This window comes from Clostridium sp. C8-1-8, assembly GCF_009928445.1.
Taxonomy (GTDB): Bacteria; Bacillota; Clostridia; order Clostridiales; family Clostridiaceae; genus Clostridium_AR.
The window spans coordinates 1-96,921 of the sequence record NZ_JAABNO010000021.1 but is presented as its reverse complement, the minus strand read 5'-3'; the positions used below and the strand labels follow the sequence as shown (position 1 = coordinate 96,921).

The 96,921-nt window shown below is 31.6% G+C and carries 77 protein-coding genes, 1 riboswitch and 1 other annotated feature; of the genes, 58 read left to right on the top strand and 19 right to left on the bottom strand.

All coding sequences use genetic code 11. From position 1 onward, the window contains the following. The coding region (locus tag GXK57_RS18905) for a transposase (RefSeq protein ID WP_160679322.1) at window positions 1-1,040 on the top strand (1,040 nt) is incomplete at its 5' end. Window positions 1,041-1,580: 540 nt separating this feature from the next. Here GXK57_RS18905 and GXK57_RS18900 read toward each other — a convergent pair. From GXK57_RS18900 to GXK57_RS18890, 3 genes are read right to left on the bottom strand one after another with little or no spacing between them, the layout of a single operon-like run. Continuing rightward, window positions 1,581-2,858, bottom strand: a complete 1,278-nt coding sequence (locus GXK57_RS18900) for an AAA family ATPase (RefSeq protein ID WP_160679320.1) — start codon at window positions 2,856-2,858, stop codon at window positions 1,581-1,583. 12 nt (window positions 2,859-2,870) lie between these two features. Next, entirely contained in the window at window positions 2,871-3,767 is an 897-nt protein-coding gene (locus GXK57_RS18895; RefSeq protein WP_160679318.1) for a tetratricopeptide repeat protein, read from the bottom strand. Between the two features lie 39 nt (window positions 3,768-3,806). Continuing rightward, complete coding sequence (locus GXK57_RS18890) at window positions 3,807-4,685, bottom strand: tetratricopeptide repeat protein (protein WP_160679316.1); 879 nt, start codon at window positions 4,683-4,685, stop codon at window positions 3,807-3,809. A 554-nt stretch (window positions 4,686-5,239) separates the two neighbouring features. Between GXK57_RS18890 and GXK57_RS18885 the strand changes: the two genes are divergently transcribed. After that, window positions 5,240-6,121: a LysR family transcriptional regulator gene (locus GXK57_RS18885; RefSeq protein WP_160679314.1), complete on the top strand. Its 882-nt coding sequence runs from the start codon at window positions 5,240-5,242 to the stop codon at window positions 6,119-6,121. A gap of 108 nt (window positions 6,122-6,229) precedes the next feature. Then, entirely contained in the window at window positions 6,230-7,504 is a 1,275-nt protein-coding gene (locus GXK57_RS18880) for an adenylosuccinate synthase (RefSeq protein ID WP_160679312.1), read from the top strand. 408 nt (window positions 7,505-7,912) lie between these two features. Here GXK57_RS18880 and GXK57_RS18875 read toward each other — a convergent pair whose 3' ends face one another. The 3 genes from GXK57_RS18875 to GXK57_RS18865 form a co-directional block, all read right to left on the bottom strand. Next, window positions 7,913-8,101 (bottom strand): hypothetical protein, encoded by a 189-nt coding sequence (locus GXK57_RS18875; RefSeq protein ID WP_160679310.1) that lies wholly within the window; start codon window positions 8,099-8,101, stop codon window positions 7,913-7,915. A gap of 177 nt (window positions 8,102-8,278) precedes the next feature. After that, on the bottom strand, window positions 8,279-8,422 hold the full coding sequence (locus GXK57_RS18870; protein WP_160679308.1) for a hypothetical protein: 144 nt from the start codon (window positions 8,420-8,422) through the stop codon (window positions 8,279-8,281). Window positions 8,423-8,512: 90 nt separating this feature from the next. Further along, window positions 8,513-9,793, bottom strand: a complete 1,281-nt coding sequence (locus tag GXK57_RS18865; RefSeq protein WP_160679306.1) for a helix-turn-helix transcriptional regulator — start codon at window positions 9,791-9,793, stop codon at window positions 8,513-8,515. Between the two features lie 312 nt (window positions 9,794-10,105). Here GXK57_RS18865 and GXK57_RS18860 point away from each other — a divergent pair, with 312 nt between their 5' ends. The 11 genes from GXK57_RS18860 (at window position 10,106) to GXK57_RS18810 (ending at window position 25,956) form a co-directional block, all read left to right on the top strand. Beyond that, on the top strand, window positions 10,106-11,155 hold the full coding sequence (locus tag GXK57_RS18860; RefSeq protein WP_160679304.1) for an ATP-binding protein: 1,050 nt from the start codon (window positions 10,106-10,108) through the stop codon (window positions 11,153-11,155). Window positions 11,156-11,554: 399 nt separating this feature from the next. Next, window positions 11,555-12,211, top strand: a complete 657-nt coding sequence (locus GXK57_RS18855; protein WP_160679302.1) for a hypothetical protein — start codon at window positions 11,555-11,557, stop codon at window positions 12,209-12,211. 362 nt (window positions 12,212-12,573) lie between these two features. Beyond that, window positions 12,574-13,860 (top strand): tetratricopeptide repeat protein, encoded by a 1,287-nt coding sequence (locus tag GXK57_RS18850; RefSeq protein ID WP_160679300.1) that lies wholly within the window; start codon window positions 12,574-12,576, stop codon window positions 13,858-13,860. A gap of 144 nt (window positions 13,861-14,004) precedes the next feature. Then, the gene (gene aac(6'), locus GXK57_RS18845) at window positions 14,005-14,439 is read left to right on the top strand and encodes an aminoglycoside 6'-N-acetyltransferase (RefSeq protein WP_160679298.1); all 435 of its coding nucleotides are present in this window, start codon (window positions 14,005-14,007) and stop codon (window positions 14,437-14,439) included. A 32-nt stretch (window positions 14,440-14,471) separates the two neighbouring features. Then, window positions 14,472-15,137 (top strand): class I SAM-dependent methyltransferase, encoded by a 666-nt coding sequence (locus tag GXK57_RS18840; RefSeq protein ID WP_160679296.1) that lies wholly within the window; start codon window positions 14,472-14,474, stop codon window positions 15,135-15,137. A gap of 278 nt (window positions 15,138-15,415) precedes the next feature. Continuing rightward, window positions 15,416-17,014, top strand: coding sequence for a beta-N-acetylhexosaminidase (locus GXK57_RS18835; RefSeq protein WP_160679294.1), 1,599 nt, complete (start codon window positions 15,416-15,418; stop codon window positions 17,012-17,014). A gap of 684 nt (window positions 17,015-17,698) precedes the next feature. After that, complete coding sequence (locus tag GXK57_RS18830; protein WP_160679292.1) at window positions 17,699-18,721, top strand: Wadjet anti-phage system protein JetD domain-containing protein; 1,023 nt, start codon at window positions 17,699-17,701, stop codon at window positions 18,719-18,721. Continuing rightward, the gene (locus GXK57_RS18825; RefSeq protein WP_160679290.1) at window positions 18,712-20,211 is read left to right on the top strand and encodes a replicative DNA helicase; all 1,500 of its coding nucleotides are present in this window, start codon (window positions 18,712-18,714) and stop codon (window positions 20,209-20,211) included. Before GXK57_RS18830 ends, GXK57_RS18825 begins: the two co-directional genes overlap by 10 nt. Beyond that, complete coding sequence (locus GXK57_RS18820) at window positions 20,211-20,951, top strand: DUF6063 family protein (protein WP_160679288.1); 741 nt, start codon at window positions 20,211-20,213, stop codon at window positions 20,949-20,951. Before GXK57_RS18825 ends, GXK57_RS18820 begins: the two co-directional genes overlap by 1 nt. Next, window positions 20,951-25,420, top strand: a complete 4,470-nt coding sequence (locus tag GXK57_RS18815; RefSeq protein ID WP_160679286.1) for a hypothetical protein — start codon at window positions 20,951-20,953, stop codon at window positions 25,418-25,420. Before GXK57_RS18820 ends, GXK57_RS18815 begins: the two co-directional genes overlap by 1 nt. 314 nt (window positions 25,421-25,734) lie before the next feature. Beyond that, window positions 25,735-25,956 (top strand): PC4/YdbC family ssDNA-binding protein, encoded by a 222-nt coding sequence (locus GXK57_RS18810; protein ID WP_160679284.1) that lies wholly within the window; start codon window positions 25,735-25,737, stop codon window positions 25,954-25,956. 194 nt (window positions 25,957-26,150) lie between these two features. On the opposite strand, the gene GXK57_RS18805 is transcribed toward GXK57_RS18810, so the two are convergent. Then, on the bottom strand, window positions 26,151-26,870 hold the full coding sequence (locus tag GXK57_RS18805) for a hypothetical protein (RefSeq protein ID WP_160679282.1): 720 nt from the start codon (window positions 26,868-26,870) through the stop codon (window positions 26,151-26,153). Between the two features lie 610 nt (window positions 26,871-27,480). Here GXK57_RS18805 and GXK57_RS18800 point away from each other — a divergent pair. From GXK57_RS18800 to GXK57_RS18770, 7 genes are all read left to right on the top strand, one after another. Next, entirely contained in the window at window positions 27,481-28,920 is a 1,440-nt protein-coding gene (locus GXK57_RS18800) for a J domain-containing protein (protein WP_160679328.1), read from the top strand. 352 nt (window positions 28,921-29,272) lie between these two features. Next, complete coding sequence (locus tag GXK57_RS18795; RefSeq protein WP_160679280.1) at window positions 29,273-30,493, top strand: MFS transporter; 1,221 nt, start codon at window positions 29,273-29,275, stop codon at window positions 30,491-30,493. A 76-nt stretch (window positions 30,494-30,569) separates the two neighbouring features. Continuing rightward, window positions 30,570-31,946, top strand: a complete 1,377-nt coding sequence (locus GXK57_RS18790; protein WP_160679278.1) for a bifunctional UDP-sugar hydrolase/5'-nucleotidase — start codon at window positions 30,570-30,572, stop codon at window positions 31,944-31,946. Window positions 31,947-32,141: 195 nt separating this feature from the next. Next, entirely contained in the window at window positions 32,142-32,405 is a 264-nt protein-coding gene (locus tag GXK57_RS18785) for a CD3324 family protein (protein ID WP_160679276.1), read from the top strand. Between the two features lie 214 nt (window positions 32,406-32,619). Beyond that, window positions 32,620-33,558: a phosphotransferase gene (locus GXK57_RS18780; RefSeq protein ID WP_160679274.1), complete on the top strand. Its 939-nt coding sequence runs from the start codon at window positions 32,620-32,622 to the stop codon at window positions 33,556-33,558. Between the two features lie 130 nt (window positions 33,559-33,688). Beyond that, entirely contained in the window at window positions 33,689-34,102 is a 414-nt protein-coding gene (locus GXK57_RS18775; protein ID WP_243156472.1) for a chromosome partitioning protein ParB, read from the top strand. Between the two features lie 282 nt (window positions 34,103-34,384). After that, entirely contained in the window at window positions 34,385-34,783 is a 399-nt protein-coding gene (locus GXK57_RS18770) for a hypothetical protein (RefSeq protein WP_160679270.1), read from the top strand. 126 nt (window positions 34,784-34,909) lie between these two features. On the opposite strand, the gene GXK57_RS18765 is transcribed toward GXK57_RS18770, so the two are convergent. The 4 genes from GXK57_RS18765 to GXK57_RS18750 form a co-directional block, all read right to left on the bottom strand. Further along, window positions 34,910-35,107 (bottom strand): hypothetical protein, encoded by a 198-nt coding sequence (locus tag GXK57_RS18765; RefSeq protein WP_160679268.1) that lies wholly within the window; start codon window positions 35,105-35,107, stop codon window positions 34,910-34,912. Window positions 35,108-35,298: 191 nt separating this feature from the next. After that, a complete protein-coding gene (locus tag GXK57_RS18760; protein WP_160679266.1) occupies window positions 35,299-36,528 on the bottom strand; it encodes an MFS transporter in 1,230 nt (409 codons plus the stop codon). A 72-nt stretch (window positions 36,529-36,600) separates the two neighbouring features. Then, entirely contained in the window at window positions 36,601-37,644 is a 1,044-nt protein-coding gene (locus GXK57_RS18755; RefSeq protein WP_160679264.1) for a metalloregulator ArsR/SmtB family transcription factor, read from the bottom strand. Window positions 37,645-38,143: 499 nt separating this feature from the next. Continuing rightward, window positions 38,144-39,058, bottom strand: a complete 915-nt coding sequence (locus GXK57_RS18750) for an AraC family transcriptional regulator (protein WP_160679262.1) — start codon at window positions 39,056-39,058, stop codon at window positions 38,144-38,146. A gap of 414 nt (window positions 39,059-39,472) precedes the next feature. On the opposite strand from GXK57_RS18750, the gene GXK57_RS18745 reads away from it, so the two are divergent. From GXK57_RS18745 to GXK57_RS18685, 13 genes are all read left to right on the top strand, one after another. Next, window positions 39,473-40,771, top strand: coding sequence for an extracellular solute-binding protein (locus GXK57_RS18745; RefSeq protein ID WP_160679260.1), 1,299 nt, complete (start codon window positions 39,473-39,475; stop codon window positions 40,769-40,771). 70 nt (window positions 40,772-40,841) lie between these two features. Beyond that, window positions 40,842-41,804 carry a sugar ABC transporter permease gene (locus tag GXK57_RS18740; RefSeq protein ID WP_160679258.1) on the top strand — a complete coding sequence of 321 codons (963 nt, stop codon included), beginning with the start codon at window positions 40,842-40,844 and terminating at the stop codon, window positions 41,802-41,804. Window positions 41,805-41,818: 14 nt separating this feature from the next. Beyond that, complete coding sequence (locus GXK57_RS18735; protein WP_160679256.1) at window positions 41,819-42,652, top strand: carbohydrate ABC transporter permease; 834 nt, start codon at window positions 41,819-41,821, stop codon at window positions 42,650-42,652. 245 nt (window positions 42,653-42,897) lie between these two features. Further along, a complete protein-coding gene (locus GXK57_RS18730; protein ID WP_202127748.1) occupies window positions 42,898-44,721 on the top strand; it encodes a glycoside hydrolase family 66 protein in 1,824 nt (607 codons plus the stop codon). A gap of 19 nt (window positions 44,722-44,740) precedes the next feature. Next, complete coding sequence (locus tag GXK57_RS18725; RefSeq protein ID WP_202127747.1) at window positions 44,741-46,429, top strand: glycoside hydrolase family 66 protein; 1,689 nt, start codon at window positions 44,741-44,743, stop codon at window positions 46,427-46,429. Window positions 46,430-46,790: 361 nt separating this feature from the next. Then, on the top strand, window positions 46,791-48,461 hold the full coding sequence (locus tag GXK57_RS18720; protein ID WP_160679253.1) for an alpha-glucosidase: 1,671 nt from the start codon (window positions 46,791-46,793) through the stop codon (window positions 48,459-48,461). Window positions 48,462-49,045: 584 nt separating this feature from the next. Next, window positions 49,046-51,655: a glycoside hydrolase family 66 protein gene (locus tag GXK57_RS18715; protein WP_160679251.1), complete on the top strand. Its 2,610-nt coding sequence runs from the start codon at window positions 49,046-49,048 to the stop codon at window positions 51,653-51,655. Between the two features lie 69 nt (window positions 51,656-51,724). Continuing rightward, window positions 51,725-54,850 (top strand): CBM35 domain-containing protein, encoded by a 3,126-nt coding sequence (locus GXK57_RS18710; protein WP_160679249.1) that lies wholly within the window; start codon window positions 51,725-51,727, stop codon window positions 54,848-54,850. Between the two features lie 517 nt (window positions 54,851-55,367). Further along, window positions 55,368-55,832, top strand: a complete 465-nt coding sequence (locus GXK57_RS18705; RefSeq protein ID WP_160679247.1) for a MarR family transcriptional regulator — start codon at window positions 55,368-55,370, stop codon at window positions 55,830-55,832. Window positions 55,833-55,868: 36 nt separating this feature from the next. Then, complete coding sequence (locus tag GXK57_RS18700) at window positions 55,869-56,693, top strand: hypothetical protein (RefSeq protein WP_160679245.1); 825 nt, start codon at window positions 55,869-55,871, stop codon at window positions 56,691-56,693. 249 nt (window positions 56,694-56,942) lie between these two features. Then, window positions 56,943-57,389, top strand: a complete 447-nt coding sequence (gene crcB, locus GXK57_RS18695) for a fluoride efflux transporter CrcB (protein ID WP_160679243.1) — start codon at window positions 56,943-56,945, stop codon at window positions 57,387-57,389. Next, window positions 57,390-57,749 (top strand): fluoride efflux transporter CrcB, encoded by a 360-nt coding sequence (gene crcB / locus GXK57_RS18690; RefSeq protein WP_160679241.1) that lies wholly within the window; start codon window positions 57,390-57,392, stop codon window positions 57,747-57,749. A 256-nt stretch (window positions 57,750-58,005) separates the two neighbouring features. Next, window positions 58,006-58,065, top strand: a riboswitch (Fluoride riboswitch). Window positions 58,066-58,164: 99 nt separating this feature from the next. Further along, a complete protein-coding gene (locus GXK57_RS18685) occupies window positions 58,165-59,529 on the top strand; it encodes a voltage-gated chloride channel family protein (RefSeq protein ID WP_160679239.1) in 1,365 nt (454 codons plus the stop codon). 457 nt (window positions 59,530-59,986) lie between these two features. On the opposite strand, the gene GXK57_RS18680 is transcribed toward GXK57_RS18685, so the two are convergent. The 3 genes from GXK57_RS18680 to GXK57_RS18670 all read right to left on the bottom strand — a co-directional run bounded on the left by GXK57_RS18680 (window position 59,987) and on the right by GXK57_RS18670 (window position 64,396). Continuing rightward, window positions 59,987-61,084, bottom strand: a complete 1,098-nt coding sequence (locus tag GXK57_RS18680; RefSeq protein ID WP_160679237.1) for a hypothetical protein — start codon at window positions 61,082-61,084, stop codon at window positions 59,987-59,989. A 117-nt stretch (window positions 61,085-61,201) separates the two neighbouring features. Next, a complete protein-coding gene (locus GXK57_RS18675; RefSeq protein ID WP_160679235.1) occupies window positions 61,202-61,954 on the bottom strand; it encodes a YiiX/YebB-like N1pC/P60 family cysteine hydrolase in 753 nt (250 codons plus the stop codon). An 885-nt stretch (window positions 61,955-62,839) separates the two neighbouring features. Beyond that, a complete protein-coding gene (locus tag GXK57_RS18670) occupies window positions 62,840-64,396 on the bottom strand; it encodes an amidohydrolase family protein (protein WP_160679233.1) in 1,557 nt (518 codons plus the stop codon). A gap of 392 nt (window positions 64,397-64,788) precedes the next feature. Here GXK57_RS18670 and frlD (GXK57_RS18665) point away from each other — a divergent pair, with 392 nt between their 5' ends. From frlD (GXK57_RS18665) to GXK57_RS18590, 16 genes are all read left to right on the top strand, one after another. Continuing rightward, entirely contained in the window at window positions 64,789-65,586 is a 798-nt protein-coding gene (gene frlD / locus GXK57_RS18665) for a fructoselysine 6-kinase (RefSeq protein WP_160679231.1), read from the top strand. A gap of 24 nt (window positions 65,587-65,610) precedes the next feature. Then, window positions 65,611-66,636 (top strand): fructoselysine 6-phosphate deglycase, encoded by a 1,026-nt coding sequence (gene frlB, locus GXK57_RS18660; protein ID WP_160679229.1) that lies wholly within the window; start codon window positions 65,611-65,613, stop codon window positions 66,634-66,636. Window positions 66,637-66,731: 95 nt separating this feature from the next. Continuing rightward, complete coding sequence (locus GXK57_RS18655) at window positions 66,732-67,580, top strand: amidohydrolase family protein (RefSeq protein WP_160679227.1); 849 nt, start codon at window positions 66,732-66,734, stop codon at window positions 67,578-67,580. A gap of 13 nt (window positions 67,581-67,593) precedes the next feature. Then, window positions 67,594-68,022: a secondary thiamine-phosphate synthase enzyme YjbQ gene (locus GXK57_RS18650; RefSeq protein WP_160679225.1), complete on the top strand. Its 429-nt coding sequence runs from the start codon at window positions 67,594-67,596 to the stop codon at window positions 68,020-68,022. A gap of 35 nt (window positions 68,023-68,057) precedes the next feature. Next, the gene (locus GXK57_RS18645) at window positions 68,058-69,419 is read left to right on the top strand and encodes an amino acid permease (protein ID WP_160679223.1); all 1,362 of its coding nucleotides are present in this window, start codon (window positions 68,058-68,060) and stop codon (window positions 69,417-69,419) included. 469 nt (window positions 69,420-69,888) lie between these two features. Continuing rightward, window positions 69,889-70,623, top strand: a complete 735-nt coding sequence (locus GXK57_RS18640) for a GntR family transcriptional regulator (protein ID WP_160679221.1) — start codon at window positions 69,889-69,891, stop codon at window positions 70,621-70,623. Window positions 70,624-70,625: 2 nt separating this feature from the next. Next, entirely contained in the window at window positions 70,626-71,414 is a 789-nt protein-coding gene (gene frlD / locus GXK57_RS18635; RefSeq protein ID WP_160679219.1) for a fructoselysine 6-kinase, read from the top strand. Between the two features lie 40 nt (window positions 71,415-71,454). Then, complete coding sequence (locus GXK57_RS18630) at window positions 71,455-72,189, top strand: GntR family transcriptional regulator (RefSeq protein WP_160679217.1); 735 nt, start codon at window positions 71,455-71,457, stop codon at window positions 72,187-72,189. 279 nt (window positions 72,190-72,468) lie between these two features. After that, a complete protein-coding gene (locus GXK57_RS18625; protein ID WP_160679215.1) occupies window positions 72,469-73,521 on the top strand; it encodes a DUF5700 domain-containing putative Zn-dependent protease in 1,053 nt (350 codons plus the stop codon). A 216-nt stretch (window positions 73,522-73,737) separates the two neighbouring features. Beyond that, entirely contained in the window at window positions 73,738-74,937 is a 1,200-nt protein-coding gene (locus tag GXK57_RS18620) for a hypothetical protein (RefSeq protein ID WP_160679213.1), read from the top strand. A 540-nt stretch (window positions 74,938-75,477) separates the two neighbouring features. Then, the gene (locus GXK57_RS18615; protein ID WP_160679211.1) at window positions 75,478-76,149 is read left to right on the top strand and encodes an ABC transporter ATP-binding protein; all 672 of its coding nucleotides are present in this window, start codon (window positions 75,478-75,480) and stop codon (window positions 76,147-76,149) included. Beyond that, window positions 76,136-78,454 carry an FtsX-like permease family protein gene (locus GXK57_RS18610; protein WP_160679209.1) on the top strand — a complete coding sequence of 773 codons (2,319 nt, stop codon included), beginning with the start codon at window positions 76,136-76,138 and terminating at the stop codon, window positions 78,452-78,454. Before GXK57_RS18615 ends, GXK57_RS18610 begins: the two co-directional genes overlap by 14 nt. 24 nt (window positions 78,455-78,478) lie before the next feature. Continuing rightward, complete coding sequence (locus GXK57_RS18605) at window positions 78,479-79,165, top strand: response regulator transcription factor (RefSeq protein ID WP_160679207.1); 687 nt, start codon at window positions 78,479-78,481, stop codon at window positions 79,163-79,165. After that, window positions 79,152-80,534: a HAMP domain-containing sensor histidine kinase gene (locus GXK57_RS18600; RefSeq protein WP_160679205.1), complete on the top strand. Its 1,383-nt coding sequence runs from the start codon at window positions 79,152-79,154 to the stop codon at window positions 80,532-80,534. Before GXK57_RS18605 ends, GXK57_RS18600 begins: the two co-directional genes overlap by 14 nt. Window positions 80,535-80,642: 108 nt before the next feature. After that, window positions 80,643-81,089: a MarR family transcriptional regulator gene (locus GXK57_RS18595; protein ID WP_243156471.1), complete on the top strand. Its 447-nt coding sequence runs from the start codon at window positions 80,643-80,645 to the stop codon at window positions 81,087-81,089. 50 nt (window positions 81,090-81,139) lie between these two features. Continuing rightward, window positions 81,140-81,964, top strand: coding sequence for an alpha/beta hydrolase (locus tag GXK57_RS18590; RefSeq protein ID WP_160679203.1), 825 nt, complete (start codon window positions 81,140-81,142; stop codon window positions 81,962-81,964). A 115-nt stretch (window positions 81,965-82,079) separates the two neighbouring features. Here the strand turns inward: GXK57_RS18590 and GXK57_RS18585 are convergent, their stop codons facing one another. Further along, window positions 82,080-83,282: an MFS transporter gene (locus GXK57_RS18585; RefSeq protein WP_160679201.1), complete on the bottom strand. Its 1,203-nt coding sequence runs from the start codon at window positions 83,280-83,282 to the stop codon at window positions 82,080-82,082. Between the two features lie 151 nt (window positions 83,283-83,433). After that, on the bottom strand, window positions 83,434-86,061 hold the full coding sequence (locus tag GXK57_RS18580; RefSeq protein ID WP_160679199.1) for a LuxR C-terminal-related transcriptional regulator: 2,628 nt from the start codon (window positions 86,059-86,061) through the stop codon (window positions 83,434-83,436). Window positions 86,062-86,600: 539 nt separating this feature from the next. Between GXK57_RS18580 and GXK57_RS18575 the strand changes: the two genes are divergently transcribed. Together GXK57_RS18575 and GXK57_RS18570 are read left to right on the top strand one after the other, a co-directional pair. After that, a complete protein-coding gene (locus tag GXK57_RS18575; protein ID WP_160679197.1) occupies window positions 86,601-87,104 on the top strand; it encodes a sterol desaturase family protein in 504 nt (167 codons plus the stop codon). 279 nt (window positions 87,105-87,383) lie between these two features. Continuing rightward, window positions 87,384-88,724 carry a S41 family peptidase gene (locus GXK57_RS18570; RefSeq protein WP_160679195.1) on the top strand — a complete coding sequence of 447 codons (1,341 nt, stop codon included), beginning with the start codon at window positions 87,384-87,386 and terminating at the stop codon, window positions 88,722-88,724. Here GXK57_RS18570 and GXK57_RS18565 read toward each other — a convergent pair. Continuing rightward, window positions 88,667-88,939, bottom strand: a complete 273-nt coding sequence (locus GXK57_RS18565; RefSeq protein ID WP_160679193.1) for a hypothetical protein — start codon at window positions 88,937-88,939, stop codon at window positions 88,667-88,669. The two genes, GXK57_RS18570 and GXK57_RS18565, sit on opposite strands and share 58 nt — an antisense overlap. Before the next feature lie 423 nt (window positions 88,940-89,362). On the opposite strand from GXK57_RS18565, the gene GXK57_RS18560 reads away from it, so the two are divergent. Continuing rightward, window positions 89,363-89,548 (top strand): hypothetical protein, encoded by a 186-nt coding sequence (locus GXK57_RS18560; protein WP_160679191.1) that lies wholly within the window; start codon window positions 89,363-89,365, stop codon window positions 89,546-89,548. A 174-nt stretch (window positions 89,549-89,722) separates the two neighbouring features. Here GXK57_RS18560 and GXK57_RS18555 read toward each other — a convergent pair whose 3' ends face one another. Further along, window positions 89,723-90,565 (bottom strand): alpha/beta hydrolase, encoded by an 843-nt coding sequence (locus GXK57_RS18555; protein ID WP_160679189.1) that lies wholly within the window; start codon window positions 90,563-90,565, stop codon window positions 89,723-89,725. A 391-nt stretch (window positions 90,566-90,956) separates the two neighbouring features. Beyond that, window positions 90,957-91,208: a binding site (T-box leader), on the top strand. A 194-nt stretch (window positions 91,209-91,402) separates the two neighbouring features. Here GXK57_RS18555 and GXK57_RS18550 point away from each other — a divergent pair. Both GXK57_RS18550 and GXK57_RS18545 read left to right on the top strand, forming a co-directional pair. After that, on the top strand, window positions 91,403-93,172 hold the full coding sequence (locus tag GXK57_RS18550; RefSeq protein WP_160679187.1) for an alanine--tRNA ligase: 1,770 nt from the start codon (window positions 91,403-91,405) through the stop codon (window positions 93,170-93,172). A gap of 237 nt (window positions 93,173-93,409) precedes the next feature. Beyond that, window positions 93,410-93,838, top strand: coding sequence for a pyridoxamine 5'-phosphate oxidase family protein (locus GXK57_RS18545; RefSeq protein ID WP_160679185.1), 429 nt, complete (start codon window positions 93,410-93,412; stop codon window positions 93,836-93,838). Between the two features lie 89 nt (window positions 93,839-93,927). On the opposite strand, the gene GXK57_RS18540 is transcribed toward GXK57_RS18545, so the two are convergent. After that, a complete protein-coding gene (locus GXK57_RS18540; RefSeq protein WP_160679183.1) occupies window positions 93,928-94,170 on the bottom strand; it encodes a hypothetical protein in 243 nt (80 codons plus the stop codon). Between the two features lie 129 nt (window positions 94,171-94,299). Here GXK57_RS18540 and GXK57_RS18535 point away from each other — a divergent pair, with 129 nt between their 5' ends. The 3 genes from GXK57_RS18535 (at window position 94,300) to GXK57_RS18525 (ending at window position 96,419) form a co-directional block, all read left to right on the top strand. Further along, the gene (locus GXK57_RS18535) at window positions 94,300-94,941 is read left to right on the top strand and encodes an ATP-dependent Clp protease proteolytic subunit (protein WP_160679181.1); all 642 of its coding nucleotides are present in this window, start codon (window positions 94,300-94,302) and stop codon (window positions 94,939-94,941) included. Between the two features lie 124 nt (window positions 94,942-95,065). Then, entirely contained in the window at window positions 95,066-95,794 is a 729-nt protein-coding gene (locus GXK57_RS18530; RefSeq protein WP_160679179.1) for a phosphotransferase, read from the top strand. A 253-nt stretch (window positions 95,795-96,047) separates the two neighbouring features. Continuing rightward, window positions 96,048-96,419 carry a hypothetical protein gene (locus GXK57_RS18525; RefSeq protein WP_160679177.1) on the top strand — a complete coding sequence of 124 codons (372 nt, stop codon included), beginning with the start codon at window positions 96,048-96,050 and terminating at the stop codon, window positions 96,417-96,419. Window positions 96,420-96,921: the final 502 nt, after the last annotated feature.

Genomic DNA, 96,921 nt, shown 5'->3' with positions numbered 1-96,921 from the left:
CAGTAGCAGATTGGTTAAAGAAATATCCACAAATCAGACTAGTCAGTAGAGATGGCTCAATATCATATGCTAGCGCAATTACAGAGGCACTTCCAAACGCTCTTCAAGTATCAGATAAATTTCACTTAGTGAAGAATTTACTTGATAACATAAATAGATATATTAAGAGAAAATACCCAAAAAACTTGGTCATACCAAAGAATAAAGAAGAAATTGTTGATGCCGTTATAGAAGATAAAAATAATATCAAGACAGCTATAAGAGATGAAAAAATCAGAGCTAAATGTGCGTTTATAAAAGAAATAAAGGATAAGCATCAATTTGGAGCAAGCATACGAGGACTGGCTAGAGAGTATTCCATGTCAAAAAACACTATAAAGGAATATTTGAAATCAGAAAAAAATATATATTGGCCTCAAGGAATAAAAAGAGGAAGCGAACTTGATAAATATAAAAGTCATATTGTTAAGTTACTAAAACAATGTAAAACACATAAAGAAATCTTACATGAAATAAGTAAATTAGGTTATAAAGGATCGCTTTCGTACTTGTCTTCATATATGAGCAAAAATGGTATAAAAAGAGCTTCTGTAATTGACATAGCAGACAGTAGTGTTAATACAAAGACAAATTATATTATTAATTCAAGCTTAGTAATTAATGCTATATGCAAGAACTCAGAAAATCTAAGTAATACTGATGTTGATACACTTAGAATGTTAAGCAGAACATATCCTGAATTAATAGATTTAAAGAATCTTATTGATGACTTCAAGAGTATATTTAAAGGTGGTTCTCTCACATTAGAAACCTGGATAAGTAAAGCTAAAGATTTTAATGTTTCAGAGTTAAGCTCATACATATCTGGAATAGAGAATGATATTGCGTCAGTTAAAAATAGTACCAGTAGTAAATATAATAATGGACTTCTTGAAGGAATGGTGAACAAGGTTAAAGGCATAAAGCGCACAAGCTATGGAAGGTGCAACTTTGATCTTCTAAGGAGTAAAATTCTACATTCTCAGGGTACGACTGGATAGAAAAACAGTGTTTCTTCCAGCTTGGTACACTATATTATAACTTCACCAAAATTGCGAGAGAACCAGTTTTAAGTATAAATCAATATTTTAGGTTATGTTTTTCAAGTTAATTGAGTATAAAAAGAGTATTCATGGATTTGTGTTGAACGAATCTAGGAATGCTCTTTTTTAGGCTCTAGTATAATTTAAATATGTCTAGAACTAGCGCAAAGTATAATAAGAAATAGCTTGAACTTTATGTGGGGGAATTCTAGAATATTTTATTGGCTGAACCTAGTAAAATTAATGTGTTAGAGGAAAAGGTTATGGTAAATAATAAAAAACTATGAAGACTGAAAAATTTTCTTCACATATATTATTAAAGGTAAAAGCGTAAAAATATCTTATTGCCGGCAATAGTTATCTCATATACATTTAGAAATGCTAATGGTCAAAACAAATCGCTAAAGAAGGTCTCTTTAGCGATTGGTTTTAGTTATTTGTTTTATAGAATATAATCCGTTGATGATTTTTAATGTATTTACTTATCGTAAAGATAGCTTATAAAAGTTTCTTGTTAGCATTAATAAATTTATCTACTTCATCGTAAAGTCCTGACTGATTGGAGTATTTAATATAGTTCTTTATGGTTCTTAGCCATTCTAAGGTTGAAGGCTTTGTCATTTGGATGGCTGTATTTAAGTCATTCATGCCTATAGGGCGTTCTATGCCAGTTCTCATGATTTCTTCTATTACGTTCTCTGTTGCAACCTCAACTACGTTTTCAATATCTGCGCCTGAATATAGTGGGGTTAGTTTGGCTAAGGTGCTATAATCTATAATTTCCATTGGTCTATCTTTTAGTTTTAGCTTGAAAATAACTTCACGGGCTTTTTGGTCTGGTGGTGGTACAAAAACTGTTTTGTCAAAACGACCAGGACGTTTGAAGGCAGAGTCCACATCCCAAGGCATATTGGTAGCGCCAATAATTAAAAGCTTCTGAGTACTTGAGTCTATACCTTCAATCTCAGTTAGCAACTGATCTATTACAGGTCTCATATGTTCTGAGGAAAGTTTGGATCTGTTGAAGCCTATGGTGTCTATTTCATCAAAAAACATAACGCAAGGTTTCTTAGCTCTAGCAGTTGCAAATATATCCTTAACGTTAAGAGCGCTTTGTCCAAGGTAAGGATTTAGTATATCGGTAATATGCACTGGAATAAAGTTTGCGTTACACTCTCCAGCAGTTGCTTTAGCCATAAAAGTCTTACCACAGCCTGGAGGGCCAAAAAGTAATATTCCTCCTCCTACCTTCTTCTTAAACTTATCGAATAGGCCAGGGCTTACGAAAGGCTTTATTATTTTCATCTTAATAGTTTCTTTTAAATCATCTAGTCCGCCAACATCATTGAAGGTAACCTTTATATTTTCTTCTTTTTCATCTAAAACTGCATAGTTTCTTCCACCTTCAATTACTCTAAGTGGAATTACATTTGTGTGTTCTTCTGTTGAAGGCATATCTTCAATTTCATTACTTTCTTCTATATTATCTTCGATGTTTTCAGGTGAAGGTTCAGTTTCATAAGTCTCTCCACTATTAGCCTTGGTTGAAGCTCCAGGTTGAAGTTTGTTAAGCACCTCCATATTGGAAAGTTTAGTGAGTTCTATTATTATCATATCTTTAGTTTTATCATCGCAATATTTTAAGGCTTCTGAAAATGATTTAAGCGCTTCGCTATAATTGCCAACTGCTGAGTACTCTGATCCAAGCAGATACCAAGCATTGCTGCTTTGAGGATTTTCTTTTACTAGTCCTCTTAAAAGTTCAATTTTATCCATTTTGAGCCTCCTTTATATATTTCTACTATTAGATTTTATTTTTGATTTCTTAATGAGTCTGTATACAAAAAGTGAAAGGTAAGTATATAGGACAAAGATTAGATATGTTACAATCAGTATCCAATGTATGGTTATATCTTTTATATTCAAAGTTGCTATGAAAATTATAACAAATCCTAAATAAACTACGCCAGCTCCTCCGGCTTTTTGAATTAATCTATGAGGTATAAAGAACCAATTTGTTAATATGTCCATTTCTTCTAGCAATCTCAATACCTTTGGATTAGTAGGATCAAGTAAGAAAGCTTGTCTAAAGTTTTCCCTTGCAGAAGCGTAATTTTTATTGTGCATATTAAATACTCCGATATGGGTAAGCTTACTAACTTCATCATTTTCGCTGGTTAAATACTTTTGTAAAGAGTTGAGTTGATTCCTTTTCCTTCCCTTGCTCAAATTGTAAACAAACATATGGCGAAGTACTATATCATCTGAGGGAGCTATTTGTAAAGCTTCGTTGATAAGCTTTAGAGCTTTTTTGTCATTGCCGGTTTTAAGCATCACTGTTCCATAGGAGGATAATGCCCTAGCATTTTTAGGGTTTATGCGAAGACACTCACTATAGTGTTCTGCTGCTTCTTTATATTTAGCCAATTCTCTAAATATACATCCTAAGAGAAAATGACAGTCTTCAGCAGAAAATCCATTACCGAGGCTTTGATAGCAAAGTTCTATAGCGTCTTCATGAATATCAAGATTATAATAGCAGAGAGCTAAATAATACAGCATCCTACCGCTATTGGGTTCGAGAGATAGTAGAGGTTTTAACTTATCGACTGCCTGGTCATATCGGCCCATATTTATATAGGTTTCCACTTCATATAGAGCCTTTTTAAAATTTTCATTTTCCATTTCGTACTAACGACCTTTCTGTAAAATAATAACCCAAAACTATTTTTTACGTATATGCTTTTCAATAAAATCTAATAGTAACCCTACGCATGCAATATATACAATATAGCTAATATATGAATAATAAAGTATAGTAAATGCTCCTTTAATAATAGGTGTGTTGGCGATTATCATCAATGCAACTAACCCCATTAAAAGTACGATACCTGGTCTTTTAGTTTTTGCTAGTGGTATAAGTGGGATCAATAACCATTGTGAAGGCCTGGAAGTCTTTTCAAGAAAACCTAGCAGAGTTTTATTAGTTGGATTTAGTACATAAGCTTGCCTAAAAAAATCTCTTGCTTTTAAAAATCTGTTGTTTGATAAATTATAGACTCCTAGGGCCACCAATTTATCAAATTCGTTTTGTGAGTTTTCTAAGAATTTCTGTAAGGCCTCTTTCTGATATTTCTTATTTTTCTTTGTAGTATGGAATTCCAATATATCGCACAATACATCTATATCAAGCGGATCAATTTCCTCAGCTTTTTTTAAATACTTCAGTGCTTCTTTTTTATTACCAACTTCAAGCATAATTAAAGCTAAAGAAGACAAAGCAGATGCTTCAAGAGGATTTATTCTAAGGCATTCAAGATAATGCTCTTTAGCTTTGTTTAGTTTTGATAATTTTTTGTATATCATACCTAATAAATAATGACAGTCTCCAGTAGAACCGTTTTTTAAGCTTTCATAGCAATACATAAGAGCAGCTTCATCTTTGTCTATCATGTGATGGCAGAAACCAATTAAGTATAAATATCTGCAATTGTTTGGGTTGTTTGATAACATTTCTTTTAATACATCAATTGCCTGATTATATTTCCCCATTGATATATAGATATCAACTTGGTTTTTAAGTTTTGTATCATCTGTTAACATTAAAACCAGCCTTTCATAATTGATACGCTATATAGGGAACCAACTTTAACTATTAATTTATACATGCCACAAAATCGCCAGAATCCGAGATTTAATAATAAGTATAAATTAAGTTTTCGTAAAGGATACCTATAAGTTACCATATAATCAAATAAGACGATGCTGTTAAAGTACTGTGTTGAACATAGCCAATAAGATAAATGGTAATTGTAATTTCACAACTATATGATAACAGAAAAAGTAAATTCATAAAAGAAATTAAATCTTTAATATAGTTAATTTTCTTAGTGTACACTAAGACTATATATTATAAGTGGTAATAAAGTTAGAACCATTGATTAAGATTAGTAAACATAATAAAGAATGTGAAAAGAGTCATTGCATTTTAGTTATGCTAAATGTATCTATGAGGGCAGGAAAGCGTTATATGTAACTTTTGACAGAGATGTCAAGCCACTTTAACGAATTTAATACTATTTACTGATGAAGATTTTAGTAATATATTATAACTATATCTTATATGATAAATCAGTAAAATAAGGTGTGGTTATGTCATGATAAACTTTGAGTATTACAAGATATTTTACTATGTGGCAAAGCTAAAGAGTATAACTCGTGCAGCAGAGGAGCTTTATATTACTCAGCCTGCTGTAAGTCAAGTGATAAAGCAGCTGGAGAATACTCTTGGCGGAAACTTGTTTTATAGAACTTCCAAGGGAGTGAGGCTTACTCCTGAGGGAGAGGTTTTATATACATACATATCAAGAGGTTATGAGTATATGGCTCTTGGAGAGAGTAAGTTTAAAGAGCTTTTAACCCTTGAAGCAGGTGAGATAAGAATAGGGGCTAGTGATATGACCTTACAATATTATCTTCTGCCTTTTCTTGAGGAGTTTCATAAACTTTATCCAAAAGTTAAGGTTAAAGTTACTAATCTACCTACACCAGAAACCTTAGAGTACTTGAAACAAGGCAAGATAGATTTTGGAGTAGTAAGCCAGCCGGTAAAGGAGTATGAAGGGGTAAAGATAACTTCGGTATGTGATATTCGGGATATATTCATTGCCAATGATAGCTTTAAAGAGCTAAATAATAGGAGCATAGAGTTTAAAGAGCTTGAAAACTATCCTATAATCTGTTTAGAAAATGGAACAAGTACTAGGAAGTATGTTGATGATTTTTTAGCAGGGGAAAAAGCTACTCTTAACATCGAATTTGAGCTTGCTAATAGTGATTTAATTGTGGAGTTTACTAGAAGAAGCTTAGGTATAGGCTGTGTTGTAGAGAACTTTGCTGAGGAGCTTATTGAAAAGGGAAGTGTGTTTGAGATTAATTTAAAGAAGCCTATTCCAAAGAGAAGTATATGTATTATAACTCAAGATAAAGTGCCTATTTCGCCTTCCGGTAAAAGACTATTAGATTTGTTAATGCCATAAGTACAGCTTATATCATGGATAAGTAATACCAATTATATTTATATCACCTTCTATGTTACGATTATTTGGTAAGTCAAATCCAAATTAGTTTTATAGGAGGTTTTTGTTATGGTTAAAGCAATAGTTGGTGGCAATTGGGGAGACGAAGGAAAAGGCAAGATTACTGATATGCTTGCAGAGAAATCTGACATAGTTGTTAGGTTTCAGGGAGGAGCTAATGCGGGGCATACTATAATAAATAATTATGGAAAGTTTGCGCTACACATACTACCTTCAGGTGTTTTCAGAAAGAATGTTACAAATGTTATCGCTCAAGGGGTAGCATTTAATATAGAAGAGTTTTTTAAAGAACTTGATAGTCTACTGGAACGAAAGGTTCCTATGCCAGAAATAAAAATATCTGATAGAGCTCAAATTGTTATGCCTTATCACATATTGTTTGACCAATTAGAGGAAGAGAGACTTGGAGCAAAAAGCTTTGGCTCAACAAAGTCTGGAATAGCTCCTTTTTATTCTGATAAATATCTTAAAATAGGGGTTCAAGTTTGCGATTTATTTGATGATGAGATTCTTATGGATAAGATAAAACTAAATTGTGATCAGAAGAATGTTCTTTTAAAAAGTCTATATAATGGGGAAATGCTGGATTCTAATGTGATTTATAATAAATTAATTAGATATAGAGAAAGGCTAGAGCCTATGGTGTGTGATGCTGCTTTATTGCTTAATAATGCAATAAAGCAAGGGAAAGAAATACTTTTAGAAGGGCAGCTTGGTGCATTAAAGGATCCTGATAATGGCATATATCCATTTACAACGTCCTCATCACCTTTGGCTGGTTTTGGGGCTGTAGGTGCTGGGATTCCACCTTATGAGATAAAAGAAATAGTTACCGTTGTGAAAGCATATTCTTCTGCTGTTGGAGCAGGAGCTTTTGTAAGTGAGATTTTTTATGATGAAGCTGATACCTTAAGAAAGCTAGGAGGAGATTGCGGAGAATACGGAGCAACAACTGGAAGACCTAGAAGAATGGGATGGTTCGATGTGGTTGCAACAAAGTATGGTTGTATGCTTCAAGGCACCACAGAAATTGCCTTGTCTTTAATAGATGTGTTAGGTTATTTAGATAAAATTCCGGTTTGCATTGGATATGACATTAATGGAAAGGAAACTAAAGATTTTCCTGTGGCACCATTACTTAATAAAGCAAAACCTATCTATACCTATTTAGATGGCTGGAAATGTGATATTACTGGTATTCGTAACTATGAAGACTTGCCAGAAAACGCAAGAATATACATTGAATTTATTGAAGCTCAAGTTGGTTATCCAATAAAATATATATCTAATGGGCCAAGAAGAGAGGATATAATTTTTAGATAAGAAAATATAAAATCTCCCTTAGTTAATAAATTATGTTATTTGACTAAGGGAGATTTTAATGTTGCTGTAGTTTATATGATTCTTCATAGATGCAATACTTTATAAAAATACGAATCTACATAGCATAACCATCAATGTGTAAGATAAGCTTATATATTCTAGTTGAATTTGCATAGTTACTCTTATCTTGAAACATTTTGGCTAACTCTTTAAAATTTGAAATGATAAGAGGAAGTAATTTCAACCAATACTTCATGTGTAATCATTTTATACTTAAGAAGTCAATGCCTCTATTATGTTTCTACACTGCTCATATAGCTGAGTAATATTACTATCTTAGATAATATATAAGATAGTTCCTTGAGAAGAAACCTTGTCCACAATATATGTAAGTAAATTATTTGTTCTTCAATGTTTTTTATTTCTGAATATTATTGCAGCAATAGCCAGAACGTATAATATAAGAATAGCAAAAAAGAATGCCTTATCGATATTATTTCCTTTTTGTATAAAGGCTAAATTGAAGGTAGGCAATAGCGATGCAACGCCAAACGGTATAAGATATGAGTATTTTGAAACAATTTTATTATTTGTCATATAGAATCTCTTCTTTTATCAAAAATTGATATAATTTATAATAGTTTTAATTTGTAAAAATTTCAAGAAGGTGTGTAAGTGTATTTTAGTGTTAATGTTAAAAATATCCCTAATTGAATCAGCATATGTATGATTCAATTAGGGATTTGTAGTATAGAAGCAACTTATACCTAAATATTATAAATCAGTAGGGAATGGATATTCTATAAAGATACCGTTTAAATTACCTGATTTAATGTTAGCAAGATTGCTAATGTTTGGTAGAGTGATAAAACCTATTAATAATGTGCTAATAATAAGACTAGATAATTTCTTTTTCACCTGAACTCCTCCTAGATATAATATATGTTACTATTATATTACAAAATATACATAAATGCACTATATTTACTTAATTATAAAAAAGTATTTTTACAAGTAAGATTCTAGTTCATGTAGTAAAGTAATAGAATCTTCACGATTACCTTCAAGAGAAGCTACTTCTGCAAGTTTAAATATAGAATAACTTTTTCCTGATTCTAGATTGTAATCTTTAGATGTTATCAGAAGTCTATTCATTTTTTCTTTGATTTTACCATAGTCTTTTCTAATTTCTAATATCTTAACTAGATATTTATAATTATCAATTAAAATATTGAAAGTCATGTACTGCTCTGCCATATCTATTGCAAGTTCAATTAAAAGTAGGCTTTCATCGTAATAACCTTGAGCTAAAAGTACTTTTGACTTTAAAGCTAGGGTTGAGGATAAGCTTCTCTTGTTAGATTTCATTTTTACTCTTTGAGCTTCACTTATATAATTTAAGCTTTTAGAATAATCTGTTATATTGTAATAGTATTCAGCAATATTATTATAAATAACACCTAGTGTTACTTCATCACTAGCTCTGATTTTTTCTGCTAATTCAAAATACTCTTTTACTGCTTCTGATTGGCTGCCGTTTTCAAATAAAATATTAGCTTTTATAAATTTAGCACTATTAAAAAGAGCATGATCTGATGCTAATTTGTTTCTTAGTATATTTTTTTCTAAGGTATCTAGGCATTTATTAAACTGCTTAAGGCCAGCGTAAGCTATGGCTAAGTCATGACTTGCTTTAATAAATATTTCAATATCATTTACTTTTTCAGCATAAGCTATGGCTTGATTAAAGAAAAATAATGCATCCTCATAATCACCTTTTGCTATTTTACATGCTCCTAATTTTTTATATATGTCTGGCTGTTCAGTATAAAGTCTTAATTCTTTATACATACCTAACGAGTTATTTAGATAGATATAGGCATTATTATAGTCCTTTTCGGCTAAATACATTTTACCATTTCTAGCATAGGTTTCAGCTAGTAAATCATCTAAATGATAGTCTAATTCTATTTGTGCTAATTCATCTAATTTCTGATGAGTAATATTTTTTTCGAAATTCAATTCATTTGAACAATAGTATCTAGCATCATCCTTAGGTTGTCTAAAAAAGTAATCATCGTCTAAATTGAGATTAGCGTGTATTCTACTTGCTATATGGTTAAATTTCTCAGCTAACATTTTTGAACTGGATTTTGTAACATTTCTCTTGCCACTTTCCATCATACTTATGTAAGCCCTTGTCATATTTTCTGTTTCTAGTTCAGATTGGTTAACTCTAAACTTTTTTCTCATTAGTTTGATTTTTTCACTAGGATAAAAAAAATCCATAAAGATATCCCCCTATTTACTTAATTAATGTTACTTTGATACACATATATATAATTATACTTCAATAAAAATACTTAAACATCATAAATGTGAAAAAATGTTAATTTTATCAAGTTAATAAAATTAGTATTGATTTGTTCTAATTTGATAATTTATATATATATAAATAACGTTATATATTAAAAAAGTGCTAAAAAGAGTTGCCTTGTACAAACATAGTTAAACAAACTATGTTATAGAACTAAACATTAGTAGCAAAATAAAATTCCCTGCATATAGTAATGTTATATTACTTAATAGTAGGGGAGAAAAATGGCTAATTTTAACCGAGTTATAGTTGATAAAAATTTCCTTAGAAAAAAGCTAGTAGAGGATGAAGAGATAGCGAAGTCTCTAACTAGATTTGTAGATAACTCCATAATTGCTAGAACAGGGGTTACAACAGGTGATAATCCTTGCAGGGTAAGTATAAAGATTTCCAGTGATGAAATAACAATAAGTGACAACAGTGGAGGTATCCAAAGCAAGATCAGTGATAAGGATATATTTAGAATCGGTATTGAGGATGGCCAGGGTATTAAGGGATTAGGAATAAAAAAGTCTTTCTTTAAGCTGGGAAATAAGATTGAAATATTTTCAAATAAGAAAAGATGCTCCAGGAAGTTTGCTTTGGATATTAATTTGGGTAGCGAAGAGCTAGCTTCTCAAAGTGAAAACATAGCTTATAATCCTAAGGAAATAGAAGGTACAACTATAATCATTACCGACCTAGAAAAGACTTTGTTAAAAGAACTTAGCGGTAACTATTTTTATGAAAAGGTTTTTAAGAGCTTAGGAAGAATATATAGCAGATTCTTATCAAAGGGTGAGCTTATACTTTTGGTGAATGATAAGGAAGTTGAACCAGTAGATATTCAAGCAAGAAAGATAAGTTATTGTAAGATATTAGGTCACTATGATGTAACTTTGTATAAAGGTAGTAAGGAAGATACCTCAGGTATAGATTTGTATATAAATGATTTTATTGTGTTAGATAGAATTAAAAATAAAGAAGTAAAGTGGAATCTACTTAACGAGAGTAAATATACTTATACTGACTGCATTGTAGAGATTTCTTATGAAGGAGAACGGCCTAAATATGAGAAAGAAAAAGAAATCTTGTTTGCAGAAGTTATAAAGTTTATAAAGGAAAATAAAGTATACTTTTTAAACAGCACTATAATTATTCAGTACTCAATGCCTATAAGTAAGGTAGAAGAGCTGAAGGAATATTATGAGGAGGATACGGCCAAAGCCATAGGTATTAAAGGCTTTGATAAACTCTATGAAGATTATCTCAACAATAAAGCTAACAACAACTAGTGATAAGTTCCTGAAAAAAAGAGTACATTTTATATATTGGCTCTGTTAAAGGAACCTGTTGAAATTAAGTGGTAAGTCTACCGATGTTTAGATGAGCTTGCGCAAAGAATTAATAGCAGATAAAAATGCTGGAACCCGCATGTTTCCAATAAATTCTTAAGAAGTTAAGAATTTAAGAATATAAAAATATAATAATTTTACAAGTTAAGAAGTAAAATTTTTATATTCCTAAATAAAAAACACTTTACTTTATGAAACAAATAAAATACTTTTATTATTTTTTTGTTTTGTCTATTAAACACATAAAAGGTTTAAGGTAAACAGTTATTGTATTAATTGTAAAAGTATTGTTTTTATGTTAATATAGTTAAGCTATATTAAATAATGGAAGTGATTTGAATGAAAATAATGAGACTTTGCCCTCTAGTGTTAGTGCTTTTTCTAACAGCATGTTCCTCTAATAGCACTGCAAACAACACATCAAAGCAAACACCAGATACTCAGGCGAATAATACAACAAGTGCTTCAACTAATAACACTGATAGTAATAGCAATGCAAGTACTACTAATAATAATAATTCAGAAGCAAATAAAACTAATCAAAATACTACGAAAAATAACACTGACAGCTCTAGTAAAAAAACAACTACGCCAAGTAGCAATGCTCAAGCAAAAAGCTATACAGATCAGGAGATTACGGAAAAAACTAAGAATTATATTCTAAATGGTCAAGAAAATAAATCAGAGGCTGAAAAATTAAAATGGAGTAAAACTTTCTTAGAGAAAGTCAATATTGCAAGTCTATATAAAAAATATGTTACTAATGGTGGCAAAAAAGATGATGTTGCAAGCTTTGCATCTTATATGACTAAGAACGCACCTATTCAAAATAACTGGCAAGATCTATTTAAGAAAGATCTACAGGATACCTATGAAGAAAAAGTGGTTAAGCTAGAACATTTGCAAGGGGATTCTTATCAAGCTTATGTACAGAAGGAAGGTAAAGAAGTTCCTTTTGTTGTAGTTTCAGCGAGAACTGGGTACTTCCATGGTTAATGTTATTGAAAAATGCAAATAGTATTTACAAATAAAGCAAGCAGATTCAATTAATGTATGAGTCTGCTTGCTTTTTTAGCGAATTTTTTATTTTCTGAGGTGTCAATTATCATAGTTATCAGATTAAAAAACTATGTATCTATAAAAATATATTAACGTTACCAATATTGCCGACATGCCTCGTTGAAGCTCTGTTCTATGACAACATTTCGATAATTACTAAACATATAATGAGTATAAATGAAAAATGTTGAAAAAATTAACGTTTATTAATAAAATATGGTGATTTTTACTAAGTCAGCAGTTATAATATGTAATATGATTAATAACTTAAGCAATGAGATAGAAACGGGGTGATCAGTTTGGAATTTTACAATCCAAGTGAAAAGATTAGATTGATGAGGAAAAAGTTTAGAGTGAACCAAGCTGAACTTGAAGGAACTAATATGACAAGGGCCTTCATAAGTATGATGGAAAGTGGAAAAAGAACCGTTAGTAAAGCAAGCTCAAAGGCTTTAGCAGAAAAATTTAATGAAATTGCCAAGAGAATATCTGTTAACTTAAATCTAGATGATGAATATTTTTCAAGAAAGCCAGAAGAAGATGCTAGGCTTTATTGTGAAGAACAATTAACCAATGGAGAAACTCTTAGCTATAAGAAGCTGGATGAGCTTATGACTACTAGTAAAAAGTTTAATTTGGTAGATATATTGGCTAGAGTATATGAGGTTAATGGTAAAAAGTACGTTAAAGAACAAAATGATATGAATGCATTCATAAATTTTAGTAATGCTTTAGGAAAGTATAAGGAGTTAAGAGATGATAGAGCACAAGCCAGTGTTTATAATAATCTAGGCAATTGTAAATATAGAAGAAAAGAATATGATGAGGCGATTTTTTATTATAAACAAGCTATAGAACTTAGTTCAGCTCAGAGCGACAGTATTATATATATAAAGGCTAGTCTCAATCTGGCACTTTGCTATAATGAAAAGAAGGAGTACAAAAAAGGGCTAAATATAATTGATAATAATGTGTTAAAGAATGAAGAAGAAGTTACTAGTAAAATAATAAATGAAGCTAAACTAACTAGAGCTGTTATACTAAATAGCCTAAATAGAGGTGAAGAAGCAGTTAAAGAATACTTTAGTCTAATAGATATTATTAAAGATACAGATGATATACTTTTAGCTTATGTGTACAATAATTTGTCTGATTATTATTATAATATAGAGGAATATAGTAAAAGCCTTCATTACATAAGCCAAGCTCAAAGACTAAAGAGTTTAGTTGATAAGAGAACATTACCTAATACATTAAATACAAAAGGAAAGATTTTTTTAAAACAAGGTATGTACGAAGAAAGTAGTATGCTTTTTCAATTGGCAATAGACATAGCTCTTGAACATAAACAATACAATATGATGTTTGAAAATTATAGAGAGTTGGTTAATGTATATGAGTATGAGGAAGAATGGGAAAAGATTAGAGAAATAACTAAAGCATTCTTAGAAAATATAGAAAGCAATAATATTGAACTTGGGAAAAAATATGCTTTATATAAGCTAACAGAGGTATCCTTGAGGTTAGGGGAGAGTGAAGAAGCAGTAAATACACTAAAAAAGTTAGATTCATTGTTGATTTATTAATTGCATGGATATGCGTAGAGAATTATTTAAAGCTATTGGTAGTTTATAACTATACTAATAGCTTTTCAGTTATTAGATAAAAAATAGAACGAAAATAAGTATTAGCAAATTATAATGACAATCAATTGAAGAGAGGTATGTAACATGATAAAAAAAGCCACTATTACTGACAGCAGAGCGGTAGCAGAATTAGCCAACCTATTATGGCCGCACCACCAAGTTGCTGAGTTAGATGAAGAGTTTAAGCAACTTATTAGTTCTGAAAATGCAGCTTGCTTTATTTATTATGAGGATATAATTCCAGTAGGCTTCGCTCAGTGTGAATTGAGAAACGATTATGTAGAAGGAACAAAGAGCAGCCCAGTAGGCTATTTAGAAGGAATTTATGTAAGATCTGAGTACAGAATGAAGGGGATTGCTAAGGAACTTTTAGTATACAGTGAACAGTGGGCTAAAAGTTTAGGATGCAGTGAGTTTGCCAGTGATTGCGAGTTAGATAATACTCAGAGTTTTAAATTTCACTTGAATGCTGGTTTTAAGGAAGCAAATAGGATTATTTGTTTTACTAAAAAAATATAAATATAAGCTTATTTTATCAAGAAGGTGTTATATTGTTTAAAGAACATAATTATACCCTATGGGGAACCTATTGCAGTTGTGGAAATGAATGCAGTATCCTTCAAAATCTTCATCATCCTTGGATTGATACAAGCTTTGAAGTTAAATTAAAATGTAATAGCTGTGGTAAGGAATTAACAATTAATAAAGCTATGGCTGCTGCATTTTATGATGAAAAGATTCTTTCCTATTTTGCTGGAGTATATGGTAAAGTACTGGATTTAGGCTGTGGTGGAGGATTTTTGTCAAGAGCTTTATTAGAAGAAAATGCTATAGATAAAATATATGGTTTAGATATAGATGAGCAGTGTACTGATGAGCTAAAGGATATAATGATATCAAATAAATTTCAATTTATTAAAGTTGATATAAGCGCCTTAGGAGAAGTCTTTGGTGATAGGAATGTAGATTTTTTAGTGAGTAGAGATGTATTTATGTTTATAGAAGACACAGATAAGTATTTTGAAGCTATCACTAAAATTGTCAGTAAAGAGATTAGACAAATGGGATGGTATCAAGGGAGTAATAATAGAATGAAGAACAATCTTACTCCAGATAAGATTGTAGAAGAGTACAATAAGAGAGGTTGGACCACAGAAATAGAATATTTAGATTGGTATAAGGCTGGATATTTTATTAGAGCTAGTAAGAATAATTGAAAAGATTTATTGATTTCTAGACAATAACTTTGGAACAACAATTGTTATAAGTTGTAACACTTTAACGAAGTACAATGAAGTTAATTTTCCATATAATAGTGTGGAAAATGGATGATTTATGATGAAACTTAAAAATTTCCAACTTATTTATAGTATTTATTGTTCAAAAAAAGAAAAAGAATAATATTAAAGCTTTGAAGCAGATTATTACAAGTATGGGTATATATCTGAAACAAAGGAAAAACTAAAAATAATCTATAGATAAGGATGGTTAACAAATGAAAAAAATTGATAAGAAGTATTTTAAGTTATCTGTAATGCTTGCAATACTATTAGTTCCGTTTGCACTTAAATCTACAAGTTTTTATGAAGTAAAAGCCAGTTCTAAATTAAAACTTGCAGATGTCACTAACAGCAATAATATAATTCCTAAACCATTAAGCTACAAAGCTGGCAGCGGAGAATTTATTCTTACTAATAAGGCTTCAATTTATGTAAAAGGAAAAGATGACAATGAAACTGCAGAAGTTAGGAAGGTTGGGGAGTTTTTAAGAGAAAAGCTTAGAACTGCTACCGGATATGATTTAAACGTTGTTGTAGGAGATAATGTAGTACCAGGAAGTATATATTTGACAACAGTTGGAGCACAAGCAGACAAGGGCAATGAGGGCTATAGCATACAAACCACAGAGAGAAATATTAAAATTACTGCTAATAAGCCTGAAGGACTTTCAAGAGGTATCCAGACCTTAAGACAGCTTTTCCCAGCGGATATAGAAAAAAGTACTTTAGTGCCATCTGCAAAGTGGAGTGTGCCAGCTGCAACCATTGATGACAAACCTGAATATAGCCATAGAGGGTTAATGCTAGATGTAGCTAGACACTTTTTCACAGTGGATGAGGTAAAGCGTCAAATAGATCTAGCTGCTCAGTATAAAATAAATAAGCTTCATCTTCATCTTAGTGATGATCAAGGTTGGAGGTTAGAAATTAAAAAATGGCCTGACTTAACAGCTATTGGAGGAAGTACACAAGTTGGAGGCGGTCCAGGTGGCTTCTACACTCAAGAACAATTTAAGGACTTAGTACAATTTGCAGCAGATAGATATGTTGAGATAATTCCTGAATTTGATATGCCTGGACATAGTAATGCGGCACTAGCTTCTTATGGCTTTCTAAACCCAGACGGAAAGAAGAAGGCTTTGTATACAGGAACGAAGGTAGGCTTCAGTAGCTTTATGACTCATGATGAGAAGACTTATGGATTTATAGACGATGTAATAAGAGAGGTTTCTCAAATATCTCCTTCAGCTTATATTCATATAGGAGGGGATGAAGCACAAAGTACTAAAAAAGCTGATTATGATTATTTTGTTGGAAGAGTGTCTAATATAGTAAAGAAATATGGCAAGACACCAATAGGCTGGGATCCAATTGACACTGCATCTACAATTGATTCAGCGGTGGTACTACAAAACTGGAAGGATTCAAATGCTGCTGCAGTTCAAAAGAAAATGAAAATCGTAGTTTCAGTAGCTAAGAAAGCCTATTTGGATATGAAGTACAATGAAGCAACACCTTATGGATTGAACTGGGCTGGATACATTCCTATTGAAACTGGTTATAGATGGGATGTTACTGACTTTGCTCCGAAGCAATTGGCTTTAGGAATTGAATCTCCTTTATGGACTGAAACCATATCAACAGTAAAAGCTATGGACTATATGATTTATCCAAGACTTCTAGGCTATGCTGAGATAGGTTGGACACCTAAAACCTCAAGAAACTGGGAGGAATATAAGGTAAGACTAAAAAATCAAGCTCAGAGAATGAGAAACGAAAATATAAACTTTTATAGTGATCCTGGTATATTTTAGATATATGCGTCTATTATTAAGTGTAAATATGTACCACGTATGTTAGGAGTTTATTTTAAAATCTCCTTTTGGCTTCTGAGATAAGGATTTGATATTATAACTTTTAAATATGAAGTAATACATATATATCAAGCAGAGATAATTTTAAAATGAACTAGAAGAAGCTGTAAAAAAATAACTATATAGAAAAATTACATTTAGTAAAATCGAAGTGAATGACATATTTTAAGGTGTTTGCAAAATTACAATCCAGCAGGAGGATACATTAAAGCCTTCTACTGGATTTTTTTATGGTCATGATTAATAATATCATTTATAGTAAGTTGTTACCAGGCGAATTATGGGGATAAATTCTTAGAGCAAGCGTATTAAGCTATGGAATTTTGAAATACCACTTAAATATGTCATTGAAGTGGAAAGCTAGAAAAGTATAAGTTAGTAATGTACAGAACAAATATTCTGTCGATAATTGGGTTTTTCAGCAATTTTGTGTTAAAATATATGTATGTAAAAGTTGAGCTTATGCTATGCAGTTAAGGCTTTAGAGCGAGTTTGTTATGGCATTAAAATGTGGAAAATAACTAATTAATTTTAGCACAACAGGCTAACTGCTTCAAAAGCTAAAAGCAGGTGCCTTATTGTATAGGTACTAGCAAATATAGAAAATGAAGATTAGGTGAAAAAATGTATGATTATATAATAGATTATTTAAAAAAGATTGCAGCTAAAGAAAGGAAGACTGTAACCATAGGTGAACTGTTAGAGTTGCCTTTAAGCAATTTTGACTACGAGGATTTGGCAAAGGTAATTAGACAATTGATGCGGGAGAATATCCTTAAAGCAATAAATCCTAAAAATAATGATGGAAGGCCAGATCCATTGCCTCTTAAGCTAGGAATAAATAAAGAAGAACTCTTGAAAGATTATATATCTAGACTTGAGCAATATAGCTTGAAGTTGAGCAGTGAAATCGACATACAGGAATATTTCGGATTACTTGAACAAGAATTTGAAGAGGATTTGCCTTTCATAGACAAAGTAGATAGCTATATTAAAGCTAATGGTTTACCACAGGACACTGTTACACCTCAAGAAAGATCATACCAAATCTTTGGAGATGAAAAGTGGATAGAGAAGAATGGTGGGAAGGTTCTACTGGAAAGAATTAAGGTTTATCACAAGCTTAAAATAGACAATGGCTCTGACCCTTTGATGCTGGCGGTGAATCCTTTAGTTTATGCTAAAGAGCAGCATAAACATTTAATAGTAGAAAATAAAGCAACCTTTCTTGGACTTTTAGAGGTACTTCCTGATACTGAATTCTGCAGCTTAATCTTTGGCAGTGGGTGGAAGATAGTGGGTAATATTAATATGCTTGAAAGTCAGACTGGACTTAAGGAGAACAATATAATATATTACTTCGGAGATATAGACAATGAAGGTGTAGCTATATACAATTCTTTAAGTGAAAGAGCTTCCGTTAAGCTTGCAGCAGAATTTTATAAGGAGCTTCTAAAAACTGATTTTAAAGAAGGAAAGAAGAATCAAAAAAAGAAGCCGGAAGCTTTAAAGAATTTTGTGAAGAACTTTAATGAAAAAGAACAAAAACTAATACTGAATAAATTGGATACTGGCTATTACTGGCCTCAGGAAGGGCTAAGTAAGACAGAGCTTCAGCACATATGGAGGAAGGTTTCATGGACATAAACATAGGAAATGTAGTGGAGAACTACAGAGAGAGAATACAGAGATTGGCTTTATTTGATCCTTTATATGCTTTATCAAGAAAAGGTATGAGGGATAATAGTGGTAAGGATGTTGATTATTTCAGCTTTGGATTGCTGACTTTGCTGTTCTTTTTTGAAAATATGCTTATAAGAAATAAGAAGACTGGGGTTAAGGAACTAGCGGAATTTTTAATGGAACTTAGTAAAGAAGAGGTGGATTTGGATATTTACGGCTTTGAGCGAATAGCTAGAACAATTATCGATACCTTTAGACCTCCTACTGGAAAGAGAAACTCAAAGAGCTTTTACAATTGGGAGACAAGACAGCAGGATAATGTTCAGTATTCAATACTAAAGGCAGCTAAGGTGGATTTAGAGACAAACACTCAGTATTATACTCTTGATGAACAAGGCTTAGAGCTTATTTTTGCTACAAAGGAGTATTTCAATGAGTTCCAGCTTTCCATAAATCAGCTGGTGCTTAGAAAACAGCTTGAAAAGGGTGAGTTTTCTGGTGCTTTAAGGCAGATAGATGAGATGAACTTAGATGTTAAAAACCTTCAAGATAGAATAGTTAGGATAAAGCATGAGGTAAATAGAAACATTGTATCAAGCGAAACCTATGAAAGATATAAAAGCATAATAGAAGATATAAATAGCAGACTTGAAAGGGAGAACGAGGAGTTTGAGGAATTAAAAGCCTTTGTTTCAGAAACCAGAGAGAAAATAGCCAGTGATTTGAGCAAAGCTGAGGATAGAAAAGCCTATGAGCTTATCATACAGATAGACAAGGAGTTAGGTGAAGTTCATTACAATCACAGATTGCTTTTTAAGGACAGTATTATTCTTAAAACTTCTGCGCTTCAAGCCGCTCAAGAGTCTTTATATTATGTAGGTATAGATTCCTTCAATTTTAATCAGGAAATCACCAGCAGAGTGTTCTCATCGCCTATTCCTCTTAAGGAAACTAGAACTCTCATTGAACCTTTTCTTTATCTAGAGACAAATAAAAATTGGTCTCCAATAACGGTATTCTCTCATCAGAAGATAGAAAAGTTAGATAAGGAAGAAAGAGTAGTAGACTTCTTAGCTGTTACCAGCGATGAGGAGTTAAAGCGTGACATGAAGCTGCAAAGCAACAATTATAAAGTTGTTGGAGCTATAACTCTTGCGGCAATGAAGGGTAACGATGAAGTAACTATAGAAGAAATTGTGGATTTTATTAAAGAAAAGAATTATGGTGAAATATTAAATCATAGAAGTTTTTATGACTTTTTTATTATACTGCATCAAAAGTCTCCTATTATTATGGAACAACAGCAGGATCAAGAAGAAAGTTTACTGGGACAAGTATATAAGCTGTTAGCAAAGAGAGGTAAGACTCTTTATGTGGAAGAGCTAGACAATATACTTAAGGTAACAGAGAGATTTGAAATTAAGAACATGAGCTTTAGATTGGAGGAATTATAATGGCATTTTACAGCAATGAGCAGGTAATACAAAGTTTTAAGCTTTATTCTACCTTGGCCATGAAAGGATATGGAGAAAAGGAGGATTTAAGACTTTATCTATCTGATGACGTAATTAGAGGGCTTGTGGATCAATTTGCTAGAGAGGTAGATTGCACCATATTTTCTTCGGGAGAGCTTATATATATGATTCCTATAGCTAAGCATTCTATCTTCCATGTGTCAAACGAAGAGCTTAGAAAGGCTTATCTTCCAAGTAAAGCTGTAAACTTGGATTTGTATCTTTTATATGTATCGGTAATAGTATTATTTGGTGAGTTTTATGACAGCTATCAAACAAATGAGGCTACCAGAGACTTTATTACTATTTCCGATTGGCTTGAAAGTCTAAATCACAGGATATTTATTCTTACTGAGCATGATGAAGAGAAGTTAAAGACTCTAGATCAGGAATTTGAGTATAATTGGTCAGCTATTATTCAAAAGTGGACTGATATGGATGAGATAAAGGAAAAGGTTAAGAGTCAGGATGCTAGAACAATAAGCAGAAAGAGTTTTTTAAATACTGTTAAGAAGTTTTTAGAGGATCAGGAGCTTATAAAGGACATAGGCAATGAGGAGCTTGAACTTACAGAAAAGGCTAAGACTATCATCCAAAGATATTATATGGAGTACGATTATAATCGAGGTATACTTGACTTTATGTACAATATGGACAAGAAGAAGGGAGATGACAACTAATGCCTGCAATTTCAAAAATTCGTTTTACTAATGTAATATATGAAAATGGCGAGAAAAGATATAACGATGAGATTTTTGAGTTTGAAAGCTACAATGGTGCTATACTTCTTGAAAACGGTGGTGGAAAGACAGTTTTTGTTCAAACAGCACTTCAAGCCATATTGCCCAATATAGAGGTGGCGGATAGAAAGGTTAAAAACACCTTGTCTCTTCAAAATACCTCAGCCCACATAGCTATAGAATGGATACTAAATGAAAGACCTAGAAGATATGGAGTAACTGCTGTTACCTTATTTATGAATAAGGATTCCATTGATTCTTATAAGTATGTATATGAGTATTTAGAAAATGATGATAATTCTATAGAAAAGCTGCCTTTTGTAAGAGAGAGCGTAAGTGGCACAAAGAGACCTTCCACCAAGGAAGAGATGGCTGATTATTATAATGTTATGAGTCAAAATAGAATCAGTGCAAAGAGCTTTAAAACTCTTAGGGAATATCATAGCTACATTGAAGACAACTTTAAGATAATACCTTCGGAGTGGAGAAAGATAGCCTTAATCAATGGAGCAGAAGGTGGAGTTGAAGCCTTTTTTGATGCTTGCAAGACTACTGGACAATTAGTGGATAATCTTCTTATTCCTACAGTTGAAGAAGCTTTAGCTGGAGACGGCACTAAGGATTTTGTTGATATTTTTGAAAGACAAAGAGAACATTTTAAAAAATATAAGCAGCTTAATGCAAGAATAGAGGAAAGTAAAAAGGTTGAAGAGCAGATTGGTCTTTATTCAGCAGTTTTCAAAGAATATGATGAAGCAAAGACAGAGGAGATAATAGCAAAGGAAGAGTTAAAAGCTTTAGATAACTTTATAAAGCTAGAGTCTAAGGAAATAAAGGATAAGCTTGAAAAGAATATTAAAGAGTCTATTTCTTTGACACAAGAAGAGGAGCTTTGGAAGCAGAAGAACTCAGCTTATGAATTAAAAAAATATGAAAATAGCATGGTGAAGGAAGAAAAAGCTTATAAGGAAATTCTTGAAGGCTATGAGAAGCTTAATAGTTCAAAAATAGAGAAGGATAAGAGATATTCAAGTCTTCAGATATCAAAGTATAAGAAGGATATAAAGGTCGAAGAAGAAAATATTGAACTTATAAATAAACAGCTTAAAATCTTAGACAAGGATGAGGCAATTACTGATATTAAGGATAAGTTATATGATAACAGCAAAAGGCTTAGGGGCTACTATCTAGATAAGGAAGAGAAGCTAGAAAAAGAGAAAAATTTATTTCAAAGCCAGATGGACAACGTAGAGCAACAGATTAAAGCTGGTGAAATAGAGCTTAAGTCCATAAGAGAAAAGGAAAAAGCTTTATTAAAGGAAAAGAATACTATAGAAGGTAATATTCAATATCTAATTAAGGATATAAACAGAATAAATAAGGGTATTCTAGACAATCCCAATGAAGCTAACATAAAAGATGAAGTGTTAAGGTGGAAGACCAGGATAACTGAGCTTGAGCATAAAGTTTTTGAAGCAAATAAACAAAAGAGAAGCTTAATGGATGAGCAGCAGAATTTAAAAGAAGCTTTGTCTACGCTAAGAAAAAATTTAGAGGAAATCAATGAAGAAAGACATATTCTAAATAACGAAATTAGAAATATAGACCAGAATAAAACAGAGCTTTTATTGAAAATAAAGGAATTTAGAACTAGTTGGCTAAGCTATGATGTAGATGCCATATATTCTAAACAAAGTACCATAGTTACTCAGATAGAGGAGAAGCTCCAAAAGTTAAAGGCAGAAAAGGAGAAGTATCTGTTAAGTGAAAGATTAGCCCATAGGTACGCTGATGAATATAAGGATAGCGAATATTATACAGCTGATTCCAGCCTAGAGAAAAATATAAGCCAGTGGAGAAACAGCTTTAACTATCTAGAAAGCGGTACTAGATATTTGCAAAGAGTATGTAAAAATGAAGGTAAGCAGGAAGAAGAACTAAATAACTATTATCCATACTGGTCATTAACAATTATAACTTCAGAGGATGAGATAGAAAAAGTAAAAGCTAAGGTAGAGAAGATAGTTACGAATATTACTCATCCAGTGTTTGTAATAAGTGAAAAAGAAGCAAAGACAAGAGTTCTAGGTGAAAATATATTAGAAGAAAATAATGTAGTATATCCATCTACTTGGGCTAACAACCTTAAGCAAACATATTTTGATCAGTGGCAAAAGGAAATCACTGTAAAAGCTGAGGAAGCTACAGCTCTACGTGAAGAAAAGGAAGTAGAGCTTAGAAAGTGCCAAGAGTTACATAGAGATATGACTATATTTTACAACAAATATCCTTATGAGCAGTATAGCGAGCTTTCTAAGGCTGAAAAGAGTGTAAAGGAAAAGGCTGAGGAAGTTTTAGCTTCAATTAAGAGAAATGAAGATAGAGTAAGTGAAATAGATATAGAACTTAATAAGCTAAGCAATGATGTTCAAGAGTGTTCTGGTGAGCAGAAGAGCCTTGAAGAGAAGGTTTTAAAAGGACAAGAGTCTCTAAATAAAAGCAATGAAAAAGAAGAAAATGAAGCTAAGGTAATAGTTATTAATAAGGATATAGAGACTATTGGAGAAAATATAGCAAAGGCTGAGAAAAACTTAAAGGACAATGGAGATCTTAGAACAAATCTTTTAGCTGATTTGAATAATATTAAAAATGATATAAATTCACTAAGAGCAGAGAAGTTATATGAAGAAGTAAAAGCTACTTCACCAGCATATTCGGACTTAACTAAGGAGACCTTGGAGGAGGAAAGAAAAATTCTTCAAGATCAACTTAATAACAAGCAGCAGAATAGAGGCCAATTAGAAGAAAGACTTAGAAGCTCTCAAACCATTAAGAAAAACACGGAGAAACAGCTATCTGATTGCATAAGAAAATTAGAGTTTCAAGTAGATGAAAATCTTGAATTTCCTCTAAGTGGAGATAAGGAAATCTCTAGCTTGCTTGAAGAGATAGATAAGTTAAAGAAACCTTTAGAGGAAATGAAGAAGCAAGAGGAAGAAGCAAGGAGTAAATACGAGAAAAGCAAGAATTTATATGAATTTAGAAAAGAGGATTATCTAAAAGCTTATGATGAGATAATAACCTTTAATGAAGACCTTGGGTTATTAAAGACAAGGCTATCCAAAGAAAAAGATGAACTAAAGAAGAAAAGGGTTTATCTGTTTGGTGAAAAAGAAAGACTTGAAAAGGAAAATAAGAATATTGAAGATGTGCTTAGAGGTTTGGAGCTTTTTAATGTGAGCTATGCTTATTTAAGTGAAGAGATTGAGCTTCGTGAGCTTACAGAGGACTTAGCTCAAAAGGTTCCCTATAATAGATTGCAAATAATAGATTCTGCTAAGAAAAAATTAGAAACGGTAAAGAATTCCTTAGATAAAAAACTTTTGGAATCAGAGCAACAGAAGGTTATATTTATAAAGTTCTGTGAAGCAGAAATCCTTGATGTAAAGCTAAAGGAAATGGCTACTTCTGGAGTAAAGTTTAAAAACACCTATAAGGATATCCTAGAGTGGCAGAAGATGATGGAGGAGAGAATATCTCGTACCATAGAGATTGCTCAAAATGACATAAGAGAGCATGATAAGGAAGTACAGCAATTTATAAGTCAATTACATTCTTATTTAGTTACCATGGTTCAAGAATTAAAGGCTATACCTAAGAAGACAAGGATAAAGGTAGATGAAGATTGGAAGGAAGTATTTATCTTCAACGTTCCTGAGTGGGAAGAAAAAGAAGGTAAGGAAGAGCTGTCAAAACATATAGACTGGATGCTTAATCAACTAGAAGGTGATCGATTTAAAGATGAGAATGGTATAGAGCGTACAGAACTGGCTAAGAAAGAAATTGAAAAATGGCTTCAATCAAAGCAACTACTACAAATTGTGATGAAACAGGATACCATAAAGGTAAAGTGTAGAAAAGTAACCAATGACGGAAAGATGAGAAGTGCACCATTTTCCTGGGAAGTGTCTAATTCCTGGTCAGGGGGAGAAAAGTGGAGTAAGAATATGACCTTATTCCTAGGCATACTGAACTACTTAGCTGAAAAGAGAAAACAAATCATCCCAACTAACAGACATTACAGAACAGTGATTGTGGACAACCCATTTGGTAAAGCTTCCAGTGATCACGTTTTAGACCCCGTTTTCTTTATAGCAGAGCAATTAGGCTTCCAAATAATAGCCCTTACGGCGCATGCAGAAGGAAAGTTTATAAGAACCTACTTCCCAATAGTATATAGCTTAAGACTTAGAAACTCTAAAGACAATACTACTCAGATAATGACAAAGGAAAGAGAAATAAAGCATACTTATTTTAGGGACAATGATCCGGACACCTTAATAAGACTAGGAGAAGCAAAGCAGCTTGGCTTTGACCTGGATAGTTTATTTAAGAGCGGGGATGCATAAAGATGTACTAGTTCAAATTGAAATATACAAGTTATTAAAAGCACAATTTATAGTTTTAGTATTTTATATAGCACATTTATAGTTCCTGTAAGGGATATATATTTTATGGCAATAATATATAATGCTTTGTGAAAACATAAATTCTGTTTAGAAGTGTTACATATTTACTAATGCTTAAGATGTAGCACTTCAATGGAAAATTAATTGCTAAAACTCCTCTCAGTTAATTAGAGGAGAATTTGAAAATATAAGTTTTAGAATGAAGTAATATATCTATGTATTGATAAAATTATTTTTAATAGGAGTGAATTAAAATGGCTGATATTAAATATGAGATAAAAGAAACCTTAGGTGAACTTTCAGAATCTTCAAAGGGCTGGAAGAAGGAATTGAATCTTATATCATGGAACGATAAAGAACCAAAGTTCGATATAAGAGATTGGGATGGAGAACACAAAAAAATGGGGAAAGGTATAACATTATCTGCAGAAGAATTAAAAAAACTTAGAGATTTACTTAATGATATGGAGCTCTAGCATACATTAATATATAAAATCCTTAAATATGGATAAAATAGAATTGTAAAGTTTTATATAAGTCACCCCTAAATTTTCTTTAATATTAATGGGGTGACTTTTTGTTGTCTACACAAGTTATACAAAAAATAAAAAATAGGAGTTCTGAATAGAATTTGGGATATTTACTTTCTGTATAGATTTAGATTTCATATCTATATTGGTAGGATATCGTAAGAACCATTATATTTATCAAAAATATCTAACACTATATTTTTTAAGGTGTAGATATCTTTTTCAGTATAATGGATAAAAAATACGTATTCATTATTGATTGCAAATTCGTCATATTTATGTTCGTTTTTATTTTGCTTATTTAGAGTTTTTTCGACAATTGATTCTTCTTTGGGTTCGAAGATTTTAAGAGTAGGCGGAACTATAATATCTTTCTGTTTTGCAGCACAGCATAAGCCAAAAGTAGATAAGCTTTCCTTAACTTTAAGTAGTTCATAAGAACATTTAAAGTTTGAAACTATCCAAAAGTGATGGGTATTGTTATTGGATTTAGAAGAAGTGGTGCTTATTAGTAGATTTAACTTATGTATAGGGGCAAGATTAACCTCTTTCACATAGTCTTTCTCCTTAAGCTTGAAGTTATCTAGTATGCCGAATAATTTCAATATTTTATTTGTAGCGTATTCACCTGATTCACCATAGCTGCAAAATGGGCTCTTCAGCCAAATTTCATTGTTCTTATCATCTCTAAGTATAAAGCTATAGGCTTTATTATTATATAAGTTTTTATATGGTGAGTCTTTTTCATTTTTAAATATTTCGAATTCTTTTATATCTCCTATAAGAAACATTATTCCTTTAATATATTGGACTGTTAGAGCAGAGTCATCGCAGTAGAATTGTAAGGTCTCATTGAACATATTATCGCTCCTTAAATAAATAATATTATATATTTATGCAACAAGTTTTATTTTTGATACCACTGTTCTTTAATGTGTTAAAAAAAATGTAGAATAAAATTTCCAAAAAATGTTTTTATTTTTCTCTAAATTTATGTATAATATATAATGCAAGTGTTAAGGAACTATATGATAGCATTTATAGTAAAAAAGCACTGTTATTCTTCAGCAATAAAGTGCTTTTAATTTTATGCCCATAAAAGCTAATAATTTAGAAAGAGATAAATAAGTTATACAAAATGTGATTTGATAAAATTTCATATTGATCAATTTGTATAGTCTGGCTTAGGATTTGGATTAAATCAAGTATTAGATATCTTTTTAATAATAGTAAATTAATAGGTAGTTGATAAGAAAGTAGTTAAAAAAATGATAAGTTGTATAAGGCGGTTATTAATAGTTTATAAAATCTTATGATAAAGTTCTTATTAAGCTATGAGTCTTTTACAAGTGCGACCCAAGCAAATACATAGGGGAAGCACTTAAGATTTTGAAAAGTCTGTAAGGACAAGCTTAAGGTTTTAAAGTAAGCTGCTTTATATAAATATATAAATTTATGTAGGTGATATAATTGAAGAATTTGTACGAAGTATTAGAAATAACTCCACAGGCTTCTAAGGAAGAAATAAAGAAAGCATATTTTAAATTAGCTGGTAAATACTCTGTGGATAGGTATGAAGTAGAAGCTACGAAAATAAGAGAAGCATATGAGACTTTAATTAATGATAAAACTAGAGAACAATATGACTCAATTAGCAGCTTACCTGGCTCAATAAATGATAGTTATAATAAAGTGTTAGTTTTATTAGAACAAGGTGACTTAAAGTCAGCTATCAAGAATCTTGAAAGTATTTTGAAGGAAGATTCAGATTTAATTTTGATTAAGTCAATGCTGGGACAATGTTATATAAAGAATAGCAACAGCGGTAAGGCTATAAAACTATATGAGGAATTGGTACAAGCAGATCAGAATAATGCCGCATTTGAAGGTTATTTAGGAGATGCGTATTTTTCAAGGGGATGGCAGAAGAAGGCTGTAGCTGCTTATAGCAGGGCTGTAGAGCTTGATCAAGATAATGTTTCTTTATGGCTTTCTTTAAGTGATGCCAACGTATTAGCTGCTAACTATGAAGAATCAAAAGTTATATTGGAAAAGGCTTTAAGAATTGAGAGAGAGTTTGGAGCTAATAATATACTTCATTTAAGATTTATGACTCTAGAGTTAAGCTTAGGTAACGACATAGAAGCTGATTTTCATTTAAATAAGCTTATTGAAATATCAAAAAATGATGATGAGGCTAAGAATAATTTAGCATGGGATTTGTCTAATGTTTCAACTTACTTCTTAAACTTGGGAGTTGGCAGTATCGCAAGCAAGCTGAACACAGCTGCATTGTCCATTTTACCAAATGATGATAAGTTATCAAAAGAAAAAGCTGATATTGATAAGTTCAATAAAAATTTTGACTCTTTTGAAAAGCTAATGAATGACAAGAATATAAAGCAAGAAATAGAAATCCTTATAGGATTAAAGGTTCTTCCAGATAGCATGCTTGATGCTGGTGAAACAACTAAAGAAGATATGGCATGCCTAAATGAATATCAGATTCTGTTAAATTATGATGACTTTAAATCTTCAATTAAGCATCTTAAAGATAAATATTCTGAGCTATATGAACTAAAGGCAGACTTCTTTGAGAAGGCTTCAAATAGTTCGGAGAAAAAGAGTCTGCTTAAGAAGTACGAGGAGGATCTTTCTAAGTATACTACCTTCTTAGACGACATTGCAGACAATGAAGTGCAAGCAGCTGACCAAGAAGTAGCTGTTGCCTTAGAGGAAGTTATTGAAGAGGAAGAAACTGAAGAAGAACAAAGAGAAGTTCTTTTTAGAAATTATGATGAAAAGAATGAGCCAAGCACACCTTATGTAAGAGAAGAACCTAGAATAGGAAGAAATGATCCTTGCATATGCGGAAGCGGTAAAAAATATAAGAAGTGCTGTGGAAAGTAAGGTTATGTATAAGAAAATCGCTAATGTATTTCATTAGCGATTTTCTTACTTTAAAGGAAGGTTTGATTTTATGGGTATGCAACCTAAAGCTGTATTTGCTGGAGTAATTAAAGTTAAAATTTTTAATAAATGCAGCTTTTGTTAATATAAGTTGTATTATACATTTAAATGGAATTTGTCTGGTATATATGTTATAATATAGAACATTGTGTTGTATATGTTATAAGTGTTAAGGGATCTATATAGGTTTCAATTACGGAAGCTTAATCGTTAAAGCTGAAACAATATAGTTATCAGCTTCGCTCATAAAGAAGAGGCCTTCACAAAGTATAATTTAAAAGAGGATATTTATATGAATATAAATAAACATATATCAGTTTATAAGGGACTTCCGAGGGATATCTATCTACTTTTTGTTTCAACAGTAATCAATAAAATGGGTAGTTTTATTATGCCTTTATTGACCTTGATTTTAACTGAGCAGATAGGTTTTACTAAAACTCAAGCTGGACTATTTACAACTATTTCTATGCTTACTCAAGCTCCATTCTTAATGATTGGAGGTAATCTGGTAGATAAGTTTGGAAGTAAGAAAATAATAGTTTTATTTCAGGTTATAGGCTCTATATTTTATGTGGTATGTGGTTTTATGAAACCTAACTTTACAGTTACGGTGTTGATTATAATAGCTTCAAATCTTTATGCATTGGCATCTCCAGCTTTTAATGCGATGGTACCTATAGTTACGCCTCAAAAGCTAATGAAGAATGCATATTCACTAATGTATCTAGGACTTAACTTGGGACTAGCAGTAGGACCTATAATAGGTGGAATTCTATACTATAAAAATCTACTGAGCCTTTTATTTATTTTAGATGCAGTTACTACATTACTGTCTACATTGCTTATAGCACTTTTTATAAAAGCAAATGTGAAGGATTGTGATTCAAAAGTGCAACTTGAAGAGCAAGGAGCAAATAGCGAAAATAGTAATTCAATATTTTCTTTCCTGTATAAAAATCCAGCCCTTGTGGTATTTTCGGTAATTCTATTAATATATAATTTTTGCTATATTCAGTGGAACTTTATGCTTCCTCTACAAACTGTAGATTTATTTAGTGATAAAGGAAAACTACTATTTCCAGTATTATTTAGTGTAAATGCTATAACTGTCATATTAGTTACTCCATTTCTGACATCTATTACACAAAAGACATCGCCAATTAAAAGTATCTTTTGGGGAGGAATACTGTATTTTATATCCTTTATCATGTTTGGAGTAAGCAGGCTTATGTTTGTATTTGTAATAGGAATAATTGTAATGACCATGGGAGAAATACTTATTTCTATAAATTCAAATAATTATATTGCGCAACGAACCCCTAAGGAATTCTTAGGACGAGCTAACTCGATTTTATTTCTTGTGAATGGTACTGGTTATGCAATTGGACCTTATGTAATGGGTGTTATTATTATGTATGTGAGTTTCCAAAATGCATGGTTTTTAGTAGCAGGACTTATGTTAATCGGAGCTGTAGCAATGTATATGGTTAAAAAGTATGATAAGAATTAGCTGAAGAATTTTTTAGCATAAAAAAAATTATAAATTAGTATAACTTTTCAGTAAGAGTTTTTAAGGAGCAGAAAGTATGAAATTGAACATATTACATACAAATGATATACATAGTAATTTTGATAATTTCGCAAAGATTGTAAGCAAGATGAAAGAGCTTAAGGATGAAAATACTTTAGTACTTGATGCTGGCGACTATGCGGACTTTAAGAGGATGGAGCTTCAAGGGACCAATGGGTTAGCTGCAGTTGAACTGTTGGAGGCTGCTGGGTATGATGCTATAGCTATAGGAAATAATGAATTCTTTAATGGACCAGATATATTAAGTGGTATGGCAGTAAATTCTAAGGTCCCCTTTCTAACCTGTAACTTATGTACCTTAGATTATAAGGATATTCTAGGGGCAAAGAAAAGTATTATTTTAGAAAAGAATAACATAAGAATATTGTTAATAGGTACAGCACCGGACATAGCTCCTTTTAATGAGCTTTGCGGTTTCAAACTTAAAGATCATATTGAAGCAATAAACCAAGAGATTGCTAGCAATAATGGAAAGTATGATATATGTATATTAGTATCTCATCTTGGTATGGATAAAGATAGAGAAGTAGCAGAAAAGATTGATAAAGTTGATGTTATAATAGGTGGACACTTTCACATCCTAATGGATAAGCCTGAGGTGTTAAACAACACTATTATATTTACATCAGGATGCTTTGCAGAACATTTAGGTGTATTAAAGCTTGAAGTGGATAGTAATGGCGTCAAAGTAATTGATGGAAAAAATATAGCTATTGAAGAATATAAGCAAGATGTTGAAATTAATAGAGTATTAAAAGAAAACAAAGAAAAGGCTATTGATGTATTAGGAAAGTCACTTTATGAAATTAATGAGGACCTTTGGCATGACATTGTGGAAGAAAACCCTATGACTAACTTCTTAGCAGATGCTCTAGCAGATGTACTGAGCTGTGATCTAGCATTGATCAATAGTGGAGTTTTGAACGGAGGAATTAGAAAAGGAACTGTTTCTTTAAAGAAGCTTTTAGAGCTATGTCCTTCACCACTAAATCCTACAAGCTTTGAAGTTCAAGGAAAGCACTTAAAAGAAGCCCTGCAAGACTCTTTAGATACAGATTATTGCTATTTGGATGGAAAGGGTCCAGGGTTTAGAGGAAAGTATCTAGGAAGGCTTCATGTATCAAGGGCCTTAATCGAACATGACGGAAGAAATATAATAAATGTTTTTATTAATGGAGAAAAGTTAGAAGAAGAAAGATGGTACACTGTGGCATCTTCAGATTATCTTCTAAGAGGTACTGGCTATACAGCTTTGAGTAATAATAAAAATGAAAAGTATAACATTGAGTATTTGAGAGATACCTTGAAAGAATATTTAGCTAAAGAAGATTTCATAAAGAAAGCCTATGTTGATAGGTGGATAAAAAAATAGGAGGGCATACAAAATGAGAACTTTATGTTTTATTACAACAGAAAATCCTTTATTCCATGCAGTATCTGTAAGATAACTATAGGTGACGTTGCATGGAATAAAAACTGTCACATTTTCATTCTAATATAGAAAGATTTAGTTAGAGGCAGATATTGCATCCTTAAATAAGATTTCAAATTTAAGGAGCGAATTAGAATGGATTATAAAAATGGTATAGATATATTACCAAAAGAATTGGTAGTAGAAATTCAGAAATATATAAGTGGCGGACTAGTATACATTCCTCAAATAGAAGAAAATAAGAAGCAATGTGGAGAACTATCAGGATATAAAGTTGAGTTAAAAATAAGAAATGATAATATAAAAGACAGATTCTTGAAAGGCTCAACAATTGAGGAGTTATCATTAGAATACTGTCTGTCTATAGAAACAATTAAGAAAATAGTATATAGAAAATGAGCATTATATAAGTTGAAGGCAAAAATGTTTTATTTAGATTATATAATGAAGAAGTTTGATATTAAGATTATAAGTAGAAAGCTGTCTTGGAATAATAAGTTATTCTAGACAGCTTTTATACATTAAATAAATATAATTAAACTAGCTATATAAACTATAATGGCTTCTATATAAAATAATTTATGTAGATATAAAATTGAGAGGAGGTGCTAAGATGGATAATATAAAAAAAACTGATTTAAGTATTGATGAGGTGTTAGCTCTTTTACGAACAGTTGTTAGAAGTAATATAGATAATATTATAGAAGCATCATCAGGTAAGATAAAAAGAGTGTACTTTTTTAGCCTTTTGAATAAGGAATATGTTATACGGTTTGCTAAGGATAACACTGAATTTGAAGTTGAAAGCTACTTTCAGGATAGATTTGAGAAAGCTAAAGTTCCTTCTCCTAAATTATTGAATAAAGGATATTATAAAGATTATTATTATGCTATATCAGAGAAACTTTATGGTAGTCCATTATGTGCTTTAGATAAGCAAGAAGTTGAAAGTTACTTGCCTAGCATCATGGATACTTTGAAAAATATCCATTCTATGGACATAAGTTCTACATTAGGTTATAGGTGGTTAAATTCCGAGAGAAATGGGCAGTTTAGAACTTTTGAAGAATTCTTAGAAAGCTTTTTTTCAAAAGACATTCAGGGATTCTGGAAAGACTGGTATGAACTATTTAAGACGAGCTTCCTAGATTATGAAGAGTTTATGGACTTATATAAAAAAATGATAAAACTTGCACCATATTGTGAAGGAAAAAGGTACTTAGTTCACTCGGATTTCCACTATAACAATGTGTTAGTAAGTGATTCGAAAGTATCTGGGATTATTGACTGGGGAGGAGTAAGCTATTTAGATTATTTCTTTGACATTTCTAAAATAGTTTTAGAGTTTAGTGAGCATGACCTTTTTAATAGATTTTGCGAATTTTATAAAAACAATGACTTTGATGTTTCTCATGCTAGAGAAAGATTTTTATGCGCTACAATCTGTCATAGCTTAGATGGTATGAGATTTTATGCGAAGCTTGATAATAGAGAGGTCTATAAAAGCATTCTGAAGAATGTACTTACAATTATAGATATGTATCAAGGCTGAGGTACACCTTTAGAAGATTGCTGATATTAATACAGTTAAATTTTATGGCTCTGTTAAACAATATTCTTAAACATAGCCAATTTTATATGGAGGTATTTAAAGTATTATTATGAAAAGTATGAGATTTAATGTGGAAGAGGCAATAGACTATGGAAAGAAAGGAAAAATTGAGGAATGGGTTCACCTTTTTTTAAACTCAGTTGGAGATAACGTTCCATTCTCTGAAGGGTTAAAGCTTGAGAAAAGGTATTGGACAGGACCTATGTTAATAAGTATTGACAAGTTAAAACGTTGCTGTGGCCCAGAGCCTGGTATGGAGTACTATAATGCACCAGAGGATTGGGAACCTTGTATTAAGAAGTTTCAAGATTTGATACAAAATGGATGGGATATGCCGCCTTTAATAGTGCAACATGAAGGCGATAAACTAATAGTAAGTGATGGTAATCATAGATTAGAGGCTATGAGAAGAGAGGGAATCTATAAATGTTGGATTATAGTTTGGAATACTCATTACCAGGATATAATTGAAGATCTCCAGTAGTAAAGATTTCACAACAAAAAATCAGGCTATGTTTAATTTCAACACAGTACTTTAACAGGGCCAAAATTTAATTAATAGTTTATAAAGCCTAAATTTGAAGTAAGTGACAGGTTTAAAAGTGAATTAATACCATTTCGGCTATTGTATAAATATTTAATATAACTTATAAAAATACTCAAAAAAGGTTGAAAAATAAATAATTTAAATATATACTTAGAGTAATTATTTAGCAAAATATAAAATAAAAGTATTAAATTCAACTGTCTTGTAAGAGGAATGCTCATGAATGATATAATAAGAAAGTATCTGAATTATTTCAGTGCGATAATTTTGTTTTTATTTTCTATAGCTATATTTTATTTCTATACTATTATGGTAGATGATACTGTTATAAATATAACTTATGGAGAGTTTGTATTTTTCATTTTTTTAAATCTTGTGTATTTGGGATTACAGTTAATATTAAATTACATGAATGAAGCTAAAAGCACCTTTCTTAAAGTGAACGTCTTAGGTGTAGCTCTTATGGGGGTACTGTGGATAAGGGCATTAGTAGATATTATACAGCTTAAGAGATTTCACATATATGGAACCACTAATGTTATAATAGGCATTTGTGTGATTTCTGTAGTAATGGTTACGTATTTAAGAAGAGTAAGAAAACTTAGGATATATAGTTAATTGTTTTTATGAAAAGAAGTACCACTTCAGTAGGAAATCTATCTTCAAAAATCTCTGATTTATGAGAGGTAAACTTGAAAATAAAGTTTCTTGTGAAGTGGTACATCTGTTTATAAGGGTAGCTTTTTATAATAACTTAAGACATTTCTTATACAAAGGATCAAGCTCGCAACCGCAACTACCACATTCTTTATCTGCTTGCTCTACTGACTTTACTAACTCTTCTTTTGACCCAGTACCTTCAAGATAAGCTTTGGATGGTATTGAAATCAAGTCCCAGCCAGATTCTATAAACTTTTCTAAAATTACTTTTAATTCTTCCATGATAAGTCTCCTTTCAAGGTATTGTTAAAATCCATTTATGTTTAATCACTGAGTTGAAACAATATAGTTTTTACTTTAGCAAAAATCTCTTTCTCATAAGTTAGGTAAAAATGTACGTTTGTAATAATGGTGAAAATTAACAATTTAAATCAGCATAATTAAATAATATACTTCAATGTATAATTATTCAACTATATTGCTTTATCTTCTATAGATTTTAAAGCTGAGTTTTTGTTTTTTAGATTTAATAATGGAATTAATAAGATTCCAGTAATCAAGATGAATATTCCAGATACCATCAGTATATAGCTTAAAGGAGAGTATATAACTATTGTTGATCCAACAAGAGTACCTAATGGAACTGATACATCACATAAAGTGCTGACAAGTGCCATTACTCTACCCATTTTATCTTTAGGAATAAGAACTTGATATAGAGTGCTTATTCCTACGCTTGCTAGTGTTACGCCTAATCCTAGAATAGCTTCTGCAAGAAGCACGGTATAGTAATTAGCTATAAGTCCTAAGAGTAATACCGCTATTCCTTCTAAGCTCAATCCTATAACTGTCATTTTGTATTTATCTTTAAAGATATTTATTAATATCAATAAGGCTCCAACAAGAGCGCCTACTGACAATATTGAGTTCATCATCCCATAACCAGTAGAGCCTACATTAAGAATCTTGGAAGCTAACATGGTTTCGTATATAGACAAAGGTGCCAAAAAGAAATTAATTATTACTCCTCCAGCCAAAACTAGATAAAGTAAAGGTTTGTCTTTAGTGACATACAGTAATCCTTCTTTAAACTGTGAGGCAATTCCTCCTTTTTCAGATCTCTTAGAATATATCTTAGGAATCACTATAAAACTCTCTAGTAAAGAACAAATCAGGAAGGACAATCCGTTGACAAAGAATAATAACCAGATATTCATAAAAGCTATTAATATTCCTGCAAGGGCAGGCCCTAGAATATTTATTATCTGAGAAGTAATTTGATTTAAGGTATTAGCATCTTTTAGCTCTTTTTCAACTACAATAACTGGAATTGCAGAAGATATTGCTGGGTTGAATAAAGAAGTTACCATTGTTGAAAGTATCATAAAGATATAGAGCGTATATATAGGGAATTTGTCAGTAAAAATAAAATAGCTAAATATGAGCATTATAAGGCCGTTTAGGAAATCTGTGCTTATAATAATTTTCTTTTTACTAAGCCTATCAGCGAGGACACCAGCTAGAGGAGAGATCAATACAGATGGAACAGTAAAGCACAATACACTTAAACCCAAGGCTAGTGATGAGCCAGTTTTCTTATACATATACCACATTAAGGCGATGTCATATAGCCTTGTACCTAACTTTGAAATACTTTGAGCAAACCATAGAAGCATAAAATCCTTATTTTTTATAATTTTCATCTTGAACCTCCTATAAAAATAAAATATGACATCTTATGTTTATCGAACATTAATTTGAAAAAATAGCTAACCTTAGGTTAGCATGGCTTCAAATTGCTTTAGTATTTTTCTTATGGTATCTTTATTTACTTTATAGTAGACTTTATTCTCCTCTCTGAATGACGTAATTACCTCAATATCATTTAATAAGGAGAGGTGATGTGAAATGGTTGAACTTGATATACCAAGCTTTTGAGATAGTTCATACCCATAGCAGGGGCCTTGATTTAAGAGTTCTATAGTTTTAATACGATTTTCATCGCTCAAAACCTTTATTGCATTAAGAACCTTTTCTGAAGAAATATCTTCTGAAAATGCTATTTCAGGACAGGCCGTACCATAAAGATAAATTAATCTACTATCTTCTTCAGAAAAGGATAATAATGAAGCTGTATTATAATAGTAAGAAGGTATTAGAGTTATGTTATCATTATTTGTTGCAAAATCATAATCAATAAGTTTACTTATTGTGTTAAAAGGATTAGTCTGTAGTTTTTCTTCAAGCTTATTTACACTCTCAGCATAAACTGTATCAAGCATATCTAGGGTATTCTTAAATATCAAGTTATAATATTTTTTAACAAGATTTATAAATCTATCTTTAGTTTTATCAGGGCAAGAACAGAAGTATAGTAGCTTCCACTTTTCAATTTCTGGTATAGAAGCCTTATCAAGATAAGCCTTTACTTCTAATAGATCATGTATGTTAGTGAGTTTTGCATCCTGTCCAAAACCAGTAGTAAAAAAGTTTTTTACTAAATCCTCTGAAGGATATTGATCTAAAAAGTTAAAGAATTGAGCTATGTCTTTATGGCAACCTTTCTCAATAACAACTTGGATTAAACTCATACCTAGGAAGCTTTCGAAATTAAAGAATATGCTTAATTCTTCTTTTAAAGTACTTGTAAGGCTTAATCTACTTTTGTCAACCCAATTCTTTAAAGCTTCTGGAACGTATTTTAATCTTTGCTGACTTTGAGGAAGCAGCTTTTCATGGCATTCAAGCCTAAACATAGAAGCTAATAACTCGCATACTATTGAGCTTTCTATTAGTATATTTTCATTCAATGAAATCACTTTCACTAACCACCTTTACAGTCTGGAATTTTTGAAATTAGAGTATTTAAGTATTATTGTTGTATTGTGAAATTTAATACTTTATTTACCATAATAAGTATATTATACATGTAATGTTATGGAAGTCAAATGTTATGTTTGATATATATAGAATGTTATATTGTTTTTTAAAATGCAAAGATGTACCACATCTCAGTAAATCTATATTTCTAAATTCCATTCATAGAATTATGAAGAATATAAAAATTGATTTAGCATTGGAAGTAGTACATCTTTTAGTGGAGAAATAAGTACTATGTGACAAGTGTTAATATGAGTTCTATAAAACAAACATAAAAAAGAGTAGGAAATATGCTATGAAAATATTTCGCCTACTTAGGAGATAGGTGATGCCAAAAATAAGTCCTTCTGAGGCTACCAATAGTCCTACAGATAAACTACCTTTGGTAAACATGTGGCATAGTCCCCAGGTTAAAGCTACAAATATTCCACCCCAAGTTTAAATGGTAGGTTCACTTTTTAGTTTTATATAGTTAGAAGGAGTGATTCCTGCAATCTTTTTGAAAAGCTTGCTAAAATAATAGGGGTCGTCGATTCCAACTAGATAACCAACTTCAGAAATTTTTAGTGGGGTAGCATCTAATAAGTCCTTAGCCCGATTTATTCGTATGATATTTAAATAGTTTATTATGCTGTACCCAGTCATTTGTTGAAAAACTCTATTTAGGTAATCATAGTTGGACTCAAAGTTTTGCTCAATGTCAGCACTTGTTATCTTATTTTGGTAGTTAGAATTAAGGTAATGCTGAATATTTCTACATTTTACAAAAGCTTTCGAAAATTGTGGTTGAGCATTTTCAATCTTAGTAGAGGTATAGTCCCTACTTATTTTTATTAATATTTCTAGTAGCTTCAAAGAGGCTATTCTTTTATATCCTTCATATTTATGATAAAAATCGCTATCAGCGCTTACCAGTAAAGACATCAATTCATTTTCATCTTCATAGTGATAGTTTTTTGGTAAATAAAAATCAGGATCTGTATCGGAAAGCTCGCTGAGATACTCACTATGAAGAGAAGACCTTCTTTTATCCATTAGTCTTTGGGCTATTTCTTCATAAGAATTAGCATTTACAGCAGAAATCTTAGGATGTTTAAAGTGAATGTAATAATAGTGGCAAGAAGCTTCTTTGTAGCCGCTATGTTCTATATTAGGTTCTAGCAGTAAAATATCTCCTTTATTAAGATGGTATTCTATACTTCCTTCTTTAATATAAAGCTCTCCACTTTTAACTATATATAGAATGTACTCGTTGATGGTTCTATTAAAGTGTTTCCAGGGTTTTATATAATCTATGTGACCTATTAGCCTTACTGATGGCACAATACTTGTATCTATTGATAGTAAATCCATGTGAAACCTCCGCTAATATGAAAAGTCGGTATAGTACAAAAAAAGTATAAATTGTACATTTAATATTATTGTATAACAGATTAGAATAAAATCAAAGATATACAAGATATATAACAAAGTTACATAAAAAGCACTTATATGGTAAAATATACATAATAATTATTACAGGATCAATGATAACGTTATACATAGCAATAAATAAAGCAGAGTACTTTGAGTTGAACTAAAATAACAAGTGAAAAATATTGTGTAGTTAAGGAGTGATGTGCGTTATACCTGTATATACGCAGATAAATAATAGGTTTAATCTATCTGTGCAAACGGTTCCTTGATGAGAAAACGTTTAATGAAAATAAAAGCTTATAAGTGCTTAATAGCACTTTAATATAAAAACAAACTATGGGGGGATAGAGTATGAAAAATAAAAAAGTAATTGTATTAATTTTAACAGGACTTATGGCTTCTTCGCTATTTGTAGGCTGCGGTGACAAGGCTACAGATACGAGTGGACAAGGATCCGCTACAACTACAACTGATTTGACAAAGCTAAAGGGTCAAATTGAGATGTGGAGTACCTTTACTGATGCAGAAAATAAAGTTTTGAAAGAAAAGATAGTTCCTGCATTTAACAAAACATATCCAGATATAAAGGTAAAGATAACACCAATGCCTAGTGGAGATGATTACAAGAAGCAGATTCTTCAAGGAGCTATGAGTGGTACTGTGCCAGATCTTGCTAGAACAGATATAGTAGATGTAGCACAATATGCTGAGCAGGATTATTTAGAGCCTGTAGATAGTATGCCAGGTTTTGACGATTTAAAGAAGGAAGTCTATGAAGGACCAATGAGTACAAATTTCTATAATGGTCACTATTATGGTGTGCCACTTGATACAAATACAAAGATTGCTATCTATAATAAATCAATGCTAGACAAAGCTGGTTTTAAGGAAGCTCCAAAGACTATGGATGAATTAGAGCAATATGCAGCTAAGGCAAAAGATAATAAGGTAGCTGCACTTGGTATAGCTGGTTTGGAATCTTGGGCTATATCTCCATATTTCTTATCACTAGGTGGTAAGTTTACAGATGAAAAGAATACAAAAGCTACTGGATACTTAAACAGTGACGCAAGTATAAAAGCTCTTACAAAGATAGTTGAATGGAATGATAAAGGATATATTGGTAAGAGTCTCCTTGGTGGAGAAGGTACTTGGGAAGGCTACAATGCAGGTCATTATGGAATGATTGATGACGGTCCATGGTGGTATCCAGCTAACAAAGACCAAAAGAATGTTAAAGATAATTTAATTTTTGCTCCTATGCCAAAGGGTGATGGAGGAAGTTTCTCAGTAGTAGGAGGAGAAGATACAGTAATATTTAAGGCTTCTAAGAATAAAGAGCAAGCTTATGCATTTGCAAAATTCTTAGCTTCTGATGATGCTCAAACCATATTTACTACAGAGCTTGGTATGATGCCTGTTAATACAAATACTGCTAAGAAATCTATAGTTACTGATAATGCAATGTTGAAAACATATATGGATCAGCTTAATTCAACTTGGGCTAGAACTCCAAGTCCAAAGTGGGGAGATATATCAAATGCAATCAAAGAGGACTTTGAGTTAGCTGTAAGAAAGAAGAAGAGTCCAAAAGATGCTTTAGATGATGCAGCAAAGAAAGTAGATTCCTTACTTCAAGCAAGCAAATAATTTAAAAAATACAGATTGAGGATTAAATTAAATATTTAATCCTCAACCATAAAAAAGGAGAGTGAAGCATTTGGAAAATAATACAGTGACTGTTTCACAGCATAGAGGTAAAAATATTAAATTTAATAAAAAACAAAGAGAAGCACTGGAAGGCTGGGCTTTTGTAGGCATAGGTTTTTTACTCTTCTTAATTTTTGTAGCATATCCATTGCTTAAGAACATTATGATGGCTTTTATGAACTATAGTGTTAACCCAAATAAGGCTAGTACATTTATCGGTCTTGCAAATTTTAAGAAGGCATTCTTTGCTGGTGGAGCTATAGATGAAAGCTCAAAGTTCTATTTATCCCTTAGAAATACATTGCTAGCAGTAGTAGTTACTGTACCTATTCAATGGTTTTTGGGGATGGTAATAGCCATATTAATAGAGTCAGTTTCAAGAGGAAAGGTACTATATAGATTTCTATTGTATGTTCCAGTTATTTCAGACTGGATAGTAGTTGCTATATTGTTTAAATATATTTTCCAAGATACACAAGGATCTTTGGTAAACTCAATGCTTTTAAATCTACACCTCATAAGTCAACCGGTGTCTTGGCTTCAAAATGAATGGACTGGAAATATAGTAGTGTGGGCACTTTGTATATGGAAGGGTATTGGTTGGGTAATGATAATGTACACTGCCGCCATACAAGATTTGCCTAAGGATATTTATGAGGCTGCTGATGTAGACGGTGCTACTAAAAAGCAGCAAATGTGGAAGATAACCTTACCACTTTTAGCATCTAGAACTTATTTTATAATAATTAATTTGATAATAGGTGCCTTTAACATAATGCTTCAGGTAATGTTGGTTACTGGAGGCGGACCACTTGGAAAGACTGATGTGCTTTTAGATTACATGTACAACAAAGCATTCTCAAGTTTTGACTTTGGATATGCAGCAGCCTTAAGTTTAATAATGTCTGTAATTCTAATAACTATATCTGTGGTACAAAGAAAACTAACTAAAGACGCAGAAATTCAGTTTTAAGGGAGGCGGAAAATATGTTTAGAAAAAAAGCTGGACAAGTGCTATTGCATTTAGTTCTTGTAGTAATGGTAATAATCGCACTATTGCCATTCTTAAATATGATAAGTACATCCTTGATACCAAATACTTATGTTCTGCCTTCAAAGCCGCAAATAATTCCTAAGCAATTTTATTTGGGAAATTACATTACTGCTTGGACAGGTGAAAACTTTTCAAGATATTTTGTAAACAGCATATTTGTAACTGTGGCAAACACAGTATTAACTATTTTTGTATCATCCTTATCCGGTTATGGATTTGCAAGGCTTAATTTTCCAGGTAAGAAGATAATATTTAACATTTATATATTCTCACTTATGATGCCTGCAGTTCTTGCTTTAATATCACAATTTACTATTTTACAAGGGTTACACCTAGTTGATACTTATACAGGTTTATTACTTTTATATGTCAGTGGAGGAATAGCAGGTAATACCTTCTTCTTAAAAGGTTTCTTTGAAACTATTCCTAGGGAATTAGAAGAATCAGTAATAATGGATGGAGGCAATAAGTGGACCATATACAGGAATATAATATTACCACTTTCCAAGCCAGCCTTAGCAACTATGGCAATAGGAGCATTCTCAGGGACTTGGATGGAGGTATTCACAGCGTTAACAGTAATAAAAACTCAATCAAAGAGAACTCTTCCTATAGCTATAAAGCTACTTCAAAACGGAAAGGCAACTCAGTGGGGAGTAATATTTGCTGCAGCTATATTGGTTTTAATCCCTATAATCATTATATTTATAGTCTTTAATAAACAGTTCATAAAGTCAGGTGGAAGTGAAGGAGCTATAAAGGGTTAGTGATAAATAAGAGATAAACTACTTCAGTAATTATTAGTGAGATTGACAACCTAATAGGCTTGAATATTATCATTCTAATTAATTTTTGATGAGGTAGTTTATCAATAAATGAAGTTGAGGTGTCCTTAGCAGAATATATTAAAAAGGTTCTCTATTATGAACTGCTTACTGATGTAGGAGCTTAAGCACATTTTATAATTCAATAGTATTAAATTGATACGACCTTATGAGGAGGTATGTTTACCTTGAAGAAGAGATTAATTATTGCAGCAATAGCTGTGCTTTGCATAGGAGGGGGAGTTTTAGCATACAAGGTTAAAACCTTTAGTGTTGAAGCTAGTACAAAAGTTTCAGAAAGTGGAAAGCTTATAACTGATGTGTATACTGATAAGGCTAGATACAACCCTAAAGATAAGGTGAGCTTAAAAGTAGAACTGGATAATAAGCTTGGTAAAGCCTATAAAGGTTCTTTGGAGGTATATTTCAAATATTTAAATAACACTGTGGAAAAGAAGCAGTTAGAAGTTTCTTTAGGTAGTAAAGAAAAAAAGACCTTGGATATTTCGTGGAATGCTCCTTCAGATGATTATAAGGGATATCTAGTAGAGGTATATGCAACCCACGGAATATCCGTAGATGACAGCAAAAATACTGCTGTGGATGTTTCATCAAATTGGGATAAGTTCCCTAGATATGGATATATAGCTGAGTATCCTGATCAGAACAAAGATAAGTCTGAAAGTATTATAGATAAGATAAATAAGTTTCACATAGATGGTCTTCAGTTTTATGATTGGCAGAACAAACATCAAAAGCCACTGCCAGGTGACGGAAGTGAGATACCAAAGTCTTGGAAGGACATAGCTAATAGAGACATATACTATCAAACCGTTAAAGATTATATCGACCTAGCTCATAGTAAGAATATGAAAGCTGCCAACTATAATCTAATTTATGGAACCTATACAGATTATCAACAAGATGGGGTGAAACCAGAATGGGGTATATATAAGGATAGCTTTCATACTGAGCAGGATGGTTATGCACTTCCCAATGGATGGGCTTCTTCTTTAGAGATATTTAATCCAGCAAATAAAGATTGGCAAAACTATATCTATAACAAAGAGAAAGATGTTTTTAAAATACTAAACTTTGATATATATCATATGGATACCCTAGGAAATAGAGGTACGACCTTTGATTATAATGGAAATTTCGTCAATCTTCCTGATACTTACACTGAATTTGTGAACAATGCAAAAAGTGCTCTTGGAGTTGGAGTAGTCTTTAATACAGTAAATAGATTTGGTTTGGAACAAGTAGCAAAATCAAATGTGGATTTCCTTTACTCAGAACTTTGGCCTTCAGATTTCCCTAATTATTACTATTTTAAGGATACCGTTGATAAGGGATATGCGTTGACTTCTGGAAAGAAAAGCACTGTAATAGCTGCTTATATGAATTACGGATCCGCTGGTGTTCCTGGCGAATTTAATGAGCATAGTGTAAGGCTAACAGATGCAGCCATATTTGCTGCTGGTGGATCTCATATAGAATTGGGTGATACAGGTATGCTTGGAAGGGAATACTTTCCAAACAAAAACTTAAAAATGACAGATTCGTTAGTAACTGCTATGAGAAATTATTATGATTTCTTAGTTGCCTATGAGAACCTACTAAGAGACGGCTTAAAGGACATTGACAATCCAATAAGTATTAGTGGTATTAAGACAAGTACTAATGGACAAGCAAATACGGTGTGGGCTTATGCAAAAGAGAAGAAGGGATATGAAGTTGTTCAGCTTATAAACCTTCTAGGCATGAATAAGGAAGCTTGGAGAGATGATGGAGCAAATTATGATGCACCTACCTCAAAGAAAGACTTAAAGCTTGATTATACAGTTAAGGAAGGCAAGGTAAAAGATGTGTATCTAGCATCTCCAGATATTAATGGAGGAAAACCAATCAAGTTAAATTATAAAGCAACAAAAGATGGAAATGGTACAAAATTACAAATAGATGTTCCAGAGCTTCAGTATTGGGACATGGTATATGTTGAGAAAGAATAAAAAACAGGAGGTATCAACATTGATTATTAAAGATATATATCCAGCAAAAGCTCAATTTAAAAACGGAGAAAAAATAGGAATACTTGTAGAACTAGAAGGTGCACTTGAGTCAGATATATTAAGATGTAATGTGTATAGGCTTCATGAACAAATTCGTACTTTAGAGATATTTTTATCTAGTAAAGAAGACATAGTAAAATTTGAATTTGATATAGATAACAATGATAAGCTAATCTCAGGCTATGGTGTTGAAGTAGAGTTATATCATATGGATGAAGTGGTACAGACCTTTGGCACAGCATTTGATATTTTACCTTCTTGGAAGTATGCACCTAGATATGGATTTCTATCCGACTTTTCCAAAGAGGATTTAAAGGATAAAGATGATCTCAAAGAAATGAATAAATATCATCTAAATGTGGTTCAATATTACGATTGGATGTATAGGCATCATGATTTAATACCTAAATCAGATATATTTATAGATCCTCTTCAAAGAGAGCTAAGTTTATCTACAGTAAAAGATAAAATTGATTTAGCACATAAGTATGGTATGGAAGCAATTGCTTATGGTGCAGTTTATGCCTCAGCCCCTGAGTACTATAAAAAGAATAAGGATCTAGGTATATACAAGAACAATGGTGATATATATGGCTTTGGTGATTTTCTTTATATGATGGATATATCAAGAGAAAATAAGTGGCATGACCATATAATAAATGAGTTTTACAAGGTTATAAAGCTTGGTTTTGATGGTATTCATATGGATCAGTATGGTTTTCCAAAGGAAGCTATAAGCAGTGTAAACGGAAAAAGAGCAATAAGAAATCTAAGAGAAGACTTTCCTAATCTAATAGATGATACAAAAAATTATATAGAAGAAAAAGGTGAAAAAGTAAGCTTAATCTTTAATGCAGTAAATAATTGGCCTGTGGAAACTGTGGCACAGTCTGAGCAGGATGCCGTTTATATAGAAGTTTGGCCTCCAAATGATACCTATCAGGATCTATATAACTTAATTACAAATGCAAAGAAATACGCTCCTGAAAAGCAGGTTATTCTAGCAGCTTATATGAAGCCATTCTTAGAGGAGTTAAATATACCTATAGAGCAAGCTGAAAATTCAACCTTGCTAACAATGGCTACTATTTTTGCTAGTGGAGGATTCCATCTGCTGTTAGGTGAGAATAGAGGAGTATTAGATGACCCATACTATCCTAAGTATAGAACTATAGAAAATGAACAATTTAATAACAAATTAAGAACTTATTATGACTTTATTGTTAAATATGAAGAACTTCTCTTCGACTTTGATATAATAGATACTAGCATGGTAAATACTGGTGGAATTAATGGGGAATATGTCATTAAAGGGGTAGAAGCGTCGCCTAAGGTAGAAGCAGATAAAGTTTGGTCACTAGTAAAGGAAAAACCAGATTTTAAGGTTATTAATTTAGTTAACTTCAAAGGCGTTGAAGATATGAACTGGAATGAACCTAAGGAAAAGCTTCCAACAAAAGTAGAGAATATTGAAGTGTCAGTACTTACTTGTAATGATGTTAAGGCTGTTTATCTAGCTTCTCCAGATTTTGAAGATGGAAAAACTGTTAGGTTGAACTTCAGTTATGTAGAAGGTGACCAGGGAAATGAAATAAGATTTGTAGTACCTGAACTTTATGTCTGGGATCTTATTTATATAGAATATTAAACGTCTATATTTAACAAACCAAAACTCAGGATATAATAGAAAAGTTTAATAATATTAATGAAAAGAAAAAAGCTTGCCAAGCTTTAAAGCTTAAGCAGCTACTAAAGTATAAAAGTACAACTACTTGGTTATCCATATATTTAGTCTAAAATATAGAGATTATTGAATATGGATAACCTAATTATAACAGGAAGATTTATAATATATTTTTTGTATTTAGAAGAATAGGAAATTTCTATATGTATGGTAACAAAAATATATACTTTAAGTCACTGATTTTTATGAATTATTTTGCAGTACAAATATTAATGTAAATAACTAATAAGAATTTGTATCATAGAACAAGTGGAGGGGTGCAATTATGGAAAGAAAATGGTGGAAAGAAGCAGTAGTATATCAAATATACCCAAGGAGCTTTAAGGATTCAAACGGAGATGGTGTAGGTGATCTAAGAGGAATAATAGAAAAGCTTGATTACCTAAAAGAATTAGGTGTGGATGTAATATGGCTTAGTCCAGTATATAAGTCTCCTAATGATGATAATGGATATGACATAAGTGACTATAGAGATATAATGGATGAGTTTGGAACAATCAAAGACTTTGATGAGCTTTTAGAAGGGATGCATGAAAGAGGTTTGAAGCTAGTAATGGATCTAGTTGTAAATCATTCCTCAGATGAGCACCAGTGGTTTGTTGAAAGTAAAAAGTCAAAGGACAACCAGTATAGAGATTATTATATATGGAGAAAAGGTAAAGATGGTAATCCGCCAAACAACTGGGGATCTTTCTTTAGTGGATCTGCATGGCAATATGATGAAGCAACAGATGAGTACTTCCTACATCTTTTCTCAAAAAAGCAGCCAGATCTAAACTGGGAAAATGAGAAAGTAAGAAATGAAGTTTATGATATGATGAAGTACTGGTTTGATAAGGGGATTGATGGTTTTAGGATGGATGTAATAAACCTGATATCAAAGGTTTCTGGACTGCCTGATGGAGAAAAAGGTGAGCATGATCTTTATGGTAATGGATTCCCTCTTTTTGCAAATGGACCAAGGGTACATGAATTTCTTAAAGAAATGAATAGAGAAGTTTTAAGTAAGTATGACATCATGACCGTAGGAGAAGCACCAGGTGTAGATCCTGATACAGCAAAGCTTTATGTCAATGAAGATAGAGATGAGCTTAATATGCTTTTTCAATTTGAACTTATGGATATAGATTCAGGTAATGGAAAGTGGGATGTGAGACCCTGGAAGCTAACAACCTTTAAAAATATAATGTTTAAATGGTACGAAGCCTTAAAAGATAAAGGCTGGAACTCTTTATTTCTAAATAACCATGATCAGCCTAGAATGGTTTCTAGGTTCGGAAATGATAAGGAATATAGAGTAGAATCAGCAAAGATGCTTGCAACATTTCTTCACACTTGGCAAGGGACACCATATGTTTATCAAGGCGAAGAGATTGGCATGACCAATGTACAGTTTGACATCTCTGATTATAAGGATATTGAAATAATAAATATGTTTAAGGAAAAGACTGCTCAAGGTGTGGAAAAAGAAGAACTTATGAAGTCAATCTACGCAAAGGGCAGGGATAATGTAAGAACTCCTATGCAATGGAATGCTACAGAAAATGCTGGCTTTACTAAAGGAGAACCTTGGCTTAAGGTAAATCCAAACTATAAAGATATAAATGTTGAACAAGCTTTGGAGGATAGAAACTCAATATTTTACTATTACCAAAAGCTGATAAAATTACGTAAAGAAAACCCTATTATTGTTTATGGGGATATAAACCTTTTATATAAAGATGATGAAAATATATTTTCATATATAAGAAAATTTGAGGATGAAAGACTATTAGTGATACTTAATTTCTTTGAAAAAGAGGTTCAGTTCAAGCTACCTGCAGATGTCAAGTTTAAGGAAGCAGAGCTTCTAATAGCTAATTATGAAGTTGATACCAATAATATTGATAACATTTTGCTAAAACCTTATGAGGCTAGAGTATATCTATTGCAGTAATTTAGTTTTAGCAGGTTATAAAGAATTTCTATCTATAATATGAGTTGTGCTATTAGTCAATAGAATTTTAAGAATACTATGGTTATTACTTAGGCACAACTTGTTTATATAGAAATTATATATATGATGTACTACTTCAAGCTTAGATAAATCTTTTAAATTTTCTTTAATATGAAAAGAAAGTTTAAATATCAGTTTAACTAAGAAGTGGTACATGTATAGTGTTTCTAACTAGCCCTTTAATATAATTATTAAAAGTTTTAATTATATTAAGTCTATGGATTAAGTTGGGTTAGAGGAACGCTTTAGGTATACCACTTCTAGTCTTACTTTTAAAACCTAATTAAGTTGTAGGTTTCTAAATTTTATTAGGTTGTAGAAGTGGTCCATCTAGAAATTCTGAACTTGAAAGGGGGAGATATAAAGGTATTTAAAGTTTTTAGTATTAGAAATAAAGTAGTATAAATCTAATACTATTTTAAAAATTCTCAAAGATTGTTTTGTAGAAGTTTTAAAATGAGTTGAATCAATTACTAGCCTTACTTTAATGTTAGAACTGAAATATTTGTGAGGGGGAGCGGATAATGTTAAAAATTAAAAAACTCAAATTTTTAACTATACTTTTCTTCTTGGTAGTAGTCTTAGTTGTTTATCAAGGCAGTAGTGTAGATAAAGCATATGCAGCAAGTCCTTATGTAAACAAGGTATATATGGATAAATCTAGATATAACCCTAATGATAAGGTTACAATATATGCTGATCTAAGCAATTCCAGCGGCATAAGCTTTACAGGTACTTTGTATATGGAGATTACTCATAATGAGACCTCAGTTTATACTACAAGTCAAAGTATTACTTTAGATAATGGACAGAGCACCACTAAAAGCTTTCAATGGACTGCACCTAATACTGATTTTCAAGGCTATATGGTAAGAGTCTACACTGGAAGCGGGGATTATAAGACTGGTGCTATTGATGTATCAAGTAACTGGACTAGATTCCCAAGATACGGGTATATTCCTAACTTTGATAGCAACATAACTCAAAGTGATATCACAAAACAGATAAATACCTTATCTAGAGATTACAATATAAATGCCTTTCAATTCTATGATTGGATGTGGAGGCATGAAGTACCTATAAAAAAGAGTGATGGAGTAAATCCGGATTCTAGCTGGACCGATTTATTTAACAGAAATATATCTTACAATACAATACAAAACTATATAAACGCAGTTCATAATAACAACGGTAAAGCAATGGCGTATATGATGTCTTATGCAGCAAGAGAGGGCTATACAGACTATGGTGTAAATCCTTCTTGGGGACTATTCCAAGATAGCACTCATCAAACTCAGCTAAACGTAAATTTTAACAACGGAAAATACCTATGGCTTTTTGCACCTTCCAATACCAGTTGGCAAAACTATATAGGAAATGCATATAAAGACGTTGTTAATACCGCAGGTTTTGATGGTATACAAATGGATCAAATGGGACAAAGAGATAGTATCTTTGATTATAACGGCAATAGTTATAACTTAGGAAACTCTTTTTCAAGTCTTATTAATTCAGTAAAGAGTCAGTTGCAGAACAATAATTCATCAAAGAGCTACCTAGACTTTAATATAGTGGATGGTACAACCAATGGGTGGGCTTTAGATGATGTAAGCAAAAATGCTAACACTGATTTCAATTTTAGTGAAATATGGTGGAAGTCAAATAATTATAATGACATAAGAAATTATGTTGAGCAGCTAAGAAATAACAGCGGTAGGAAAGCTGCAGTTTTAGCAGCATATATGAATTATAACGAAAATCTAGGACCTAGATATGAAGCTGAAAATGCTGTCCTAAATGGAGTAGATATTGCTACTAACCATACTGGATATACTGGTAGTGGCTTTGTACAAAACTTTGCACAGCAAGGGGATTATGTTCAATTCACTGTAAATGCAAATGAAACCATGAATTATCCCTTAGTATTCCAATATGGAGATAATTCGGACAATGCCACAAGAACAATATATATAGATGGGAACAGGGTGGGACAAGTTCAATTTCATCCTCAGGGAACTTGGGATAAGTTTTCCTATGATGCATATATGAACACTACTTTAACTAAGGGAAGTCATACTATCAAGGTTTCATATGATAGTGGAGATACAGGTTCCATTAATCTGGATTCACTAACCTTAGGAGAGTTTGATGATAATTCTATAAGATTGGCAGATGCTGCTTTTGAAGCAAGTGGAGCTACTCATATAGAACTAGGTGCTGGTTTAGATGATGCTGTGATGCTTCCTCATGAGTACTATCCAAATACAAGTAAGGTTATGACTGGAACTTTGAAGAATGCTATGAAGCAAAATTACAAGTTTATAACTTCTTATGAAAATCTATTATTTGACCCAAGCATAAGCTATGGCGATCAGGGAAATCAATATATTAACATCAACGGTGAAAAAATTTCCGGGAACGGTACCAACGGTTCCATATGGCATATGACTAGAATGACAAAAGATTATGACATATTACATCTAATTAATCTATCAAATGAAACAGACAGTCAATGGAGAAATAGTACTAATGCACCAACAGTTAAAAATAACTTGAGTGTAAAGTATTATGTTCCAACAGATGCAGCAATCTCTAATGTATACCTAGCTTCACCAGATCTTAATGAAGGAACAAGTACTGCATTAAGTTTTACCACTGGTACAGATAGTGTAGGAAAATACCTTTCCTTCACAGTTCCAGCCTTAAATTACTGGGACATGATCTATATAAAGAGAGATTTGAATGTATCAGCAAACAATCAATATGAAGCTGAAAATGCTATAAAGACTAATATTACTACAAATACAAACCATTTAGGTTACACTGGCACAGGTTTTGTGGATGGTTTTGCTGAGCAAGGCGATGAGATAACCATGGAAGTAAATGTAGGTACAGCAGGTAACCATACTTTGAATTTTAGATATGGAAACAATACTGGAGCAGAAGCTACAAGACATATTTTTGTAGATGGAAGCTATGTAGGTATACTTCACATGCCTAACCTATCAAATTGGGATACCTGGGGAAATGCTAGCCTAAATATCAATTTATCAGCAGGTGTGCACACTATATGTATGTATTATGATGCTACGGATAGTTCTGGCATAAATCTGGACAATTTGACTGTAAAGTAACTCTAGAATAATTTGAATGGGAAACTAGTTAATATTACTAAGATGATTAAATTTTGATTGGAGGATTAAATGATGAGAAAATTTATGAGTAAAAAGGCAGCTGGTACCTTTGCCTTTATCTTGGCAGCCAGCATGTTTTCTAATGTTAGTCTAAAAGCTTCGGCACAGACCTACCCACAGTCAACCTATGAGGCAGAAAGTGCATCGCTTCATAATGTAAGTGTAGATGCAAATCATGCAGGTTATTCAGGTAGTGGCTTTATTGATGGTTTCGCAGAGGTAGGCGATTATGTTGATTTTAATATCTCAGTTGCTACAACTCAAGATTACACCTTAAGACTTAAATATAGTAACTTTACCGGTGCTACAAATGTAAGAGAAGTTTATGTGGATGGAAAGTTCATAAGCAATGCATATTGTAGCGATACAGGAAGCTGGGACAGTTGGAAGACCACCGATGTAGGAACTAACTTAACAGCAGGAACTCATACTGTAAGAGTGTCTTTAAATAACAGCAAGGATGGAGCTATAAACTTAGACAATCTTGTTGTTACACAAAAGAACGTTTCAGTTAGAAGTCTCTATATGTCTAACTGGAAGGATACAATGGCTATATGGCAAGCTAGCAAGCTTAGCGATAATGATACTACAAGTGCAAAAGGACCAAGACTTTCTGAACTAAGATATTCAGGAAATTGGAATGTAAATCAAATACAAGACTATACTGGTTTCTTTAGAGATGAAACCAACAATGCAAAGTATGATCAAACTCATAACTTTGATTCAGAAGGTTACTACGACGAAAATGGAGTTTTACACAATAACTTCTTAAAATATAATGGATCTAACTTACCTAATATGGAAATCTCTAAGGATTATGTTGCAGTACCAAATCAAAACTTTATAGTATCAAGATATACCTTAAAGAATACTGGTACTTCAAGTATCACTTATAGCATATTAGATATGCTACATCCTAACAATACAACTTCAAATAATGTAGCTGCTAACTATGATTCTTCTAGAAATGCATTAATAGTAAATATGAGTGCATCTGGACAACCTTATATGGCTTTAGGTGCTTTTACTGCTCCAACTTACTATCAGGCTGCTAATGATGGAGATTCAAATACTTCAAGCTCAACTTGCTCTTCCTGGTACACTTTTGATGGAAGTGGCTCATTAAAGAACAATTCAAATGTGTCAGCGCAAAATGTTTCCGTAGCCTTTGATCAAAAGGTTACAGTACCTGCAGGAAGCTCTCAAAACGTATATTTCTATGTAGCTTTAGGTTCAAGCTTAAGCAATGTACAAAGTATCTGCGATACAGCAAGAGCTCAATCAGGAGACAGCTGGTTTAACAACACCTCTTCAAGCTATTCAAGTTGGTTCAATGGAAAAACTGTACCAAGCTTCAATGATGCTGACTTGACTTCAGTATATAAGAGAAATTTAGTTATGATAAAGAACGCAATAAGACCAGGCAGCACTTCAGCTGATGGTGCAATGCCAGCTACTACTAATCCACTAAACTACAGCTATAAGATATGGGCAAGAGACTCAGCAGTAACAGCAATGTCTTTAGATGCAGCTGGATTTACAACAGAAGGTGAACGTTACTGGAACTGGCTTGCAGCTAGACAAAGCACAGATGGAAGCTTCCATACCTGCTTCTGGTTATGGGACAACACCAATGCAAACTTTGTTGAACCAGAAAATGACTCTATAGGTTTCTTCTTAATAGGAGCATATAAACATTATAAAGCAACTGGAAACAAGGCTTTCTTAGATGGAGTATACAAGGCAGTTAAGAATTCTGCAAGTTATATTATGACAAACATGGATCAAACTACTGGTTTTGGACCTGCTGATAAGAGTATCTGGGAAGAAGGAGATTCTCCACAGTACTACGCTTATACACAAGCATCTTATGCAATGGGACTTAAATCTGCAGCTTTAATCGCTACATTAGAAGGAGACAATGCCTTAGCAGATAGTTATAATGGTGCAGGAAGTACTATTCTTACTGCTATTAACAGAGATGATACTGCATATCCAAAAGGACTTTGGAATGCAGCTAATGGATATTATGATAGATGCATAAATACAGATGGTACAGTTAACACTCTAGAGGATACTTCAACAAATATATTATTTGCTTTAGGTGCTATAGATGTTAACTCTTCAAGAGCAACTTCTCATGTAAATAAGATAGAAAAAGATCTTAACGCAGACACTTATGGTTTACCAAGATACGCTAATGATACCTTCTACTACACTTCACAATGGAGTCCTTCAGGAAATGAAGCTCTAGAAGCATCACCTTCTTGGCCACAAATGACAATGTGGGATTCTGTTTACCAGACTTACAAAGGAAATGGTTCAAAATCTTATGATATGTTAGAATGGTTTAAGCATAGAACAGGAGCAGGCTTTATGGTTACTGGTGAAGCTGTAAGTAATGTTACAGAAGCACCATTAGTAAGTACAGCAGCTGAACCAGTTACTGCAGCATCGTTTATACTAGCAAGTCTTGCATACTCCAATAATTATGATATGAGAGTTTATTCATCAGAAAATAATGCAGGTTGCTACAAAGGAATAACAGTAACTAATGGAGCAAGTGCTGATTGGAATCAATATAAATATGTTCCATACTATGTAGACCCATCTAATGATGGAGTAGTTGCAGATGGACAAACTGATATAAAGAAAGTATATATATCAAATGATGATTCTAATGTTTATATAAGAATAAACAACGCAGCTGGAACCTTACCAACAACTACTGATAACTCCTTCCAAGTTTCTGCTTATGTAGAAGACTTTGCTAAGACTGCACCAACAACAACTTCAACACAATATGGAACTGCTCTAGGCAGAAATATGGCATATATGTTTACAAGAAAGAATACTGATGCAGGTTATAGCAAGTACTCAGTTTCAAACGGAAGCTGGACTCTAAACAAGAGCATAACTTCTGTTATAGCACCTCAATGGGATACTACAACTGGTGGAATAGAACTTGTTATTCCAAGATCAGAAATAGGTTCTCCAGCAAATGGTTCTTGGGGACATATAACAGTAGACTTAAGCAAGTATGTAAATAGCAATTGGCAAGATCAAGATACATTAAGATTAAACTACAAGATCACAGGAAGCAGTGATTCTTGGTTATATGGTAACTTTGAGTAAAAGTAAAATTGATAATCAAGGATATCCTCTTTAAAAGTAGGCTCTGTTAAATTACTGCTTAATTTCAACAGTATTTATACGTAGTCTAAACTTAATAATTTGTAATAAGATGAGCTACTTAATCATCAAACTGAGTTATCAAAATTCCTTAAATAAAACTAGTAGGATTTTGAAAATAGTTTTGATGATAGGGTGGCTCATTATTATAGTAATAGGTAGGTTACTAAATTAGAGATAGGGACATGCAAAGCAATGTTAAGATATAATTGCAAATATTGACAAATGATAGAATAGGTAATATATTACATATATAGGTAATGTATTACCTATTCTATATTTTAGACAATTATATTTACAAAAGCTGTGTGTAAGTATACATGGGTTAGCTTAAAAACATATAAATTAGAAAAAATAAAAAAATATGGCGCATGTAAGATTTTTCTCATATGTATCCAGAAAGACAGCTTAAATAGAAATCAATAAAAAAACTTTAGAGGTTTAATTGTAGGAGGTTTGTATGGAAAAATTAGAAATGAAAAAGGACAAACAATATTTATTTGGAGCAATTTTCGTGGCAGCTAATAGGATAGATACAATGTTAGAAAGGGAATTTTCTCAGTTTGATATTACAACAAAGCAGTGGTTTCTATCTATAATTATAGATAATTTATTTGATGCTCCACCTACTATAAAAGAAGTTGCAAAGGAGATGGGAAGTTCTCATCAGAATGTAAAACAAATTGCTTTGAAATTGGAACAAAAAGGACTACTGATTTTGGAGAAGGACAATAAAGATTCTCGTGCTACTAGACTTAAACTAAGTGAAAGCGGATATGATTTCTGGGATAAAATTAAAGAAGAAGGTATATGTTTTACAGAAGAATTGTTTAAGGGAATCAGAGAAGAGGATCTGTCTGCAGCAAGGAGGGTATTTAAGCAGATATTATTTAACATTAATAGTATGGATAAAAATAATGTTTAAATTAATAATTGAAATATTCATAAAGGAGAGAAATAAATGAATATTAATATTTTGAGTAAAAAGAATAAACAGCTACTAGTGACAATTATAACAGTTACACTTATTGTTACTTGTAGTGGTATTGGATTAACTTATGAAAAGTTATATTCTAGAGAAACTATTGATTGGTTAGCTCAAGCTATTGGACAAGATATTTCGAATCTGTTTTTTGTATCACCAATACTTCTAATCTCTGCTTATTTTAGTACAAAAGGAAATAATATAGCTAAAATTATTTGGATTGGAACTATGCTCACCAATATATATTCCTACGTAATCTATTGTTTTGCAGCGCATTTTAATTTTTTATTTCATGTCTATTGTATAATCCTTGGATTATCAATTTACTTAGTAATTGATTTTTTTATTACAAGTTTTAATGTGGATTTTAAAACTTGGTTTAATGAAAATACTTCAACTAAGCCAATAGGGATTTTTTTATTCATAATAGCTTGCATATTTCTATTCTTATGGCTTTCAGATTCTTTACCAGCAGCTTTAAATAACACAGTTCCAGAAAATATAACAAAAGATGCCTTACTTACTAATCCAGTTCAGGCATTAGACTTTTCTTTTTATATTCCATTAATGATTATTTCTTCGTATAAGATATTGAAAAAGAAAACAGAAGGATACCTACTGGCTCCAATGATGATGGTTTTTGCAATATTAACAAACATAAATATTATATCTCTTATGTGCGTTTCAATGAAAAAGCTTGGAACCAATAATATGCCACCAATTATTATATTTACTATTTTAGCAATCATATGTTTAACAATTCTACTTAGATACTTTAGAGATATATCTAAAACTTCATAATAGAAACTCAACAATGTTTTTTATAACCAATCTTGATACTTGTCTACCTTACACCTCAAGTTTAGGTATAATGCTAAAATAAATTCTATATAATAAATAGTAATTTAGATTCAAAAAGAATAAATACAGTGATAAACTATATGTAAATATATACTATTTAGATAAGTGGTGTCAGGTATTGAATATTGTGTTTGCAAAGTAGATTGTACCATTGAAATGCATAATGTTAAGAGAATTAGGAGAGGAATTATGAAGAAATATTTATATATAGGATGCGGTGGTTTTCTAGGTGCTATCCTAAGATATGTTATAAAAAATGCGCCAATCTATAATTATAAAGAAAAAATTCCCTTAAATACTTTTATAATTAATATAACAGGGAGTCTTATACTGGCTTTTATACTTTCAATAAGCTATGCAAGATGGAAATACAGTGAAAACTTAAAATTAGGTATTACTACTGGTTTTCTAGGGGCGTTCACCACATTTTCCACTATGTGCAAGGAAACTGTAACTCTATTTGTTGAAGGATACTATTTCTCAGCTATTTCCTATGTAGAATTTTCAGTACTTGCAGGTATTGCCTTAGCTTATTTTGGTTCAGTTCTATGTAATGATTTTGTATATAGGAACTATAAAGAAGATGATGATGATGATTCAGATGAGCGGATAAAAGCTCAAGGGGGTGGATTTTAGTTGTCATATTTGTTAGTAGGAATCGGAGGAACTTTTGGTAGCATAGCAAGGTATAAGCTTGGTAATATTGTTTCCAAAAAGAACAAGAGTAGTTTTCCGTTAGGTACTTTTATTATAAATATTACAGGTGCAATACTTCTTGGCATAGTATCTAGTTTAAATGTAAGTAATAATATATATTTGCTTTTAGCAGATGGATTCCTAGGTGCATATACCACTTTTTCCACCTTTATGTATGAAGGTTTTAATCTGTTCAAAAATAAAAAAGAACTAAATGGATTTGTTTATATTTTAGGAAGCGTGATTTTAGGTGTTTTAGGATATACAATAGGATTTTTCACTATAAGAGCAATATTATGAGACTTTTTATAAATCTGAAGATAAATTGAATTTAATCTTAAAGGAAAGTTTAAAATTCTATTAGCTAAATTTATTAATATGAAGAATTAGAACAGCTTTGTATGGTGTACAGTAAAAAGCACGAATTATTAAGTTATAAGTGTATAAAGTTCATAGGTGCATGATTTTTGAACATGAGTAACGTAAGTTTTCGTAATTGGACTCTGTAAATCATAATATAGACAAGCGTTATATTTAGTGATAATATTGATTTAGAAAATGTATAGGTGATGGAGTTCGCTATTAAATGCTTGAAGCTGATGACTCCTACAAGATAACTATTATTGTAGTTATCTTGTAGGAGTATTTTTACTGCTTATGAAGATTAAGTATGGATGAAGTTTATACTATAATAACAAAAGAGGGGAGATCTCAGATGAGATTTTATAAAAACTATTTTAAGGATAGGTTACTATTTATTAGAAGTAAAAATACTACGGCGGTTCTAACTATTTCTTTTATAAAATGGGTGGTGCTTGGGGCGATAGTCGGTATTTTCACAGGTACTGCAGGATCAGCGTTTTTGAAAAGTTTAGAACTTGTAACAAATTTGCGAGTTGAAAATTCATGGTTATTATTTTTCCTGCCTATAGGTGGAGCATTTGTAAGCTTTATTTATTCGAAGTATGGTAAGAATTCTTCAAAAGGGAATAATCTCATTTTAGAAAATATCAATAACAGTGGTGGAACAGTTCCTATGCGTATGGCGCCATTAGTATTCTTAGGAACGGTTATTACTCATCTTTTTGGAGGCTCTGCTGGAAGAGAAGGAACAGGAGTTCAAATAGGTTCTACAATAGCAGAAGGTGTTGGGCGTATATTTAAACTTGACAAATATGATAGTAGAATAATTCTAATGTGTGGAATAAGCAGTGGCTTTGCATCTGTATTTGGAACTCCACTTGCAGGCACTGTGTTTGGTTTAGAAGTTGCAACTCTAGGAATAATGAGCTATGAAGCCTTGATTCCATGTTTCACAGCAGCTATAGTTGGAGATTTAGTTTCTGCAGCTTGGGGGATTCATCACACTCATTATAAGATTTTTCAAGTTCCTGAAATAACAATTTTATCTGTGATGAAAGTAGTTATTGCAGCTATTATATTTGGACTTATTAGTAAGCTTTTTAGCCAATTAACTCATAAGCTTAAGGAATTATTCACAGAGACTTTTCCAAATGCAATATTAAAAAGCTTTGTAGGGGGGATTTTAGTAATTATTTTGGTTTATATAGTTGGAAGCAGAGATTATTTAGGCCTAAGTATTCCTCTTATATCAGATTCCTTTAACGATAAGGTTAATCCTATTGCTTTTTTAATTAAATTGATATTTACCTCTTTAACATTAGGTACAGGCTTTCAAGGTGGAGAAGTTACACCGTTATTTGTAATAGGATCGACATTAGGAAATACATTATCTAGCATTTTACATATGTCTCCTTCATTTTTAGCCGCACTTGGATTAATAGGAGTATTTACAGGGGCAACTAATACTCCAATAGCATCCCTACTATTAGGTGTTGAGATGTTCGGCTCGCAAGGAGTAGAATTTATGTTTATGACATGCATTATAAGTTATGTATTCTCAGGACATACAGGAATTTATGTTTCTCAAAGGATTGGAAGGAGCAAAAGTAAGATAATTAAGGTACCACAAAACGCTTCCCTATCTTATTTTAGAAATAAATTAGATAAAAATAATAAACAAGAAGCTGATGATGAGAAGGAAATACATCTTGCTTAGTTATATAAGCTTATAATTTGTATAGTGAAGTTAAATAATTAATGTTTAATAAAAGCTATATCTTTGAGAAAAACTCAAGGATATAGCTTAGTTTTATTTTATGCTCAATTGTAAAAAATGTTAGATAAACTTGGTGATTCCAAGTCTTAGAATAACTGTGTAGGATATATAAATTATATAATATATATGAATGTGTTAAAAAATGTTGTCAATATAACTATAAGTACTTTTCTAATTTTGGAAAGTAAATAATAAAGCAATAATAGTGCTGAAAATAGTGGTAGCTAGTGATCACAATGTAGTTATTAACAATGATTATAAAATATTATATTACTTATTTTGCATAGAATTACACTGGGGATCAAGAAAACTCAGTCTCTATTTTATATCACCGCAAAGCTAGATTTTAGAGAATATAATTTGTGAAACTTTGCTATTTATTTTAGTCCCTTATTTATCACTGCCTTGCAAAAAATCCTCCAATATAAAAGCGAGATTGAGGGGACGAGGACCTTGCTTTATTGATAGTTATTGATTTAATTAGGTTCATGTTATCCATGTCGTATACATATAGCTTGTTCATATCTTGACTGTATAGGTAATTATTGTACCTTATAGTTTGTACCAGGGCATTTTGCATTTCTATAACCTTCTGATCTTGAGTTTTAGGATCGAAGATAGTAATTTTATTTAGATTTGCAGACAGAGGGTTGCAGTGGGTGATATATAATTTCTCTTTATAGAGTATTATTTGGTTTGGATCTATTTCACTTAGCTCTATGTTATCTAGTTTTTCGGTTTTTATATTATATCTACTTAAGGTTTTTGAGCCTTCATTTCCATTAATATCAAGATTGTTGGTGAAATATATGTCGTCACCTATTTTACAAGAGTCTAGTTGCTGTGTTCCACATTGGTTCAACTGAATCTGCTTTAGGAGCTTTAGATTTTTTGAGTCAAGAATTAATAGATAGGGGGTATTGATATTATTTTCGCTAACTGTTCCCCAGGCATATAAAATATCGTCGTAGCACTTAAGTGATGATATAACTAGCCCATCCTTTTTCCATTCTTTTAGCTGTCCATTTTTTGTATCGCATTTAGTGATGTATCCAACGAAATTTATAGTATTTGTAGTATATACATCATCTTTATTAACTGTGTACATTAATACAGCAGGTTGATTAATCTTTAGGGTTTTATACTTTCCGGTATTTAAATCAAATTTTATAATTGTCTTTAAATCTTTCTGATTGCCGAGGCCAAGGGGGACAGAATAAAAGCTGTTATTAGCCAATAAAGGTACTCTGGTTTGATCTCCCATATCACCGAAGGGCAATTGTTTTTCTTCCAGTAGATTAAGGTTTTTGTCATAGAAAGAAACATAACCTATATTTCGATTTTGTGTACTTTGAAAAACTCCAATATGTATATAAGGAAGCTTACCTTGAGAAATAAAACGATTTTTATTGTAAGTTATATAAAAATATAAACCAGAAGAGAATAATATTAAAATTACTGCTAAGTCACAAACTAATTTTTTAGGTTTCAACATAAAATAACCTCCAATTTTAAAAATGGCAATAAAACATACAAACCTCTATTATTTAAAAGGTTGTACATTTTACTGCTTTTGGTATAGTGTGGAATTGTGAGTTTAAAACATACTTTACTAATTAACGCTCCAGTTATTCCTGTAGGTTACAATAACCTTATCGTTAGTAAGAAGTTCAGTTGGATGAATTGCGGAAATTGTTTTTCCTAATAGAGTTATATCATAAGCACTAGTATTTAAATCGATTCCGTAGTTGTCCTCAAAGCTTGCCCAAACAAGTTGTGAACAGTAGAACTTTGATCTAGTTGACATGTTGTAATAATCATAGTTATAAGGCAAACCTATTTTACTTTTACACCATTCTGCAGCAGCGGCATCTTGATCAGCGGTTGTAGAGGTCACAGTACCAGCAGCACAGGTATTTCTTGTTGTGTCCCAGTTATTTTTACCCATAACAACTCCTGAGCTTAAAGATTCTACAACATTAGAAGAGGAGTACACAATTGCACTATGTCCTAGTGGAATTATTCCGGAAAACTTATCAGCTGTCACAAGGATTACACCTTTTCTTGTAGGATAGATACCATTTGAGGTTGCTTCAAGTGGATTTATTTGACCAGTAAGGGTTCTCTTTTCCTTGGATTTTGGATCACTTACAATTTTTTTGTGCACCAAGGTGTTGTTAAGGTCTTTTACTGCTTCAATAGGAAATGGGTTTGACTTTGATTTTTCTAAGGCTTTACCAAAGGTAGCTTCAGTAGAATTGTAAGATGTCGTACCAGAAGTTGTAGAGGCGAAAGCTTGGACAGTAACTACAGATGTAAATAAGACTGATAGAAACACTGATAAGAATACTTTACTTTTTCTCATAGAAAAGACACCTCCATTTATTATATAAACATTTATTGTTACCATATATTTCAAGATAATTGTAACATCTAAATGCATATAATGCAAATTATGGAAACGTTAAGAATGTAAAATATAACTAAAATTACTGAGAGACGGAGCCTTAGTTCATAGCATAATTGACGAAATGCTTTAACTTAGGTAAAAAAAGTTCTAGAAGTGAAAGGCTGTCTATGTTTAGAGAGAAATTGACATTTCAGTTTTATATCTTAAAAAAATCAAGAAAACATTTTGAGTGCTAACGGTATTTTTATTGATTTATATATTTTGTTTTGAATTGGTGCATCTTTATATTCGGAGGAAACATAAAATGAAGAAAATTTTAACCGAGGTATTTTTTATACGTTATATGACGTTATTTCTGGAACCTTTAGTATAGGCAAAAAGGATTACAGAAATAGAAGCCTGTATGTAATTACTAGAAGTATCATCGTTATTTTAATTTTCATGGAATTTCTTTTGTTAGTTTGGAAAATAGAATTTTCTAGGTATGTTGGCTCTGCATTTTTGATATTACTTACAGCTGTGATGTACTTAGATAAGAAGCAAATAAAGAATTTAAAAAATGGCAACTAATTTTTTTCATTGAACATTAGAGTAAACAGTAATTAAATAAGTAATTAAAAATAGTTATTTTTAAAATTGTAGATATCAAAATACAATGTTGAAATTAAGTGGCTATTCATTTTGTAAATTATCTAATTTAGTAGTTTGATTATATGGTGTATAATGAATAACCACTTGTTATTGACAAATATACCTAAACATTATTTATGATACTAATAAGTTGACACTTTTTAAGATGCCTTTCTAGTTATGGGGTAGGAGGTTTTTGCTTGAAAAGTTTTACTTTACTAAAGCATCATAGACCACTTTTCCATTTACAATGGTTAAGCATACCTTTATATCTCTAATAGAGTTCATATCTGCTTTAAAAATGTCACCATCCAATACTGCAATATCAGCCAGCTTTCCTGGTTCTAATGTTCCTAGGACATCTTCCTGTCCTAGATTATATTGGCCACCTATTGTCCATGATTTAAGCAGCTCTTCTTTTGTTAGAGTGTTCTCTTTATTAAAAGGCTCTCCACCTTCTGGAAATAAGCCTCCATAAGTATGGTAAATGGATTCAGGAATATTGGGAATCATTAGAGGAAGATCTGTACCGCAAGAAATTGTAACGTTGCAATCAGCCATTTTTCTTCTATTCCAGTAGTACCTACCTCTTTCAGGACCTATCTTTTCATTAATCATGGATATTTTATCTTTAGCATTTGTTATAGACATTATCTGAGGGTATACTTCTGCTATGATTCCTAATCTGCTCATCAGTTCTAAGTCCTTAGGATCTGAAAATTCAACATCTGTTATAGCGTGACGATTTGATAGTTTGCCATTTATCTTTTTGCATTTATTAAATATATTAATAGCTTTAGCTATTGCCGCATCTCCTTGAGCGTGAAGAGAAAAACGAAAATCTTCCTTATCACAAGCAAGAACTTCAGCTTCAATCATAGAATAATCAATTTCTTGGGCACAGTTAATGTTTGGAGCACACAAGTAAGGTTCCTTTAAGTCTCCACAAAGAGCAGATATGGAACCATCAGTCATCCTATTGTAACCACTAAATTTAATAAAAGGACCTTTGAATTTTTTCCTCATGGTTTTACCAAAGCTAAGGTTAGCTCCAGATCCAACTGGCTGTGACATAAAGGAAACTCTCAGTGTCAAAGTTTCATTATTATCTAATTCCTCTAAAATCTCTGTGAAACCATAAAAATCATCAAAGCCCATCTCTTTTATAGCGGTTACTCCTTTAGAGTTAAGCATGGACATATAGGATTTAAGCTGTTCAACAATGAAATCGTGATCATTTAGAATATCTTTTAATAATCTCCAGTAAGCTTCTGGGTAGCAGTTGGTCTCAGAAAAGCAGTATTTTATTTTCGCAGCTCTATTCATATAACAACTTTCTCCACCTTCTTCAAATAGAACTATTGGTTTGGTTGTGGAGATCTGATCTAGTAATTTACTTTGTATATAATTTAGCTTGCTTGAATTTAAGTTACGTCCAAGGAGTGGAGAAGTATCTGAAACTACAGAATCCTGTTCTGCAAGTACTTTCATTAGTTCATTTAAACTATCTATTTGGGATAAGTCTATTCCTGCATAATTTAAGACATATCCAGTAAAAAAGCAATGTACATCTACAAAGCCTGGGCAAATTACTCGATTACCAAGATCAAGAATTTTAGTATCTTGTCCAATGTACTGTTGTAGATCATCATTAGTGCCAACTGCTAGGATTTTATCTCCTGTTATAGCTACAAAACCATTAGTAGTTGAGTTATTAGTGGAAGTAAAAATATTAGTAGACTTTAACACAATATCAGCTTTTAACATAATACACACCTCGCACATCTTAAATATAAGCCCAAAACAAATGCTGTTTTTAAAATTATATTCCAATTAAGTATATTTGTAAATTGGTATAAAAAACTTTTGCAATTGATACTAGTATACTAGAACATATTCATTAATAAGATGAATTTATACCAATATTGAATTGTTTTTCATTAAAAACTATATATAAACTAAATATATACTAGAAAAATCGTGGATTTATACTTGAAAACGTTGTGGTAAATATTTACTAATGTAGATTGGCAAGGAAAAAGTGTGATGCTATACTGAAAGTGGTTCGAAAATACTAGTAACATGTATACATGGTTCTTAGTTATGTTTGTTAGATTTTAGTTCAATGAGCATCAATTTATGTTTAAATGGAGGTAAAAGTGAAGGTAGCAGTCATTGGTGACAATTGCATTGACTATTATAAAAGACTTAACCGATTATATCCTACTGGAAATGTTGTAGATACTGGTGTCAATTTAAGAAAGCTAGGGGTTAGTACATCTATCATTTCCACAACAGGCTCAGATTATTATGGACAACTAATGATTGACACGCTGAAAAAGGAGGGCCTTGATATCTCACATTTGAAGGTTGCTATAGGAAAAACAGCAATTACTTATATGGATATGGATGGCCTTGAGAGAATACATGGTGAATATGATGAGGGCGTACTTGAAAACATTTTCTTCGATGAAGAGGATATTGACTTTGCAGCTACTCATAATCTAGTACACAGCGCCTTTTGGGGAAAAGCAGATGGTGTGCTTGAGGAAATAAAAAGAAAAGGAGCGCTAGTTTCTTTTGACTATGCAACTGGTTTTGACAAAGAAATAGTAGACAGGACAGTTCCTTTTGTAGATTACGGTTTTTTCTCTTTTGTAGAAAAGGATGAGTATGTAAGAAACTTCTTAAAGGAAAAAGTAGAGAAAGGTCTAAAGATAGCAGTGGCAACCTTTGGTGAAAAAGGGAGTTTGGCTTACGATGGAGACAATTACTATGAATTTGGTGTCTTTAAGGCGAAGGTAGTTAATACAGTTGGTGCTGGAGATGCCTTTATAGCAGGTTTTTTGCATAGTATTTTAAATAATGAGCCAGTAGAAAAAGCCTTAGAACAAGGAGCTAGAATTGCAGCTAAAGTGATAGAGGTCTTTGAACCTTGGGTCACTGAAATAAATTAATTCAAATGAGAAGAGGTAGATATTATGTTAGAAATTGATAAGAGTAAAGTAGATTTTTTAGTAACAGAAAACATGGTAGTTGAAGTGGAAAAATTAATGTCAAAGGATTTCCCAATTATAGATGGCTTTGTAAAGACCATGGTTGAGAGGGAAATAGAAAGAGTTTATTTTGTGGCCTGTGGTTCACCGCTATGCGCTTGTCAGACTGCAAAGCTTCTATTCCAAAAATACTCTGATATATCAGCAGAAGCTTTTAGTGGATTTGACTTCTTAGATCAAACACCAGCTAAGCTTGATAGCAAAACTTTAGTAGTTGGAGTATCCCACTATGGAAAGACTGAAGAGGTTGCAAATTCAATAATACTTGCAAAGAATGCAGGGGCTATGACTATAGGTATTACTCGTGATCCTTCTAACACTTTGCTATCAGAAGCAGCAGAGTTTGTCATCGGTTATGGAGCAGAATGCATTTGGGAAATTCACCTATTAGCAACTTATTATACTGCTTGTAAATATATTAACGCAAAAAAAGAAAATCTAGAAGTTACAAAGATACTAGAAGATATGAAGAAACTTCCAAATGTATTAGCTGAGCTAGTAGTCTCTGCAGAAGAAAAGTCAAAAGAGTTAGGAATTAGGGCAAGCCAATGGCCTTTCATCTATACTGTAGCAGCAGGTCCACTACTTCCACTTGCCTATAAGGAAGGCATTATAACGATGCTTGAGTTCACTTGGACACATGGTTCAATGATAAACGCAGCTGAATTCAGACATGGACCATTAGAAGTGGTAGAGAAGGGGGTTCCTTATGTATTTATGTTAGGAACTGATGAATCTAGAAAAACTACAGAGAGAGCAATCAATTTTGTAAAGCAACTTACTGATGACTACATAGTATTTGACTATGCAGATCTAAATTGTGATTTACATCCAATGCTAGCACCTATGGTTTTATTTGTTCCACTTGAATATTTCTACTATTATTTAGCAATAGCTAAAGATCACAACCCAGACGATAGACGTTACTATGGTGGTCTAATGAAATACTAATTTTCTACTTGCAATAGCCTGCAGTCAAAATGTTGCTGCAGGCAAATACCTTAGGAAAAGTGTTTAGACATTAAGCTATCAGAAAGGTGGAAATTATGTTTATAGATATCCATGTTCATCCAGCTTTTTTCGAACCTATAAATTTAGATCCAAAGATAACTGAATTTAGGCATAAAGCTTTAGATATACAGAAAAACGGTTTAGCGCCACTAGAGCATATCTTTAATCAAATGGGGTGTGCTGGGCTAGATAAACTTACTTTACTACCTGAAGATTACACAACAACTGATGGAGGTATCGTAGTAAGTAATGAAGAAATTAAAAAGCTTGTAGATATGGCACCAGAAAGATTTATCGGTTTTGCAGCGGTGGATCCCTTTGTTAAAGGTCACTTAGACGCAATAGAGAAAGCTTTTACAGATTTGAAACTTAAGGGATTAAAGTTACATCCATCTAAACAACATTTCTATCCATCAGATAAATCCTTAGAGCCGCTATATAAGATATGTGAAAAGTATGATAAACCAATTTTATTTCACAGCGGGCTATCTTGGGAACCAAATACCTTATCTAAATATTCCAGACCAATAGAATTTGAAGAACTTGCATTAAATCATCCTAAGCTTAGGATTTGCCTTGCTCATTTTGGCTGGCCTTATGTTCAGGAAACGGCAATGCTTATGTTAAAGTTCCCCAATGTTTATGCAGATACGGCGTTACTATACTTTGATAGCGCAAGGGAATTTTATAAAAGGGTTTTCAACGAGGATATACCTTCTACTTGGATAGATAGGAGTCTTAGGCATCAAGTTATGTTTGGCTCAAATAATCCTAGATTTGAGCAGATTAGAATGGCAGAAGCAATTGATAGCCTGGGCTTTAGAGAAAGTACCCTTGAACTTATAAAGGGTCAAAATGCGCTTGAATTCATTGGTGGTATATAGAAGGAGAAGAATTATGGTTGTGTATGAAAGCTTTACACTACTTACTAAAGACTATAATCAGCTTATAGTCCTGACAGATAAGATAAGTGAAGTTGTTTTAAAAAGTGGTATAAAAAATGGAATAGTAGTTGTTATTACAAAACACACCACTACAGGAATAACAGTTAATGAGTCGTTAGAGTGCCTTGAAAACGATATACAAACCTTTTTGGAAAGGTTAATCCCAGAAGATTTTCCTTATACCCATGCGAGGATGCTTAGAAGCTATGGGTCAACTGCAGGAAACCCCACAGGTCATTTAAAGGCTCATATAACAAGTAATAATTGTATTTTTTCTATTGTTAATGGTGAGATTGTAAAGGGAGATGCACAGGATATATATTTCTGTGAATTCGATGGACCAGCAAGAAGGACTGTTAGTGTCAGTATAATTGGTGAATAAATTTATAATTTAATAAATTTAAAGGAGGAATTATTATGTCATTGGAAATTAATAAAGCTCCTGGTGGTAGCACAAAGACTGAATTGGCTCGTAAACTTGGATTAGGTGCTGCGGTAGCACTTGGGGTTGGGACAACTGTAGGATCAGGTATATTCTCATCAGTAGGTGGAGTTGCAAGCGCTGCTGGTTGCGCAGCCTTTACTATACTGGCATTTTTAATTGGTGGACTTATAAATATACCTGCAAATCTTGTTTATGCAGAATTAGCTACAGCTTATCCTGAAGATGGGGGACAGTATGTATACTTTAGGGAAGCAGGTTCAAGACCTTTAGCATTTTTCTGTGGATGGATTAGCTTTTGGGCTACTGATCCACCATCAATATCTATAATGGCTTTAGCTATTGCAAACTATCTTGCTTTCTTCACTGGTTTTTCAGGGATTGTAGTAAAGCTTGTAGCTACAGCTTTAGTTCTTATATTCATGGCAGTCCACCTACGCTCAGTAGAAGGTGGCGGAAAGGTCCAAACCTTTATAACTGCCTTTAAGATACTTCCTTTTGCTCTTTTAATAGGAATTGGTTTATTTTATATGAATGGAAGCCTTATAACTGCACCAGCAGCTAAAGGTGCTCCAGTAGGAATAATGGCGTTACTGGCTGCAATTTCAGCAACTACTTGGTCCTATGATGGAATGGGTGCTGTATGCTATATGACTGGAGAGATAAAGAACCCTAAAAAGACAATGCCAAGAGCACTTATCATTACTGTTTTAATAGTTATAACCTTGTATACTGCTTTAAGTACTGCAATTACTGGATTACTTCCAATTAAAGACTTGGCAGGATCTGATGCGCCAGTGGCTTTAGCAGCTTCTAAGATTCCTTTGATAGGAAGTGCTGCAGGTACTGTAACCGCTATAATGGCTATAATAGTTATAATTGGTTCTCTTTCAAGCTGCATCATGTTCCAACCTCGTATAGAATATGCAATGGCAAAGGATGGTTTATTTTTTAAGTCTTTTGCTAAGGTTCATCCAAAATGGGAAACTCCTTATTTCTCTATTTTGATACAATGTGCTGTTGCAATAGTTTTAATATTTGCTTCTAATATAAGTAATTTGCTTGGTTATTTCACTTTGGTAGCACTTCTTAAGAACTTTTTAACCTTTGGAACAGTATTTGTTCATAGGAAAAAAGAGAGCTATAAACCACTATGGAGAATGCCAGCATGGAGAGTAATGGCAACAATTGCTATGTTTATGACATTTACTTTAATTTTTTCAACCTTTATGTGGGCTCCAGTACAAGGTATTGTTGCAGCTTTTGTAATCGTTGTCACAGGTCTTCCAGTATATTATTATTGGGAGAAAAAGAATAGAACTGTAAAGCAAAGTTAGAGATGGTTTTTCTATAGGGTTCCTGACTCAACTATTAAGTTATACGTGCCCGATAATCCCCAGAAGCCTGGATTTTTGAACAAGTATAAATTAGGTTTTATATAAGAACTCTTTATAAAAAATAATAACAAAATTTAGATTTAAAATTACTATTAGGCGTAGTATTAATTATATTAAAAAGTTACCATATTGCCAATTTTTGTAGGTGTGATATCATAGTACTTGAACTGAAAATGCCACATTGTAGTTACAGATGAGCTACTTTTTCGAACAATGTATTTTTAATACTCTTATAAAATTTATAGTAAGTTTTATAAGTCTAACTTTCGCAAGAAGCAGTTCATCTATTAGATATGTGTCGCAGCATATAAAATTTATTTTCAAAACGTCCTGTTGCAGGTGAGGTTCGGAAAATATAAGTTTATTTGTGAAGTGATATGTGTCTATAGATAAACTAGGAGGAAATTCAATGATTGAAAAGAATGGAAACCGATCTCGAGATGAGGCTATAGAAAAGATCGAGTACTATATAATTGAAAATAAATTAGCACCACATTCAAAGATACCATCTGAAAGAGATTTGTGTGATATGTGGAACTTTAATAGATCTACACTTCGTTCAGCTATTCAAAGATTGGTAGTTGAAGGAAAGCTGTATCAGAAAAAAGGATCAGGAACTTATGTAGCTAAGCCTAAACTTATAAGAAATCTTCAAGAGTTAAGATCTTTATCTAAAGAAGTTATAGATAATGGTCAGTCTATTGAAAGTAAGGTGCTTTCTGCAGAAATAATAGAGAGCAATAAGCAAACTACAAAGAAACTACATGTTCCATTAGGCCATAGTGTTTATGCTTTAACCCGTATTCGTTACATAGATGACGATCCAGTGACTATAGAATCTTCATTTATTGATGGTGAACGTTTTAAGGAATTAAAAATCCATGATTTTTCCAAGGAATCTCTATATGCCGTACTTGAAGAACAGTATAATATTGAGATAATGAAAGGTGAAGAAAGAGTTGGTATCGCCTATGCCACTGAATACGAGGCTGAACTTTTAAACATTGAACCTGGGCAAGCTGTATTTTACCTTACTGGAGTAGTATACGAAGAAGACGGAAGTCCTATAGAATATTTTAAATCTATTGTAAGATCAGACAAGATAAGATTTTCTAGTATATTAACCAAAAGAGAGGATGGGTAATAATGAAATTAGCAGCAGTTGGAGATAACTGTATGGACGTATATGAAAGTTTAAATCAGGCCTATACTGGAGGAAATCCTGTAAATGTAGCAGTGTTTTTCGTTAGACTTGGTGGAGAAGCTTCCTATACCGGTGTAGTCGGAGATGATAAGTATGGTAAGATAATGATAGATGCAATAAAAAATAAATCAGTAGATACCTCACATATAAGGGTTTTGCATGGAAATACTGCAATAACAAAGGTTGAGATTGTTAATGGAGATAGAATCCTTGGGGATTACGACGAAGGGGTTTTATCACAGTTTAAGCTTTCCGATGAGGATATAGACTTCTTAAGTACTCATGACATGGTGGTATCAGGACTTTGGGGTATGGTAGAAAACGATTTATGGAAGATAAAAGCTAAAGGAACTAAAATAGCCTTTGACTTTGCTACTAAGCTGGATGATCCTGTTGTTGAGAAAGCCATATATAATGTAGATTATGCATTCTTTTCCTATGATGAAGGGGATGATGATTTTATAAGAAACTATATGAAAGCTATGTACTCTAAGGGTCCAAAGCTTGTTATTGTAACCCTTGGAGAAAAAGGATCTATCTGCTATAATGGCAAAGATTATATAACTCATGGTATCGTTCCTTGTGAGGTAAAGGATACTATGGGAGCTGGAGATTCCTATATAGCTGGATTTTTAAGAGGAATTTTATTAAATAAAGCTATAGAAGACTGTATGCAAATGGGTGCAGAAAGTTCAGCTATCACTCTTCAGTATAGTGGTACTTGGAATTAGATTTTTATAATTTTAGTTTTGAGGTTAGGAGGTGCTTTGCTTGAGTAAGGAAGAAATAAATTATCAATCTCCAATATATTTACAGCTTAGAGAGGTAATAAGAAATAAGATAGAAGATGGTGAATATTTACCTGGAATGGCCATACCTTCAGAAAATGACTTAGCAGATATCTATGGTATTAATAGAATGACTGTACGAAATGGAATAGATACTCTTGTGAATGAAGGTATATTAAAAAGAGTACAGGGTAAAGGCGTATATGTGGTAGGTAGCAAAGTGGAGAGAGATCTGGAGACTCTAGGTGGTTTCACTCAGACTATGAGAGAGAAGAATACTCAGCCATGCACTAAAGTACTAACCAAGGTTTTAAGAAAAGCTGGAGATAAATACGGAAGTATATTTGGAATAGATAAAGAAGATGAAATCTATTATATAAAACGTATATGTTCTGCAGACGGTGATCCAGTGTCCTTAGAGGAAATTTATATACCGAAGTATGTAGTGCCGAAACTAGAAGGAATAGACCTGGGGGTATTCTCTATTTACGAAGTGTATGAGTTTTATGGTATAAAAATATCAAAAGCTTTTCAAACATTAGATCTAACCCAGCTTGAGCAAAGAGACGCTCGAATGCTTGGAATAGACTCTAGGCTATCTGTAATGCTTTTTGAATGTGTTAGCTATGATGAAAATGAAAAAGTGATTGAATTATCTCGTAATTATACAAGAGGAGATAAGTGTAACTTTAATGTACATTTTCACAAAGAAGGTTAGTATATATCTTTATATTTAGGCTATGTTGATTTCAATAATATTATTAAACATAGAGTATAGTTAATATGACATTAAATATGTACCACTTAGTGATGAAAATTATATTTTCAAAGGCTCCTTATAAAAAGCAAAGGAGATTGAAGATAAATTTCTGATCGAAGTGGTACATTTTTGTTTACTGTTGAAGGTTTATAGATATATGGTAGAATATTAAATGTATTACATTTTTATGTAATACAATGAGGGAATACTCTATAAACTAGTTAAAGGTGGATTATTATGCAGATTAACGTATCCTTATCTTCAGCAGAGGAAATGATAAAAATATTAACTAAGTTTTCTAAGGGCATAAATATAAAAAGAGAAGAAATAATGAATTTCTTAAACCAGGATGAAGGCTGTAAGATGCAGTTTAAGTTTTATGAGGATGATATAAATAAAGATGACTACTTGGATATGCTTTATGCAGTAGTTAAAGAAAGTAGCTATGAAACTGAAAACTTTATTCTTAAAAGGATGTATGAGGCATTAAAAAATATATATAGTAACTTAGAGCTATTATATAAGAAGCTTGATAATGTTAAGAACTTTGATTTTAAGGGCTTTGAAGATAGGTTAGTGAGTACCTTGCCGCTGGATACAAAGCTGAAGCTAAATATATTTTTCTGCTTAGATGGTTACAATGGTGGAAGTATTGTTGATGACAACACTATGTGTCTTGATGTGTTGTTCTGGCCTTCAAAGAAGGAGCTTGAAAAAAATATAGAAGGAGTAATTTTACATGAATTTCATCATATTGGCTTTCTATATTGGTTAAAGAAAAATGTACGAAGAAACGAACTTGTAAAAAATAAGGACAAGATTTCTTTAGCTGTAAACCTTGTTGAAGGTATCTTAAGTGAAGGTGCAGCGGTATATTTTTTTAATAAAGAGCAAGACTTATATGAATTACTATTGGAAGGTTATGGAGAAGAGCTAGCGAAAGGATTTAAAGGAAGTTATCTTGAATCATGGAATAAACTTGATGAAAAGATTTCTGATTTTAATAATATCATGCTGCAGCTGTTAGATGGTACTTCAGACAATTATGATTTGTTAGATGATGCTACAGAAAAGTATTTTTACATGACTAAAGATGAAGAGGCTTTAAATAAGGTTATAGGAAAATATATGTGTTCTGTTATAGAAGAAGTTTTGGGTAGACAAGCTTTGCTAGATAGTTTTATAAATTTGCAGAAATTTTTAAACTATTATAATGATGCCTGTGAAAAAAGTGAAAAACAGGGGCTTGATAAAGATATGTTGTACAAATGGGACAAACTTTGGCAATAGCATGCGTTATAGTATGTATAAGCTTTACTATTGGACAATCAATTCAAAACCTTACTTGTAGTCAGGAGTGAACTGTATTTAAAGTATGTGCTTAGAAGAGATATTGATCATGATCAATTAATTTCATTATATTGGGAGAGGTTGAAAAATAGCTTGCATTATTGATAGACAATAGTAGGGATTATGTAATAACTATTTTAGGGAGAAAATAAAGTGATGAATAGAAAATTGAATTTTTATTTTTTTGGTGATATTGGTGAATATGATAAATATAATCCAGAATTTGTTTGCAGCAGAGAATATACATCTGAAATACTTTATCTAATTGCCAAAAATGCTCCATTTACTATTTCAAGATTTGAAATAGCAAGATTTTTAAATATTAAAGAGGAAGTTGTTGTAAATATTATCAATAATCTTAAATTAATTAATGCTGTAGAAGTTAAGGATAATACATACATGGTTAAATTTCCTATTTTCTTAGAAGATGACGTTGTAGAAATGGAACATTATTTCCATAACGTAGGAGAGACTATTGGTAAAAAAATAATTGATATGAAAGATATGATTTATGAAAAAGTTTCACATTTAAGATGCTTTAATTACCATAGTTACGAGAGAATTCTCTATCATATCATCTGCGATGAAATTTTTGATGGTACCGCTTTTGAATTTTTTACTGAAAAAAATACTTTTTGTGCATCAAAGTTACAGCCTGGAAATAGGGATTACATTATTGTTGGATACGAGGATAGTAAATTAGTTGAAAACCACAGCAATAAGATATTATGTAGTAGTAATAACTATAGAAGTCGTGGATTTACTTTTAACAGTTTTGGAGATTCAGATGGTTTAAGAAAAGATATGTTCAGATTTTTTAGACTAGCGCAAAAAAGCATTGGTAGTGCAAGTCCATTTGATGCAGTAAATATCTTATATAACAAGGTTTTAGATAGAATGAACAAGAAAATCGCATATGAATGTGGTACTTTAATATGTAATATCATCGAAAATGATATTACATATAGCAAAATATCAGAAAAAGAAAAGAATATAGTACAGTTTTTGAAAGAATTAGAATATATCAGTATAAGAGATGATGAGAACATTATTTCAGTGGATATTCCAGTATTTTATGACTTTGAATTAGCTACAATTATCAAAGAGTTGTCAGATAGTATACTTGTAAATATATTTCCTATAGTAAAAGAAATCTTTGATAATTTTGAAATTAATGCATCAACATTAACACCTGTAAAGCATAAGGTAGATATAAAAGAAACTGCGAACGAAGTATGGCATCAAATTTTTGGTGCTACCAATGAATACTTAGTAAAAGAAGGTTTTGTCGCAACTCCAAACAATATTGATGGACAAGGCAGGTATTTGAGAAGTCTTACAATTGCTGAAATCTAACAGTGAAATAAATATTTATCTAATGAGCAATATTCACATAATTTTCATCAATAAGGAATTAAATAAAAAAACCTATGCTAAAGCTTAAGCATAGGTTTTTTTGCGTGCAAATAGGGCTGCTGCAATAGCTGCAACTAAAAAAGGGGCTCAACCTTATATGCCTTAAGAAATGAATTAAGTTACCTTGTAGAAATTACTATGATTATTTGTTTGGCATTGCTAAAACCAATAGACTAGTGAAGTAAAATAGATCAAACTTTGAAGAGCTTGTAAGAAATCTTTATCTTTTCTTTATTTTTACTAAATAAAATACAGATTTTCCTTCATTATACTTAGTTTATATAGAGGATAAACCTCTAAAGTTACCTTATTTTTTGTGATGAAGAAATCTACCATGACAATGGACATAAGTGGAAGGTAAGTACGTGATTTATCAACTATAGGAGCAGTATAAAATTCAAGCTTTTTGCTATTAAAGCAAGACTTTTGAATAGTTTTGTTTAATAGCAGGTAGTTAAAAATGTGTATGGAGGAGTTTGTATGTTACAAGTAAAAAATCTTTGTAAGAGCTTTATGACTGGGGAAACAGTTCAAGAGGTTTTAAAAAATGTCAATCTAACAGTTAAAGATGGTGATTTTATAACAATAATGGGTGCTTCCGGTGGAGGAAAGTCAACACTTTTGCATCTTATAGCACTCTTAGACACACCCTCTAGTGGAGAAATATATCTTGATGGCAGGAGGGTTGATTGCTTGAAAGAGTCATATATAGAGGATTTACGAGGAAAAAATATTGGTTTGATATTTCAAAATGCTAATTTAATATCTTCATTGAATCCCTTAGAGAATCTGATCATTGCCATGAAGGATTCTAAAAGCAAGTTTAAGACGAAAAAGAAATCAGCAGAACAGCTATTAAGCAGAGTTGGGCTAAGTGAAAAGAAAGATGCAAAAACATCTGCTCTATCTGGAGGGGAAGCGCAGAGAGTAGCAGTAGTTAGAGCCTTGGTGAACAATCCAAGTATAATCTTATGCGATGAACCTACAGGGGCATTGGATAGCTCAAATGGTGAAAAAGTTATAAGTCTTTTGCTAGAACTTAGGAAAGAAACTGGGTGTTCACTTATCATAGTGACTCACGATGAAAGAATAGGAGTCTTAGGTGAGAGACGTTGTTTTTTAAAGGATGGTGTTCTTAATGAGGTGGACTAGCATTTTTAAATTATATAACCTAAAAAGGATGAAAAGAGAAAAGTGGATAATATTTTTTACAATGCTATCTATTTTCATAACTACGGTTTTGTCCATAACTATACCAATAATATCTGAAAACATGAAAGCCTATAATGAGCAGAATATAAAGGCCATAAATGGAGGTATGCTTTCCATATCAGCTGGGTCCTTCTCAAAGAAGTTTTTAACTACTCTGGATGAATTGAGAGCAGAAGGTTATAAGGTGACATTAAAACAGGATAGCACTGCTTATTTAAAAACTTCTGATTCAACAAAAATATACTCCAAAGTGATTCTGGGAGATGAGGAACTAAGAGATGATGAGATAATTTTATCAGCATCCTTGGGAAAAGCCCTTTCAGTTAAAGCAGGAGACAGAATAACTGTAATTGACAAAGAATTTGGCTCTAGGGAATATACAGTGAAAAGTATAGAAGGCAATCCTAAAGGAGTTAGTAATGATGCTGCAATCCTAGGATATGGGAAGGTATCTCAAAAACCTAAAAATCCTAATTTCGCTTATATAGATGGGAAGGATGACGGGGAAGCTTTAAAACATAGCTTGGAAAAGGTAGAGGATACCTATACGTATTCTTCCTTAAAAGATAAAGCAGATGAGGTTAGTAATTCAACTAATATGAAAATAGGTATGTTAGGAATGCTAACAACCATGGGGTATATATTATCTTCAATTACCATAATAAGTACTTGCATAGTTCTAATCACTAGAAGAAAAAAAGATATTGCAATAATGAAGTTATTATCGATAAAGGATAGGCATATTCGGAAAGCTTTCAGCTTAGAGATGCTTATAATTATTGGGATACCAATTGGCTTATCTTTATTCTTATCAATTATTGTAAGTTCAATATTGTTAAAGCTTAATTATATTGATAGAGTATTGAGTTTTGATAAAGAAATATTTATTGCTTTAAAAGGTATGTTTTTAAATCTTATAATCTTTGTTTTATTTTACAAGGTTCCGCTTATGCTGTTAAAAGGAATCAAAGCACTAGATATAATTAGAGAGAGTTACAGTGATACTGGAAAGATAAAGAGAAGAATTTTCCTATTATTATTACTGTTAATACCAGTTGTAATGCTTGTGTATTCAGTATATTTAAAAACTATCATAAGCTTTGGTACAGGTTTATTATTATTGCTAATCATACTTTTATTCTTTATTATAACTTCAATACTAATAAGGATATTTTCTAGAATGCCCTTTAGAAGTATTAGTTTTCTGTATTCCTTTAAGAATATAAAGAAAAACTTCTTAGCTTTTAATCTGCTAGCTTTAAGCTTAGCAATAACCTTATTGTTTATTTTGATAGCTACTTCCTTTAATAAGACTATTAAAACGACCTTAAATACTGAATTTAAAGAAGCTCTTCCTTACAACTATATGCTCTTAAAAGCTGATAATGAAGAGGTTGACAGTAAGCTTACAAGGGAAAAAGGGGTAGAGGGAGTTACTAAAATCTATAATGAGATATGGAGCATAAATAATAAACTTACAGAAACAAAAGACATAGATTTAAGCGGAATAAAGAAAGCAGATTATGGATTAAAATTCAAGTTGCTAGAGGGAAAAGATCTAGATTTTTCTGATAAAAATCAATGCTTAATAAGTTCAAAATTTAGTAAGCTTAACAAGTTAAATATAGGGAATAAACTTAAAATATATTCAGAAGGAAAAGAAAAGGACCTTAAGGTAATAGGAATTTATGATAGTGATTTTTTAAATACAATAATGGTGTTAGTTCCTTATAGTGAAGAAAGTAATAATATAAGTTATCTTATTAATTCGAAGAATACAAAGTGGATGAAGAAAATTAAAGACTCACCAGTAGTTTCTGTAAACAGCCTTAGTGATGCTATGGCACAGCGTATAGATCAATTTATAATACTGTTTAAAATATTATCAGTAATGATAATACTTTCAGCGCTTATTTTCAATATAAACATAGCTTATGTATCCTTTTTAGAAGAAAGAAAAGATGAGAATATCCTAATGGCGCTAGGACTAGGAAAGAACTTTATATTTAAATCATATATAGTTAGACAGGCTGTAATAATTATAGTTTCATCCATATTAGCAGGTGGATTTTATGCGGTTATTTCTAAAGTGTTTTTACAAATGATGGGAGTAAAGTCAGTGCATTATTCTAATCAGATTGTTTTAGTATTTTTATTAGATATATTATTATGTATTGTGACATTTTTATTGCCAATGGTTAAAACTGGTGGTAAGGTAAAAAGTGAATTATTAAGGGAAAATTAACCTATTATAAGAGGAATGGAAATTATGATGGAAAAGCTTCTAATTGTAGATGATGATAATGATATATTAGATATGGTAAAAACCTATTTTAAGGATGAATATGAAATAAGCTCTGCTAAAGATGGAGAAGAAGGATTAGAGCTACTTAGAGAAGAAAGGTATTCAATTGTTTTATTGGACATAATGATGCCTAAAATTGATGGATATTCGATGCTTACAAAGATGAGAGAATTTACTGAAACACCAGTGATATTCTTAACAGCTAAAGGAGAGCAGCTTGACAAGGTAAAAGGATTTATTAAAGGCTGTGATGATTATGTGACCAAGCCTTTTGACTTTACAGAGCTTTCTTTTAGAATAAAGGCCATTATTAAAAGAACAAGCAGCATTGGTATTGTTCAGGATAAAAAACTTTTGAATATTAAGGATTTGGAGATGAATTTAGAAGAATATACCGTTAAGAGATCTGAGGAGGAAATAAAACTCACTCCTAAGGAGTTTGAAATCCTTAAGCTTTTAGCAGCTAATAAGGGGAGAATTTATTCTACAAAAAACATCTATGAACTGATATGGAAAGATAGCTTTTTAGAAAACGACAATAGCGTGTTAACTCATATTAGGAATCTAAGAGAAAAGCTTGGTGATCAAGTAAAGAGCAGTAAATACATTAAGACTGTCTGGGGAGTTGGTTATAAAGTTGAGAAGGATTAGTAGATTAAAGCTTGAACTAGCTATATTTGCAATAATATCAATGGGAATATCATTGTTTCTTGGGATAATGATAAGTGCAGCAATAAAGCCAGCTTTAAAAAGCGATAATGAGATTTATAACTATGTTTATAAAGATTATGTAAAAAAACTACTAAGTGAGTTAAAAAATCCAGCTAATACTAATGAAGAAAAAATGAAGAATATAATCAATAGGGAATGGAGGAGAGATTATACTTTATATTTAGTAGACAAAGATGGAAAAGTTATAGAGTCAAGTAGTGGTTCAGTTAAGGATATAGACCTTAAGTATATAAAAGATGGTCTAATCCAAGTAAAGCATGCTGATAATATAGAAAAAAATAAGGATGTTAGCGATACTACTGTTAGAGTAAAGGCTTGCTACCATATAAACGGTGATTATTTTCTACTATTTGACTACTTAGGCTATGGTCAGAATGATGGTAATTTCTATACTGTAATATTTAGTGTAATTACAATTTATCTACTCTCTTTTTCGTTGCTTACCAGTGGAAGATTTGCTTATCTATTGAAGATAAATAAATCTATAAGAGTAATGGCAGAAGGAAATTTAAGCAATGTAGTACCAGTAAAATATAAAAATGAACTAACTGAGCTGGCTAAAGATATTAATTTTATGGCAGAAGAGCTTCAAAAAGAAGATGATAAGCGTAAGGAATTTCTCACCAATATATCTCATGATTTGAGAACTCCTCTAACAACTATAACAGGATATATAAAGATTATAAAAGAGAAAAAATATGATGATACAGAAGAGGTAGGAAAGTTTATAGGCATAATGGAGCGTAAAAGTAATCACTTAAAGTATATGATAGACGACTTCTTTCAGTATTCTAAGCTAGCATCAAATGATATTGATATGAATAAGGATAAATTGCACCTACAAGAACTTATTAGACAAACCGTTGTTGAGGAGCAAGCAGTTTTTAAACAAAGTCAATTGGAACTTTTATTATATTTGGATAATAAAGATATAATTGTATTTGGCGATGGAGAGCTTATATTTAGAGCCATAAGTAACCTATTATCCAATGCTCTAAAATACTCTAAAATGGAAACAAAAGTAGAGGTAGTACTAGGCAAGGAAAATAGAGATAATATCAGTTATGCTGTAGTTTCAGTACTTAGTATTCCTAATGAAGAGATATCAGAGGAAGAAGTGAATAAGCTTTTCGATAGACTTTATAAAAAGGACAAGGCAAGGGCAGCAGAAGGCAGTGGACTAGGGCTATCCATAGTTAAGGAAATAATTAAGCTCCATGGGGGCCTAGTTATGGCAAGGAAAGAAGAAGAAAAAATTGTATTCAAGTTATTTATACCGACAATTTAATAACTAGGATATGCTTAATATATCTATTGAAGTAAATTAGTAGTTCAGATAATATATGAACTACTAATTTTAATTGAATGATTTTTATTAGAATATGTTGACAATGGTTTGATATCAAACTATCATATAATTATGAAGACAAGAGATGCGATATCATTAATTTCAAAAATTAGAGAAAACGTTAATAAACTTATTGAGGCAGAAATGTGTCAAAGTGGATTGGAAGGAATAGTTACCTCCCATGGAGACATACTATATGCTTTATTTAAAACTGAAAAACTGACCATGGCTGAGATTGCCAATAAGATTGGAAAGGATAAGTCCACGGTAACAGCTCTTATTAATAAGCTGATGAAGCTTGGGTATGTGGTAAAGGAAAGGAGTACTGAAGATACAAGAGTTGTTTATGTAGCTTTAACTAGCAAGGGACGTGAGTTAGAGCCAACATTTGAGGAGATCTCAGCAAAAGTTCTGAGAATTTTCTATCTAGATGTTTCTGATAGAGAAAAGAAGGAGCTAATAAATATCTTAAATAAAATAAATAATAACTTCTAATTTTTTTAATGATATAGTTTGATGTCAAACTAAACTTGGAGGAATTGAAAATGGTAGATTACACAAAAACATTACCTAAGCATATTGAAAAGTACATTGGGGAGAATGATTTGTTTTTAGAAATTTTTGAAGCACAAACTAAGGATCAAGAGAAAAGAATGAGGCCACCACTAGTTTTTGTTCACGGAGCATATACTGGAAGCTGGATGTGGAGCAAGTACATTCCTCATTTTCTGGAAAAGGGTTTTACCTGCTATGTGATGAATATGAGAAGTCATTATAAAAGCAGGGTTATGGATATGTCAGAAATAAATTTTGAGGATTATTTAGAGGATATTAAAGCGGTAATAGATCAGTGCAGTATACCTCCTATTATTTTAGGTTTTAGTATGGGTGGTATACTTAGTCAAAAGATAGCAGAGGAAGCGGAACTAAAAGGCTTAGTTCTCATAGACACATCTATAAGTAAGGAAGTAAATAGGCTGGCACCTTACAAGGATTTAGAAGAAATTGATTTTGGTTTAATTATACCAGCACCTTGTCGACCGGAAACCTCAAGCATAGATGAATCAGAAGAAGATATAATTTTTCAGAGAAAATATCTTTCTATGGAATCCTCAAAAGTAATAAAGGCTATATCTTGTTGGGTAAAGGGAGTAGAAGGAATTTCTATAAATAGTAGCCTGATAACGTGTCCTTGTCTTGTAGTTAAAGCTGTAAGTGATGAGTTTGATGAGAGAATGGGTAAAACTACAGCAGAACATCTTAATGCCGAATATATGGGGGTAGATGGAACTACTCATACTGGTTTGCTCATAGGACAGAGATATTTTGAGGTGGTTCAGAGAATATTAGAGTGGCTGGACAGATACTAATAAAGAAAAAGTACACGGACTGACAGGATTTATTCATGCAATTTCAGAAAGGCATATATGTAAAAGATTCACTGAAGCCATCTTTTCAGTGAATCCTTCTATTAAACTATTTAGATTAAACAATAGAATTATTAGTTATATTACTCTTTAAGGTATAGCTTATAACTCCACCAATAAACGCCAAAGCTATAGTTAAATAAAAGATATATAATGTCAAGTGTTTACCTTGAAGAAAACCTGTCAATGTAGGCCCTACGCAAAAACCAAGGAAGGTAAAGGTTTGATACAAGCCATTTGCAGTGCCTCTATATTCTTTATCTGTCAATTTGTTTATGGTTGAAGGTATAAGAGAAGTTAAGGTAATAAATCCACTAAGGATAAAAATAACGCCTAGGGTTACAATTTTTAGATTATACAAGGAAATAAACTTAGTACCAAGTAATAATACTATAAATCCTGCTATGCTGACCTTTATAAACATGCCTCTGTCGCATAAAGCTATAGCACCTTGCATAGATAGTATTCCTATTAGAACTGCAGGTAAGAATACCTTCCACATATTGCTGACGCCAATTAATTTTTGTAGTATATCAGGTACAATGAGAAAGGTAGCTGCCATTATATAGTTTATAATAAAACCGCAGATACTTAGTCTCAGTATAGTCATATCTTTTATAACCTTAACTAAATTGGTCTTAAATAAACTAATGCTATTGGCAGATGGGAGTATTTCTTCTTTATTAGCTTTTATATTTTCTGGTATAAAGAAGAAGATAAAAATAATAGTTAAGGCTATGATTATGCTGCAACCTAGAAACATTTTAGAAACTGAGATTACTTTATAAAGTACTGGACCAAGCACGAAAGCAGCAACTGCTCCTATACCTACGATGGTTCCTGAAATTCCCATTGCTTTATCTTTCTTTTTATCTTCAATATTGTCCCCAATCCAAGAATAGGCGATTGCCATAACAGCTCCACTGCCCTGAAGTGCTCTTGAAAATATAAAAACATATATATTTTTAGAAAGAAAAGCGATAAATAAGCCTAAGGATAATTGAAGAAGGCCTACAAGTATAACTTTTCTTCTTCCAAGGAGATCACTTATTAACCCGTAAGGTATTTGAAATAGTGCATTTGTTAATCCATATATTCCAAGACCTAATCCACATAAAAATGGTGTATTGTATAGTAGTTGCTTTCCGTATATTGTAATGAAAGGATTGACCATGGTCATAGAAAGCTCTCTAAAACCCATTACTAGTCCTATAGCTGTTAAAAATATTACTTCTGTTCTTGAAAAAAATTTATCTTTCAAAGTACCGCCTCCTTATACTTAACATTTTACTAGATAAGAATTTAGGAGTAATGTACCGAAAGATACATTTTGCTTTTGTTATAAGTATCCAATTCAAATTATATAATATGTGTTAAAAAATACCGTTATATAATGGTAAGTGATTAGTTTGTTATAAGATATTTAACTCAGAAGCCCTTAAAACTGCTTGAGTTCTTGTATGGACATCCAGTTTGCTATAAATATTTATGATATGTCTTTTTACAGTGCCTGTAGAAATAAACAGCTTTTCTCCTATTTCTGAATTTGTATACCCAAGCTTTACTAATTTTAATACTTCCTTTTCTCTTTCACTTAGAATATCCTCTGAAGCTTTTAAAGTTTCTATTTTTAATAAATCAACTAGATATTCCAAGGAGAAGTTGGCAGTAGATATTTTCATCATGCTTAGAAAATCCAAAACCTCTTTATAATGTTCAAATACTACTCTAAAGTTTTCTGACTTCAATAGTAATGAGGCCGCACTTTCCATATCTAGAAAAGCATCTGTTTGTCTTCCAATCTTGTAGTACTCTAAGGCTCTTTTAACATAAGCTTCCAGAGACACACCTTCTAAAAAATTGCTTTCAGAGAAAGAGATAATTTTACTCAAGATATTGGTGCTTTTTATTGAAAGTCCTTTCCTTATATAGATATTTGACAAGGTTCTATGCACAGCAAGATTCAATATGTTTATATCATTTTCTAATACATTACTATTTTCCATTTCCCATTGGTCAACAAACGTTAAGTTTTCTCCTTTTAGAAGTAGATTTACCTCCCAAGTTTCAATGGGCTCAATAACTCTTATGAATAATTTATCCTTCTTAGAGATATACTTTGCTTTGTTTAGCATCCTTATTGCTTTTTCATAATTTTTTTTACTAACTAAGAGCTTTGACATTAGCAAATAGCCATCATATAATATTTCGTTTATGTTTGCAGCTTCGCCAAGCTCTAGAGCTGTCTCTAAGTATCTCTCACAGCTTTCTAAATTATTTTTTCTAAAGTTTATATCTGCAATTCCAACGTATAGTAATCCAATTATAGGAGAATAATCAACTTTTTTAGCTTTACAATATTCTAAACATTCGGTATATAGTTCTTCTAGCTCTGATATTTGTCCTTTTAGAAACTTGCAGGTAGACATGCTCCTTAAGGCAATAATGGCTGTGTAAAAGCTATCTGTTTCTTTGCTCACATTTAAGGTTTCATAAAACCAATATTCTCCGCTATTAATATCACCTTTTGCCATATAAGTTCCACCTAAATTTAAGGTAACAATACAATACATCTGGCTAAATTCTCTTAAAAATTTCATGCTATTTTTAAGTTCTTCCATATTCCTATTAATATTGCCTTTTAAATAATCAGTTATTATGGTTATGGTAGATATTTGAGCTTGTATTTCTTCTTGGTTATCAACTTCTGTGTTACTAACAGCGTTTCTTCCGTAGTCTAAATATTTATTTACTTCCTTCAAATTTGAGTTGAGCAAATTAAGCCAGGCGTAATATAAACATATAGAAGCATTTTTTTTAGCTAAACTTTCAGGAATGGATTTTAAGCAGTAGAGTAGTGTTGTGGTATTACCTTGCTTTAACATATTTAAGCCTTCAGTCTCAAGTATGTTTAATATCTCCTTGTATTTTTCAGCTTTTGAATAGTATGAAACTGCCTCAGTATAATAGGAATTTTCTTCGTACCAAGTAGCAGCATGATAATAGATTTCTTTTATACACTGTTCAGGATACTTATTTAGCTGTTTGTTTAGAAAATCTTTAAATAAGCTATGGTATTTATACCATTGATTTTTATTATCTAAGGGGAACAAAAACAAATTTCTTTCTTCAAGATATTCTAGTATCGCATAGGACGAGGTAGTTCTAATTGCCTTATCACAAAGTGATGCACTGAGTGAGTCTAAGCAAGAGGTTTTCACAAGAAAATTCTTGATTTCTTCATCTAGATGATCAAATACTTCTTCAGTGAAAAAGTTAAATAGATATTTTTGCTCTCCAGTAAATTCCTTTATTGAGCTGGAACTTATATTGTTATCTTTATTCGAGAGAATAAAAATCTGCATTCCTGCAGCCCAGCCTTCAAAATTATCTCTTATAATCTTTATATCTTCATCAGAAATATTTATATATGATTTGCTTCTAAACAACCTTGTTGTTTCTTCGATAGAAAACCTTAAGTCTTCTGTACCTAATTCAAGGACTTCATTATTAATAAGGTATTTTGAAAGTGAAATAGGGAGCTTTTCTCTACTTGTAATAATAAGATGAAGCTTCTCAGGTAAATATTTTATAAGAGTATTAAATTCCTTATGTATTTCACTATCTGTTATATTATGAAAATCATCTAGAATGAATACAAGCCTCTTATCAGAAACTTTGGCTAAATAATTTGAAGCAACAGTAATAAAGTACTCAAAATTTAAGAACTTTTCACTATCTGTTGATAAGTTGTAGGTTTGGGTACCGTTATCTTCAATCAAACAATTAAGAAAGTTGTTCCAAAACTTAGGACTTTCATTATCACTTTTATCAAGAGAAATCCATTTGAATCTGAGATCTTCTTTAGTGTTTAGATTAGCCCAAGAGCTTATAAGAGAAGTTTTTCCATAACCTGCTGGAGCAACAACAGTGGTAAGCCTATTAATAGTAGCTTCATTTAACTTTTTGTACAGGCTCTTTCTTAAAACTAATTCATTTTTTGTATTTGGAATAGAGTATTTTAATGCTATATATCTCATGTTTACAACCTCTTTATAGGGACGGAGCTTTTGTCCCATGACATAGTTTACAGAATATTTTAATTATATAGAAAAAATTCTTTATTTTAAAGATGTGAATATACAAATGTTAGGTGAATGTAGTGGATATTAACATTAAGTGATAGTATGAATTAAATTACTTCACTATTTTTATTTGATTAGGTGCTTTTCAATTGGACACAAGAAGAGCTTGAAAGAAAATGAAAAAGGAAAATATAATAAGCGTTAGCTATTAATATAAGAAGTCTGAATAAGAATGTAATCTATTCAGGCTTTTTCTATATATTAGAATATATAGAGTATTTTTTATGAAAACTTAATTTATATATGTTTGATAATACTGGCTTCTAGGGATTATGGCGGATGCATAAATTAATATTAGAAGCTGCATATCTATAGCATTAGATAAATATTATTATTCACAAAAGTAAACACTTAGTATATAATAGAAGTCGTGAGAATGATTATCACGTGGTAATTATTGAGAGTTTTAAAACTACAAAAGGGAGTGCTAGATTTTGGGCGCAGTAAAAGATTTATCTACATTAATTATGTTAATGCTTATTATAGTAGCAGGATTCTTATATTCTTCATTGGTAGAATACTGCCTTCACAGATTTTTACTTCATCATTCCTACGAACAAGAACACGTAAGAATTCACCATAAAGTTTATCATGGAATTGAATCCTATGAACTAGATGAAATTGAAAAAGACACTGTGTTATCAAGTGTAGGTGAGATTTTAAGAAATGTAGCTCTATACCTTCCAGCAGCCATAGCAATATTCATTTATAGTAAAGCTTTTGGAGTACTATTTCTCATAGTGTGTATTGGCTATAATATGTGGGAAGAGTTTGTGCATTTTTATTTCCATAAAAAGAATAAGCTTTTTATAGAAGAACTAAAATTTTATAAAAACTTGAAAGAACATCATAGAGTTCATCATTATGCCTATATGTATAACTACGGTATTGGTACTAGTTTTTGGGACATTGTGTTTAGAACTAAGAAGAAAGCATAAATATTAATTAAAAGTAATTCAAAGGAGAATTCTCTAATTGTAGAGGGTTCTCTTTTTAAGTCTATATAAATCTATATCATATATAAAACTATTTGCCTCAGTAAGTAAAATTATTATGACTTGGTGCGTAAAAAGTCTTAGATGTAAAAAAATATTAAATATGTTAATTATATTGAAATTTCATATTGCATTAGTGTTATTATATTAAATAATAGAATCCGGATTGAAGAGGTGCATCTTTAACTGACTTTGAATATATAAGGAGTTGAGACTATAGCAATGAAGATAAATAATAAAATGAAATTAGGTATATTAACAGCTTTAATAATTTTAATAGGGATGTTCATTTTTTATCAATGGTATAATAGAAAGTTAGTTGTAGCAAGTGCAAAGGAGTTTTCAAAAGAATTTGATGAGATTGACAAGAGCAAAGTTTTATCTAAAAAAGAAGTTACTTCTGATACTAAACAACTTATAGATATTATAGAAAACACTCACCCATTTTTTATTTTAGAGGGAAAAACAGATAAGTATAAAAAAGCTAAGGCAAAATTTGTAGCTGAAACATCTAGAAAGATGACAAAAGAGGAGCTTAAAGTAGAGGCTTCAAAGTATTTATCATCCATAGAAGATGCACATACAGAAATTCAATGGCAAGTTGATAAAGTCTTAGATGTTAACTGGAAGTATATCAATAATAAGTTGGTGATATTAGATAATAAAAATAAACTTACAGGAAAGATAGTAACTAAGATAAATGGAGTAGAGATAGACAAAGTATTTAAATCTATAGATGAACTATTTCCTGCAGAGAATTATGTAGCAGTAGCAGATAATTACTCTGTGTACTCTAAATATAAAGAAGTGTTAGGCTATTCAGGAGTGGAATGCACGAAAGACATTAATCTAACAGTAACAAATGGTGCTTCTGAAGAAAATATACAACTAAAATTTTTAGATAGTATAAGTAATTTTCCTAAAGATTATGAATTGAATAGCAAAAAGATTGATCAAGATACAGTATACGTTAAGTTTGGGAGTTGCGTCTTAAGCGGAGAACTGGAAAAAGTTATTGAGGATTTAGAACTAGAATTAAAAGAAGGAATTAAAAATGTAATTATTGATGTTACTGACAATCCAGGAGGAAGCTCTGAAGCTTGCAAGAAATTACTAGAAGCAATAAATGTTAAGCCAGGTGACTTTGGAAGTATAAGAAGATACTCAGAGCTAGCACAAGAAAAATATGGCCTTAATAAAAAAAGTGGATACGAAAGTCATGAGAGCAGTAATGATGCTGTACCTAATCCTAATATAAGTCTATATGTAATTACTAATGAGGAAACTTTTAGTTCAGCACAGTGGTTAGCAACCTGGGTGAAGGATGGTAAATTAGGAACAATCATAGGAAGACCAAGCAAAAACATGCCTTCTTCCTATGGAGATGCCATAGATTTTGAGTTGAAAAATTCAAAGCTAAAAGGTCAAGTATCCTTTACAAAGTGGACTAGGCCAGATAAGAGTAAAGATAGCGAAAGAGTATTGGAACCAGATATATATGTAGATTATTCAGAAAACCCACTGGATAAAGCTTTAGAAGTTATTGCGTCAAAGAAAAAATAGTTACTTAGCAAATTGGACGTGTATGAATAAAAGATTCTTGGCAATGATGCTAATACTTCAATAGATACTTCTTGTTTTAGTTCAGTACAATAATTAGTAATGTCACTCCATAAAAGTTCATTACTTTCGGTGACAGCTACCTGTGCTTCTATACATCCAAGAGCTATTTCTGGCCAAGTTTCTTTCAATTGTCGGCTTATTGTAATATCTATCATAAGACCACTCTAACTCCTTTTTTATGTAATATGTTCAATACTTTTAATAATATAATGGGATAATATTAAATCAAATAGTGATATTTGTAAATAGGGATGTAAGAACTTGCGAGAACGATCCTTGTATTTTATAAATTGAGAAAAAATGAAAGTGAAAGCTTTTAAACTTTATACCTATAGCTATAAAGTTAGCCTTAAATGAAATATTAGAAAGTTTAAATATGAAATTTTGAAATAATGCTATATACTATTAAAGTAGTGCTATAATAGTATATAGAGATTCAATACTTAAATATCTATAAATGAGCTTATTTATTATTTTAGATTTGTCAGAAAGATTTTAGAAATACTATTTTAAGCTTAACATTTCATATGTTTTATAAATGCATGAAATGTTGTAAGATTTCTTTTTGGAGGTATTTTATGAAAAATTACAAGTTTTTAAACATTTTGCTTCTTGGTTTAGCTGGAGTTTTTTATATTGTTGGTAGTAAGTTTGGAACTTTGTTTAACTTTGCAGGTTCATTATCTTTAATTGCTTGGGCAACACTTTTTGTAGGAGCGAATAAAAAGATAAATAAAAAAGATATACCAAGATTGATTAAATAGTACTAATAATAGAGAGGGCTTTATTGCTTTCTCTATTTTTTTATTTTTAATAATAGATTTTTATAGTGGGGCAATTTCAACTATATATAGATCTGTGGCTTATTAATAAAATTTACATTTTCTAATTGCCCTATCAAAGATAAATGGAGCTTTGAAAATAGACTTTTAGATGTCTTACTTACAATTTCTCTTCAGAAACCTTTCAACTATATCCAATATATCTTTACCCCAGAATGTAGGACAACAATGGCCTTCATTTTCTATTTCATAATATTCTACTTCTTTATCAAACTGTTTTAACTTATCAAAGAAATTGCGGCTATTTTCTATGGAAACAAGTTCATCCTGTATACCGTGGAACATCAATACTGGTGGAATATTTCTTTCACTGGAAATATATGTTGCACAGGATGCACTTTTGGCTAGGCTAGGAACTTTTGTTACATCATCTGTACCTAATAGATCCTCTATAGGTCCATCACCATTTGATATATACATATCAGTTGGTGCACAATAACTAATAATCCCATTGACCTTGCAAGGAATATTAGTTTTCTCATCTGAATCTAGATCTCTGTAAGAAGCTGTTAATCCAGTTAGAAGTGCAATATGTCCACCTGATGAATTTCCGCTTAAAAAAATATTTTCGGTATCGATATGGAATTGTTCTGCTATAGAATAAATAAAATGGATGGCTTTTTTTACATCTATTACTTGCGCAGGGAAGATAGCTAGTTCAGATTCTCTATATTGAACCACTGCTATTGCAAACCCTCTTTTCGCCAATTCTGAAAAAGTTGGTATATCATTGTACATTTCTTGTCTGTGCCACGCAGAGCCTGGTATAAATAAAACCAAAGGATATTTTTTATTATCTAACCAGTTTCGCTTATATGGTATTATTAATTGCAAATACCTCTTACAATTTTCATATTCACAATACTCAACATCAGGTACGTATAGCCATTCTAAGTCTTTCTTTTCAACATTTAGCGTCTTTAATAACTGCTTTGCCATTATAAATCATTCTCCCTTTTAATATTATTTGATGTTTTTTCTGCGCCACCCCTATGAAAATACATTTATACTCGTATTTATTCATATAAATGCCTCCAGTCAAATTTATTCATTATAAATTATTATTGGGAACTAACTTAATTATATATTATATGGATTATATTAACAATTAAAGCTTATTTTATTTTCAACAGTATTCTTAAACAGAGACAAGATTAGATATATGCTTTCTGACAGTTCACAATAGCTAAACACTAGGTTTATCATTAGTTTTGTTAACACAAATTTAAGCGTAGGTATATGGTGCTTAACATATTGGATAAAAAACAAAATTTTTGTAAAAATGTATTGCATTGTTCTATAGTGGAAAGTATAATATACTAAACAATAATTAAAAGCTATGAAAGAGAAGAGTAGGTATAGGTATACTTTCAGAGAGTTAGAGGTTGGTGAAAGTCTAACAGGTGTCTATATTGAACGCAGCTCTTGAGCTTCTTTTTGAACCTACTTTAGTTTTTTCTAAGGTAAAAGTAGAGTAAGACGTTTCCTTACGTTACAAAGGCACAGTATGATAGTACTGGTAGAGTGAGCAATAATTTGCTAATTAGGGTGGTACCGCGAATATAGATTTTTCGTCCCTTTGTGGAGGAGAGATCTTTTTTTTTCGGTACTTTTTTGTTGCGAAAAAATGTTTATCAAGGTAAAGCAATTATAAAAAGATTAGCTAGCAAATTTACTCAGCTGTATATGGTCTTATTTAAGTTCTGAAAAATAACCAGCTGAAAATTACTTTTAAAAGTAGGGAGATAGATTTATTAGAATAAGGAGGACATATTTATGAAAGCTTTGGAAATTAGAAACAAATTTATTGAATTCTTTGAGAGGAATAATCATCATGTAATTCCAGGTGCATCTTTAATACCTGAAAATGATCCAAGTGTTTTATTTACAACTGCAGGTATGCACCCATTAGTTCCATTTTTACTAGGTGAGCCTCATCCTATGGGTAAAAGACTAGTGGATTATCAAAAATGTTTAAGAACAGACGATATTGATGAAGTTGGAGACGATATTCATGTAACTTTCTTTGAAATGCTTGGCAATTGGTCACTAGGAGATTACTTTAAAAAAGAAGCTATAGAATTGAGCTATGATTTTCTAGTTAACCACTTAAAACTTGATGTCAGTAGACTGGCTGTTACTGTTTTTGCAGGTGATGAAGATATTCCAAGAGATGTGGAAGCAGCAAAAGTCTGGGAAGATCTTGGTATAAAGAAAGAAAATATATATTATTGCGATAGAAGTAATAATTGGTGGGGACCTGCTGGGGTAACTGGTCCCTGTGGACCGGATACAGAAATTTTCTATGATAGTCTTAAACCTAAATGCTCTGAAGAATGTGGTCCTTCTTGTGATTGCGGCAAGTATTGGGAGATATGGAACAATGTATTCATGGAATATAATAAAAATGAAGATAGTACCTATTCACCTTTAAAAAATAAAAATGTAGATACGGGACTTGGACTTGAAAGAATCACTGCAATCCTGGAGCATAAGGCAAATGTATATGAAACAGAACTGTTCTCAGATGTAATAAAAGAAATTCGTTCTTTAGCTACAAACCCTAATGAAACTAGCATCCGTATTATAGCAGAGCATATAAGAGCTTCCTGCTTTCTGATAGTTGATGGAATTACGCCAGGAAATGTGGAGCAAGGTTATGTGCTTAGACGGCTTATAAGAAGAACCTTAAGACATATGAAGAAAATAGGTGTAAGCTCTACTAAAATAGAAAGTTTAATTTTAGTTACCATTGAAGCACTTAAGGATTTGTATGGTGAACTGGTTATTTGTAAAGATATAATATTAAAAAACATTATAGAAGAGATGAATAAATTTCAGAAGACCTTAGAGCTGGGAGAGAAGAAATTTGCTAAGGTAGTAGAAAGCTGTAATGCTAATAAAATAAGAATAATTGATGGCAAGACTGTGTTTAATCTCTATGATACCTTTGGATTTCCTCCGGAGATAACAGCTGAATTAGCTAAAGAGAAAGGTTTAAGTATTGACATGAAAGAATATGAAGGTTTATTTAAAAAGCATCAACAGTTATCAAGACAAGGAGCAGCAAATAAATTCAAAGGTGGATTAGCTGACAATACTGAAGAGACAACTGCTCTTCATACAGCAACTCATATTTTACACAGAGCATTGCAAGTTATTTTAGGCGAACATGCACTGCAAAGAGGATCTAACATTACAAAAGAAAGGCTTAGATTTGACTTCTCACACCCTCAAAAACTCACCAAGGAAGAGCTTCATAAAGTTGAGGACTTAGTGAATAAGGTTATCAATGAAGGGCTTCCTGTAAAATGTGAAGAAATGACTTTTGAAGAGGCAAAAGCATCTAATGCTAAAGGATTGTTTAGTGACAAATACGGAAGTATAGTTAAAGTATACTCTATAGGAGATTTTAGCAAAGAAATATGTGGCGGACCTCATGTGGAAAATACATCAAAATTAGGTTGCTTTAAGATAGTTAAAGAGGAAAGTGCCTCTGCTGGAGTTAGAAGAATAAAAGCTATACTGCAAAATCAGGTTCGGTAAAGTTACTATGTTGAAATTAAGTGATCAGTCTTCTATTACTTTAGATATGTTTATGGAAATAATTAATATGATTTTTTCATATATAAACACTTAATTTCAACAATATTATTAAACATTGGCTAAGTATATTATTAAATAGTCTTACAAAAATGGAAAATGCTGTTGAATGTCGTTTTGCGAACTGGTATAATTCTTATTATGTTATATAAGAATGTAAGTTCGGGAGGTACAAATAATATGATCGATGAGAAAGTAGTTAACGAAAGCAATGAATTAGTTGAAAAATCAAAAATTGTTATGGTTGGAACTAATGGTGACAATGGTTACCCAAACATAAAGGCAATGATGAGATTAAAACACGAGGGATTAAAGCAATTTTGGTTGAGTACAAATACATCAACCAAAAGAGTAGAAATATTAAAAAAAGATAATAAAACCTGTTTGTATTTTGTTGATGAAGATAATTTTGCTGGGCTTATGCTTGTAGGAACTATTGAAATACTTCAGGATAGAGCTTCTAAGGAAATGCTGTGGTCTGATGGTTGTGAGGTTTATTATCCATTAGGTGTAGATGATCCGGATTATACAGTGCTAAGGTTTAATACTGAGTATGGAAACTATTATAGGCATTTAAAAAATGTAACCTTTACAATAGAAGAGTTATAATTTAAACATATTTTAAGTATATTTAGGACAGATTTAAGATACTTTTGACTATGAGATAAGGAGAGTTTTTATTAAGGAACTCTCTTTTCTTAGTGTTTATCAATCTTTTTTTCAATTAAGTCTACTTTTTCTCTTAATAAGGAGAGTTCTTCTTTGATTTCGTTGTTTGTCTCCTTGACTTCATTAGACAATCTGTTAAAGGGGCTTTCTTCTGATATTTGTCTCTTTGGTGAAGTAGTTTTATATATTCCAGCTAGAGTGATTATTACTATACCTGCTATTGCTGAAACAACCATAATGGTAGCAGCTAAAAGTTTTATTGCTTTATCCATAGACACCTCCAATTAGATATTTTAATTTTATAATTTAATCCATATTCAGATTACTATAATTTTATTTTAAATATTTTACTTTTATAACAGCTAAAATAGAAAAATATGAATGCAAAGGATGATTATTATATGCATTATGAACCTACAGAAAAGGAACGAATAATTATTATACATGGTTACATTGATGATAGTTTAGCAAGTAATATAATACAAAGTATGCTTAAGTTCCTTAAAGATGATTCCACTAAGAAAATATATGTATTAATAGACAGTCAGGGCGGAAAAGTTACATCAATAATGGCTATCTATGATACAATACACTACTTAAGTTGTGAGGTAGTAACTATAGCTTTAAAATATTCTTATGGCTTAGTAGCTTTGCTTCTAGCTGCTGGAAATAAGGGAAGAAGATATATTTGTAATAATAGTGAGATTAGCTTGTTTTTTGATTTTAAAACTAATGGAATAGCTATTGATGAAGTACTAAAAGACAACTCAAATAGAATTAATAATATAATTGATAAATTATTGAACTGCTTTTCTGAAAATACAGCTTTAGATATAGAAAAAGTTAGAGTGCTAAGTAGTGTAGACACTAAATTAAGTGCAAAAAATATTTTAGAAGATAGTCTAGCCGATAAGGTTTTAGATATTAATATACCCATTGAATCCAAGTTTAAGTTTAGTTTTATTGACAAGTTATCTAAAGATAAATATTATGACAGGATTATAAAAGAACTAAAAGTTAATAAGGTAATTGATAGGTATTAAATTTTTAGAGTAGAAATGAAATTTGAAATTAGAAAAAACTTTGGTTTGGAAGGTATAGATGAGAAGGCTAAATATTAATTTTTATTAATATTAATTATATTTAAATTAGAAATGAGGGGAAATTATGAAGTTAGAGAAATTAATAGGGACCGGAGCGCAGGCTAAAGTTTATCTATATGAAGACTATGCTATAAAAGTATTTGAGAGTAATTATGATAAAATCTCTGTGTTTTATGAAACTCTGATTGCTTCAATCATTGAAAATACAGGACTGCCTGTACCAAAGGTCTACGAAGTACTTAATATAGATAATCAAATGGCAATAAGAATGGACTATCTTAAAGGAGAGTCTTTAATGCAATGTTTGCAAAATGATGTTAACAATCTACAAGCATATATAGAGAAAATGGTTCAAATTCAAGTTTCTATTCATTCTAGAAATATAGCACTTCCTATATCACTAAAAGGTAGGTTAAAAGAAAAGATAGAAGCAAATACAAAATTAAGTGATAGTAAAAAGGATAAAGTTTTAAAACTTTTAAAAGACCTACCAGATGGAAATGAACTCTGTCATGGTGATTTTCATGGATATAATATTTTGTTAGATGGAGACAAGTATTCTATTATAGATTGGGTTGATGCTTCAGTAGGCTGTTCTGATGGGGATGCTTGTAGAACGTATTTGCTATATAAGTTACATGCGTCAGAGTTAGCAGAAGTGTATCTTAATACCTATTGTAGAGAAACTGGTAAAGATAAAGAAGCTATTATTTCATGGCTGCCAGTTTTGGCGTCTGCACGATTAACTGAGAATGCTAAAGAGGAAGAAGACAAGTTAATGGCTATGATATAATCGAATTAAACTTTAGTAATGATGTTGTTTTTTTGAAAAAATTTATATTTTAAGTAACGATGATGGTATAGATTATACAAGCTACGTGATAGCAGTTGAAAATCAAAGTACTGAAGGCTTAAATGAAAACCAAATTGTGTAAAAATCCTTCATAACATTACTTATCAAATATAATAATCTTGGGGAAATTTTAAATTAGTAGTTAGAATTAATTGATTGGATTAGGAATAAATTAGTTAAGGGTGATTATTTTATGAGTAAGCATAATATAAGATTTCATTGTGAAAAGTGTGGGAAAGAGATCACTAATGATGAAACTAATCTTTGCATTTATAAAGATATATCTGATGCACCTAAAAATATTCACGATATAATGGCTTTAATACTAAAGCAGGATCAACACTTAAGTGAAAATTTTTGCTCTAATAAATGTTACAATCTATTTCTTTGGGAGGATAGAATATTAAGGAGTACTATGTACAATGTATTTGAAAATGAATCAATAAGCAAGCTATTGACACCACCTGAAGATTTTAACTCCATAATTACTCTTCCAAAAGAAGAATTGGAAGCTATAGAAGGATATATAGAAAAGAAAATAGAATATATTAAAGAGAATTTATAAGAAACTACTGATAAATGGATAAGATATCTTTATTAAAGCAGAAGTCATGTATTAAAAGTAAAACAACTTACTTTTATGCATGACTTTTATTTACAAATATTTGTTTTACATCTGTTCGGTGTCTTTTATTCTTCAGTAAAAAAGAAAGTGCTGGAATTAGTTGTGGTATAAAGTGTAAGATTATACTATATGCTGGCGATAACTCTGCCAAGTGTATCAATTGGTGTAAAATGTCGAAATTCAGAGGAAAAGTAAAGAATGTACAAGTAGTTACTGCTCACAATATATTAGTTTTATATCTAAGAAGAACTATATGATATTATAAGTCATGTCGCTGGAACAGAAAGCGACAAAGCACAGAAATTTAAATTTGAGTTTTAAATTAAGATTTAAAAATAAATTTAAAAAGTATGTTGACAAAGAAATCTTACGGTGGTAAGATAAATGAGCTGTCAGAAATGCAGCAAAGCAACTTGGTCTTTGAAAATTAAACAGAGTAAAA

What these genes read in the sequence shown, in the direction of transcription:
- GXK57_RS18765 (WP_160679268.1), bottom strand. Translation starts at nt 35,107, where the DNA reads ATGGAAGAATTAAAAGTAATTTTAGAAAAGTTTATAGAATCTGGCTGG.
- GXK57_RS18735 (WP_160679256.1), top strand. Translation starts at nt 41,819, where the DNA reads ATGTTTAGAAAAAAAGCTGGACAAGTGCTATTGCATTTAGTTCTTGTA.
- GXK57_RS18620 (WP_160679213.1), top strand. Translation starts at nt 73,738, where the DNA reads ATGAATAGAAAATTGAATTTTTATTTTTTTGGTGATATTGGTGAATAT.
- GXK57_RS18530 (WP_160679179.1), top strand. Translation starts at nt 95,066, where the DNA reads ATGAAGTTAGAGAAATTAATAGGGACCGGAGCGCAGGCTAAAGTTTAT.
- GXK57_RS18780 (WP_160679274.1), top strand. Translation starts at nt 32,620, where the DNA reads ATGGATAATATAAAAAAAACTGATTTAAGTATTGATGAGGTGTTAGCT.
- GXK57_RS18715 (WP_160679251.1), top strand. Translation starts at nt 49,046, where the DNA reads ATGTTAAAAATTAAAAAACTCAAATTTTTAACTATACTTTTCTTCTTG.
- GXK57_RS18670 (WP_160679233.1), bottom strand. Translation starts at nt 64,396, where the DNA reads ATGTTAAAAGCTGATATTGTGTTAAAGTCTACTAATATTTTTACTTCC.
- GXK57_RS18790 (WP_160679278.1), top strand. Translation starts at nt 30,570, where the DNA reads ATGAAATTGAACATATTACATACAAATGATATACATAGTAATTTTGAT.
- GXK57_RS18815 (WP_160679286.1), top strand. Translation starts at nt 20,951, where the DNA reads ATGCCTGCAATTTCAAAAATTCGTTTTACTAATGTAATATATGAAAAT.
- GXK57_RS18830 (WP_160679292.1), top strand. Translation starts at nt 17,699, where the DNA reads ATGTATGATTATATAATAGATTATTTAAAAAAGATTGCAGCTAAAGAA.
- GXK57_RS18885 (WP_160679314.1), top strand. Translation starts at nt 5,240, where the DNA reads ATGATAAACTTTGAGTATTACAAGATATTTTACTATGTGGCAAAGCTA.
- GXK57_RS18525 (WP_160679177.1), top strand. Translation starts at nt 96,048, where the DNA reads ATGAGTAAGCATAATATAAGATTTCATTGTGAAAAGTGTGGGAAAGAG.
- GXK57_RS18750 (WP_160679262.1), bottom strand. Translation starts at nt 39,058, where the DNA reads ATGGATTTACTATCAATAGATACAAGTATTGTGCCATCAGTAAGGCTA.
- GXK57_RS18590 (WP_160679203.1), top strand. Translation starts at nt 81,140, where the DNA reads ATGGTAGATTACACAAAAACATTACCTAAGCATATTGAAAAGTACATT.
- GXK57_RS18890 (WP_160679316.1), bottom strand. Translation starts at nt 4,685, where the DNA reads ATGTTAACAGATGATACAAAACTTAAAAACCAAGTTGATATCTATATA.
- GXK57_RS18865 (WP_160679306.1), bottom strand. Translation starts at nt 9,793, where the DNA reads ATGGATTTTTTTTATCCTAGTGAAAAAATCAAACTAATGAGAAAAAAG.
- GXK57_RS18700 (WP_160679245.1), top strand. Translation starts at nt 55,869, where the DNA reads ATGAATATTAATATTTTGAGTAAAAAGAATAAACAGCTACTAGTGACA.
- GXK57_RS18675 (WP_160679235.1), bottom strand. Translation starts at nt 61,954, where the DNA reads ATGAGAAAAAGTAAAGTATTCTTATCAGTGTTTCTATCAGTCTTATTT.
- GXK57_RS18550 (WP_160679187.1), top strand. Translation starts at nt 91,403, where the DNA reads ATGAAAGCTTTGGAAATTAGAAACAAATTTATTGAATTCTTTGAGAGG.
- GXK57_RS18875 (WP_160679310.1), bottom strand. Translation starts at nt 8,101, where the DNA reads ATGACAAATAATAAAATTGTTTCAAAATACTCATATCTTATACCGTTT.
- GXK57_RS18540 (WP_160679183.1), bottom strand. Translation starts at nt 94,170, where the DNA reads ATGGATAAAGCAATAAAACTTTTAGCTGCTACCATTATGGTTGTTTCA.
- GXK57_RS18805 (WP_160679282.1), bottom strand. Translation starts at nt 26,870, where the DNA reads ATGTTCAATGAGACCTTACAATTCTACTGCGATGACTCTGCTCTAACA.
- GXK57_RS18720 (WP_160679253.1), top strand. Translation starts at nt 46,791, where the DNA reads ATGGAAAGAAAATGGTGGAAAGAAGCAGTAGTATATCAAATATACCCA.
- frlD (WP_160679219.1), top strand. Translation starts at nt 70,626, where the DNA reads ATGAAATTAGCAGCAGTTGGAGATAACTGTATGGACGTATATGAAAGT.
- GXK57_RS18605 (WP_160679207.1), top strand. Translation starts at nt 78,479, where the DNA reads ATGATGGAAAAGCTTCTAATTGTAGATGATGATAATGATATATTAGAT.
- GXK57_RS18860 (WP_160679304.1), top strand. Translation starts at nt 10,106, where the DNA reads ATGGCTAATTTTAACCGAGTTATAGTTGATAAAAATTTCCTTAGAAAA.
- GXK57_RS18555 (WP_160679189.1), bottom strand. Translation starts at nt 90,565, where the DNA reads ATGGCAAAGCAGTTATTAAAGACGCTAAATGTTGAAAAGAAAGACTTA.
- GXK57_RS18680 (WP_160679237.1), bottom strand. Translation starts at nt 61,084, where the DNA reads ATGTTGAAACCTAAAAAATTAGTTTGTGACTTAGCAGTAATTTTAATA.
- GXK57_RS18610 (WP_160679209.1), top strand. Translation starts at nt 76,136, where the DNA reads ATGAGGTGGACTAGCATTTTTAAATTATATAACCTAAAAAGGATGAAA.
- GXK57_RS18655 (WP_160679227.1), top strand. Translation starts at nt 66,732, where the DNA reads ATGTTTATAGATATCCATGTTCATCCAGCTTTTTTCGAACCTATAAAT.
- GXK57_RS18820 (WP_160679288.1), top strand. Translation starts at nt 20,211, where the DNA reads ATGGCATTTTACAGCAATGAGCAGGTAATACAAAGTTTTAAGCTTTAT.
- GXK57_RS18895 (WP_160679318.1), bottom strand. Translation starts at nt 3,767, where the DNA reads ATGGAAAATGAAAATTTTAAAAAGGCTCTATATGAAGTGGAAACCTAT.
- GXK57_RS18880 (WP_160679312.1), top strand. Translation starts at nt 6,230, where the DNA reads ATGGTTAAAGCAATAGTTGGTGGCAATTGGGGAGACGAAGGAAAAGGC.
- GXK57_RS18580 (WP_160679199.1), bottom strand. Translation starts at nt 86,061, where the DNA reads ATGAGATATATAGCATTAAAATACTCTATTCCAAATACAAAAAATGAA.
- GXK57_RS18705 (WP_160679247.1), top strand. Translation starts at nt 55,368, where the DNA reads ATGGAAAAATTAGAAATGAAAAAGGACAAACAATATTTATTTGGAGCA.
- GXK57_RS18650 (WP_160679225.1), top strand. Translation starts at nt 67,594, where the DNA reads ATGGTTGTGTATGAAAGCTTTACACTACTTACTAAAGACTATAATCAG.
- GXK57_RS18625 (WP_160679215.1), top strand. Translation starts at nt 72,469, where the DNA reads ATGCAGATTAACGTATCCTTATCTTCAGCAGAGGAAATGATAAAAATA.
- GXK57_RS18770 (WP_160679270.1), top strand. Translation starts at nt 34,385, where the DNA reads ATGAATGATATAATAAGAAAGTATCTGAATTATTTCAGTGCGATAATT.
- GXK57_RS18855 (WP_160679302.1), top strand. Translation starts at nt 11,555, where the DNA reads ATGAAAATAATGAGACTTTGCCCTCTAGTGTTAGTGCTTTTTCTAACA.
- GXK57_RS18835 (WP_160679294.1), top strand. Translation starts at nt 15,416, where the DNA reads ATGAAAAAAATTGATAAGAAGTATTTTAAGTTATCTGTAATGCTTGCA.
- GXK57_RS18645 (WP_160679223.1), top strand. Translation starts at nt 68,058, where the DNA reads ATGTCATTGGAAATTAATAAAGCTCCTGGTGGTAGCACAAAGACTGAA.
- frlB (WP_160679229.1), top strand. Translation starts at nt 65,611, where the DNA reads ATGTTAGAAATTGATAAGAGTAAAGTAGATTTTTTAGTAACAGAAAAC.
- GXK57_RS18545 (WP_160679185.1), top strand. Translation starts at nt 93,410, where the DNA reads ATGATCGATGAGAAAGTAGTTAACGAAAGCAATGAATTAGTTGAAAAA.
- GXK57_RS18785 (WP_160679276.1), top strand. Translation starts at nt 32,142, where the DNA reads ATGGATTATAAAAATGGTATAGATATATTACCAAAAGAATTGGTAGTA.
- GXK57_RS18615 (WP_160679211.1), top strand. Translation starts at nt 75,478, where the DNA reads ATGTTACAAGTAAAAAATCTTTGTAAGAGCTTTATGACTGGGGAAACA.
- GXK57_RS18685 (WP_160679239.1), top strand. Translation starts at nt 58,165, where the DNA reads ATGAGATTTTATAAAAACTATTTTAAGGATAGGTTACTATTTATTAGA.
- GXK57_RS18640 (WP_160679221.1), top strand. Translation starts at nt 69,889, where the DNA reads ATGATTGAAAAGAATGGAAACCGATCTCGAGATGAGGCTATAGAAAAG.
- GXK57_RS18795 (WP_160679280.1), top strand. Translation starts at nt 29,273, where the DNA reads ATGAATATAAATAAACATATATCAGTTTATAAGGGACTTCCGAGGGAT.
- GXK57_RS18535 (WP_160679181.1), top strand. Translation starts at nt 94,300, where the DNA reads ATGCATTATGAACCTACAGAAAAGGAACGAATAATTATTATACATGGT.
- GXK57_RS18900 (WP_160679320.1), bottom strand. Translation starts at nt 2,858, where the DNA reads ATGGATAAAATTGAACTTTTAAGAGGACTAGTAAAAGAAAATCCTCAA.
- GXK57_RS18710 (WP_160679249.1), top strand. Translation starts at nt 51,725, where the DNA reads ATGATGAGAAAATTTATGAGTAAAAAGGCAGCTGGTACCTTTGCCTTT.
- GXK57_RS18825 (WP_160679290.1), top strand. Translation starts at nt 18,712, where the DNA reads ATGGACATAAACATAGGAAATGTAGTGGAGAACTACAGAGAGAGAATA.
- GXK57_RS18760 (WP_160679266.1), bottom strand. Translation starts at nt 36,528, where the DNA reads ATGAAAATTATAAAAAATAAGGATTTTATGCTTCTATGGTTTGCTCAA.
- GXK57_RS18560 (WP_160679191.1), top strand. Translation starts at nt 89,363, where the DNA reads ATGAAAAATTACAAGTTTTTAAACATTTTGCTTCTTGGTTTAGCTGGA.
- GXK57_RS18570 (WP_160679195.1), top strand. Translation starts at nt 87,384, where the DNA reads ATGAAGATAAATAATAAAATGAAATTAGGTATATTAACAGCTTTAATA.
- crcB (WP_160679243.1), top strand. Translation starts at nt 56,943, where the DNA reads ATGAAGAAATATTTATATATAGGATGCGGTGGTTTTCTAGGTGCTATC.
- GXK57_RS18810 (WP_160679284.1), top strand. Translation starts at nt 25,735, where the DNA reads ATGGCTGATATTAAATATGAGATAAAAGAAACCTTAGGTGAACTTTCA.
- GXK57_RS18565 (WP_160679193.1), bottom strand. Translation starts at nt 88,939, where the DNA reads ATGATAGATATTACAATAAGCCGACAATTGAAAGAAACTTGGCCAGAA.
- GXK57_RS18745 (WP_160679260.1), top strand. Translation starts at nt 39,473, where the DNA reads ATGAAAAATAAAAAAGTAATTGTATTAATTTTAACAGGACTTATGGCT.